Annotated in this window: 82 protein-coding genes, 2 rRNA genes and 2 pseudogenes (1 of these 86 only partly in view); 49 read left to right on the top strand and 37 right to left on the bottom strand. The window is 71.3% G+C overall.

Features of this window, described 5'->3' with window-relative positions; translation table 11 throughout:
• From CW359_RS27030 to CW359_RS45950, 4 genes and pseudogenes are all read left to right on the top strand, one after another.
• Nucleotides 1-2,777: ribosomal RNA gene (locus CW359_RS27030) — 23S ribosomal RNA — on the top strand; the annotation flags it as partial.
• Between the two features lie 106 nt (nucleotides 2,778-2,883).
• A 5S ribosomal RNA gene (gene rrf, locus CW359_RS27025) occupies nucleotides 2,884-3,000 on the top strand.
• A 98-nt stretch (nucleotides 3,001-3,098) separates the two neighbouring features.
• Nucleotides 3,099-4,517 (top strand): annotated as a pseudogene (locus CW359_RS45955) (hypothetical protein); the annotation flags it as partial.
• A gap of 81 nt (nucleotides 4,518-4,598) precedes the next feature.
• On the top strand, nucleotides 4,599-5,414 hold the full coding sequence (locus CW359_RS45950; protein WP_105972744.1) for a tetratricopeptide repeat protein: 816 nt from the start codon (nucleotides 4,599-4,601) through the stop codon (nucleotides 5,412-5,414).
• A gap of 79 nt (nucleotides 5,415-5,493) precedes the next feature.
• Here CW359_RS45950 and CW359_RS27010 read toward each other — a convergent pair whose 3' ends face one another.
• Nucleotides 5,494-6,798 (bottom strand): DUF1015 domain-containing protein, encoded by a 1,305-nt coding sequence (locus tag CW359_RS27010; protein ID WP_105972743.1) that lies wholly within the window; start codon nucleotides 6,796-6,798, stop codon nucleotides 5,494-5,496.
• Nucleotides 6,799-6,871: 73 nt separating this feature from the next.
• On the opposite strand from CW359_RS27010, the gene CW359_RS27005 reads away from it, so the two are divergent.
• The 4 genes from CW359_RS27005 (at nucleotide 6,872) to CW359_RS26990 (ending at nucleotide 11,098) form a co-directional block, all read left to right on the top strand.
• A complete protein-coding gene (locus tag CW359_RS27005) occupies nucleotides 6,872-7,900 on the top strand; it encodes an HAD hydrolase-like protein (protein WP_105972742.1) in 1,029 nt (342 codons plus the stop codon).
• 186 nt (nucleotides 7,901-8,086) lie between these two features.
• Nucleotides 8,087-9,130 (top strand): FecCD family ABC transporter permease, encoded by a 1,044-nt coding sequence (locus tag CW359_RS27000; RefSeq protein ID WP_105972741.1) that lies wholly within the window; start codon nucleotides 8,087-8,089, stop codon nucleotides 9,128-9,130.
• Entirely contained in the window at nucleotides 9,127-10,203 is a 1,077-nt protein-coding gene (locus tag CW359_RS26995; protein ID WP_105972740.1) for a FecCD family ABC transporter permease, read from the top strand. The genes CW359_RS27000 and CW359_RS26995 overlap by 4 nt, the downstream gene beginning before the upstream one ends.
• 13 nt (nucleotides 10,204-10,216) lie before the next feature.
• Nucleotides 10,217-11,098, top strand: coding sequence for an ABC transporter ATP-binding protein (locus CW359_RS26990; protein ID WP_232838608.1), 882 nt, complete (start codon nucleotides 10,217-10,219; stop codon nucleotides 11,096-11,098).
• Here the strand turns inward: CW359_RS26990 and CW359_RS26985 are convergent.
• The gene (locus tag CW359_RS26985; protein ID WP_105972739.1) at nucleotides 11,082-11,429 is read right to left on the bottom strand and encodes an SCP2 sterol-binding domain-containing protein; all 348 of its coding nucleotides are present in this window, start codon (nucleotides 11,427-11,429) and stop codon (nucleotides 11,082-11,084) included. The two genes, CW359_RS26990 and CW359_RS26985, sit on opposite strands and share 17 nt — an antisense overlap.
• Nucleotides 11,430-11,471: 42 nt before the next feature.
• Between CW359_RS26985 and CW359_RS26980 the strand changes: the two genes are divergently transcribed.
• The 5 genes from CW359_RS26980 to CW359_RS26960 all read left to right on the top strand — a co-directional run bounded on the left by CW359_RS26980 (nucleotide 11,472) and on the right by CW359_RS26960 (nucleotide 16,831).
• Nucleotides 11,472-11,783, top strand: a complete 312-nt coding sequence (locus tag CW359_RS26980; protein WP_105972738.1) for a hypothetical protein — start codon at nucleotides 11,472-11,474, stop codon at nucleotides 11,781-11,783.
• 7 nt (nucleotides 11,784-11,790) lie between these two features.
• A complete protein-coding gene (locus CW359_RS26975) occupies nucleotides 11,791-12,606 on the top strand; it encodes a TlyA family RNA methyltransferase (RefSeq protein ID WP_105972737.1) in 816 nt (271 codons plus the stop codon).
• Nucleotides 12,603-13,508 carry an NAD kinase gene (locus CW359_RS26970; RefSeq protein WP_105972736.1) on the top strand — a complete coding sequence of 302 codons (906 nt, stop codon included), beginning with the start codon at nucleotides 12,603-12,605 and terminating at the stop codon, nucleotides 13,506-13,508. Before CW359_RS26975 ends, CW359_RS26970 begins: the two co-directional genes overlap by 4 nt.
• A 187-nt stretch (nucleotides 13,509-13,695) precedes the next feature.
• Complete coding sequence (recN, locus tag CW359_RS26965) at nucleotides 13,696-15,438, top strand: DNA repair protein RecN (protein ID WP_105972735.1); 1,743 nt, start codon at nucleotides 13,696-13,698, stop codon at nucleotides 15,436-15,438.
• 262 nt (nucleotides 15,439-15,700) lie between these two features.
• The gene (locus tag CW359_RS26960) at nucleotides 15,701-16,831 is read left to right on the top strand and encodes a glycosyltransferase family 4 protein (RefSeq protein WP_105972734.1); all 1,131 of its coding nucleotides are present in this window, start codon (nucleotides 15,701-15,703) and stop codon (nucleotides 16,829-16,831) included.
• Nucleotides 16,832-16,844: 13 nt separating this feature from the next.
• Here the strand turns inward: CW359_RS26960 and CW359_RS26955 are convergent, their stop codons facing one another.
• The 4 genes from CW359_RS26955 to CW359_RS26940 form a co-directional block, all read right to left on the bottom strand.
• Nucleotides 16,845-18,488, bottom strand: a complete 1,644-nt coding sequence (locus CW359_RS26955; RefSeq protein ID WP_105972733.1) for a PucR family transcriptional regulator — start codon at nucleotides 18,486-18,488, stop codon at nucleotides 16,845-16,847.
• A 99-nt stretch (nucleotides 18,489-18,587) separates the two neighbouring features.
• A complete protein-coding gene (locus CW359_RS26950; protein ID WP_105972732.1) occupies nucleotides 18,588-19,970 on the bottom strand; it encodes an FAD-binding oxidoreductase in 1,383 nt (460 codons plus the stop codon).
• A gap of 139 nt (nucleotides 19,971-20,109) precedes the next feature.
• Entirely contained in the window at nucleotides 20,110-20,325 is a 216-nt protein-coding gene (locus CW359_RS26945) for a DUF6243 family protein (RefSeq protein WP_105972731.1), read from the bottom strand.
• A 36-nt stretch (nucleotides 20,326-20,361) separates the two neighbouring features.
• Entirely contained in the window at nucleotides 20,362-22,167 is a 1,806-nt protein-coding gene (locus CW359_RS26940) for a glycoside hydrolase family 15 protein (protein ID WP_198655402.1), read from the bottom strand.
• Nucleotides 22,168-22,702: 535 nt separating this feature from the next.
• Here CW359_RS26940 and CW359_RS26935 point away from each other — a divergent pair.
• The 11 genes from CW359_RS26935 (at nucleotide 22,703) to CW359_RS26885 (ending at nucleotide 35,910) form a co-directional block, all read left to right on the top strand.
• Nucleotides 22,703-24,385 carry a CTP synthase gene (locus CW359_RS26935; protein ID WP_105972729.1) on the top strand — a complete coding sequence of 561 codons (1,683 nt, stop codon included), beginning with the start codon at nucleotides 22,703-22,705 and terminating at the stop codon, nucleotides 24,383-24,385.
• A 119-nt stretch (nucleotides 24,386-24,504) separates the two neighbouring features.
• Nucleotides 24,505-25,134 (top strand): NUDIX domain-containing protein, encoded by a 630-nt coding sequence (locus CW359_RS26930; RefSeq protein WP_105972728.1) that lies wholly within the window; start codon nucleotides 24,505-24,507, stop codon nucleotides 25,132-25,134.
• Nucleotides 25,135-25,305: 171 nt separating this feature from the next.
• Complete coding sequence (locus CW359_RS26925) at nucleotides 25,306-27,381, top strand: tetratricopeptide repeat protein (RefSeq protein WP_105972753.1); 2,076 nt, start codon at nucleotides 25,306-25,308, stop codon at nucleotides 27,379-27,381.
• A 143-nt stretch (nucleotides 27,382-27,524) separates the two neighbouring features.
• Nucleotides 27,525-28,640 (top strand): alanine dehydrogenase, encoded by a 1,116-nt coding sequence (gene ald / locus CW359_RS26920; RefSeq protein WP_105972752.1) that lies wholly within the window; start codon nucleotides 27,525-27,527, stop codon nucleotides 28,638-28,640.
• Between the two features lie 533 nt (nucleotides 28,641-29,173).
• A complete protein-coding gene (locus tag CW359_RS26915) occupies nucleotides 29,174-30,223 on the top strand; it encodes a ParA family protein (protein ID WP_232838607.1) in 1,050 nt (349 codons plus the stop codon).
• Nucleotides 30,208-30,801, top strand: coding sequence for a hypothetical protein (locus CW359_RS26910; RefSeq protein ID WP_105972726.1), 594 nt, complete (start codon nucleotides 30,208-30,210; stop codon nucleotides 30,799-30,801). Before CW359_RS26915 ends, CW359_RS26910 begins: the two co-directional genes overlap by 16 nt.
• 17 nt (nucleotides 30,802-30,818) lie before the next feature.
• Nucleotides 30,819-31,928 carry a segregation and condensation protein A gene (locus CW359_RS26905; protein WP_105972725.1) on the top strand — a complete coding sequence of 370 codons (1,110 nt, stop codon included), beginning with the start codon at nucleotides 30,819-30,821 and terminating at the stop codon, nucleotides 31,926-31,928.
• Nucleotides 31,925-32,575, top strand: coding sequence for an SMC-Scp complex subunit ScpB (scpB, locus tag CW359_RS26900; protein WP_105972724.1), 651 nt, complete (start codon nucleotides 31,925-31,927; stop codon nucleotides 32,573-32,575). Before CW359_RS26905 ends, scpB begins: the two co-directional genes overlap by 4 nt.
• A gap of 11 nt (nucleotides 32,576-32,586) precedes the next feature.
• Nucleotides 32,587-33,774 carry a pseudouridine synthase gene (locus tag CW359_RS26895; RefSeq protein WP_105972723.1) on the top strand — a complete coding sequence of 396 codons (1,188 nt, stop codon included), beginning with the start codon at nucleotides 32,587-32,589 and terminating at the stop codon, nucleotides 33,772-33,774.
• Nucleotides 33,775-34,063: 289 nt separating this feature from the next.
• Nucleotides 34,064-34,891, top strand: a complete 828-nt coding sequence (locus tag CW359_RS26890; protein ID WP_105972722.1) for an NUDIX hydrolase — start codon at nucleotides 34,064-34,066, stop codon at nucleotides 34,889-34,891.
• Nucleotides 34,888-35,910, top strand: a complete 1,023-nt coding sequence (locus tag CW359_RS26885; RefSeq protein WP_105972721.1) for an ADP-ribosylglycohydrolase family protein — start codon at nucleotides 34,888-34,890, stop codon at nucleotides 35,908-35,910. The genes CW359_RS26890 and CW359_RS26885 overlap by 4 nt, the downstream gene beginning before the upstream one ends.
• A gap of 281 nt (nucleotides 35,911-36,191) precedes the next feature.
• Here the strand turns inward: CW359_RS26885 and CW359_RS26875 are convergent, their stop codons facing one another.
• The 4 genes from CW359_RS26875 to CW359_RS26860 form a co-directional block, all read right to left on the bottom strand.
• Complete coding sequence (locus tag CW359_RS26875) at nucleotides 36,192-36,956, bottom strand: nucleotidyltransferase domain-containing protein (RefSeq protein WP_105972720.1); 765 nt, start codon at nucleotides 36,954-36,956, stop codon at nucleotides 36,192-36,194.
• Between the two features lie 22 nt (nucleotides 36,957-36,978).
• A complete protein-coding gene (locus CW359_RS26870) occupies nucleotides 36,979-37,395 on the bottom strand; it encodes a Rieske (2Fe-2S) protein (RefSeq protein ID WP_105972719.1) in 417 nt (138 codons plus the stop codon).
• The gene (locus CW359_RS26865) at nucleotides 37,392-37,976 is read right to left on the bottom strand and encodes a DUF6529 family protein (protein WP_105972718.1); all 585 of its coding nucleotides are present in this window, start codon (nucleotides 37,974-37,976) and stop codon (nucleotides 37,392-37,394) included. Before CW359_RS26865 ends, CW359_RS26870 begins: the two co-directional genes overlap by 4 nt.
• Before the next feature lie 61 nt (nucleotides 37,977-38,037).
• Nucleotides 38,038-38,709, bottom strand: a complete 672-nt coding sequence (locus tag CW359_RS26860) for a hypothetical protein (RefSeq protein WP_105972717.1) — start codon at nucleotides 38,707-38,709, stop codon at nucleotides 38,038-38,040.
• 271 nt (nucleotides 38,710-38,980) lie between these two features.
• On the opposite strand from CW359_RS26860, the gene aroH reads away from it, so the two are divergent.
• From aroH to der, 5 genes are all read left to right on the top strand, one after another.
• Nucleotides 38,981-39,343, top strand: coding sequence for a chorismate mutase (gene aroH, locus CW359_RS26855; protein ID WP_105972716.1), 363 nt, complete (start codon nucleotides 38,981-38,983; stop codon nucleotides 39,341-39,343).
• Nucleotides 39,340-40,425 (top strand): prephenate dehydrogenase, encoded by a 1,086-nt coding sequence (locus CW359_RS26850; protein WP_105972715.1) that lies wholly within the window; start codon nucleotides 39,340-39,342, stop codon nucleotides 40,423-40,425. Before aroH ends, CW359_RS26850 begins: the two co-directional genes overlap by 4 nt.
• A gap of 122 nt (nucleotides 40,426-40,547) precedes the next feature.
• Complete coding sequence (gene cmk / locus CW359_RS26845) at nucleotides 40,548-41,225, top strand: (d)CMP kinase (RefSeq protein ID WP_105972714.1); 678 nt, start codon at nucleotides 40,548-40,550, stop codon at nucleotides 41,223-41,225.
• A complete protein-coding gene (locus CW359_RS26840) occupies nucleotides 41,183-41,911 on the top strand; it encodes a lysophospholipid acyltransferase family protein (protein ID WP_198655400.1) in 729 nt (242 codons plus the stop codon). The genes cmk and CW359_RS26840 overlap by 43 nt, the downstream gene beginning before the upstream one ends.
• 126 nt (nucleotides 41,912-42,037) lie before the next feature.
• Complete coding sequence (der, locus tag CW359_RS26835; protein ID WP_105972712.1) at nucleotides 42,038-43,510, top strand: ribosome biogenesis GTPase Der; 1,473 nt, start codon at nucleotides 42,038-42,040, stop codon at nucleotides 43,508-43,510.
• Nucleotides 43,511-43,603: 93 nt separating this feature from the next.
• Here der and CW359_RS26830 read toward each other — a convergent pair whose 3' ends face one another.
• Both CW359_RS26830 and CW359_RS26825 read right to left on the bottom strand, forming a co-directional pair.
• A complete protein-coding gene (locus CW359_RS26830) occupies nucleotides 43,604-44,032 on the bottom strand; it encodes a hypothetical protein (RefSeq protein ID WP_105972711.1) in 429 nt (142 codons plus the stop codon).
• 153 nt (nucleotides 44,033-44,185) lie between these two features.
• Nucleotides 44,186-44,959 (bottom strand): hypothetical protein, encoded by a 774-nt coding sequence (locus tag CW359_RS26825; protein ID WP_105972710.1) that lies wholly within the window; start codon nucleotides 44,957-44,959, stop codon nucleotides 44,186-44,188.
• A 540-nt stretch (nucleotides 44,960-45,499) separates the two neighbouring features.
• Here CW359_RS26825 and CW359_RS26820 point away from each other — a divergent pair.
• Nucleotides 45,500-46,195, top strand: a complete 696-nt coding sequence (locus CW359_RS26820) for a LysM peptidoglycan-binding domain-containing protein (RefSeq protein WP_105972709.1) — start codon at nucleotides 45,500-45,502, stop codon at nucleotides 46,193-46,195.
• Nucleotides 46,196-46,257: 62 nt separating this feature from the next.
• Here the strand turns inward: CW359_RS26820 and CW359_RS26815 are convergent, their stop codons facing one another.
• The 3 genes from CW359_RS26815 to CW359_RS26805 are packed head-to-tail and all read right to left on the bottom strand — an operon-like array spanning nucleotide 46,258 to nucleotide 50,723.
• Nucleotides 46,258-46,908, bottom strand: a complete 651-nt coding sequence (locus CW359_RS26815) for an ATP-binding cassette domain-containing protein (protein ID WP_105972708.1) — start codon at nucleotides 46,906-46,908, stop codon at nucleotides 46,258-46,260.
• Entirely contained in the window at nucleotides 46,905-50,231 is a 3,327-nt protein-coding gene (locus CW359_RS26810) for a branched-chain amino acid ABC transporter permease/ATP-binding protein (protein WP_105972707.1), read from the bottom strand. Before CW359_RS26810 ends, CW359_RS26815 begins: the two co-directional genes overlap by 4 nt.
• Before the next feature lie 3 nt (nucleotides 50,232-50,234).
• Nucleotides 50,235-50,723 (bottom strand): hypothetical protein, encoded by a 489-nt coding sequence (locus tag CW359_RS26805; RefSeq protein WP_105972706.1) that lies wholly within the window; start codon nucleotides 50,721-50,723, stop codon nucleotides 50,235-50,237.
• Nucleotides 50,724-50,857: 134 nt separating this feature from the next.
• Between CW359_RS26805 and CW359_RS26800 the strand changes: the two genes are divergently transcribed.
• The 4 genes from CW359_RS26800 (at nucleotide 50,858) to CW359_RS26785 (ending at nucleotide 54,390) form a co-directional block, all read left to right on the top strand.
• Nucleotides 50,858-51,439 (top strand): MTB12 C-terminal domain-containing protein, encoded by a 582-nt coding sequence (locus tag CW359_RS26800; RefSeq protein WP_105972705.1) that lies wholly within the window; start codon nucleotides 50,858-50,860, stop codon nucleotides 51,437-51,439.
• Nucleotides 51,414-52,745 carry an ABC transporter substrate-binding protein gene (locus CW359_RS26795; RefSeq protein ID WP_105972704.1) on the top strand — a complete coding sequence of 444 codons (1,332 nt, stop codon included), beginning with the start codon at nucleotides 51,414-51,416 and terminating at the stop codon, nucleotides 52,743-52,745. Before CW359_RS26800 ends, CW359_RS26795 begins: the two co-directional genes overlap by 26 nt.
• A 114-nt stretch (nucleotides 52,746-52,859) precedes the next feature.
• Entirely contained in the window at nucleotides 52,860-53,822 is a 963-nt protein-coding gene (locus CW359_RS26790; protein ID WP_105972703.1) for a helix-turn-helix transcriptional regulator, read from the top strand.
• A 355-nt stretch (nucleotides 53,823-54,177) separates the two neighbouring features.
• Nucleotides 54,178-54,390: an I78 family peptidase inhibitor gene (locus tag CW359_RS26785; RefSeq protein ID WP_105972702.1), complete on the top strand. Its 213-nt coding sequence runs from the start codon at nucleotides 54,178-54,180 to the stop codon at nucleotides 54,388-54,390.
• A 60-nt stretch (nucleotides 54,391-54,450) separates the two neighbouring features.
• Here the strand turns inward: CW359_RS26785 and CW359_RS26780 are convergent, their stop codons facing one another.
• Both CW359_RS26780 and CW359_RS26775 read right to left on the bottom strand, forming a co-directional pair.
• Nucleotides 54,451-55,518, bottom strand: coding sequence for a phosphatase PAP2 family protein (locus CW359_RS26780; RefSeq protein ID WP_105972701.1), 1,068 nt, complete (start codon nucleotides 55,516-55,518; stop codon nucleotides 54,451-54,453).
• 217 nt (nucleotides 55,519-55,735) lie between these two features.
• The gene (locus tag CW359_RS26775; protein ID WP_232838606.1) at nucleotides 55,736-56,941 is read right to left on the bottom strand and encodes a mannosyltransferase family protein; all 1,206 of its coding nucleotides are present in this window, start codon (nucleotides 56,939-56,941) and stop codon (nucleotides 55,736-55,738) included.
• 256 nt (nucleotides 56,942-57,197) lie between these two features.
• Between CW359_RS26775 and CW359_RS26770 the strand changes: the two genes are divergently transcribed.
• Both CW359_RS26770 and CW359_RS26765 read left to right on the top strand, forming a co-directional pair.
• Nucleotides 57,198-58,811, top strand: a complete 1,614-nt coding sequence (locus CW359_RS26770; RefSeq protein ID WP_105972700.1) for an MFS transporter — start codon at nucleotides 57,198-57,200, stop codon at nucleotides 58,809-58,811.
• 581 nt (nucleotides 58,812-59,392) lie between these two features.
• Nucleotides 59,393-60,598, top strand: a complete 1,206-nt coding sequence (locus tag CW359_RS26765) for an acyl-CoA dehydrogenase family protein (RefSeq protein WP_105972699.1) — start codon at nucleotides 59,393-59,395, stop codon at nucleotides 60,596-60,598.
• Between the two features lie 38 nt (nucleotides 60,599-60,636).
• Here the strand turns inward: CW359_RS26765 and CW359_RS26760 are convergent, their stop codons facing one another.
• Nucleotides 60,637-61,077, bottom strand: a complete 441-nt coding sequence (locus CW359_RS26760; protein WP_105972698.1) for a cell division protein SepF — start codon at nucleotides 61,075-61,077, stop codon at nucleotides 60,637-60,639.
• A gap of 759 nt (nucleotides 61,078-61,836) precedes the next feature.
• On the opposite strand from CW359_RS26760, the pseudogene CW359_RS26755 reads away from it, so the two are divergent.
• The 8 genes and pseudogenes from CW359_RS26755 to CW359_RS26720 form a co-directional block, all read left to right on the top strand.
• Nucleotides 61,837-63,669: pseudogene (locus tag CW359_RS26755) on the top strand (FAD/NAD(P)-binding protein); the annotation flags it as partial.
• 451 nt (nucleotides 63,670-64,120) lie between these two features.
• Complete coding sequence (locus tag CW359_RS26750; RefSeq protein ID WP_105972696.1) at nucleotides 64,121-65,206, top strand: LLM class flavin-dependent oxidoreductase; 1,086 nt, start codon at nucleotides 64,121-64,123, stop codon at nucleotides 65,204-65,206.
• Nucleotides 65,207-65,232: 26 nt separating this feature from the next.
• Nucleotides 65,233-66,492, top strand: coding sequence for an NtaA/DmoA family FMN-dependent monooxygenase (locus tag CW359_RS26745; protein WP_105972695.1), 1,260 nt, complete (start codon nucleotides 65,233-65,235; stop codon nucleotides 66,490-66,492).
• 124 nt (nucleotides 66,493-66,616) lie between these two features.
• Nucleotides 66,617-67,492 (top strand): DUF1684 domain-containing protein, encoded by an 876-nt coding sequence (locus CW359_RS26740; protein WP_105972694.1) that lies wholly within the window; start codon nucleotides 66,617-66,619, stop codon nucleotides 67,490-67,492.
• Nucleotides 67,493-67,655: 163 nt separating this feature from the next.
• The gene (locus tag CW359_RS26735) at nucleotides 67,656-68,564 is read left to right on the top strand and encodes a S1 family peptidase (RefSeq protein ID WP_105972693.1); all 909 of its coding nucleotides are present in this window, start codon (nucleotides 67,656-67,658) and stop codon (nucleotides 68,562-68,564) included.
• Between the two features lie 147 nt (nucleotides 68,565-68,711).
• Nucleotides 68,712-69,629 (top strand): slipin family protein, encoded by a 918-nt coding sequence (locus CW359_RS26730; RefSeq protein ID WP_105972692.1) that lies wholly within the window; start codon nucleotides 68,712-68,714, stop codon nucleotides 69,627-69,629.
• A gap of 389 nt (nucleotides 69,630-70,018) precedes the next feature.
• Entirely contained in the window at nucleotides 70,019-73,474 is a 3,456-nt protein-coding gene (locus CW359_RS26725) for a DNA polymerase III subunit alpha (RefSeq protein ID WP_105972691.1), read from the top strand.
• Between the two features lie 5 nt (nucleotides 73,475-73,479).
• The gene (locus tag CW359_RS26720; protein ID WP_105972750.1) at nucleotides 73,480-74,541 is read left to right on the top strand and encodes a DNA polymerase Y family protein; all 1,062 of its coding nucleotides are present in this window, start codon (nucleotides 73,480-73,482) and stop codon (nucleotides 74,539-74,541) included.
• A gap of 127 nt (nucleotides 74,542-74,668) precedes the next feature.
• Here the strand turns inward: CW359_RS26720 and CW359_RS45945 are convergent, their stop codons facing one another.
• From CW359_RS45945 to CW359_RS26710, 3 genes are read right to left on the bottom strand one after another with little or no spacing between them, the layout of a single operon-like run.
• The gene (locus CW359_RS45945) at nucleotides 74,669-74,830 is read right to left on the bottom strand and encodes a hypothetical protein (RefSeq protein WP_198655399.1); all 162 of its coding nucleotides are present in this window, start codon (nucleotides 74,828-74,830) and stop codon (nucleotides 74,669-74,671) included.
• Nucleotides 74,830-75,849 (bottom strand): phosphotransferase family protein, encoded by a 1,020-nt coding sequence (locus tag CW359_RS26715; protein ID WP_105972690.1) that lies wholly within the window; start codon nucleotides 75,847-75,849, stop codon nucleotides 74,830-74,832. Before CW359_RS26715 ends, CW359_RS45945 begins: the two co-directional genes overlap by 1 nt.
• Nucleotides 75,846-77,048 carry an acyl-CoA dehydrogenase family protein gene (locus CW359_RS26710; protein WP_105972689.1) on the bottom strand — a complete coding sequence of 401 codons (1,203 nt, stop codon included), beginning with the start codon at nucleotides 77,046-77,048 and terminating at the stop codon, nucleotides 75,846-75,848. Before CW359_RS26710 ends, CW359_RS26715 begins: the two co-directional genes overlap by 4 nt.
• Before the next feature lie 160 nt (nucleotides 77,049-77,208).
• Between CW359_RS26710 and CW359_RS26705 the strand changes: the two genes are divergently transcribed.
• The 4 genes from CW359_RS26705 (at nucleotide 77,209) to CW359_RS26685 (ending at nucleotide 80,997) form a co-directional block, all read left to right on the top strand.
• Complete coding sequence (locus CW359_RS26705) at nucleotides 77,209-77,784, top strand: TetR/AcrR family transcriptional regulator (protein ID WP_232838605.1); 576 nt, start codon at nucleotides 77,209-77,211, stop codon at nucleotides 77,782-77,784.
• A 172-nt stretch (nucleotides 77,785-77,956) separates the two neighbouring features.
• The gene (locus CW359_RS26700) at nucleotides 77,957-78,475 is read left to right on the top strand and encodes a hypothetical protein (RefSeq protein ID WP_105972687.1); all 519 of its coding nucleotides are present in this window, start codon (nucleotides 77,957-77,959) and stop codon (nucleotides 78,473-78,475) included.
• A gap of 163 nt (nucleotides 78,476-78,638) precedes the next feature.
• Nucleotides 78,639-79,829 carry a sensor histidine kinase gene (locus CW359_RS26695; protein WP_105972686.1) on the top strand — a complete coding sequence of 397 codons (1,191 nt, stop codon included), beginning with the start codon at nucleotides 78,639-78,641 and terminating at the stop codon, nucleotides 79,827-79,829.
• A 511-nt stretch (nucleotides 79,830-80,340) separates the two neighbouring features.
• Nucleotides 80,341-80,997 carry a response regulator transcription factor gene (locus tag CW359_RS26685; protein ID WP_105972684.1) on the top strand — a complete coding sequence of 219 codons (657 nt, stop codon included), beginning with the start codon at nucleotides 80,341-80,343 and terminating at the stop codon, nucleotides 80,995-80,997.
• A 1-nt stretch (nucleotide 80,998) separates the two neighbouring features.
• Here the strand turns inward: CW359_RS26685 and CW359_RS26680 are convergent, their stop codons facing one another.
• On the bottom strand, nucleotides 80,999-81,340 hold the full coding sequence (locus CW359_RS26680) for a branched-chain amino acid transporter permease (protein ID WP_105972749.1): 342 nt from the start codon (nucleotides 81,338-81,340) through the stop codon (nucleotides 80,999-81,001).
• Entirely contained in the window at nucleotides 81,318-82,070 is a 753-nt protein-coding gene (locus CW359_RS26675; RefSeq protein ID WP_232838604.1) for an AzlC family ABC transporter permease, read from the bottom strand. Before CW359_RS26675 ends, CW359_RS26680 begins: the two co-directional genes overlap by 23 nt.
• Before the next feature lie 80 nt (nucleotides 82,071-82,150).
• Here CW359_RS26675 and CW359_RS26670 point away from each other — a divergent pair, with 80 nt between their 5' ends.
• Nucleotides 82,151-82,591: an Lrp/AsnC family transcriptional regulator gene (locus tag CW359_RS26670; protein ID WP_105972682.1), complete on the top strand. Its 441-nt coding sequence runs from the start codon at nucleotides 82,151-82,153 to the stop codon at nucleotides 82,589-82,591.
• A gap of 8 nt (nucleotides 82,592-82,599) precedes the next feature.
• Here the strand turns inward: CW359_RS26670 and CW359_RS26665 are convergent, their stop codons facing one another.
• From CW359_RS26665 to CW359_RS26600, 14 genes are all read right to left on the bottom strand, one after another.
• Entirely contained in the window at nucleotides 82,600-83,256 is a 657-nt protein-coding gene (locus CW359_RS26665) for a response regulator (protein ID WP_105972681.1), read from the bottom strand.
• The gene (locus CW359_RS26660) at nucleotides 83,253-84,575 is read right to left on the bottom strand and encodes a sensor histidine kinase (RefSeq protein WP_105972680.1); all 1,323 of its coding nucleotides are present in this window, start codon (nucleotides 84,573-84,575) and stop codon (nucleotides 83,253-83,255) included. The genes CW359_RS26665 and CW359_RS26660 overlap by 4 nt, the downstream gene beginning before the upstream one ends.
• 142 nt (nucleotides 84,576-84,717) lie before the next feature.
• On the bottom strand, nucleotides 84,718-86,961 hold the full coding sequence (locus CW359_RS26655) for an MMPL family transporter (protein ID WP_105972679.1): 2,244 nt from the start codon (nucleotides 86,959-86,961) through the stop codon (nucleotides 84,718-84,720).
• A gap of 145 nt (nucleotides 86,962-87,106) precedes the next feature.
• Nucleotides 87,107-87,286 (bottom strand): hypothetical protein, encoded by a 180-nt coding sequence (locus CW359_RS26650; RefSeq protein WP_105972678.1) that lies wholly within the window; start codon nucleotides 87,284-87,286, stop codon nucleotides 87,107-87,109.
• 31 nt (nucleotides 87,287-87,317) lie between these two features.
• Nucleotides 87,318-88,451 (bottom strand): hypothetical protein, encoded by a 1,134-nt coding sequence (locus CW359_RS26645; protein WP_105972677.1) that lies wholly within the window; start codon nucleotides 88,449-88,451, stop codon nucleotides 87,318-87,320.
• Nucleotides 88,451-89,452, bottom strand: a complete 1,002-nt coding sequence (locus CW359_RS26640; protein ID WP_105972676.1) for a hypothetical protein — start codon at nucleotides 89,450-89,452, stop codon at nucleotides 88,451-88,453. The genes CW359_RS26645 and CW359_RS26640 overlap by 1 nt, the downstream gene beginning before the upstream one ends.
• Before the next feature lie 46 nt (nucleotides 89,453-89,498).
• Nucleotides 89,499-90,581, bottom strand: coding sequence for a hypothetical protein (locus tag CW359_RS26635; RefSeq protein WP_105972675.1), 1,083 nt, complete (start codon nucleotides 90,579-90,581; stop codon nucleotides 89,499-89,501).
• Between the two features lie 84 nt (nucleotides 90,582-90,665).
• Nucleotides 90,666-91,526, bottom strand: a complete 861-nt coding sequence (locus CW359_RS26630; protein ID WP_105972674.1) for a phage distal tail protein — start codon at nucleotides 91,524-91,526, stop codon at nucleotides 90,666-90,668.
• Nucleotides 91,523-92,722, bottom strand: a complete 1,200-nt coding sequence (locus CW359_RS26625; RefSeq protein WP_105972673.1) for a phage tail protein — start codon at nucleotides 92,720-92,722, stop codon at nucleotides 91,523-91,525. Before CW359_RS26625 ends, CW359_RS26630 begins: the two co-directional genes overlap by 4 nt.
• A gap of 45 nt (nucleotides 92,723-92,767) precedes the next feature.
• Nucleotides 92,768-93,475 (bottom strand): hypothetical protein, encoded by a 708-nt coding sequence (locus CW359_RS26620; RefSeq protein WP_105972672.1) that lies wholly within the window; start codon nucleotides 93,473-93,475, stop codon nucleotides 92,768-92,770.
• A 25-nt stretch (nucleotides 93,476-93,500) separates the two neighbouring features.
• Nucleotides 93,501-93,755 carry a hypothetical protein gene (locus CW359_RS26615; RefSeq protein ID WP_408647521.1) on the bottom strand — a complete coding sequence of 85 codons (255 nt, stop codon included), beginning with the start codon at nucleotides 93,753-93,755 and terminating at the stop codon, nucleotides 93,501-93,503.
• Between the two features lie 161 nt (nucleotides 93,756-93,916).
• Nucleotides 93,917-94,207 carry a hypothetical protein gene (locus CW359_RS26610; protein ID WP_105972670.1) on the bottom strand — a complete coding sequence of 97 codons (291 nt, stop codon included), beginning with the start codon at nucleotides 94,205-94,207 and terminating at the stop codon, nucleotides 93,917-93,919.
• Between the two features lie 56 nt (nucleotides 94,208-94,263).
• Entirely contained in the window at nucleotides 94,264-94,839 is a 576-nt protein-coding gene (locus CW359_RS26605; RefSeq protein ID WP_105972669.1) for a phage tail tube protein, read from the bottom strand.
• Between the two features lie 100 nt (nucleotides 94,840-94,939).
• On the bottom strand, nucleotides 94,940-95,035 hold the 3' portion of the coding sequence (locus tag CW359_RS26600; RefSeq protein WP_105972668.1) for a hypothetical protein. The gene runs 312 nt beyond the window's last position; only the last 96 of its 408 coding nucleotides appear in the window; its start codon lies off the right edge, out of view; the stop codon is at nucleotides 94,940-94,942.

The raw sequence follows: 95,035 nt of genomic DNA, 5'->3' as shown, positions 1-95,035 counted from the left end.
CTGTGAGGCGAGTCAGAAACCGTTGATGTAGGCGAAGGACATGCGAAAGGTCCGGCGTAGAGGGTAAGACCCCCGTAGTCGAAACATCAACGGCTCGTTTGAGAGACACCCAAGTAGCACGGGGCCCGAGAAATCCCGTGTGAATCTGGCGGGACCACCCGTTAAGCCTAAATATTCCCTGGTGACCGATAGCGGATAGTACCGTGAGGGAATGGTGAAAAGTACCGCGGGAGCGGAGTGAAATAGTACCTGAAACCGTGTGCCTACAAGCCGTGGGAGCGTCGCGCATTGAGTTTACTCGATGCGTCGTGACTGCGTGCCTTTTGAAGAATGAGCCTGCGAGTTTGCGGTGTGTTGCGAGGTTAACCCGTGTGGGGAAGCCGTAGCGAAAGCGAGTCCGAATAGGGCGGTATAGTAGCGCGCTCAAGACCCGAAGCGGAGTGATCTAGCCATGGGCAGGTTGAAGCGGAGGTAAGACTTCGTGGAGGACCGAACCCACCAGGGTTGAAAACCTGGGGGATGACCTGTGGTTAGGGGTGAAAGGCCAATCAAACTCCGTGATAGCTGGTTCTCCCCGAAATGCATTTAGGTGCAGCGTCGTGTGTTTCTTGCCGGAGGTAGAGCACTGGATAGGCGATGGGCCCTACCGGGTTACTGACCTTAGCCAAACTCCGAATGCCGGTAAGTGAGAGCGCGGCAGTGAGACTGTGGGGGATAAGCTCCATGGTCGAGAGGGAAACAGCCCAGAGCATCGACTAAGGCCCCTAAGCGTACGCTAAGTGGGAAAGGATGTGGAGTCGCACAGACAACCAGGAGGTTGGCTTAGAAGCAGCCACCCTTGAAAGAGTGCGTAATAGCTCACTGGTCTAGTGATTCCGCGCCGACAATGTAGCGGGGCTCAAGCGTACCGCCGAAGTCGTGTCATTGCAGCTATAGGGCCAACGCCCGCTGTGATGGGTAGGGGAGCGTCGTATGCCGGGTGAAGCGGCGGCGGAAGCCAGTCGTGGACGGTTTACGAGTGAGAATGCAGGCATGAGTAGCGATACACACGTGGGAAACGTGTGCGCCGATTGACTAAGGGTTCCTGGGTCAAGCTGATCTGCCCAGGGTAAGTCGGGACCTAAGGCGAGGCCGACAGGCGTAGTCGATGGATAACCGGTTGATATTCCGGTACCCGCTGTGAAGCGTCAAACATCGAGCCCATTAATGCTAAAGCCGTGAAGCCGTTCCGGACCCTTCGGGGAATGGAAAGTGGTGGAGCCGCTGACCCAAGGTGGTAGTAGGTGAGTGATGGGGTGACGCAGGAAGGTAGTCCATCCCGGGCGGTGGTTGTCCCGGGGTAAGGGTGTAGGACGTGGTCTAGGCAAATCCGGATCACACATAGTCTGAGACCTGATGCCGAGCCGATTGTGGTGAAGTGGATGATCCTATGCTGTCGAGAAAAGCCTCTAGCGAGTTTCATGGCGGCCCGTACCCTAAACCGACTCAGGTGGTCAGGTAGAGAATACCGAGGCGTTCGGGTGAACTATGGTTAAGGAACTCGGCAAAATGCCCCCGTAACTTCGGGAGAAGGGGGGCCATCACCGGTGAGAGCATTTACTGCTTGAGCTGGGGGTGGCCGCAGAGACCAGCGAGAAGCGACTGTTTACTAAAAACACAGGTCCGTGCGAAGCCGTAAGGCGATGTATACGGACTGACGCCTGCCCGGTGCTGGAACGTTAAGGGGACCGGTTAGTCACATTTCGGTGTGGCGAAGCTGAGAACTTAAGCGCCAGTAAACGGCGGTGGTAACTATAACCATCCTAAGGTAGCGAAATTCCTTGTCGGGTAAGTTCCGACCTGCACGAATGGCGTAACGACTTCTCGACTGTCTCAACCATAGGCCCGGTGAAATTGCACTACGAGTAAAGATGCTCGTTTCGCGCAGCAGGACGGAAAGACCCCGGGACCTTTACTATAGTTTGATATTGGTGTTCGGTTCGGCTTGTGTAGGATAGCTGGGAGACTGTGAAGCGGGCACGCCAGTGTCTGTGGAGTCGTCGTTGAAATACCAGTCTGGTCGTGCTGGATGTCTAACCTGGGTCCGTGATCCGGATCAGGGACAGTGTCTGATGGGTAGTTTAACTGGGGCGGTTGCCTCCTAAAGAGTAACGGAGGCGCCCAAAGGTTCCCTCAGCCTGGTTGGCAATCAGGTGTTGAGTGTAAGTGCACAAGGGAGCTTGACTGTGAGACCGACGGGTCGAGCAGGGACGAAAGTCGGGACTAGTGATCCGGCGGTGGCTTGTGGAAGCGCCGTCGCTCAACGGATAAAAGGTACCCCGGGGATAACAGGCTGATCTTCCCCAAGAGTCCATATCGACGGGATGGTTTGGCACCTCGATGTCGGCTCGTCGCATCCTGGGGCTGGAGTCGGTCCCAAGGGTTGGGCTGTTCGCCCATTAAAGCGGTACGCGAGCTGGGTTTAGAACGTCGTGAGACAGTTCGGTCCCTATCCGCTGCGCGCGCAGGAACATTGAGAAGGGCTGTCCCTAGTACGAGAGGACCGGGACGGACGAACCTCTGGTGTGCCAGTTGTTCTGCCAAGGGCATGGCTGGTTGGCTACGTTCGGGAGGGATAACCGCTGAAAGCATCTAAGCGGGAAGCCTGCTTCGAGATGAGTGTTCCCACCCCCTGGAGGGGTTAAGGCTCCCAGTAGACGACTGGGTTGATAGGCCAGATCTGGAAGCCCGGTAACGGGTGGAGGTGACTGGTACTAATAGGCCGAGGGCTTGTCCTCAGTTGCTCGCGTCCACTGTGTTAGTTCTGAGACAACGAACAGTTGTCGGCTAGAGCTTGAACCACACAAAAGAAAAGTGTGCTTGTTCGCTCGAAACCATTAGGGTTTCGGTGGCCATAGCGTGAGGGAAACGCCCGGTTACATTCCGAACCCGGAAGCTAAGCCTTACAGCGCCGATGGTACTGCAGGGGGGACCCTGTGGGAGAGTAGGACGCCGCCGAACAATCTTTGGAGGACCCCTGGTCCCAGCGTTCACGCTGGGACCAGGGGTCCTTTTTGTTTTAAAATAGCTTGCGGTACCGAAGACAGGAGTCACCCATCATGTCCACCAACTCTCCCGACGAGCGCCCGGAGCGCGACCAGCGCCGCCGGGACAGTGGTGACCGCGGCGACCGTGGTGGGTTCCGAAGCGGTCCGCGCCGCGACGGTGATCGCCGTGAAAACGACCGTGGTGGCTCCGACCGTGGCGGTCGGCCGACTGGTGGTTCAGGTGGTTACGGTCGCCGTGACGATCGGCCGGCGGCTCCCCGTCGCGACGACAACCGTGGTGAGCGCGGTGGCTTCGTGCGCCGTGACGACCGACGCGACGACCGTCGTGATGGCGACCGTGGGGCTCGCCCTGCCTTCCGGCGTGACGAACGTTCGGACCGGCCGGCGGCACCTCGTCGTGACGACCGGGGCGATCGGCCCGGTGGCGGTTTCCGTCGGGACGACAACCGTGGTGGTGGCGGTGACCGTGGCGGCTTCGTTCGACGCGATGACCGTCGGGACGGTGAGCGTCCGAGCTTCCGGCGTGATGACGACCGTGGTGGGTTCCGTGGTCGCAGCGACGACCGTGGTGAGCGTGGTGGCTTTGTTCGTCGCGATGACCGACGCGATGAGCGGCGTGACGACCGTGGTGGTCGCCCTGCCACCGGTGATCGCGGTGGATTCCGTCGCGACGACAACCGTGACAACCGTGATAGCCGCGACAGCCGTGGTGGGCGTCCTGCGGGCGGTGGGTTCCGTCGTGACGACGACCGTGGAGGCCGTCCCGCCGGTGCCGGCGGCGGGGGCGGTTTCCGTGGTCGGGACGACCGACGTGACGATCGTCGGGATGACCGTCGGGACGGTGAGCGTCCGAGCTTCCGGCGTGATGACGATCGCGGTGGGTTCCGTGGTCGGAGTGACGACCGTGGTGACCGTGGTGGCTTTGTTCGTCGGGACGACCGACGCGATGAGCGGCGTGACGACCGTGGTGGTCGCCCTGCCACCGGTGATCGCGGTGGATTCCGTCGCGACGACAACCGAGACAACCGTGATAGCCGCGACAGCCGTGGTGGGCGTCCCGCGGGCGGTGGGTTCCGTCGTGACGACGACCGTGGAGGCCGTCCCGCCGGTGCCGGCGCCGGCGGCGGGTTCCGCGGGCGTGACGACCGGGGTGACCGTGGTGGCTTCCGTCGTGAGGACGACCGGCGTGACGGCGACCGTGGCGGTTTCCGGCGCGACGACAGCCGTGGACGGGACGACAACCGTGGTGAGCGTGGCGGGTTCGTCCGTCGGGACGACGACCGCGGTGGGTTCCGTGGCCGCAGCGACGACCGCGGTGGCCGTCCCTCCGGTGGTGGCGGTGGCTTCCGCGGGCGTGACGACCGGGGCGGGCGGCCCGCCGGCGGCGGTTTCCGGGGTCGGGACGACCGTCGGGGCGATGACCGGCGTGACGACCGGCGCGGTGGCGGGTTCCGTGACGAGCGTGACCGGGACCGGGAGCCGATCAAGCGGCTGCCGATCCCCGAGGACGTCACGGGCGACGAGATCGACAAGGACGTACGCCAGGAGCTGATGAGCCTGCCCAAGGGGCTGGCCGAGGAGGTCTCCAAGAACCTGGTGATGGTCGCCCGGCTCATCGACGAGGAGCCCGAGAGCGCCTACGCGTACTCGCGGGTGGCGCTGCGGCTGGCCTCGCGTGTGGCCGCCGTGCGCGAGGCGGCCGGGTTCGCCGCGTACGCGACGCAGAAGTACAGCGAGGCGCTGGCCGAGTTCCGTGCGGCTCGGCGGATGACCGGGAACGTCGAGCTGTGGCCCGTCATGGCCGACTGCGAGCGTGGGCTCGGGCGGCCCGAGAAGGCGCTCGACATGGCCGGGGCGCCCGAGGTGAACAAGCTGGACAAGGCCGGGCAGGTCGAGATGCGGCTCGTCGCGGCCGGCGCCCGGCGTGACATGGACCAGCTCGACGCGGCCATCGTGACCCTGCAGAGCCCCGAGCTTGCCTCCAACTCCGTACAGCCGTGGACCGCGCGACTGCGGTACGCGTACGCCGACGCGCTGCTCGCCGCCGGGCGTGAGGACGAGGCGCGGGAGTGGTTCGCCAAGGCGATCGAGTCCGACAAGGACGGCAGCACGAACGCCTCGGACCGCCTCGCCGAGCTGGACGGGGTGGAGTTCGTCGACGCCTTCGACGAGAGCGAGAACGAGGACGACGAGAACGACGGCGAGGACGAAGAGGTCGGCCTGGACGTGGAAGCGTCTGTCGGTGACGAGCCTGTCCTCAAGTCCGAGTCCGTCGAAGTCCCTGCTGCCGAGACCGTCGAGTCCGCCGATGACAGTGACCACGGCGACGACGGCGATGACGGTGGTCCGTCGGGCGACCCCCGGTAAGCGGTGAAGGTGTGATGTGAAGGGCGGGATCCCGGTCAGGGGTCCCGCCCTTCCGCGTTGCGGCGTGGTTTGGCGTGTTTCAGTGCGTCAGGGTGCGCAGCACCAGGCCCGAGGCCGGTTTGGGGCCGAAGGACGTCGACTTGCGGGGCATGGTGATGCCCTGGCGGGCCAGGTCGCGTACGACCTCCTCGTGGACCGGGTGCATCAGGACCGCCGTACCGCCGTCCTGTTCCGCCTTCTCCACGGTTGCCGCCGTGTCGTGGATGTACGCGATGTGGGCCGGTGAGTCCTCGGGGATGTGCCAGATGTGGTCGAGGAGCGTGGCGTGCAGGACCGTCGCGTCCAGGGTGCGCCAGGCCTGGGGGCGGTCCGCGGGGATCGTGCGGGCCAGGAGAGCCTGGTCAGGGCGGTCCACGAGGTGGAAGGCGCCGTCGCCGGCCAGGAGGAAGGCGTTGCCCGCGGTGGCCGCCTCCGCGAGGGCGGTGAGCGCCTCCGCCAGGGGCACCGCCAGGTGACGTACGCGGAAGTGGCCCTCCAGGGCCGTCAGGGCGTCGGCGACCGGGAGGCCGTGCAGGAGGCGGTGGATCGCGCGGACGCGCAGGGGGTAGCGGGCGGTGTCCACCAGGAGGACCAGGCCGTGGTCCCAGGGGCTGGGGGAGGGGTGCTCCGCGCGTAGACACAGATACGTCGCCCAGCGGTGGTGGCCGTCGGCGATGAGGGCCTGGTGGTGGGTGAGGTCCGCCTGGATGCCGGCCAGCTCGGCGGGGTCGGTGATCGCCCAGAGGCGGTGGCCGAAGCCGTCCTCCGTGGTCGTCGAGAGGAGCGGGGGGCGGGCGGCCGTGCGTTCCACCACCGCGCTGGTGGTATACGGCGACACGCCTGCTGAATCGTTGCTGCGGTAGGTCAAGAGGAGGGGTTCGAGGTTCGCGGAGGTCGCGCGCATCAGGGCCGCGCGGTCCGCCACCACGTGCGGCATGACGTCCTCGTGGGGCAGGACGACACCCTCCGACGGGTCCGACAGGCGCAGGGCGCCGATGACCCCGCGCTGGAGGTGGCCGGTCGTGTCGCGCTGCTCGTAGACGTACAGGGCGGGCTCGGGGTCGGCGGTGAGGATGCCCTCGGAGAGCCAGTCGTCGAGGGTGTCCGCGGCCTGTTCGTTGCGGATCGACGGGGTCGCCGCCTGGGGGAGGATCAGCCGGACGATGTTGTGCGGGTCGGCCGATTCGAGGTGGATCAGGCCGTCCGGGCGCACGATGACGTCGTACGGCGGAGAGGTCACGGCTGCGAGGCTGCCGACCCGGTCGGGGTCGTAGCGCAGGCCCCGGAAGGGGGTCAGTTGAAGGCCCATGCGAGCCGGTACGTCCGCGGGACCTGCAGTGTTCATTGGTGCATCGTAGGGCTGTCAGTGGCATGGGGGATGATCGGGGGAAAGCCGGGCGAACGAGGAGCGATGCACAATGAGCCAGACCGTCAGGACGCGGCCCGAGGGCAGTGCGCGGGCGCTGAGCGAGGCGTACGACACGGCGCTGCTCGACCTGGACGGGGTGGTGTACGCGGGCGGTCACGCGATCGTGCACGCCGTCGAGTCGCTCGGGGTGGCACGGGACGGCGGGATGCGGCTCGCCTATGTCACCAACAACGCGCTGCGTACGCCCGACGCCGTGGCCGAGCACCTCACCGAGCTGGGCATAGCGACCGAGGGGTCGGATGTCATCACGTCGGCGCAGGCGGTGGCCCGGTTGATCGCCGACCAGGTGCCTGCGGGCGCGCGTGTGCTGGTGATCGGCGGCGAGGGGCTGCGGGTCGCGCTGCGCGAGCGCGGGCTGGAGCCCGTCGACTCGGCCGAGGACGAGCCGGTGGCCGTCGTGCAGGGGTACGGCGGGCCCGAGCTGCCCTGGGGGCGGTTCGCGGAGGCGTGCTTCGCCATCGCGCGCGGGGTGCCCTGGTTCGCGTCGAACACCGACCTGACGATCCCCAGCGCGCGCGGGATCGCGCCCGGCAATGGGGCGGCGGTGGAGGTCGTACGCATCGCCACCGGCGCCGAGCCCCAGGTGGCTGGCAAGCCGCTGCCCCCGATGCACCGGGAGACGGTCCTGCGGACCGGGGCCGAGCGTCCCCTGGTCGTCGGGGACCGGCTGGACACGGACATCGAGGGCGCGTTCAACGGGGACGTCGACTCGCTGCTGGTCCTCACCGGCGTCACGGACGGCGCCCAGCTGCTGGCCGCACCGCCGCAGCACCGGCCCACCTATGTCGACGCCGACCTGAGGGGGCTGCTCACCGGGCAGCCCGAGGTCACGCCCGCGGGCGAGGGTTTCCGGTGCGGAGGTTGGACGGCTACCGCGGGGGAGGATCGGCTGGAGCTGACGGGAGAGGGGGAGCCCCTCGACGGGCTGCGCGCCCTGTGCGCGGCTGCCTGGACGGCGGCGGGCGACGGCGCGTGCGGGCTGGACGGGGGCAAGGCGCTGGCGCGGCTGGGGCTGTGAGGGGCGGCGGCACCACAGGGCCGGGGTCAGCTGGAGTCGCGAGCCCGAAGTCCGCTCCTGAGGGCCGGAGTTGAGGAACTCGCGCCGCCACGCCAACCCCCGGGCTCCACGCTCCGAAAGCCCCTCCCCAGCCCCTCCCCATGGACGGCCTCCGAGAGGAATGAGAGGGTAGGCTAACCTAACCTCGTGTTTGTCGACAGTCCTCCTGAGCAGCGCGCGGAGACCGCCCCCGCGCCCCCGAAGCGTCAGGCGATACGGGCCGTTGGACTCCTCGTCTCCCTGGGGATCCTGGTTCTTGTCGCCCTTGCCAGTATTGCGATCGGGGCGAAAGAGCTGTCCCTGGAGCAGGTCTGGCACGGGCTGTTCCAGGACTCGGGGACCTATGGGGACGTCGTCGTCGGGGAGCGGGTCTCGCGGACGCTCCTCGGGCTGCTCGCCGGTTCCGCGCTCGGGCTGTCCGGGGCCGTGCTGCAGGCGCTGACCCGCAATCCGCTGGCCGATCCCGGGCTGCTCGGCATCAATGCCGGTGCCTCGGCCGCTGTCGTCACCGCCATCACCTTCTTCGGCGTCACCTCGCTGAGCGGCTATGTGTGGTTCGCCTTTCTCGGGGCCGCCGCCGTCGGTGCGCTGGTCTGGTTCCTCGGCGGGAGCCGGGGGGCCACGCCCGTGCGGCTCGCGCTCGCCGGTACCGCCGTGAGCGCCGCGCTCTACGGCTATCTCCAGGCCGTGATGATCACGGACGACGCCGCGCTCAGCCGGATGCGCTTCTGGACGGTCGGCTCGCTCGCCTCGGCCACCGACGACACGATCACGCAGGTCCTGCCGTTCATCGTGGTCGGCTCGGTCGTCGCGCTGCTGCTCGCCCGGCCGCTCAACGCCGTGTCGATGGGCGACGACACCGCCCGTGCCCTCGGCGCCGATCTCAACCGCACCCGCGCGTTGTCCATGGCCGCCGCGACCGTGCTGTGCGGGGCCGCCACCGCCGCCTGCGGGCCGATCGTCTTCGTCGGGCTGATGGTCCCGCACGTCGTACGGTCCTTCACCGGGCCCGACCTGCGCTGGATCCTGCCGTACGCGACCGTCCTGTCGCCCGTGCTGCTGCTCGGCGCCGATGTCCTCGGGCGGATCGTCGCCCGGCCCGCCGAACTCCAGGTCGGCATCGTCACCGCGGTCCTCGGCGGCCCGGTCTTCATCTTTCTCGTACGACGGCGGAGGACGGCCCAGCTGTGAAGAGCAACCTTCCTGTCCGGTCCGCCCTCGGCGCCGGCCGTGCCAGCCGCGTCGTACGGGCTCCGGGCGGACTCTCCCTGCGCCTGGACGTGCGAGCGCTGGTCGTCGTCGTGGCGCTGCTGCTGGCCGCGCTCGCCGCGACCGTGGCGCTGATCGGCACCGGTGACTTCCCGATCCCGGCCGGAGACGTCCTCAGGACGCTGCTCGGCGACGGGAACGCAGGACAGGAGTACATCGTCAACGAGCTGCGGCTGCCGCGCGTCCTGGTCGGGCTGCTGGTCGGGGCCGCGCTCGGGCTCGGCGGCGCGCTCTTCCAGTCCATCTCCCGCAATCCGCTGGGCAGTCCGGACGTACTGGGCCTCAGCCAGGGCTCGACCGCCGGCGCGCTGGTCATGATCGTGCTGTTCTCCGGGAGCGCCGACGCGGTCACCCTCGGGTCGCTCGCCGGGGGGCTCGGCACCGGGCTCGCCATCTATCTGCTCGCCTGGAAGCGCGGCGTGCACGGGTACCGGCTGGTGCTCGTCGGCATCGGGGTCTCCGCGGTGCTGTCCGCGGTCAACGGTTATCTGATCACCAAGGCCGATCTGATCGACGCGGCACGCGCGGTCGTATGGATGACCGGCTCCCTCAACGGGCGCGGCTGGGACCAGGTCTGGCCGCTGCTGTGGCTGTGCCTCGCCCTCGTACCCCTGGTGCTCGCCAACGCGCGCGGGCTGCGCATGACGGAGATGGGCGACGACGTGTCGTACGCCCTCGGGGTGCGCGTCGAGCGCGTACGGCTGGTGCTGATGCTGGCCGCCGTGCTGCTCACCGCCGCCGCCACGGCCGCCGCCGGACCCGTGGGCTTCGTCGCGCTGACCGCGCCGCAGCTCGCCCGGCGGCTGACCCGCTCGCCGGGGCCGAACCTGGTGCCGTCCATGTGCATGGGCGCCACCCTGCTGATCGTGGCCGACTGGGCCTCGCAGCGGCTCTTCGGCGCCGACCAGCTGCCCGTGGGCGTGGTGACCGGCGTGCTCGGCGGGGTGTATCTGCTGTGGCTGCTGGTCACCGAGCGGAAGGCGGGCCGGATATGAGCGGGCACCGGATATGAGCGGGCAGAGGGAGCCGGGAAAGTCCGACTCCGCGAACGAGAACGTCAAGAAGGGCACCAACACCGTGAACCGCCTGTCCGTCGAGAGCGTGACCCTCGCCTACGACCAGCGTGTGATCGCCGAGCAGCTGTCGGTCGAGATACCCGACAACTCCTTCACGGTCATCGTCGGCCCGAACGCCTGCGGCAAGTCCACCCTGCTGCGCGCCCTGTCGCGGATGCTCAAGCCCAGCGAGGGCCGGGTCCTGCTCGACGGGCAGGTCATCCAGTCGATGCCCGCGAAGAAGGTCGCGCGGACCCTCGGGCTGCTCCCGCAGTCGTCGATCGCGCCCGACGGGATCACCGTCGCCGACCTGGTGGGCCGGGGCCGCTACCCGCACCAGGGCATCCTGCGCCAGTGGTCCCACGACGACGAGCGGGTCGTCCGGGAGTCCATGGAGTCGACCGGCGTCGCCGAACTCGCCGACCGCTACGTCGACGAACTCTCCGGCGGTCAGCGGCAGCGCGTGTGGATCGCCATGGCCCTCGCCCAGCAGACCCCGCTGCTGCTCCTCGACGAGCCCACGACCTATCTCGACATCCAGCACCAGATCGACGTCCTCGACCTCTGCGCCGAGCTGCACGAGGAGCAGGGCCGGACCCTGGTCGCCGTCCTGCACGACCTCAACCACGCCGCCCGGTACGCCACGCATCTCATCGCACTGCGCGAGGGCGCGGTCATCGCCGAAGGCGCGCCGGGCGACATCGTGACCGCCGGGCTGGTCGAAGAGGTGTTCGGGCTGCGCTGCCAGGTCATCGACGATCCGGAGACGGGCACTCCGTTGGTGGTGCCGGCTGCGCGCAAGGCCCGTACCAAACTGGTCAGAGAAGCTTCCTGAGGCGGAACAGGTCCCGCAGGCCCGCCTCCAGCTTCACCCGGCCCGAGCCCCAGGCCTTCGCGAAGTTCAGCTCGCCGGCGACCATCGCCACCAGGTCGTCGCCGGACATCGTGAGCCGGATCTCGGCCTTCTCCCTGGGCGGGCCCTGGAGGGTGTCCTGGACCTCGATACGGCCGCCCTGGAGGCGTCCCACGAAGGTGACGTCCAAGTCGGTGATACGGCAGCTCAGCGAGCGGTCCAGGGCCGCCGCCTCGCGTACGTCCCCGCTCGCGCCCGCCATGTTGTCCGAGAGCTTGTCGAGTGCGCTGCGGCACTCCTCGATCGTGGCCATCGTGGACGACGGTACCTCAGCCGTTCGCGGTAGCGTCGGGGCATGAACGACTCAGTGCCCCCGGCCGAGGGCCCGGCGGAGCCGTCGGTTCCGGAAACGGCCCTGGAGACGGTCGTCGAACCCGGGTACGACGACCCCGCCGCCCCGGCCCCGCTGAACGTCCCCCGCGTCCCCACGGGCGACGCCGAGGTCGACGCCCGGCTCGACCGGCTCGGCGACGCCGACCACCTCGCCACGGACGGCCATGTCCAGGTGTACGAGGATGTACACCGGGGGCTGCGCGACACGCTCACCGCGCTCGACGCCCGCCCGGGACCTCCGGCGCCCCCGACGACGTACGGCAATAGGAGCTGAACCGAACGTGGCAGGAGTGGCACGCCGCCGTCTTGACGCCGAGCTGGTGCGGCGGAAGCTCGCCCGCTCGCGCGAGCACGCGAGCCAGCTGATCGCCGCCGGGCGGGTCAGCGTCGGCAGGACCGTCGCGACGAAGCCCGCCACCCAGGTGGAGACGGCCGCCGCGATCGTCGTCACGGCCGACGACGGCGATCCCGAGTACGTCTCCAGGGGCGGCCACAAGCTCGCGGGCGCCCTGGAGGTCTTCGTACCGCAGGGGCTGAAGGTCGGCGGCAGGCGGGCGCTGGACGCCGGCGCGTCCACCGGTGGCTTCACGGACGTACTGCTGCGCGCGGGCGTCGCACACGTCGTCGCGGTCGACGTGGGGTACGGGCAACTCGCGTGGTCTCTTCAAAGTGATGAACGCGTCACCGTCAAGGACCGTACGAACGTACGCGAGTTGACGCTCGAAGCGATCGATGGGGAACCAGTGGATCTTGTCGTGGGGGATCTGTCCTTCATCCCGCTCGGCCTCGTGCTGCCCGCCCTTGCGCGGTGTGCGGCGCCCGATGCCGACCTGGTGATGATGGTCAAGCCACAGTTCGAGGTGGGGAAGGAACGGCTGGGGAGTGGAGGAGTCGTACGGAGTCCCGAGCTGCGTGCCGAGGCGGTACGCGGAGTCGCCGCCCGGGCAGGGCAGTTGGGGCTCGGGGTGCAGGGCGTGACCGCGAGCCCACTGCCCGGGCCGTCGGGGAATGTCGAGTACTTTCTGTGGCTGCGGGCCGGCGCACCTGAACTCAACCCGGCCGATGTTGACCGTGCAGTGGCGGAGGGGCCTCGTTGACTCAGACCCGAGATCGTACTGTTTTCCTGCTCGCCCACACCGGGCGGCCGGCCGCCATCAGAAGCGCCGAACTCGTCGTCCAGGGGCTGGTGCGCTCCGGGCTCGGGGTGCGGGTGCTCGCGGCCGAGGCGGCCAACCTGCCGCTGCCTCCTGAGGTGGAGCTGATCGAGGAGGCCACCGCGCAGTGCCTCGACGGCTGCGAGCTGCTGATCGTGCTGGGCGGTGACGGCACGCTGCTGCGTGGCGCCGAGTTCGCCCGGGCGTCCGGGGTGCCGATGCTCGGCGTCAACCTCGGCAGCGTCGGCTTCCTCGCGGAGGCCGAGCGCGACGACCTCGACAAGGTGGTCGACCGGGTGGTGACGAAGGCGTACGAGGTCGAGGAACGGATGACCGTCGACGTCGTCGTGCACCAGAACGGGAACATCGTGCACACGGACTGGGCGCTGAACGAGGCGGCCGTGCAGAAGGTGTCCGCGGAGAAGTTGCTCGAAGTCGTGCTGGAGATCGATGGGCGGCCGGTTACCGGGTTCGGGTGTGACGGCATTTGTCTGTCGACGCCTACCGGGTCCACCGCGTATGCCTTCTCCGCGGGTGGGCCTGTGGTGTGGCCCGAGGTGGAGGCGCTGTTGATGGTGCCGATCAGTGCGCACGCGTTGTTCGCGAAGCCGTTGGTGACCTCGCCTGATTCCGTGCTTGCCGTGGAGGTTCTGCCGCACATTCCTCCGGGTGTGCTGTGGTGTGACGGGCGGCGGACCGTGGAGTTGCCCCCCGGGGCGCGGGTCGAGGTTCGGCGGGGGGCTGTGCCGGTTCGGTTGGCTCGGCTGCATCATGCTTCGTTCACTGATCGGCTTGTGGCCAAGTTTGCGTTGCCGGTGTCCGGGTGGCGAGGGGCGCCTCACTAGCGCCTGCTGTGGGGGGTGGCTCGGTCTCGTTGGCGGGTGCGGGTGTGCTGTGGCTGATCGCGCAGTTCCCCGCGCCCCTGGGTCGGGCCACTCCCCTGGGTGACATGTGACCGTCGATTGTCATTCGTTACCTGCGGGTTCCCTCATTCGAGGTGGGGGGCGTCGCACTGGGGGTGGCTGACCTCGTATGGTCGTGTTCGTGTTGGAGGAGATGCGGATACGGTCGCTCGGCGTCATCGACGATGCGGTCGTCGAGTTGTCGCCAGGCTTTACCGCCGTCACCGGTGAGACCGGTGCGGGTAAGACCATGGTCGTGACCAGCCTCGGGCTGCTGCTCGGTGGGCGGGCCGATGCTGCCCTGGTGCGGATCGGGGCCAAGAACGCGGTCGTCGAGGGGCGGATCACCGTGCCTCCGGGCGGGGCCGCCGTCGTACGGGCCGAGGAGGCCGGTGCCGAGCTGGACGACGGGGCGCTGCTCATCAGCCGTACCGTTTCGGCTGAGGGGCGCTCCCGGGCGCATCTCGGCGGGCGTTCCGTGCCCGTGGGGGTGCTGGCCGAGCTGGCCGACGAACTGGTGGCCGTGCACGGGCAGACCGATCAGCAGGGGCTGCTCAAGCTGTCCCGGCAGCGGGCGGCGCTCGACCGGTACGCGGGGGACGCGGTCGCCGCGCCGCTCACCAAGTACGGGGAGGCGTACCGCAGGCTGCGGGCCGTCGTCGCCGAGCTGGGCGAGATCACCACCCGCGCGCGGGAGCGGGCCCAGGAAGCCGACATGCTTCGCTACGGGCTCGACGAGATCGCCGCCGTCGAGCCACGGGTCGGTGAGGACGTCGAGCTGGCCGAGGAGGCCGAGCGGCTCGGGCACGCGGAGGCGCTGGCCTCGGCCGCGACCGTCGCCCACGCCGCGCTGGCCGGCAACCCCGAGGACCCCGAGGGCATCGACGCCGCCACGCTCGTCGCGGGCGCCCACCGGGCCCTGGAGGCCGTACGGTCGCACGACTCGGCCCTGGCCGTGCTCGCCGACCGGATCGGCGAGGTCGGCATCCTGCTCGGGGACGTCGCCGGGGACCTCGCGGGGTACGCCGACGACCTGGACGCCGATCCGCTGCGGCTGGCGGCCGTCGAGGAACGGCGGGCCGCCCTCACCACCCTGACCCGGAAGTACGGCTCCGATGTCGCCGGAGTCCTCGCGTGGGCCGAGACGGGCTCCGAGCGGCTGCTCGAACTCGACGGCGACGACGAGCGGATCGGCGAGCTGACCGCCGAGCGGGACGCGCTGCGCGGTGAACTGGGCGGGATGGCGCAGGCGTTGACGGACGCGCGGACGGAGGCCGCCGAGCGGTTCGCCGCCGCCGTGACCGCGGAGCTGGCCTCGCTGGCCATGCCCCACGCGCGCGTGTCCTTCGAGATCCGGCAGACCGAGGACCCCGAGGGGGTCGAAGTGGGCGGGCGCACGGTCGCCTACGGGCCCTCCGGCGCCGACGAGGTCGAACTGCTGCTCGCCCCGCACCCCGGGGCGCCCGCGCGGCCCATCGCCAAGGGCGCGTCCGGGGGTGAGCTGTCCCGCGTGATGCTGGCAGTGGAGGTCGTCTTCGCGGGGACCGATCCGGTGCCCACCTATCTGTTCGACGAGGTCGACGCCGGTGTCGGCGGCAAGGCGGCCGTCGAGATCGGGCGGCGGCTGGCCAAGCTGGCGAAGAGCGCTCAGGTCGTCGTCGTGACGCACCTCCCGCAGGTCGCCGCCTTCGCCGACCGGCAGTTGCTCGTGGAGAAGACCAACGACGGGTCGGTCACCCGGTCCGGCGTGAAGGTCCTGGAGGGCGAGGATCGGGTGCGGGAGCTGTCGCGGATGCTGGCCGGGCAGGAGGACTCGGAGACGGCGCGGGCGCACGCGGAGGAACTGCTGGCGGCGGCCCGGGCGGACGGCTGACGGCGACTGAGGACCGCTGCCGTTCGAACGGTTGACGTTTAGTGGGTTCTCTCTCACTCGTGTGGGTGACACCCCGTACCCCTCCGTGGTTCGGAACACCCGTACGTACTGGCATCCTTGAAGGAGCACGGAAAACCCCCCGTACAGGGAGGAAGCCGCGCGGTACACCCCTTCCGCCCGATCCTTCTGTACGTTTCTCCGTGTCCTAGCTTCAGCCCTTTCTTCGTGACCGCCCGATGCCGAACCAGGAGCCCCCGGCCACGTGAGCCCCGCGACCAGCCACTCACCGCACGGTCAGTCGCCGCTGCGCACCGTCCAGGTGCTCGGCGGCGGCAACGCCGGCAGCAGCGCGCACGTGCGTTCGCTGGCCGCGGGGCTCGTCGCCAGGGGCGTGCGCGTCAGCGTGTGCGCCCCCTCGGACGCCGACAGCGCCTACGACTTCACGGGCGCCGGTGCCGAACACGTGCCCATCCCGCGCAGCAGCGACCCCGCCTCGGTGGCGGCGCTGCGCCTGGCCTGTTCGAACGCCGACCTCGTGCACGCGCACGGGCTGCACGCCTCCTTCCGGGCCGCCCTCGCGCTCAGCGGGCGCCGCACCCCGCTCGTCGTCACCTGGCACAACGGCGCCTACGCGGAGGGCCCCCGCGCCCATCTCCTGCGGGTCCTGGAGCGCCGGGTCGTGAAGGCCGCCGCCGTGGTCCTCGGGACCTCCTCCGACCTCGTCGACCGGGCCAGACGGCGCGGCGCGAGGGACGCCCGGCTGTCCGCGGTGGCGCTGCCCGCCCCGCGCGGGAGCATGGGGTGGGACGAGTCCGAGCGGTCCAAGACCCGGGCCGAACTCGGCGCCACCGACCGCCCGTTGCTCATGGCCGTCGGCTCCCTCGACAAACACCGGGGGTACGACGTCCTGCTGGACGCCGTCCACGCGTGGTGCGGGCTCGATCCGGCGCCGCTCCTCGTGATCGCCGGAGAGGGGCCGCTGCGGGCGGAGTTGCAGGGCCGCATCGAGAGCGAGGGGCTGCCGGTCCGGCTCATCGGGAGCCGCGACGACGTGAGCGAACTGCTTGTCGCCGCCGATCTCGCACTCCTGCCCAGCCGTTGGGAATCCCGCTCCGTCCTCGCCCAGGAAGCCCTCCACGCGCGCGTGCCGCTGATCGCGACCTCTGTGGGAGGCGTGCCCGAACTGGTCGGGGACGCGGCCGAACTCGTCCCGTACGGCGACGCGGCGGCCCTCGGCCGGGCTGTCGTACGGCTCCTCGGGGACCCGGAGCGCCAGGAACAGCTCCGCGAGCGGGGCGTGCGGCAGATCGCCACCTGGCCGACCGAGGACGAGACCGTCGCCCAAGTGCTGAGCGTCTACGACGAGTTCACCCAGCCCCGGCTGCTGTCCTGACGGGACGTCCGGCTCAGGTCACGTGCCTGCGGGCCCGTAGCGCCAGGCTCAACGCCAGTACCGTCTGCGGGTCGTCGAGGTCCGTGCCCAGCAACTCCCCGATCCGCGCGAGGCGGTTGTAGAGGGTCTGGCGGTTGAGGTGGAGTTCGCGGGCCGTCTCCGCCTTGCGGCCCGCGTGCGCAAGATAGGTCTCCAGGGTGGGCAGCAGAGGCGGCCTGGCGCGCTCGTCGTGGGTGCGCAGCGGGCCGATCGCGCGGTCCACGAAGGCCGCCAGGTCCGGCTGGTCGCGCAGCCGCCACAGCAGCAGGTCGATGTCCAGGCGCCGGGCGTCGTACCAAGGGCGGTCCGGCAGCCCCTGGGCCGCAGTCGCCGTCTCCGCCGCGTGCCGCAGCCCCGCCGAGGCCGCCGCCCAGCCGCCCGCCACCCCGACCACGACGACCGGCGGCGGCGAGCCCGCGCGCTGCATCCCGGCCCGCTCCACACCGGCCCGCAGCGCCGCCGCGACCCGGTCGGCGACCGCCGGGCGCTCCGCCTCCGTACGCAGGCCCACGAGCAGCGGTACGCGCCCCTCGACCGGCCGTACGCCCAGCAGCACCGGTACACCCACCGACGCCAGCTCCTCCGCGACCGCGCGGGCCAGCACCGCCCAGCCGCCGCCCGGGGCCAGCGTGTCGCCGAGCCGCATCACCAGGGGCAGCAGGGGTCCGGTGCCGGGCTTGAAGCCGAGGACGCGGGCCTGCGCGGGCGCCGCCTCCGCGTCGACACGGCCCTCGGCGAGGTCGGTGAGGAAGTCGCCGCGCCCGCGCGCCGCCAGCTCCTCCTCCTGGCGGGCCTGCATCAGCACGACGGCCAGGATGCCCGCGGCCCGCTCGGCGGCCATGCGGTGCACGGGGGCGAGCGGTTCCAGGACGGGCAGCAGGACCAGCCGGGCGCGCACCGAACCCGTCCCGGGACCGCCCCCGGGGACGTCGACGACGACGGAACCGGCGGACGGCGGCGCGTCCTTCTGCTGGGCGCGCAGCCCCTCCCACACCTGGAGCGGATCGGCGCCCTCGGGACCGGCCCCGGCGGCGTACAGGAGCCGGCCGTCCGGTGTCTCCAGGAACACCGGGTTGCCGCCGAAGTCGGCCAGGATGCCCAGCACCTGCGGAATGCCGCCGCCGCCCAGCAGGGCCTCCGTACAGCGCCGGTGGACCTCCTCGGCCCGCTGGAGCAGCGCGTAGTGGCCGTTGACGATCTCGGTGTGGATCTCCTCGGTGACGGCGACGAACGCCACCTCGCGGTGCAGCTGCACCAGCGGCAGCCCGGTCGAGCGGGCCGTCTCCACCAGGGCCGGCGGCAGTCGGTTGAAGCGGGGGCCCAGCTCCACCACGAGCGCCGCGATGCCCCGCTCGGCGAGGGTCCGGACGAACGCCCGCTGCTCGGCGGGCCGGGTGCCGAGCCCGTACCCGGTCGTCAGGAGCAGCTCGCCGCCCTTGAGCAGCGAGGCGATGTGCGGGACCTCGCCCGCGTGCACCCAGCGCACGGTCCGCCCCAGCCGGTCGGCGCCCGCCATGACCTCCGGCAGCCCGCTGCGCAGCCCGGGCAGCTCCAGGGCCCGCCGCACGGTGATCCCGGCGCCCTGGGTGTCCACCTGGCTCTCCGCACGGCTGTCCATGCAGCGGACGCTACCTGCACCTACGTACGGATGACGACCTGCCCGTCGGCGCCACCGGCGGCCTCCCTACGACTTCGCCGCGACTTCCCTACGGCTTCCCTACGCAGGAACGATGTTGTGGTTGAAGCGGAACACGTTGTCCGGGTCGTACTCGCGTTTCACCGACGCCAGCCGCCGCGTGTTCTCGGCGCCGAGGCCCGCGATCACGCGCTCCGCGCCCTCGTCGCCGATGAAGTTGAGGTACACCGCGCCGCTGCTCCACGGCTGGACGGCGTCCCGGACGTCGCGGACCCACTGGACGCAGCGCTCGTCGTCCGCCGGGTCCTCCCAGATGCCGAAGGGGTGCACCGCCCAGGGGGAGTCCCGGTAGGGGACCGGATAGTCGGCCGGGCCGTCCGCGATGGCGCCGCCCAGCGGGAACAGGGCGTTCATGGTCCCGGTGGGCACGGGAAGGGCGTCCCCGAGGGCACACAGGACGTCCACGAGGTCGTCGGGGGCGCCCGTGAGGTACTCCGCCGACCAGTAGTTCCGCATCCCCGGCGGGTCGTCGAGCATGCACTGCAGGTCGGCGTACGGCATCGCGGTGACGACCGCCGACTCGTGCGGCAGGGCCAGCAGCGGCTCGGCGAGCTTGCGCATGTCCGCCTCGGCGCCCGCGTACGTCAGCAGCGCGCCGCACAGCAGGTGTCCGACCAGATGCGGCGGGACGAACTCCTCGGGCGGGCCGGTGATGTGGAGGATCGCGCCGCTCGCCTCGTCCGGGCCGGACTCGATCACTTCGCGGTAGGTGCGGGTGACCTCGCGGGCGAACTCCGGGAGGTAGAGCACCAGCGCCATGGAGAACGCGGGCAGCTCGTGCAGCCTGAGGGTGAGCGAGGTGGCGACGCCGAAGTTTCCGCCGCCGCCGTGCAGGGCCCAGAACAGCTCCGGGTTCTGCTCCGCGCTGGCGTGCACCGCGGTGCCGTCGGCGGTGACCAGGTCGACGCCGATGAGATTGTCGACGGCGAGACCGTGGGCCCGGTCGAGCCAGCCGCTGCCGCCGCCGAGTACGAAGCCCGCGACACCGGTCGTGGAGACCCGGCCGCCGGTGGTCGCCAGCGCGTACGGCCCGGTCGCCCGGTCCAGGTGCGTCATCAAAGCGCCGCCCTGGACCCGTACGGAGTGCGCCGCACGATAGACGGTCACCTCGTTCATCCGGCGCAGGTCGATCACCAGACCGCCGTCGTTCACGGCCATGCCCGCGACGCTGTGGCCGCCACCGCGGATGGCTATGGGAAGGTCCAGATCGCGGGCGAAGCGGATGGAACGGGCTACGTCGGCTTCGTCAGCGACCTGTGCGATTGCCGCCGGACGGCGGTCGATCATGGCGTTGAAGACGCTGCGGGCTTCGTCGTACCCGGGATCCCCGGGCGCGAGCACGTCGCCGGTGAGATCTTCGCGGAGCGCGGAGAGGGCTGCGCCCGCCTTTGAGGGGGAAGCCATGGCGGCCCCCTTCCGATAAGGGGCATTTGGGTGGTTCCAGCGTAGGCGCTTCGGTGGGAGGGCGCCGTTTCGGAACTCCGGTACGGCAGCAGGGCCCGGACCGCGTGTCGCGGTCCGGGCCCTGCTGCCGTGCGGTGCGTCAGCTCTGTGCGGCGCTGTCGCCCGTCTGCGCGGCCTCCTCGGCCGCGCGGGTCTTCTCACGCAGCTTGCGCACCAGCTCCGCCTTCTGGTCGGCCGCGCCCTGGCGGTCGAGGTTGCGGTGCGGACCGTTGTTCTGCCGTTCGGCGCGCGACTGCTTCTTGCGCTTGCCACCGCCCTGGCCCACGGGGTTGTTGATGTTCTTGCTCACGGTCACGCGTTCTCCCGGCAAAGATGTGAAGTGCTGATGCGGTCAGCCGCCGTACGCCCCCGAAGCAGTCAGCCTAAGGGCCGTGTCGATGAGCGGGACATGGCTGAAGGCCTGCGGGAAGTTGCCCACCTGGCGCTTGAGGCGGGGGTCCCACTCCTCGGCCAGGAGGCCCAGGTCGTTGCGGAGGTCGAGGAGCTTCTCGAAGAGCTTGCGGGCCTCGTCCACGCGGCCGATCATCGCGAGGTCGTCCGCCATCCAGAAAGAGCAGGCGAGGAACGCGCCCTCGTCGCCCGGCAGACCGTCGAGGTTCTCGTCGCCGCCCGAGGTCGTCGGGTAGCGCAGGATGAAGCCGTCCTCGGTGGACAGTTCGCGCTGGATGGCCTCGATGGTGCCGATCACGCGCTTGTCGTCGGGCGGCAGGAAGCCCATCTGCGGGATCAGCAGCAGGCTCGCGTCCAGTTCCTTCGAGCCGTACGACTGCGTGAAGGTGTTGCGCTCCTTGTCGTAACCCTTCTCACACACGTCCCGGTGGATGTCGTCGCGCAGTTCGCGCCACTGCTCCAGCGGGCCGTCCGCGTCGCCGGACTCGATGAGCTTGATCGTGCGGTCCACCGCGACCCACGCCATGACCTTGGAGTGCACGAAGTGGCGGCGCGGACCGCGCACCTCCCAGATGCCCTCGTCGGGCTCGTCCCAGTGCTGCTCCAGATAGCGGATCAGCTTCAACTGGAGCAGGGAGGCGTAGTCGTTGCGGGCCAGACCCGTCATGTGCGCCAGGTGCAGGGCCTCGGTGACCTCGCCGTACACATCCAGCTGGAGCTGGTGCGCGGCGCCGTTGCCGACCCGGACCGGGCCCGAGTTCTCGTAGCCGGGCAGCCAGTCCAGCTCGGCCTCGCCCAACTCCCGTTCGCCCGCGATGCCGTACATGATCTGCAGGTTCTCCGGGTCGCCGGCGACCGCGCGCAGCAGCCACTCGCGCCAGGCGCGGGCCTCGTCGCGGTAGCCGGTGCGCAGGAGGGAGGAGAGGGTGATCGCCGCGTCACGCAGCCAGGTGTAGCGGTAGTCCCAGTTGCGTACGCCGCCGATGTCTTCCGGCAGGGAGGTGGTGGGCGCGGCGACGATGCCGCCGGTCGGGCCGTACGTCAGCGCCTTGAGGGTGATCAGTGAGCGGACGACGGCCTCCCGGTAGGGGCCGTGGTACGTGCACTGCTCGACCCACTCGCGCCAGAACTCCTCGGTGGCGTCGAGGGACTGCTCCGGCTCAGGCAGCGCGGGCGGCTGCTTGTGCGAGGGCTCCCAGGAGATGGTGAACGCGATGCGGTCACCCGGGGCCACCGTGAAGTCGGCGTACGTCGTCAGGGACTTGCCGTACGTCTCGGCGGTGGTGTCGAACCACACCGAGTCGGGGCCCGCCACGGCGACCGTCCGGCCCTCGTGCTTGTGCACCCAGGGCACGACCCTGCCGTACGAGAACCGCATGCGCAGGGCCGAGCGCATCGGCACCCGGCCGCTGACGCCCTCCACGATGCGGATCAGCTGCGGTGCGCCGTCGCGGGGCGGCATGAAATCCGTCACGCGGACCGTGCCGCGCGGGGTGTCCCACTCCGATTCGAGGATCAGCGAGTCGCCCCGGTAGCGGCGGCGTGCCGCGGTGGGGGGTGCTGCGTCCGTCGCGTGTGCGGGACCGAGGCGCCAGAATCCGTGTTCCTCGGTCCCGAGCAGTCCCGCGAAGACGGCATGGGAGTCGAAGCGGGGCAGGCACAGCCAGTCGACTGTGCCGTCCCGGCAGACCAGGGCAGCGGTCTGCATGTCTCCGATGAGTGCGTAGTCTTCGATGCGCCCGGCCACGTGCAACTCCAGTCGAACGGCCACGTCGCCCCCAGAGAAACGAAAAAAGGGGGTCTCGCTCTTGCGGTCAAGGGTTCGTTGTCAAGCGTCGTTGAGCGGTGAAGCAAACACCAAATCTCTGCTCAACAGACTGACGAGCTCTCGTTGTTCCGGGGTTACGGGCGGGGGTGGTGCCGTGTTGCCGGCCGGGCTCGGCAGCGAGTGTCCGAGGAGCATACGACGCACTCAGATGATCCGCGTGCCGCTCCGGACAACCCGGGTCCGCTGAACGAGTGAGTCTCGGGTGAGCGGGCACTGTTTCGGGTGAGCGCCTGACGGGGTGATGGTGACTCGTGTACGGGATCGGTGTCCGCGTGTGCGCGGAGCGTGGCCGGAAGCCTTCGTCCCGGGTCGCTGATACCCTGGTAGCCCGTGGACCGGTGGGCACGAAACCCCCGAACCGCAGCGACGGCTCCTCCAGTGAAAACCCGGAAATCTCCGGGCCGGGTGGCCGTACCGCACCCCAGACCGCGACCACGGGAGCCCCGCCTTGGCCATGACACCTGCTATGTCTCGAAATAGCACAGCCCGAAACGGCAACGCCACGACGACCAAGCACATCTTCGTCACCGGGGGTGTCGCCTCCTCGCTCGGCAAGGGGCTGACGGCCTCCAGCCTCGGCATGCTCCTCAAGGCGCGCGGCCTGCGGGTCGTCATGCAGAAGCTCGACCCTTACCTCAATGTCGACCCCGGCACGATGAACCCCTTCCAGCACGGTGAGGTGTTCGTCACGCACGACGGCGCCGAGACCGACCTGGACATCGGCCACTACGAGCGTTTCCTGGACCGCGACCTCGACGGCTCGGCCAACGTCACCACCGGCCAGATCTACTCGACGGTGATCGCGAAGGAGCGGCGCGGCGAATATCTGGGCGACACCGTCCAGGTCATCCCGCACATCACCAACGAGATCAAGCACCGCATCCGCCGCATGGCCACCGACGAGGTCGACGTCGTCATCACCGAGGTCGGCGGCACGGTCGGCGACATCGAGTCGCTGCCCTTCCTGGAGACCGTGCGTCAGGTCCGCCACGAGGTCGGCCGCGACAACGTCTTCGTCGTCCACATCTCGCTGCTGCCGTACATCGGCCCCTCCGGCGAGCTGAAGACCAAGCCGACCCAGCACAGCGTGGCGGCCCTGCGGAACATCGGTATCCAGCCGGACGCGATCGTGCTGCGCTGCGACCGCGAGGTCCCGACCGCGATCAAGCGCAAGATCTCCCTGATGTGCGACGTCGACGAGGCGGCCGTGGTGGCCTGCCCGGACGCCCGCTCGATCTACGACATCCCCAAGACCGTGCACCGCGAGGGCCTGGACGCCTATGTCGTCCGCAAGCTGGACCTGCCCTTCCGGGACGTGGACTGGACGACCTGGGACGACCTCCTGGACCGCGTCCACAACCCCGCCCACGAGATCAACCTCGCCCTGGTCGGCAAGTACATCGACCTGCCCGACGCCTACCTCTCGGTCACCGAGGCGCTGCGCGCGGGCGGTTTCGCCAACCACGCGCGCGTGAAGATCAAGTGGGTCACCTCGGACGACTGCAAGACCCCCGCGGGCGCCAAGAAGCAGCTGGCTGACGTGGACGCGATCTGCATCCCGGGCGGCTTCGGCGACCGCGGCGTGTCCGGCAAGGTCGGCGCGATCCAGTACGCCCGCGAACACAAGATCCCGCTGCTCGGCCTCTGCCTGGGCCTGCAGTGCATCGTCATCGAGGCGGCCCGCAACCTGGCCGGCATCGAGGACGCCAACTCCACCGAGTTCGACGCCGCCACCGGCCACCCGGTCATCTCGACCATGGCCGAGCAGCTCGACATCGTCGCGGGCGACGGCGACATGGGCGGCACGATGCGCCTGGGCATGTACCCGGCCAAGCTCGCCGAGGGCTCCATCGTGCGCGAGGTGTACGACGGCAAGGAGTACGTCGAGGAGCGCCACCGCCACCGCTACGAGGTGAACAACTCCTACCGCGCCGAACTGGAGAAGAAGGCCGGCATCCAGTTCTCCGGCACCTCCCCGGACGGCAAGCTCGTGGAGTACGTCGAGTACCCGCGCGAGGTGCACCCCTACCTGGTGGCCACGCAGGCCCACCCGGAGCTGCGCTCGCGCCCCACGCGCCCCCACCCGCTCTTCGCGGGCCTCGTCAAGGCCGCTGTGGAGCGCAAGACGGGCAAGTAATCCAGGAGCGGTACGGTGACCGGGGTGCGCGCCTTTTGGGGCGCGTGCCCCGGTTTCTTTTGCCGGGATTCTTCTGACGGTTTTCTTCGTACGTGCGGGACGCGGGAGGGCGAGTCGACATGACCACCATCAACGACACTCCGGAGGAGTGGGAGATCCGGGCGACCCAGACCCCCTTCGTGGGCAACAAGACCTCCGTGCGCACCGACGAGGTGGTCATGCCCGACGGCTCGGTGGTGGGCCGCGACTACCAGGTCCACCCCGGCTCCGTGGGCGTCCTCGCCCTCGACGACGAGGGCCGGGTCCTGCTGATCCGCCAGTACCGCCACCCCGTGCGGCAGCGGATGTGGGAGATCCCGGCGGGCCTGCTCGACGTACCTGGCGAGAATCCGCTGCACGCGGCCCAGCGCGAGCTGTACGAGGAGGCGCACGTCAAGGCCGAGGACTGGCGGGTGCTGACCGACGTCTACCCCACCGCGGGCGGCTGTGACGAGGCCGTACGGATCTTCCTGGCCCGGAACCTCTCCGAGGCCGAGGGACAGCGCTTCGAGGTCGAGGACGAGGAGGCCGACATGGAGCACGCGCGCGTGCCCGTCGCCGAACTCGTCCGGGGTGTCCTCGCCGGGGAGCTGCACAACAACTGCCTCGTCGTGGGCGTCCTTTCGCTGGTGGCGGCCGAGCAGGGCGACGGGCTCGACGCGCTGCGCCCGGCCGAGGCGCCCTGGCCCGCCAGGCCCTTCGAGGTCTGAGGCACCGGAGTGGGCCGACTGCCCGTTCCAGTGTGACCATCGCCTGATCCGATCGGGCGACCTGCCCGCCGCGCTCCGCGCAGATCGTTGCAGAGCGTGAACTAGGCTCTGGAAACGCCCGAACCGGAGTCCCGGCGGGCTTGCGCGTGCAGGTGGACGGGAGTGTGGCCCGTGGCGGATCAGGCGGTGGACACAGACGGCACGAAGCTGTCCGGAAATGATCGGCCGCCCGCTCCTACGGTCAGTCAGTTCCTCGGCCGGACACGCGAGTTGAAGGAGCTGCGCGCCGACATCGAGCGCACCGGACTCGACACCCTCGCGGGCCGGAAGGCGCCACGCGCACGCGTGCTGCTCATCGCGGGCAAGCCGGGATCGGGCCGCACCGCCCTCGCCGAGGAGCTGGCCCGGCAGGTCGCGGACAGTTACCCGGACGGCGTGCTGCGGGCCCGCCTCGCCGAACCCGACGGCACGCGCGTGCCGACCGAACGCACCGCGCGCGAACTGCTCACCGCCCTGGACCTGCCGACCCCGCCGGGCGCCGACGAGGACGAGTTGTCCGAGGCGCTGCGCGACGCGCTGGCCGACCGGCGGATGCTGCTCCTGCTCGACGACGCGGCCGACGCCGAGCAGGTCGACGCGCTGCTCCCGGACAACCCCGACTGCCTCGCCGTCGCGGTCTCCGGCGGCCCGCTGACCGGGATCTCCGACGTCCGCCCGTGCACCCTGGGCGGCCTCGACACCAAGTCCGCCGTGGAGCTGCTGGGCCGCTTCACGGGCTCCGTACGCGTCACCGTGGACCCGCGCTCCGCCGAAGGACTCGCCGAGGTCTGCCAGGGCCAGCCCGCCGCGCTGATGCTGGCCGGCGGCTGGCTCGCGGCCCGGCCCAAGTCGGCGGTCTCCGACCTCGCGAAACAACTGCACGCCGAGGGCGACGACGGCACCGCCCTGAGCCGCGTCTTCCGCCTCGTGTACGCCTCGCTGCCGACCCCGGCCGCCCGGATACTGCGACTGCTCTCCCTGGCCCCCGGCGGCCTCGTGGACCCCCAGACGGCCTCCGCGCTGGCCGGCTGCTCCGTCGGCGGCGCCCGCGCCACCCTGGACGACTTCGTCGCCCTGAGCCTCCTGACGGCCGTTGACTCGCCTCTGCCGCAGTACGAGGTCCCCGGCTGCCTGCTGCCCCTCCTGCGCCCTCTGGCGGACTCCCAGGACCGTCCGGCCGAACTGCAGCTGGCCCGCGCGCGGATGCTGGAGCGGACGGTACGGCTGCTGGTGTCCTGCCGGGCGATCACCGAGACCGACAGCCCGCTGGCCCGCGAGAAGCTCCTCGGCACGCCCAGCACGCTGCGCTTCCCCAACCCGAGGGCGGCGGCGGACTGGCTGACCATCCGCAGGCCCGCCCTGCTCGCCGCCGCGCGCACGGCCGTCGCCGACGGGGAACTGGACACGCTGGCCCGCCGCCTGATGTCGGCCCTGGTCAAGGCGATGGTCGCGCACATCGGCACCCAGGCCGCCGCACCCGACCTGTACGGCGTCCACCGGCTCGTCCTCGACGTCGCCGAACGCCGGAACCTGCCCCGCGAACGGGCCGCCGCCCTGCTGAACCTCGCCGACCTGGACGCCCAGACCGGCCGTACGACCGACGCGCTGGCCCGCTACCGGGCCGCGCTGGACGCCGGACGCGAGGCGAACGACCCGTATGCGACCGGGCGCGCGATGGAATCCGTAGGGGGCGCGCACCAGGAGCTGGGGGACCACGACCGGGCCGCCGACTGGTACGGCCGCGCGCTCGCCCAGCGCCTGGCGCGCGACGAGCGCGAGGACGCCGCCCGGCTGTACGGCCGTATCGCCGCCGCGCACACCTACGCGGGCCGTTACGGCGAGGCGCTGCGCAACTGGCGTGCCGCGGTGGCCGGGCACCGCAAGAACGGCGATGTGGGCGCCCACGCGCGCGCGTTGAGCGAGCTGGCCCGGGTCCAGGAGTACGCCGGGCGGCCCGAGGAGTCGCTGCGCACCTGCCAGGAGGCGGTGGAGTGGGCGCGGCGCGCGGACGACGTACGGCTGCAGGCGGCGCTCCAGCTGCGGCTGGCCGACACGCTGGAGCACCTCGGCGATCCGGCGGCGGCGCGGCTGCACCGGGGTGCGGCCGAGCGGCTGCTGGACGACGAGCCGGAGGGCCCTACGGATGATCCAGAGGCGGAACACGGTGCTAACGCCTACGAAATCCGTAGTACATCAGTCGAAGATTGATGCATTGAAAGGCTAGACACCGAGAACGCCTTCATTAAACTGGCTCTACCGCGCCTTCTCCTGCGGTCTCCTGGTGTGCCCTCGCACGTCCGGGTATGTATTGCTATGCCCCCACACCCTCTGAGCCAAGGACCGTGATCGACGTGAAGGTCGGCATCCCCCGCGAGGTCAAGAACAACGAGTTCCGCGTGGCCATCACCCCGGCCGGAGTGCACGAACTGGTGCGCCACGGCCACCAGGTCGTCATCGAGCGGAACGCCGGCGTCGGCTCCTCGATCACGGACGACGAGTTCGTGGCCGCGGGCGCGCGCATCCTGGAGACGGCCGACGAGGTGTGGGCCAGCGCCGACCTGCTGCTGAAGGTCAAGGAGCCCATCGCCGAGGAGTACCACCGCCTCCGCAAGGACCAGACGCTCTTCACGTACCTGCACCTGGCCGCCTCCAAGGAGTGCACCGACGCGCTCGTCGCGTCCGGCACCACCGCGATCGCGTACGAGACCGTCGAACTGCCCGGTCGCGCCCTGCCGCTGCTCGCCCCGATGTCGGAGGTCGCCGGCCGGCTGGCCCCGCAGGTCGGCGCCTACCACCTGATGCGCTCGGTCGGCGGACGCGGTGTGCTCCCCGGCGGTGTCCCCGGCACGCAGCCCGCGCGGGCCGTCGTCATCGGCGGCGGCGTCTCCGGCTGGAACGCCACGCAGATCGCCGTGGGCATGGGCTTCCACGTCACGCTGCTCGACCGCGACATCAACAAGCTGCGCGAGGCCGACAAGGTGTTCGGCACCAAGGTCCGGGCGATCATGTCCAACTCCTTCGAGTTGGAGAAGGCCGTCCTGGACGCCGACCTCGTGATCGGCGCCGTGCTCATCCCCGGCGCCAAGGCCCCGAAGCTCGTCACCAACGAACTCGTGTCGCGGATGAAGCCCGGAAGCGTGCTCGTCGACATCGCGATCGACCAGGGCGGCTGCTTCGAGGACTCGCGCCCCACGACCCACGCCGAACCGACCTTCCCCGTCCACGGATCGGTCTTCTACTGCGTCGCCAACATGCCCGGCGCGGTGCCCAACACCTCGACCTACGCCCTCACCAACGCCACGCTGCCGTACATCGTGGAACTCGCCGACCGCGGCTGGGTCGCCGCGCTGCGCCGGGATCCGGCGCTCGCCAAGGGCCTCAACACCCATGACGGCAAGGTCGTCTACCGCGAGGTCGCCGAGGCGCACGGGCTGGAGCACGTCGAACTGGAGTCGCTGCTCGGCTGAGTCGTGACCTGGCCCGCCGGGCCGCTCCGCAGGGCCTCCCGGTCGACAAAAAGACCAAGTCATCAGCGGGTAAAAGGCGATACGTCAACAGGCCTCGTCAACGCCCCGCACCCCGCCGGACCTTGCCCGACAAGGTCCGGCCGGATGTGTGTATGGTCACTTTGCGACACTCGTTCAACTCGCCTCGAACGTAACGCTTCAACCGATTCGCGCACCGGTGGAACCTGCCGTGCGACGGCCGTACGCCCTTGACAGAGGGATGTTTCATTGCCGACACATCGGGCCGGGTCCGGCGGATTGTGTTGCTGCGAACGGCCGACACGCCATAGAGTCGCCAACCGTCGGCATGGTGCCACGCTGACCTATCGAGAAGTTTCCTGGTCACCAAGGAGGTAAGACGACTTGTGAATGAGTCGACATTTACTCCCGGGGGTGGTCAACCAGGAACGCCGGCGCGGGGCTCGGGCCCCACGGAGCTCGCGGCTGTCGGCTCCGTAGCCGTCCGCACCTTCGCAGCCCACCAGGGTCACCGGATGCCGGTGGTGACTCAGCCAGCACACATGAGCATGGATGGCCATCACGTGAACGCCATGGCCGGCGACGGTAGTGGCGGGGTCCACAACCACTTCGCCGACTACGACGAACTGCCCGACGGGCACTTCTACGACCCCGACGCCGAGTACGAGCCCGATCCGGAGTACGCGGCCACGCTCGCGCCCGACGCGGCCCGACAGCGCCGCGAGCGCATCGGTCCGACCGGACGCCCGCTGCCGTACTTCCCGATCCCGGGTCCGCTGACCAGTCACGGACCCGCGACGATCATCGCGATGTGCAACCAGAAGGGCGGCGTGGGCAAGACCACGTCGACCATCAACCTGGGTGCCGCGCTCGCGGAGTACGGACGCCGGGTCCTGCTGGTCGACTTCGACCCGCAGGGCGCCCTCTCCGTGGGCCTCGGGGTGAACCCGATGGAACTCGACCTGACGGTCTACAACCTGCTCATGGAGCGGGGGATGTCCGCGGACGAGGTCCTCCTGAAGACCGCGGTCCCGAACATGGACCTGCTGCCGAGCAACATCGACCTGTCGGCGGCCGAGGTGCAGCTGGTGTCGGAGGTCGCGCGCGAGTCGACGCTCCAGCGCGCCCTCAAGCCGCTCATGGCCGACTACGACTACATCGTGATCGACTGTCAGCCCTCGCTCGGCCTGCTCACGGTGAACGCCCTGACGGCGGCTCACAAGGTGATAGTGCCTCTGGAGTGCGAGTTCTTCGCCCTGCGCGGTGTCGCGCTGCTGACGGAGACCATCGAGAAGGTCCAGGAGCGGCTCAACCCGGAGCTGGAGCTCGACGGCATCCTCGCCACGATGTACGACTCGCGCACGGTGCACAGCCGTGAGGTGCTCGCACGGGTCGTCGAGGCCTTCGACGAGCACGTCTACCACACGGTCATCGGGCGCACGGTCCGCTTCCCGGAGACCACGGTCGCCGGTGAGCCGATCACGACGTACGCCTCCAACTCCGTCGGTGCCGCCGCCTATCGCCAGCTCGCCAGGGAGGTGCTCGCCCGGTGTCACGCCGAGTGAGTCTGCCGGGGGCCGACGAGCTGTTCCGTACCACCGGGGGCATGGCGCTCCAGTCGTCCACTCCCAGGCGCCAGGCGGGCGGCGAGCCCCGGGTACCGGGTCCCGCCGGGGAGAGCGACGGGGCCGCCGCGGCGGACGCGCCGCACTCGGTGCCCGTCCAGGGCGGTGACGGCGACGGCGACGAGCATGTCGCCACCGGCGCGGACCCCGGCGACGCCGGGGAGTCGCGCAGCCGCGCGGCCACCGCGGAGCGTTCGGGACGGCGGCCGGGGGAGCAGGAAGGTTCTGCCTCCGGACAGCAGGGGCCCTCACCGCAGTCGGTGTCGGCGTCCCGCAAGCGCGGACGGGCGCCCTCGCGGCGGCCCAGCGGGCGCGAGCGGCACGACGAGAAGATCACGGTGTACGTCTCCGCCGAGGAGCTGATGGACCTGGAGCACGCGCGTCTGGTGCTCCGGGGCGAGCACGGCCTCGCGGTCGACCGCGGACGGATCGTGCGCGAGGCGGTCGCGGTGGTCCTCGCGGATCTGGAGTCCCGCGGAGACGCGAGCATCCTCGTACGACGGTTGCGCGGGCGCTAGCGGTAGCCTGCGGGGCCATGACCTCGAACGACGCCCCCGCATCCGGCCCCGGCCCCGCCGGCCGTCGGCGTGTGCTGGGGCGGGGTCCGGGGGGCTCGCCGCCGGTTCCGGTCGAGGAGCGCGTCGAGGCTCCCGAGGAGCCGGTCGCGGTCGTTCCGGTGGCCGAGGACGTACCGGAGACCCCGGTTCCGGCAGCGGAACCGGAAACCGGTCCGGAGCCCGAACCGGAGCCCGCGCCGCCTGCCGAGCCCGCCCCGCTCGCCGAGGCCGCTCCGCCCGCCGAACCCGATGACGGGGTCTTCAGGATCCGGCTCGCCAACTTCGAGGGGCCGTTCGACCTCCTCCTCCAGCTGATCTCCAAGCACAAGCTGGACGTCACCGAGGTCGCCCTCTCCAAGGTGACCGACGAGTTCATGTCGCACATCAGGGCGATGGGCCCGGACTGGGACCTCGACCAGACGACCGAGTTCCTGGTCGTCGCGGCCACCCTGCTGGACCTGAAGGCCGCGCGGCTGCTGCCCGCCGCCGAGGTCGAGGACGAGGCCGACCTGGCCCTCCTGGAAGCACGGGACCTGCTGTTCGCGCGGCTGCTCCAGTACCGGGCGTACAAACAGATCGCCGACATCCTCAGCCGCCGCCTCGACGACGAGGCCCGCCGTTATCCCCGTACGGTCGGACTTGAGGACCATCTCGCCGAGCTGCTGCCCGAGGTCGTCATCAGCATCGGGGCGGAGGGGTTCGCGAAGCTCGCCGTGAAGGCGATGCAGCCGAAGCCCAGGCCCCAGGTGTACGTCGACCACATCCACGCGCCCCTGGTGAGCGTCCAGGAGCAGGCCGGGATCGTGGTCGCGCGGCTGCGGGAGCTGGGCGAGGCCACCTTCCAGGACCTCGTCGCGGACGCCGACGACACCCTCACCGTCGTGGCGCGCTTCCTGGCCCTGCTGGAGCTGTACCGGGAGAAGGCCGTCGCCCTGGACCAGGAGACCGCCCTGGGGGAGCTGGTGGTGCGCTGGACGGGCGGGGAGGGCGACGAGGCGCCCACGGTCACCGACGAGTTCGACCGGCCGCCTGAGGTGCCGGAGGAGAAGCCGCAGAAGGAGCAGCAGGAGCAGGAGGAGAAGGCGTGAGCGACGAGACCACCGAGGTGTCGGCGGGGCCGCTCGGCGTCGCCGACCTCGATCTGAAGCCGGCCCTGGAAGCCGTCCTCATGGTCGTGGACGAGCCCGCGACCGAGGAACACCTGTCGAAGATCCTGGAGCGGCCGAAGCGGCAGATCACCAGGGCGCTGCGCGAGCTGGCGGGCGAGTACGCCGCACAGGGGCGCGGCTTCGAGCTGCGGCACGTCGCGAACGGCTGGCGGTTCTACAGCCGGGCCGCGTACGCCCTGGCCGTGGAGCGCTTCGTCCTGGACGGCCAGCAGGCCCGGCTGACCCAGGCCGCGCTGGAGACGCTCGCGGTCGTCGCGTACCGGCAGCCGGTCAGCCGCAGCCGGGTCTCCGCGGTGCGCGGAGTGAACTGTGACGGTGTGATGCGCACCCTCCTCCAGCGGGGTCTGGTGGCGGAGGCGGGCACGGAACCCGAAACAGGTGCGATCCTGTACGTGACGACGAACTACTTCCTGGAGCGAATGGGCCTGCGTGGCCTGGACGAGCTCCCGGAGCTCGCGCCCTTCCTTCCGGAGGCGGACGCGATCGAGGCCGAGACGCAGGAAGGTGTTCCGTCGTTCGATCCGGACGCTCCAGATGCTCCGGGTACAGACGACGCAGACGACTAGACGGAAATTTGATGCGAAGCAGCAGCGGCAGGAACAGCAGCGGAAACAACGGCGGGAGCCGTGGTGGCAACAGCGGCAGCCGCGGCGGGAGTGGCGGGGGTCGCGGGGCGAGCGGCGGAGGTCGCGGGGCGAGCGGCGGAGGTCGCGGGGCGAGCGGCGGAGGCCGCGGCAACCCCCGTGGCGCCGGCAACGACCGCGACGACAAGCAGGGCGGGCGGCCGAAGAAGCCCCGCCCCGAGGAGCGCCGGTACGACGTGGGACCGGCGGCGACCCCGGACGGTCCGAAGTCCGGGCGCGGTGCCTCCGCGCGCGGGGGTGCCAAGGGCGGTCCCAAGCAGGGCCAGGCCGGCACCGGGCGGGGGCGCTGGGTCCCGGCGACCTCTCGCGAGTACGACGCGCGGGCCGAGGAGCGCAACCGGGAGCGGTACGCCGACAAGAAGGACGTCAAGCTCCCCAAGACGTTCCCGGGCGCCGAGCAGGAGGGCGAACGGCTCCAGAAGATCCTCGCGCGCGCGGGCTACGGTTCCCGGCGGTCCTGCGAGGAGCTGATCGAGCAGTCCCGGGTCGAGGTCAACGGCGAGATCGTGGTGGAGCAGGGGCTGCGCGTCGACCCCGAGAACGACGAGATCAAGGTCGACGGGCTGACCGTGGCCACGCAGTCGTACCAGTTCTTCTCGCTGAACAAGCCCGCGGGCGTCGTCTCCACGATGGAGGACAACGAGGGCCGGCAGTGCCTCGGCGACTACGTGACGAACCGCGAGACGCGGCTCTTCCACGTCGGGCGGCTCGACACCGAGACCGAGGGCGTCATCCTGCTCACCAACCACGGTGAACTGGCGCACCGGCTGACCCACCCCAAGTACGGCGTGAAGAAGGTCTACCTCGCGCACATCGTGGGCCCGATCCCGCGCGACCTGGGCAAGCAGCTCAAGCAGGGCATCCAGCTGGAGGACGGGTACGCGCGCGCGGACCACTTCCGGGTCGTCGAGCAGACCGGCAAGAACTACCTCGTCGAGGTCACCCTCCACGAGGGCCGCAAGCACATCGTGCGCCGCATGCTCGCGGAGGCCGGCTTCCCGGTCGACAAGCTGGTGCGCGTCTCCTTCGGTCCGATCACCCTGGGCGACCAGAAGTCGGGCTGGCTGCGCAGGCTGTCCAACACCGAGGTCGGCATGCTGATGCAGGAAGTCGATCTGTAGCGGCGCCGAGCGGTTGTGCCAGGCGGCCGGTTCCGGAGTTCTCCGGGGCCGGCCGCTTCTGTCTGCCCGGAGGCCGCCAGCGGCCATCCGTTCGCCCTGGAGAGGCTCCGGCACTCCTCCCGGTGTCCGGGGGTCTCGCGAGCCCTCCTGGGCGCCTGAGGGGCCGCTGAGGGGATTTTGGCGTAAGGGAGTCGTCAAGACGCTTGTGCGGGGTGCCGGCGCTCTTTATAGTCGGTATGACTATTGATCATGGTGACCATAAAGAGCGAGTGTGAGGGGGTGGGCGGACATGACCGCGCCTTTGAACGGAACGGCGCGGGGACGGGCCCCCGAGGGCTACGACAAGTACGCCTTCGAGCCCTTCGCCGTCACCGTCGACCTGGCCGTCCTCACCCTGCGCGCGGGCGCGCTGCACGTGCTCCTCGTCGAGCGCGGCCACGAGCCGTACGCCGGCCGCTGGGCGCTGCCCGGGGGCTTCGTCCTGCCCGACGAGTCCGCGGAGACCGCCGCCCGGCGCGAACTCGCGGAGGAGACCGGCCTGTCGGACGTCTCCGGACTGCACCTGGAACAGCTGCGCACCTACAGCGAGCCCGACCGCGACCCGAGGATGCGGGTCGTCTCCGTCGCCTTCGCGGCCCTGCTGCCGCACGCGCCCGAACCGCACGGCGGCGGCGACGCGGCACAGGCCCAGTGGCTGCGCTACAACGCGCTCGGACCGCTCGCCTTCGACCACGACCGCATCCTGGCCGACGCCCACGACCGGGTCGGCGCCAAGCTGGAGTACTCCTGCATCGCGACGGCCTTCTGCCCGCCCGAGTTCACCCTCGGCGAGCTGCGGCAGGTCTACGAGACCGTGTGGGGCACCGCCCTCGACCCGCCCAACTTCCGCCGAAAAGTGCTCGCCACGCCGGGATTCGTCGAACCGGTACCGGGCGCCGCACGTCTCACCGGTGGCCGGGGCAAACCCGCCGCGCTCTACCGCGCGGGCACCGCGGCCACCCTGCACCCGCCGCTGCTGCGCCCGACCACGTCGGTGTCGCCCGCATCACCCCCGTCCACACCCTCTCCGTCTTCCTCCTCACCAGTACCGACGTCACCGGAAGGACGCCCCGAATGACCACCACGACCGTCAGGAAGCGTGCCGCGAGCGGGGCGTTGATCGGGCTCGCGCTCGGCGACGCCCTGGGCTTCCCGACCGAGTTCAACGACATCCCCTCCATCCTCGCCAAGTCCGGTCCATGGCGGCACATGGAGCTGCCCACGCCCGCGATCGTCACCGACGACACGCAGATGACCCTGGCGCTCGCGCACGGTCTGCGCGCGGCCATGGACCGGGGGCTGCTCACCCCCGCGGGGATGGAAGGGCCGGTGCGCGAGGAGTTCGTGAAGTGGTTCCGGTCGCCGGACAACAACCGGGCGCCCGGCCACACCTGCCTGGTCGCCTGCAACCTGCTGGAGAAGCAGCGGCTGCCCTGGCAGGAGGCCAGCCAGATCGGTTCGAAGGGCTGCGGCGCCAACATGCGCGTGGCGCCCGTGGGCCTGCTCCCGGGCCTGAGCGACGAACAGCGCGCGGGCGCCGCCCAGTTTCAGGCCGCGCTCACCCACGGCCACCCGACGGCCCTGGCCGCCTCCGACCTCACCGCGCACGCCGTACGGCTGCTCGCCCAGGGCGCCGACCCGGCCGTACTGGTGACCCTGCTCCGCACGTACGCGCACGAGAGCCGCAGCCACTACTACCACCGCTGGCTCGGCGACCTGTGGACGCACAGCCACGACGCGAGCCCCGAGGCGTTCATCGCCCGCGGCTGGGACGAGTGCCTGGAGATCCTGGACCGGCTGCAGCGCGCAGTCCGCACCGCCTCGCCCGAGGACGACCCCTGCCTCGCCACCGGCGCCGGCTGGACCGCCGAGGAGGCCCTCGCCACCGGCCTGCTGTGCTTCCTGCTCTTCCCCGGCGAGCCCCTCACCGCCCTGCGCCGCGCCGCCTGCACCTCCGGCGACTCGGACTCGATCGCCTGCCTCACCGGAGCCTTCGCGGGCGCCTGGCACGGCACCGACGCCTGGCCGACCCGCTGGGCGGACCGGATCGAGTACGGGGGTGACCTGCAGACCCTGGGAGCGCTCTGGGACTCCTGACGGAGGCAGTAGTGCGTGTGCCGGTGTGTGTCCTCACCGGGGGCGGCGCCCCCGGAGCCCCGCTTCGGCCCTGAACGGCCTCGTCCTCGAACGCCGGACGGGCTTGGGGGTGCCTGGGTCGGCCTCGAAGGGGCACTGGACACGTCGGCTGGATCCGGCTCGGCCCGAGCTGGTCGCGGCCAAGGCCGAGCGGGAGCGCGGGGCGGCCGATCTCGACCACGCGCGCGTGGCGGGCGATGTGGAGCCGGCTGCACGTGGTCCTGGACGAGGCGCAGGACCGCTCAGGGCTGCCGGAGGCCACCACCGCGCGCGACCTCCTGCACGACTTCGTCGTACGGGTCCGGCTCGCGGGCTGAGGCACGCCGGGCGCGGATCAGGAAGTCCTCCACGCGCCGGGTGTCCGGCTCCTCGGGGAGGGGGCTGCGGTGGGCCGCCGTCTCCGCCTCCGCCGCCAGGCGGGTCATCCAGGACTCGATCTCCGGCCACGGCACCTCGCCCCGCTTCACCTCCAGCAGGCGTTCGCGCTCGTCGCCCACGTCGATCGTCAGGGTGCCCGTGCGCAGCAGGTCGCGGCAGCTCGTCAGGAGGCGCAGCAGGTGCATCGCGTGCTTCCAGCGCGGGGCGCCGTGCACGCGGACGTCGGCCTCCAGCTTCTTGTGCTGGCCGAGGGCGTAGCGCGCGAACGTCTCGTGCGCCTGGCGGGAGAGGAACGCGTCGCGCAGGGACAGGAGTTCACGGCCGGTGTCGTCGGCGTACTCCACGAGCGGGGAGTGCAGGCACTCCAGGATGTTCGGGTTGGCGCGCAGAGCCAGGGTGCAGAAGCGTTCCAGCTCCCAGCTGAACTGCTCCTCCGCGGGGCCCTCCACATGCGTGGGCGGCTTCTCGAACCGCCAGAACAGGGGAGTGGGCGCCAGGAACACCCCGCGTCGGTCGGTGTCGCTGCCGTCCGTCGCCAGGCCGAAGGCGCGCGAACCCATCACACAGGCGTAGATCGTGTGGTCCCGGACCAGGGCCTCGGGGGACTCGGGGGTGGGATGCGGGCGCATTCCGGGAGCGTACGCGCGACCCTCACGCCAGGGTGATCGAATTTCCCGTCACCGTGATCTTCTTCGCCGCCAGCGGCTGTGTCGCCGGCGCCTTGGTCACCGAACCGTCCGTGATGCTGAACTTGCTGCCGTGGCAGGTGCAGTTGATCGTGCCGTCCGAGACGTTCGCCACCGGGCACTGCTGGTGCGTGCAGATCGAGGTGAACGCCTTGAACTCGCCCTCCTTGGGCTGTGTCACCACGACCTGCTCGTCCTTGAAGATCTTGCCGCCGCCGACCGGGATCTCGGCCGTCTTGGCCAGCTCCTGCCCCGGGGAGCTGTTCGCCCCGGACTCCTCGGAGGAGGACGACGACTCGTTGCCGTACTCGCTGCAGCCCGCCGTGAGCGCCGCCGCGCCCGTCACGAGGAGGACCGTGCGTCGTGTCGGGCCTTGCGTCATGTCGTCACTCCGAAAGTGCGGAAGAACCAGAGGGCGGAAGTCAGCCAGACGATCGTCAGGACGCTGAAGACCAGTCCGCCGACGACCGGCAGCAGCCAGCCGGGCAGTCGCTCCCAGCGAAGCAGCAGCATCTTTGCACTGAAAGCGCCGAAGAAGAAGCAACCCAGGAGGGAGTGCCACATAACTCGTGAATCGTATGTTTGATATCCGAAAGCGTACAGACAGTGCACCGCTACCGGGACCGCCGTCAGGAACGCGATCCGGCCCGACCAGCGGTGCAGCGTTCCCGACCAGCTCGGGCCCGGCAGCTTCCCGTACACCATCGCCGCCGACACGACCTGGACGAGCGCGAAGCCGAACGCCGCCGTCGCGAGCCAGGACTTCACCGCGCCCGTGCTGCTGAACCCGGCCAGGTTGAAGGCGGTGCCCTCCGGGTCGTGGACCTTGCCGTACACCCCGAGGGCCAGCGCCACGGCGGCGGCGACGAGCGCGGGGACGAGATAGCGGGCCGCGCTCGGGCCGCCGGGGGCCGGCGGGCGGGGCGGGAAGCTCTGGGTGGCGGCGTTCGGGTCCACGGTCATGTTCGGCTCCCTGTCGCTGTCCCTGCGTCTGGACCTGTCCCTGGCGGCTGGAGGCGGTGCTTCACGGGGTGACCGGGCGGGCCGTCAGCAACTCGCCGTCGATCGTGACCGCGCCGGTCTCCGGGTCGATCCGGGGCGCGGGAGAGGGCTTGCCGTTGCGGTTGAGGATGCCGACCTGGTCCCCGGTGGACAGCACGATCCAGCCGCCGTCGATCTCGGCGTTCCGGACGGTCGCGGTCGCCCGGTACAGCCCCGACGGCTTGACCGCCTTGTCCGCGGTGAAGGCGTAGTGCCCGCCCTCGATGTCGACCGTGCCGCGGATGCCCTTGCCCTTGAGGGTGCCGTTCAGCACGGAGCCGCCCTTGCCGGTGAGCTTCATGGAGCCGTCGTCCTCGACGTCGCCCTTGAGCCACGACTCCTTGTCGCGCCCGTCGCAGAAGTACGCGATCGCCCTGCCGTTACGCAGCGAGACCGACACCGCGGCGGAGTCGTCGTCCGTGCGGCCAGCGTAGTCGGCGTTCGGTACGGGGACCTTGGTGGGCGACGGTGACGGAGAAGGGGTCGGGGTCGCGGGCGCCTTCGTCGGGGCCGGGGACGGTGACACCTTGTCCGCGGGTGTGTCCGCCTGGGACGTGGACGCGGGCTCGGTCCCCGTGGTCGCGTTGAGCGACAGCATGAACAGGGCCAACAACAGCCCCGCGAGCAGTGTGAAAAGCGGTCCGGTGCGCTTCATCGGGCCTCCCCCGAGGCGAGTTTCCTGCCATGAGAGCGGACTCCCGCCCTGGCGTCCAGAGCGCACGGGCGTGTTCGCGCCCCGAGTCGCGGATTGGGGCGAATCGGGTGACATTGGCAAGGTCCCGCGCGCGTGACGCGGCGCGTCTCAGGGGGCGGGCGCCGGACGTCCGCCGCGCGCGGGCTGACTAGGCTGGACGCGCCAAGAGCCGATACGTAGATCCGAATACGTACATCAGCTTCGAATATGTACATCAGCAAGGAGCATCACCGTGGCGGTACGAGCGGTCCGGGGCGCCGTCCAACTGGATCGGGACGAGGCCGGGCACATGGACGAGCGGGTCAGCGAGCTGCTCACCGCGGTCCTGGAGCGCAACGGCCTCACCGCGGACGACCTGATCAGCGTCTGGTTCACCGCCACCCCCGACCTGCACAGCGACTTCCCGGCCGCCGCGGCCCGCAAGCTCGGCATCGTCGACGTACCGCTGATCTGCGCGCAGGAACTGGACATCGAGGGCGCCATGCCGCGCGTGGTCCGCATCCTCGCCCACATCGAGTCCGATCTGCCCCGCGCCGACATCGCGCACGTCTACCTCGGTGCCGCGGGCGCCCTGCGCAAGGACATCGCCCAGTGAGAACCGCACTCGTCATCGGCACGGGCCTCATCGGTACGTCCGCCGCGCTCGCCCTCGCCTCCCGGGGCGTCGTCGTCCACCTCGCCGACCACGACCCCGAGCAGGCCCGTACGGCAGCCGCCCTGGGAGCGGGTACCGACGAGCCGCCGGAGGGGCCGGTCGACCTCGCGATCGTCGCCGCACCGCCCGCGTACGTCGCCGGCGTGCTCGCCGACGCGATGCGCCGGGGGGTCGCGCGCGGCTACCTCGACGTGGCCAGCGTCAAGGGCGGACCGCGCCGCGAGCTGGAGGCGCTGGGGCTCGACCTGGCGTCGTACATCGGTTCGCACCCCATGTCGGGCCGGGAGAAGTCCGGCCCGCTGGCCGCGACCGGCGACCTCTTCGAGGGCCGTCCCTGGGTGCTGACGCCGACCCGGGACACCGACACCGAGGTGCTGAACCTCGCCCTCGAACTGGTCTCGCACTGCCGTGCCGTCCCCGTCGTCATGGACGCCGACGCCCACGACCGCGCTGTCGCCCTCGTCTCCCACATGCCCCACCTGGTGTCCAGCATGGTCGCCGCGCGGCTGGAGAACGCCGAGGAGGCCGCCGTACGGCTGTGCGGGCAGGGCATCCGGGACGTGACCCGGATCGCCGCCTCCGACCCCGGCATGTGGATCGACATCCTGTCCGCCAACCCGGGGCCGGTCGCCGACCTTCTCACCGATGTCGCGGGCGACCTGGAGGAGACGGTGCGGGCGCTGCGGTCCCTGCAGTCCTCCGACGAGGAGAAGCGGCGCGAGGGCGTCTCCGGGGTCGAGGACGTGCTGCGGCGCGGCAACGCGGGGCAGGTACGGGTGCCGGGCAAGCACGGGTCCGCGCCGCGGGCGTACGAGGTGGTCGCCGTGCTGATCGACGACCAGCCCGGACAGCTGGCCCGCATCTTCGCCGACGCGGGACGGGCGGGCGTCAACATCGAGGACGTACGGATCGAGCACGCGACCGGGCAGCAGGCGGGCCTCGTGCAGCTGATGGTGGAGCCGAAGGCGGCGCCGGTGCTGTCGGCGTCGCTGCGGGAGCGCGGGTGGGCGATCCGGCAGTAGGGGGTGCGCCGTCGTCGCGCCGAGACACGTGCGGCCGGACGAGTGACCCGCACCCAGTAACCTTGTCCGGGGCATCAAGCGCCCCCACCCCACCACCCCGGACCAGGAAAGGTGCCTCCACAGTGGATCGCGCCGCAGTGATTGTCGCCATCGACGGGCCCTCCGGCACGGGCAAGTCGAGCACGTCGAAGGCCGTTGCCGCGCAGCTCGGGCTCAGCTATCTGGACACCGGGGCCCAGTACCGGGCGATCACCTGGTGGATGGTGAGCAACGGCATCGACATCACGGACCCCTCCGCGATCGCCGCCGTGGCCGGCAAGCCGGAGATCGTCTCCGGTACGGACCCGGAGAACCCGACGATCACCGTGGACGGCACCGACGTCGGCGGCCCGATCCGCACCCAGGAGGTCACCTCCAAGGTCAGCGCGGTGAGCGCGGTGCCCGAGGTGCGTGCGCTCATCACCGAGCTGCAGCGGTCCATCGCCGCGTCCGCCGCGACGGGGATCGTCGTCGAGGGGCGGGACATCGGCACGACCGTGCTGCCCGGCGCCGACCTGAAGATCTTCCTCACCGCGTCCCCGGAGGCGCGTGCCGCCCGGCGCAGCGGTGAGCTGAAGGGCGCCGACGTCGACAGCACCCGTGAGGCGCTGCTGAAGCGGGACGCGGCCGACTCCAGCCGTAAGACCTCGCCGCTCGCCAAGGCGGACGACGCGGTGGAGGTCGACACCTCCGAGCTGACCCTCCAGCAGGTCATCGAGTGCGTCGTCACCCTCGTCAAGGAGAAGCGGGACGCGAAGTGAGCGACGACGCGTCGGACACTCCGACGGAGCGGGGAGCCGAGGTAGGACGGCGCATCGGCGTCGGCCTGATGTACGGGCTGTGGAAGCCGCGTGTCCTCGGCGCCTGGAAGGTGCCCGCGACCGGACCCGTGATCCTCGCCGTCAACCACTCGCACAACATCGACGGCCCCATGGTCATCGGCGTGGCGCCCCGCGCGTCGCACTTCCTGGTCAAGAAGGAGGCGTTCGTCGGTCCGCTCGCCACCTTCATGCGCTCCCTCGGCCAGGTGGAGGTGGACCGCTCGACCGTCGACCGTACGGCGATCACCCAGGCCCTGGGTGTGCTGGCCAGGGGCGGCGTCCTGGGGATCTTCCCCGAGGGCAGCAGGGGGGACGGCGACTTCGCCTCGCTGCGGTCCGGGCTCGCCTACTTCGCCGTCCGCAGCGGCGCTCCCGTCGTTCCGGTGGCCGTCCTGGGAAGCACCGACCGGCGCGGACGGTTGATAAAGGGGCTGCCCCCGCTGCGCAGCCGCGTCGACGTGGTCTTCGGAGACCCGTTCGAGGCGGGTGACGGCAGCGGGCGGCGTACGCGCGCGGCGCTCGACGAGGCGACCGTGCGCATCCAGAAGCACCTCACCGCCCACCTGGACAACGCCAGACGGCTCACCGGCCGGCAGGAGAACGCCGGGCGCCCTGCCGGGCACTGAGCGACACTTGAGTACTCGCGCCGAGTACTTGAGCCGAGTACTTGAGCGGTTCGAGCATTTCGAGTAGTGGATCACCCGACAACCGGGGGTTCCACCGATCACCACGATGAACGAGGTACGGACTTCATGAACGACCACATTCCCTCCGAGGGCTCGGGAGAGTACGAGCACGGAGAGCTTGGCGAAGCCGAGTACGCGGAGTTCATGGAGCTCGCCGCGGTCGAGGGCTTCGACATCGAGGACGTCGAGGGCGCGATCGACGAGGCGGGACATGGGCCGCTGCCCGTCCTCGCCGTCGTCGGACGGCCGAACGTCGGCAAGTCGACCCTCGTCAACCGCATCATCGGCCGCCGCGAGGCCGTCGTCGAGGACAAGCCCGGCGTCACCCGCGACCGCGTCACCTACGAGGCCGAATGGGCCGGGCGGCGCTTCAAGATCGTCGACACCGGCGGCTGGGAGCAGGACGTCCTCGGCATCGACGCCTCCGTGGCCGCGCAGGCCGAGTACGCCATCGAGGCGTCCGACGCGGTCGTCTTCGTCGTCGACGCCAAGGTCGGCGCCACCGACACCGACGAGGCCGTCGTACGGCTGCTGCGCAAGGCCGGCAAGCCCGTCGTGCTGTGCGCCAACAAGGTCGACGGACCGAGCGGCGAGGCCGACGCCACGGCCCTGTGGGCCCTCGGGCTCGGCGAGCCGCACCCCGTCTCCTCGCTGCACGGCCGCGGTACCGGCGACATGCTGGACGCCGTCCTGGAGGCGCTGCCCGAGGCGCCCGCGCAGACCTTCGGCGTCGGGGTCGGCGGCCCGCGCCGGATCGCCCTCATCGGGCGCCCGAACGTCGGCAAGTCCTCGCTGCTGAACAAGGTGGCGGGCCAGGAGCGGGTCGTCGTCAACGAGATCGCGGGCACCACCCGTGACCCGGTCGACGAGCTGATCGAACTCGGCGGCGTCACCTGGAAGTTCATCGACACGGCGGGCATCCGCAAGCGTGTCCACCTCCAGCAGGGCGCCGACTACTACGCCTCGCTGCGCACGGCCGCCGCCGTGGAGAAGGCCGAGGTCGCGGTCATCCTGATCGACGGCTCCGAGAACATCTCCATTCAGGACCAGCGGATCGTGACGATGGCCGTCGAGGCGGGCCGGGCGATCGTCCTCGCCTACAACAAGTGGGACACGCTCGACGAGGAGCGCCGCTACTACCTGGAACGGGAGATCGAGACCGAGCTGGCCCAGGTGGCGTGGGCGCCCCGCGTCAACGTCTCGGCGCGCACCGGCCGCCACATGGAGAAGCTGGTCCCCGCGATCGAGGCCGCCCTCGCGGGCTGGGAGACCCGGGTCCCGACAGGCCGGCTGAACGCCTTCCTCGGCGAACTGGTCGCCGCCCACCCGCACCCCGTCCGGGGCGGCAAGCAGCCGCGCATCCTCTTCGGCACCCAGGCGGGCACCAAGCCGCCGCGGTTCGTGCTCTTCGCCTCCGGCTTCATCGAGGCCGGCTACCGCCGCTTCATCGAGCGCCGCCTGCGCGAGGAGTTCGGCTTCGACGGCACCCCGATCCACATCTCGGTGCGGGTGCGCGAGAAGCGCGGCAGGAAGAAGTAACCGGTGAGGTATCCGGTGAACTGACCGATGCGGTCCACATGACTGAGGGCGGCCCCCGATCGGGAGCCGCCCTCAGTCACGTGCAGATGGTGTTCACTGGCCCCGGCGCGGTCCCGGTGGCAGTGCCGCCGGGATGTGGGTCATGCCGGTGTAGTGCTGCTGCCGTACGCCGGTCTGCCACACGGCGGTCGCGGTCGCCGTCTGCCCCTGCTGCGCGTCGAGTTGACCGACCCGCTGCCAGACGGACGGCTGCCCGCCACCGGTGCGCGCGCTGAACGCCCCCGCGCTGTAGGCGCTGTACGAGCCGGAGTTGTGCGAACCGAAGCCCCGCGAGCCGTAGCCGTTCGAGCCGCCGTACGGGCTGGTCCCGAAAGCCGTGAAGTTCAACTCCTCCTCACCGCTCCGGTCACCCGGCCGCGACCGGAAGGACTTGCCGTACTCGGCGTAGAGCGCGTCGTAGATCGGCGTGGCCGACGGACCGCTGAGGTAGGACTGACGGCGGGGGACATCGTAGGTGTGCACACACGTCCAAACGACCCCACCGCAGAACGGATGCGGCCAATGTCCGAATTTTGCAGGGCGCGCAGCGCCCGCGAAGGGGCGTGGGGAACTGCGCGACCAGCCACACTCAGCCGCAAGCCGCCAAGTCACCGAAGCTCCCGACCCCTACGGCGCTCAGGTGCCCGCAAGCGGGAGCGCACTCGCGACCAACTTGCCGACCCCCGCGGCCTTGTCGAGCGCGTCCCGCAGCAGGTCCTCCCGGGGCTGGCGCCCGATGGACCCCACCGGCGCCGCGAACACCAGCACCTGCTGGTGCTTGTTGGCGGCGGCACGCCAGCTCTCCGTCACCTGGAGCGGCTGGTGCGCCTGCCACCAGGCCACCGCGGACGCGCCGCCCGGCCCCGGCTGCAGCACCGCGTGCAGCTGCCCCGCCGCGAGCAGCACCGACCAGCCGTGCAGCACGGGCGGTACCTCCGTCAGCTCGGTCAGCGGCATGAAGCCCTGCTCGATGAGGAGGGGCAGGAAGTCGTCGCCCGCGCCGGTCGAGCCGGGGCGGACGATGGGGGCCGTCGGTTCGACGACCAGGGCGGGGTGCAACTCGCCCTCGATCAGGACCAGTCCGCTGGTGACTCCCAGGACGGCCTGCTCGGGTGCGGCCATGGGGGCCTCCTCGTCGGCGTTGATGGAGCGGACCGCGCCCTGGAGCTGCTCCTCGGTGACCTGGACGACCTGCGAGGGCAGGCAGCCCGCGTGGGCGAAGGCGAGGACGGCGGTCTCGTCCCCGATGAACAGGACGGTGCTGGTGCGCTCCTGGGCGGAGTCGCCCGGCGTGCGGCAGGACGTGCAGTCGTAACTGCCCGGGGCGTTGTCACCGGCGAGCAGCCGGTCGGCTTCTTCGTCGCCGATCTCGGCGCGGACCTCGTCGCTGACATCGAGCATGCGCGGCACGGGTGGCTCCCTCGGGATGCGGTACGTGGCGGGGCCGGGTCGCCCCCGGCCGGTGGGCCCGGACAGTCCGGGCTCATGAAGATGACAACGGGCGATCTGTGGCGGGAGTCACGCTGCACGACGCACGGAATCGAACCATCCCGTGCACACGGTCACGTTGGGTGCGGAATCGGGCACTCCATGTCAAGTAACGGACAGGTTACGGAAGTTGGTTTGGTGAACTGACTCACAGTTTGTCCGAGTAGCTGGTCGACAAATCAGGAAATGCGGGAATTAAGTGGGTGGCCGGAATTCACCGATACCTGCGGTAACCCTGAACTGGCCTGGGAGAACGGGGAGTTGGTTGATAACGCCTCGTCAGGGTCCATAGATTCCTCCGCCGTGTGCACCTAGCACCGCTCGGGTACGTCCGCCGGCCGCGCAGAACCAGACACCGCGCAGCACCACGCCGACGGACGGGACGGAGTGTGCCGACCGCGTCTTCACGCGGCCGACGCGTTCCGTCCAGGGGGAAGCCCGGGTCTGTGGAGAGGGATCTACATGTCCGAATGTGCCGATAGTTACACCCGCAAGACGCGCAAGACGGCGGTCCTCGCCGGGGCGGCCCTGCTCGCCCCGCTCGGACTGCTGGCCGCGACCGGCAACGCCGCGGCGGCGGACAGCGGGGTGTGGGACCGCATCGCCCAGTGCGAGAGCGGCGGCAACTGGCACATCAACACCGGCAACGGGTACTACGGAGGACTCCAGTTCTCCGCGAGCACCTGGCGTGCCTACGGCGGGACGGCCTACGCGGCCACCGCCGACGGGGCCAGCAGGTCCCAGCAGATCGCCGTGGCCACCAAGGTGCAGGGCGCCCAGGGCTGGGGCGCGTGGCCCACCTGTTCGGCGCGCGCCGGTGCCTCCGGGAGCGCTCCCGCCGCATCGGGCTCCGACTCGGGCTCCGGTTCGGCCACCGGCGAGTCGACCAAGTCGACGAAGAAGTCGACCAAGAAGGCGACAGGTTCAGGCGGGTCCACCGCTTCCAAGGCCCCGTCGAAGGCGCCGGAGCGCGCACCCGTCCACACCAACCGCAGCTCGTCCCGGGGCGACGGTGACTACACCGTCCGCGCGGGCGACACCCTGAGCGGCATCGCCGCCCGGTACACGACCACCTGGCAGCACCTCTACGCCGCCAACAAGGCCGTCATCGGCGACAGCCCCGACCTGATCATGCCCGGCCAGAAACTCGACATCTGAGCCGCGCCCCTTGAGTCGCGCATGGTGCCCCACCCGGTCCGGACCGGGTGGGGCACCGGCGTTCACCCCGACGGGCGGTCCAGCTCTGCCGCCTCCCCGCTGAACACGACCGCGCCCCGGCGCAGTTCGTACACGAGGGCCCGCTTCCCCCGCAGACCGGGCGGCAGCCGCTGCTCGGCGACGACCACACAGGCGTCCAAGGCGCTCAGCAGTTCGTACGTGTGTGCCGCGACCGCCGGTGACATGCCCTGGGCGGGCTCGTCGACGAGCACCACGCACGCGCGTGCCGACAGGGCACGGGAGAGCGCGAGCATGCGCTGCTCACCGCCGGAGAGGGTGCCCGCGCGGCGCGACAGCAGGGGCGCCAACTGGGGATACGCGGCGAGCGCGGCGGCGGGGTCGGCGTCAGCCAGTTCCAGATTCTCCCGGACCGTCAGCGACCCGAACACGGCTCGCCGTTCCGGCACCGGACACAGCCCGCGCCGGGCCCGCTCGTACGCGGACACCCGGGTCACGTCGACCCCGTCCCACACCACCGCGCCCCCGGACAGCGGCACCGTTCCGGCGAGGGCACGCAGGACGGTCGTACGGCCGGAGCCGTTGCGGCCCAGCAGGACGGTGAGGCCCGGACCGGGCGCCGTGAGGGAGACGCCGTGCAGGGCCTCCAGTGGGCCGTACCGCACGCGCGCGTGCCGCAGGGCGAGGGTGCTCATCGGCCCACCGTCGCTTCCAGGGCGCCGAGGACCTGCCCGGGCGGCCCGGACGCGACGATCCGGCCCGCCGCCAGCACATGGACCTCGTCGGCCAGGTCGGCGACCAGGTCGAGGTCGTGCTCGACGACCAGCAGGGCGGTGCCGTCGGCGGCGAGAGCGCGCAGCACGCGGGTCAGCGCGGCGACCTCGGCGGTGTCGAGACCGGCGGCGGGTTCGTCGAGGAGCAGGACGCGCGGGGAGCCGGCGAGCGCGCGGGCCAGCTCGACCCGGCGCAGGGTGCCTGTCGGCAGGTCGGCGGCGGGCAGCGAACGTACGGGCCCCTGGAGCCCGAACAGCCGCAAGGCCCGCTCCACCGCCGCCGGATCGGCGACACGGCCCTGCTCGGCGCCCACCCGGACGTTCTCGGAGACCGTCAACGACGGGAAGACGGCCAGCTGCTGGAAGGTCCGGGCGACACCGAGCCGGGTACGGGCGTGGGCGGCGAGCCGCGTGATGTCCCGCGCCCCGAAGAACACCTTCCCGCGCGTGGGACGCACGGTTCCGGCAAGACAGTGGAACAGGGTGCTCTTCCCGGCCCCATTGGGCCCGACCACCGCGACGACCCGCCCGGGCCGAACGTCGAGATCCACCCCACCGAGCACGGCGAAGCCGCCGTAGCGGACGTGGAGGCCACGCGCGCGCAGGAGCGGTGCGGGGGAGGAGCCGCCGGGGGCGGCCCGAGAAAGTCGCGGGGCAACTGGGGGAGCGGGCGGGGCGGCCCGTGATGCGCCCTTGCCCAGCAGCCGTCCGCGCGGGGCGGCTTCCGACGGCTTGGCCGGGGCGCCGACCGGCCGTCTGCGCGAGGCCGCCTCCGGCGACCCGGGCAGGGTGACCTCTGGCGGTCCGGACGGCGCAGCCTCCGGCTGTCCGTGCGGGGTTGCCTCCAGCTGTTCGTGTGGTGCGGCTTTCGGTGGTTCGGGCCGTGCTGCTTCCGGTCGTTCGTGCGGGGCGGCCCCCGGCTGCCGGTGGCGCGCCGCCTCCGGCTGTCCGTGTGGGGAGGGTTCCGGTGGATCTGGCCGCGCTGCCTCCGGTCGTCCGCGTGGGGCGTCCTCCGGCTGTCCGCGTGGGGTGCCCTCCAGCCGTCCGTGGGGTGCGGCTTCCCGTGGCCCGGGCCGCGCCGCTTCCGGTCGTCCGTGTGGTGTCGCCTCCGACTGTTCGTGCGGCGTGGGTTCCGGTGGCCCGGGCCGCGCTGCCTCCAGCGGTCCTGGCGGGGCCGCCTTCGGCTGTCCGGGCGGGGCGGATTCCGGCTGTCCGGGTCGTGCCGCATCCGGCCGTCCGTGTGCGGTGCCCTCCGGCGGTCCGGACCTCGCTGCCCCAGGCCGCCCGTGCGAGGTGCCCTCCGGCCCTCCCCGCGCTGCCGTCTCCAGCCGCCCATGTCGCGTCACCCCCACCCGCCCGCGCCCTGTGCCCCCCTGTCGCCCAAGCCCCGTAGCCCGCACCCGGTCCCGCACGGCAACCCCCAGAGGCGTCAGTCGCGCCGCCCCCTGTCCCGGTCGCAGTCGTGCTGTCGCTGCGCGCAGGGCCTCGTACGGGCCGGTCGGGAAGCGGCCCGTCAGGGTCGCCAGTACGCCGATCAGGGCCGCTGCCATCCCGCCCCGTGCCCCCGCGTCCAGGCCCACCAGCAGGGCCGCCGCCGTCAGTGCGCCCAGGGTGCTGTCGGCGCCCAGGACCACCACCGCGGCGAACCACAGCAGGCCGCGTACGGGGTCGAACGTGCTCGGGTCGAAGGCGCGCAGGCCCATCGTCAGGAGGGCGCCGCCGAGGGCGGCCAGGGAGGCGCCCGCGACGAAGGCCAGGAGCTTCAGGGACGGGACCCGTACGCCCGCCGCCGACGCGCCCCGCTCGTCGTCCCGCATCGCCGCCAGGGCCCGGCCCGTGCGGCCCGCGCGCAGGAAGCGTGTCGCCAGCAACGCGAGCGCCAGCAGGGCCAGTTCCAGGACGTAGAACGCGCGGTCGCCCTCGAAGCCCGCCGGGCGGTGCACCGTCAGGCCCGCCGTGGCGTACGGCTGGGCGAAGACGAAACGGCTCACCCCGACGCCCACCGCGAAGGTGGCCAGCGCCAGTGCCAGGCCGTGGCGGCCGATCGCCGGCCAGCCCGTCAGCAGGCCCAGGGGAGCCACCAGGAGCACCGCCAGCGCCAGCGCGGCCAGTTCGGGGAGCCGGGGCAGGCCGGGGAAGCGGCCGGCCGCCAGCAGGGCCGTGAAGAGGGCGCCCAGGCCCGCGTAGGCCGCCTGGCCCAGCGAGAGCCGGCCGCCCCGGCCGGTCACCACCACCAGGGACAGCAGCACCACGCCCAGCGCCGGCACCTGGACCGACGTATGCAGGTCCGAGCCCGCGAAGCCCAGCGGCAGCAGGAACAGCACCCCCGCCACGATCCACACGCCCGGCGGAGTCGGCGTACGGACCGGTACCGCGCGCGGGAGCGCGTCCCGCGTGCCGATGCCCGGCAGGACCAGCGCCGCGACCAGCAGCGCGACCACGAAGAGGTTGCTGCCGACCGCCTGCAGCAGCGGCTGCGCCCAGCCCGAGGGGTGAAGGCGCGTCAGCTGGCTCTGGGCCACCCCGATGCCCAGCGCGACCAGCACCGCCACAGGCAGGCTGCGCATCCGGGCGGCCACCGCTACGGCCACCACCTCCATCACCAGCAGCGGCATGCCGTACGGGTCCAGGCGGACGTACGGAGCCAGCAGCACGCCCGTCAGGCCCGCCGTGAACGAGCCGAACGCCCAGCCCGCCGCGGCGACCCGGTCCGCGTCGATGCCGTGCAGCACCGCCAGTTGTCGGTCGTCGACCACCGCGCGCAGCTCCCGCCCGAACCGCGTCCACCGGGTGACCGCGCCCACTGCGGCGGCCAGCACCAGGGCCACCGTCAGCTGTCCCCAGGGGTCCGCGGACACCAGTTCGGGCGCGTCCGCCCGCGCCCCGGGGCCCCACACCAGCACGGCCCCGCCCACCAGCAGCACGAACACACCGATCGACGCGACCAGGGTCCGTGCCGGATCGCCGCCCAGGACCGCGAGCGGCCGGAACACGAACCGTTCCAGGGCCAGGCCGATCGCCGGGGCCAGCACGAACAGCGTCACCAGGGCGCCGAGCCACAGGGGCCAGCCCCACTCGACCGTGCACTGCCGCAGCGCGTACGCGCACACCATCGCGACGGCGCCGTGCGCGAAGTTCAGTACGCCGGTCGCGCGGTAGGTGACGATCAGACCGATCCCGGTGAGGGCCGCCGCGCCGCCGATCGACAGACCCGCGAGGGTGAGGTCGTACGTCAGGGACGCCATCGGTCAGTCGTCCGCCGAGTCCGGCTCGCAGATCGGGCAGGGGGCCAGCTCGCCGGTGGCCAGGAGTTTGCCGTCCACCGGTACCGCCTCCGGCTTCCCGGTGACCAGGGGACAGTCCGCGCGGTGCCACAGGGTGCCGCCCGGCACCATCAGCAGCCGGCCGCTGACGGCCACGGGAGCGATGACCGGCTCTCCGGTGGCCTCGGCGGGCTCCGCGGCCACCAGGAGGCCGTACAGCTCCTCCACGCGGGCCGCCGCGAGGGAGTCCCGGGCGTGCGCGAGGAGGACGGCCCCCGCGACGATCAGGGCGGCCCCGGGGACCGTGCAGGACGCGAGGTACGGCAGCTGCCGTTCCGCGAAACGCTCGCCCGAGACGCCGTACCAGCCGACCACGCACAGCACCGCGCCCGCCGCCAGCGCGGCCCAGCCCGCCCAGAGGACGGGACCAGCGGTCCGCGGTCGGGCCGATCGAGCAGGTCGGGCTGTCCGCATCCTTGGCTCCCACACGTCGTGTGTCCTGGCTGTGTCTTCCAAGCGAGGCCAATGGCTTGCACTATGCCCGCTGTCAGCCGACCCTGAAAGCACCGGGCCCGCCTGGCCCGGACCGACACCCGGTGGTGAGCCAGATGGTTCTCGGGACCGACCTCGGGCGGGGGAACGCTCGGCGGGGTACGGCGTTCCTGGCCGCCCTGCTGCTCTTCCTCGGCCCGGCCCTCGCGGCGTGCAGTGACGACGGCGGCGGGGGCGGGGACGCGACGACGTCCACCCCGTCCGTGTCCACGGAACCGACCGGCGACGCGACCGAGACGTCCGCCGAGCCCACGGGTGAGCCGACCGGCGCCGGTCCGGCCGACCCCGTCGCCGCCGAGAAGGAGGTCCGGCAGAACTGGGTCAAGTTCTTCGACCCGGCCGTCTCCCTCAAGGAGAAGCAGGCCGTCCTGGAGAACGGCGACGAACTGGGCCTGCTCCTCCAGGCGTTCAGCGGCGACCAGCGGGGCGGACAGGTCGAGGCCAAGGTCGACGACGTCGAGTTCACCTCGCCGACCACGGCCAGCGTCAACTACGCGCTGCTCCTGGAGGGCGCCACGGCCCTGCCCAACGCCTCCGGCACCGCCGTCGAACAGGACGGCACCTGGAAGGTCACCGTCAACACGCTCTGCGCCCTGGTCGGGCTGAGCGGCAATGCGACGGCGGCCCCGGGCTGCTGAGCCGGCCGTCGCGGCCGTCGCGGGACTGCTGCTCCTGCTGAGCACGGCCTGCGGCAGCCGCCTCCCGGAGAGCGACTTCGAGCACCGCGGTACCCGGTCGACACCCTCGGCCGGTACGACACCCCTCCGCGTCGGCATCATCACCAGCGCCACCAGCCCGGTCGGCGCCACCGCCTTCACCGGCCCGCGCGACGGCGCCCGGGCCTGGTTCGAGCGGCTCAACGCGCGCGGGGGCATCGACGGCCGCCAGGTCGAGGTCAGGCTCTGCGACGACGGCGGCAGCGGAGTCGGCAACAACGAGTGCGTGCACAAGCTGATCGACGGGACCGACGAGACCGACGGCACCGACGGGAACGCAGTCGTCGCCCTGGTCGCCACCACCGCCCTCGACTACGCGGGCGCCGCACTCGTCGCACGCGCACGCGTGCCCGACATCGGCGGCCAGCCCATCGGCGCCGCCTACGACACCTACCCGCACCTGTACGGCATCTACGGCAGCCTCGCGCCCCGGAACGGCACCCCAGGCTGGGACGGACGGCTCTACGGCGGCACCGAGGTCTACCGCTACTTCGCGCGCGAGCACGGCGCCCGTACGGCAGCCGTCGTCTCCTACAACCAGGCCGCCTCGGCCGCCTACGCCCGCCTGGTCGCCCGGGGGCTGAAGGCCGAGGGCTACGACGTGGTCACCGAGGAGGTCGACTTCGCGCTGCCCAACTTCCGCGCGGTGGCGGCCGACCTGAAGGAACAGGGCGCCGACCTGGTCTTCGACGCCCTCGACACGCACGGCAACGCCCAACTGTGCGAGGCGATGGACGAGGTCGGCGCCGAGGTCACCGCCAAGGTGACGAACGTACAGAACTGGACCTCCACCGTCCCCGAGGACTACAAGGACTCCCCGCGGTGCCGCAACGCCCTGTGGGCGACCGGGTCGAGCCGCAACTACGAGGACACGGGACAGGCGGCCGTACGGGAGTTCCGGGACGCGACCGAGGGGCTGAAGACGCACTCCCAGTGGCAGTTGGAGGGCTGGGCGGCGGCGAAGTGGTTCACGGACGCGGCGGAGTCCTGCGCGGGAACGAGAACGGGCATCACGCGCGCGTGCGTCGACGGATACATGAACCGGAGCGAGGACCACACCGCCGGCGGCCTGCTGCTCCCGGTCTCCTTCGAGCGGCTGGCGGAGCCACCGGCCACGCGCCGGACGTGTCTGTCGGTGGCCCGGTGGCAGGACGGCAAGGGATGGGTCTCGCAAGGGGACATGGACAGCACCTGTTTCGAGGTGCCGCAACTGTCGTACCGCCCTTGACGGAGACTGCCCGCCCTTGACGGAGACTTCTCGCCCTTGATGGAGACTTCTCGGCCGTGACGAAGGCACCCCGGCCCTGACGAAGACTTCCCGGCCGTGATGGAGACTTCGACCATGTTGGAGACCTCGGCACGACTGCTGCGCCTGCTCTCGCTGCTCCAGGCCCACCGCGAGTGGTCCGGCGCCGATCTCGCCGACCGGCTCGGGGTCACCGCGCGGACCGTGCGCCGCGATGTCGACCGGCTGCGCGAGCTGGGGTATCCGGTTAACGCGAGCCCCGGTACGGGCGGCGGCTACCAGCTGGGCGCGGGCGCCGAGTTGCCGCCGCTGCTGCTGGACGACGACGAGGCCGTCGCCGTGGCCGTCGGGCTGCGCACGGCCGCCGGGCAGGGCATCGAGGGCATCGGCGAGACCTCCGTACGGGCACTGGCCAAACTTGAACAGGTGCTGCCCGACCGGCTCAGGCGGCGTGTCGGAGCCCTGAACGCCTTCACCGTGCCGATGCTCCGGGGACCGCAGCCCTCCGCCGTCGATCCGGCCGTCCTCACCGAACTCGCCCACCTCTGCCGGGACACGGAACGCCTGCGCTTCGAGTACCGCGGACACGACGGAGCGGTGTCCCGCCGTACCGTCGAACCGCACCGCCTGGTCTGCACCGAGCGGCGCTGGTACCTGGTCGCCTGGGACGTCGACCGCGCCGACTGGCGTACGTTCCGCGTGGACCGTCTCACGCCGAAGCCGCCGCACGGGCCGCGCTTCACCCCTCGTACGCCCCCTGCCGACGATCTCGCCGCCTATGTCTCCAAAGGCGTCTCCACGCGCGCGTACGCCTCGCACGCCGTCGTCCGGCTGCTGGTGCCCCTCGCGGAGGCGGCCGAGCGGATCTCGCCCTCCGCCGGGACGCTGGAGCCGGACGGCGAGGACGCGTGTCTGCTGCGCACAGGGGCCGCGAGCCTCGATGTGATGGTCGTCCACGTCATGCTGATGGGCTTCGAGTTCGAGGTGCTGGAGCCCGTGGAACTCGTCGACGTGATCAGGACCGCCCGCGACCGGCTGTCCCGCGCGGTGGAGCGATGAACTCACGATGAGGGGGTTATGTGGGGAAGTCATGGCTGTTCCATGCGTTCCTTCGGAGGGGCGTGGACCGAGACGCGTGGCATCACCATGTATGACGGGTGTAAGAAGCGCGTAAGCCGCAGGTATGGAGATGAGCGGCGCAATTCGCCGCCGTCCCACTGTCACCCGGGTGCCCTTCCGGCGTTCTTGGGCGGGGTTTATCGGGGCTCTCGGGGGAGTGGCGAATTACCTGTGCGTGATGATTATCGCTCGAAACTACTGTCGTGACTACTGTCGTGATCTTGTGACAGAAGCGTGACCGGTTGTCCGGGGCCGGGCTTCCCCCGGCCGTCGGTGGGCGCCTACGGTGACGGACATGGCACCGATTCCCAGGCCCGAAGAACCTCAGGACAGTCCGGACGCGTACGTCGGCCTCGACTCGGCGCGGGCCGAGCGGCTCGCCAGGGAGCGCGGCTGGGTCGCGGTGCGGTCGCTGCCGCCCGGGGCGATCATCACCATGGAGTACCGGTCGGGACGGCTGAACTTCGAGGTCGCCGACGGCAGGGTGGCCCGCTGCTGGAAGGGCTGAGCAGGGCCCACAGGCCCGCAGGCGTGCACAAGGCGCCCCCGCGGGCCTCTCGCTCGCCGCTCAGCCGTTGCCGGGCAGCGGGTGACGGACCGGCGGGGTGCCGCCCGTGGTGCGCGGGGCGCGGTCCGCGTGCGGCGGACGACGGCTTCCGGCCGGGGTGGCCGGAGTGCGCTCCGAGCGGATCACGTACGGACTCGGAGCCGGATGGACCGGATGCACCGGGTGAGTCGGGTGGTTGGGTGTCCGGGCCGAGCGGGCCGCCGGGGTGGTGTTCTCCCGGGCCGTGGCCTCCTCCTCGGCGGTCGCGTGCGGCCCCAGCAGCGCGGGCGTACCCACCCGGGCCGGTACGGGCGCGGTGCCGACGCTGGTGCCACGGGCCCGCCGGCGGTCGCGCAGCGACAGGATGAAGGTCTCCGCGCGCGGGATCAGCGGCTCGAACCACGGCAGCGCCAGCAGGACCAGCAGACCCGCGACCCAGCCCAGGACGACATCGCTCAGCCAGTGCGTGCCCAGATAGACCGTCGTGAGACCGACGCCCAGCGACATCAGCGCCGAACCGGCGGACAGCCAGCGCCTGGCCAGCGGGCCCGTCGCCAGATACGCCAGGATGCCCCAGGTCACCACGGCGTTCGCGGTGTGACCGCTGGGGAATATATCCCCGCCCATGCCCATCTCGTTCGACCCGATGGTGGTCGCGTAGTGCGGGCCCAGCCGGCCCATGCCGATCTTGGCGGCACCGACCGTGACATTGAGCAGCAGCAGCGCCACGCCGAACACGAGCAGCGGACGCAGTGTCCGCTGCCGCCAGGCACGCCAGCCCAGCCAGGCCGAGATCATCACGGCGGTGGGGCCGCGCTGGCCGAGCACCACGTAGTAGTCGAGGAACGCGTGGATCTCCGGCCACTGCTGGTAGGGCCGGAAGAACATGACCTGCCAGTCGAGCCGGACCAGCCACGAGGTGATCACGACGGCCCACACGGTGGCGAGGTAGAAGGCCAGGGTCGCGACAAGGAGCGCGATCCTGTGCCGGCTCATCTTCGGCACACCGATGTGGGTCGGCCGTCCCGGTTCCCGGTCCAGCCTCGCGAACACCCGGTCCAGACGGGCGAGGTTTCCTTCGGTACTCACTCAATCGACGTTACAGCGAGTGAGCGCAGTTCTCCGCCCAATCCGCGGCTTTGTAATGACGATGTGATGTGGGATTCCTCTCAGGATGATGTTTAATTCCGCGGAATCCCTATTGGCGGGCGCCTCTTCCCTTCATTTGTATTGATCATGCGGATGGCTTGTTTTGTAGCCCTTTCGAATTAGTTCACCGCACGGTCGCCGGGAATTCGCCGGACGGTCAGGGCGGACCGGAGCCGTTCAGCCAGAACGCCCCGTAGGCCGCCGAGGCCACCGCGACCCCGCCCGTCACCAGCGCCGCCCTCGACGTACGCAGCCGGGCCAACGCCCGCGCGAGCGGCAGCAACAGGGGGAAGGCGGGCAGCAACAGGCGTGGTTTCGAGCCGAAGTAGCTCGACGCGCACAGGGCGAGCAGGGTGACGACACCCGCGTACACCAGCAGCGGCAACGGCTGACACTGCCTCACACAGACGACGTACAGCCGGATCAGCAGGCCCACGCCGACGATCAGTGCGACGCCGGCCAGTGCGGACGGGAATGACGTGAACTTGTCGGCGACGAAGCGGGCGAAGGCGGCGCCGCCGTCGAAGCCGTTGCGCCAGCCGGCCTGGACGTCCAGATAGCCGAGGGGGCCCTTGCCGGTGCGGTGGCCGACCCACAGGACGTAGCCGGCGGCGCCGAGGGGCGCGAGCAGCATCGCGAGGGCGCGCGGCCAGAGGGGCGCGCCGGGCGGGGGGCTGTGCGGGGTGGCGGGAGGGATGTCGGGAGGGGTGGCGGGCGTGCGCCGTTCCCGTACGTACTGGACGACGGCCGTCGTCCAGACCGCCGCGACCACCGCGAGGCCCACCGGGCGGGTCAGGCCCGCCAGCAGGGCCAGGGTGCCCGCCGTGAGCCATCGGCCGGTGAGGACCGCGTACAGGGACCAGGCGGCCAGCGCCGTGAACAGTGACTCGCTGTACGCCATCGACTGGACGATCCCGACCGGCAGCACCGCCCACAGCAGCACCGCGCAGACCCCGGCCCGGCGGCCGTACACATGGTCCGCGACCGCGAACACGCCCCACGCGGCGGCGAGCGACGCGAGGGCGCTGACCGCGAAGCCCGCGTCGGCGTACGACATCGGGGTGAGCGAGGCCAGCAGCCGCTCCAGCCAGGGGAGCAGCGGGAAGAAGGCGAGGTTCGAGTGCACATCGCCGTTGGGGAGACGCACCTCGTAGCCGTAGCCGAGTTCGGCGACCCGGGAGTACCACAGCGAGTCCCAGCGGGCGGTCAGCAGCGTGTACGCGCTCTTGTCCCGCGCCGCGCTCCACACGGCCAGCACGACCAGGCCCAGGACGCGGACGGCCGCGTACCCGAGCAGGGCGGGCGCCGCCCGGGCGAGGGCGGGCAGCGGGCGGGGCCCGAGGGCGGTTCCAGGGTCGGTCACCGGTCGATTATGGGCGGCGCGCGGAACGCGGACGGGCGGGGCGGCGGGCTCCCGGGTGGACGGGTGGTGTACACCACACGGGTTCCGCGGGTCGGTGAGAGGTCCGCCACGTTTCGCCGCTACGAACTCGCGTACGCTGTCGGACCACTCGCTTTTCGCCGTGCGGACTGAGGACAACCGCTCCTCCTCAGCCGGAGCCCCGGGGAGTCCCCACCCCGCGGACCGCCGAACGCGAGGGAACCTTGGAGGTACGTACATGTCCGGGACGACCAGGGCTGCCGCCGCGCTGCGCCGCCGGGCGGCCGGGGCCGGTGCCGGAGCCAACCGCTGGGTCGTCCTGCTCGTCCTCTGCACCAGCCTGCTGCTCGTCGCGGTCGACGCGACGGTGCTGCACGTGGCGGTGCCCGCCGTCAGCGAGGGCCTCAGGCCCGGCGCGATAGAGCTGCTCTGGATCGTCGACATCTACCCGCTGGTCTGCGCCTCGCTGCTGATCCTCTTCGGCACACTGGGCGACCGGGTCGGCCGCCGCCGGATCCTGCTCCTCGGCTACGCGCTCTTCGGCGTCGCCTCCGCCCTGGCCGCCCTCGCCGACAGCGCCCAGACGCTGATCCTGGCGCGGGCGCTGCTGGGCGTCGGCGGTGCGATGATCATGCCCGCGACGCTGTCGATCCTGCGGCAGGTCTTTCCCGACCGGCGCGAGCGCGCGCTCGCGATCGGCGTCTGGAGCGCGGTGGCGGCGGTCGGCGCGGCGGTCGGGCCGCTGCTCGGCGGCTTCCTGCTTGAGCACTTCTGGTGGGGCTCGGTCTTCCTCGTCAACATCCCCCTGATGCTGGTCAGCCTGCCGGTGGGCCGGCTGCTGCTGCCCGAGTCGCGCGGCGAACGGGACACCGGTCCGTGGGACGTGGTCGGCGCGCTGACGGCCGCGGGCGGGCTGTTCGGCGTCGTGCTCGGCGTGAAGCGGCTGGGCGGCGGGGAGGGCGCGGGGAGTTTCCTGACGGTCGCGCCGCTGGTGGCGGGCGCGCTGCTGCTGGTCGTCTTCGTACGGCGGCAGCGGCGGCGTACGTATCCGCTGGTGGACCTGCGGATGTTCGCGCGGCCCGCTTTCAGTACGTCCGTCGGCTGCATCGTGCTGGCGATGCTCGCGCTGGTCGGGCTCGAACTGATCGCGGCGCAGTATCTGCAACTGGTGCTGAAGCTGTCGCCTCTGGAGACGGGGCTACGACTGCTGCCGCTGACGGTGGCCGCGATGGCGGCGGGGCTGGCCGGGGCGCGGCTGCTGCGGCGGTTCGGGCCGCGGACGATGGTGTGCGCGGGGTTCTGCCTCACGGCGGCGGCGGTCGTACTGCTGATGGCGATGGGCGGGCGGGACAACCCGGGGCTGCTGCTGTCCGGGTTCGTACTGCTGGGCTTCGGCCTGGAGACGACCTTGTTCGGGGCGTACGAGTCGATGCTGAGCGAGGCTCCCGCGGAGCAGGCGGGCGGGGCGGCGGCGATCGGGGAGACGTCGTACCAGCTGGGCGCCGGGATCGGTATCGCGCTCCTGGGCAGTGTGATGAACGCGGCGTACGCGCCCGGGGTGGGGTCGGTGCCGGGTGTTCCGGCGTCGGCGTCGGCGTCGGCGGGGCATTCGCTGGGCGAGGCGTACGAGGTGGCGGGTCGGCTCGGGGGGTCACCTGGCGCGGCCCTCCGCTCGGCGGCACGGGACGCGTTCGTGCACGGGCTGCATGTGACGTTGCTGGTGAGTGCGGGGTTGTTGGTGCTGGGGGCGGTGATGGCGTTGCGGTTGCCGCGGGTGATGCAGTGTGAGGGGGCGGGGTTGGGGGCGGTGCCTGGGCCCCGCGAGGTGACGGGGCGGAGGGTGTCGGTGTGAACGGGGGGTCCGCCCACCCGCCCACCCGTGCGGGATGTTTTAGACGTGGGCGTCGCCGGTGGGGGGTGGAGGTTCGCCGGCGCCTGCGGGTTCAAACTTTTCCCGCCCGCCCGCCCGTGCGGGTATGCCGAGAGGCGGGCGTCTCCGGTGGGGCGGAGGTCCGTCGGCGCCTGCGGGTCAGGACTTTTCCCACCCGCCCGCCCGTGCGGGGTGTCGAGAGGTGGGGGTCTGTTGTGGGGGTGGGGGTGCGTTGGCGGGTGCGGGCGGGAGGGGCCTGACCTGCGGTCGCCGACGGACCTTCGCCGCCACGGCAGAGCCCCGCATGTCAGTCTGACCCGCAGGGGCGGGCGGGTGGGAAAGGTCTGAACCTGTAGTCGCCGACGGGCCTTAGCCCCTACGGCAGAGCCCCACATGTCAGCTGGCCCGCACGGGCGGGCGGGTGGGAAAGGTTTGGACCCGCAGTCGCCGACAGGCCTTCGGCCAACCCGTCTCGCCCCCCGTCGTGGACGTGCGGCATGCTTCGTCGTACCGTCGGGTTCGTTCTGGTTAGCGGTGCTAGTTAAGTTGCCGGAGGCTGTCCTGTGGCCGCGTTCGCGAAGCTGCCCCCTTTTGATCCCGCCGACCCCCTCGGCCTCGACGACACGCTCGACGCGGAGGACCTGGCGATAAGGGACACCGTGCGGGCCTGGGCTGCGGACCGGGTGCTGCCGTATGTCGCCGGGTGGTTCGAGGAGGGGGCGCTGCCGGACATCAGGGGGCTCGCCCGTGAGCTGGGTGGCCTCGGCGCCCTCGGGATGTCCCTCGACGGGTACGGCTGTGCCGGTGCCTCCGCCGTGCAGTACGGGCTCGCCTGTCTGGAGCTGGAGGCGGCCGACTCCGGTATTCGCTCCCTTGTCTCCGTGCAGGGGTCTCTCGCCATGTACGCCGTCCACGCCTTCGGAAGCGAGGAGCAGAAGCAGCAGTGGCTGCCCCGTATGGCCTCCGGCGACGTCATCGGGTGCTTCGGGCTCACCGAGCCCGACCATGGCTCCGACCCCGCCGCCATGCGTACGTACGCCAAGCGGGACGGCGGCAGTGGCGGCAGTGGTGACTGGGTGCTCAGCGGGCGCAAGATGTGGATCACCAACGGGTCCGTCGCCGGGGTCGCCGTCGTGTGGGCGCAGACCGACGACGGGATCCGCGGGTTCGTCGTGCCCACCGACAGCCCCGGGTTCTCCGCGCCCGAGATCAAGCACAAGTGGTCCCTGCGCGCCTCCGTCACCAGTGAGCTGGTGCTCGACGACGTGAGGTTGCCTGCCGACGCCGTACTGCCCGGTGTCACCGGACTGCGCGGGCCCCTCAGCTGTCTCTCCCACGCCCGGTACGGGATCGTCTGGGGCGCCATGGGCGCGGCCCGGTCCTGTTTCGAGGCCGCCGTCGACTACGCGAAGACGCGCGAGCAGTTCGGGCGGCCCATCGGGGGGTTCCAGCTCACCCAGGCCAAGCTCGCCGACATGGCGGTCGAGCTGCACAAGGGGATTCTGCTCGCCCACCATCTGGGGCGGCGCATGGACGCCGGCCGCCTGCGCCCCGAGCAGGTCAGCTTCGGCAAGCTGAACAACGTACGAGAGGCCATCGACATCTGTCGTACGGCCCGGACGATCCTCGGCGCCAACGGGATCTCGCTCGAATACCCCGTGATGCGGCACGCGGCGAACCTCGAGTCGGTGCTCACGTACGAAGGCACCGTCGAGATGCACCAGCTGGTGCTGGGCAAGGCGCTCACCGGATTTGACGCCTTCCGCTGACCTGAACAACGGACGGCGGGGCCGGTGAGCGGCCTTGCTCAGCTCTGGTTGAAGAAGCCGTCCGCGCGGTGCGGCTGGGCCTCTCCGCTGACGATCTCCGTGTCGGCGGGGGTCAGCAGGAACACGCGGTTGGACACCCGCTCGATCGAGCCGCGCAGGCCGAAGATGAGGCCTGCCGCGAAGTCGACGACGCGCTTGGCGTCGGCGGGCTCCATGGCCGTGAGGTTCATGATGACCGGGACGCCGTCCCGGAAGAGCTCGCCGATGGCGCGGGCGTCCCGGAAGCTGTCCGGGGTGACCGTGCCGATGCGACGGCCCTTCTCCTCGGCCACCTCGCCGGCGACCTTGACCCGCGGGTCCGTCACCCAGGCATCCCCGGGCTGCTCGGTCCCCTCGGAGTAGTCGTCGTCGTAGTAACGCTCGTCATCGTTGTCGTCGACGAGGCCAAGCCAGGCGCTTGCCTTGCGTACCGATCCCATGGACGCCTCCTCTCACAGCGGTCCTTCTTGCTTTCCGCATCCCTATCGTCATCCATGATGCGGATGGTGCGCCAAGTGAATAGACGCCGCGCGGGGGTTTCGTGACGGTACTGGTGCACAACCATTTCGTCGAGAGGCCCCGCGCCGCAAGGGTCTTACTGTGTGCGGCTGCTGACTGAGAGTGAAATATGATTCTTCGTGGCGTATGGGTGAGCGTTGGGACGTATGGGTGAATGGGCGTCCTGCCCCGCTTTCCTGACGCCGCCTCAGGTGCGGTCGGTGAAGGGCGAGTCGGCAGGGGAGGCGGAGACAGCGGGGCGAGGAGGGGGCGTGCGAGGGGAGGGGTGTACGCCGGTGTGAAGGCGCGTGCGAGGCGTGAGAGATGCGGGACGTGCGGGAGAACGCGAAAAGGCGCCCGTGCGAAGGGGCGTGCAGTGGGTCAGCTCAACAGGAACAGGACCACACTCGACCGAGGTCGATGTGGGAGCGTTTGACCAGCCACTGCTGTGGATGCATGCGTTAAGTGGAACAGGCATCCGGTTCGGCGTCAACGAGATGAGATGAACCGCTCACAGTTCGGACAACCTTGACAGCGAGGGGAAACGGCACCGTACAGTCGGTGGACGGCCTTGCTGAGGGGCTCGGCCGTATCGCCGTACCGAGCGGACCGGGAGTGGCACGCCGTACCCCGCGTCCCGCTGCGCGACGCCCGTGTGAAGGCATCACCGTGTTCGACCTATCGCGTCACGGAGCCTTTGCATGTCCTCAGACACCTCATACATCTCAGACACTTTGGCCGCCTCGGCCCCTTCCGACCACGCGGGCCGCTCTCCCCGGCCGACTCTCGTCATCGTGGGGGCCGGTCCGCGAGGGACCGGTCTGCTGGAGCGGATCGCCGCCAACGCGCCCGAGCTGTACGAGGACACCGGCCTCGACATCCATCTCGTCGACCCGCATCCGCCGGGCGCCGGCCGGATCTGGCGCGAGGAGCAGTCACCGCTGCTGTGGATGAACTCGCAGGCCCAGGACGTCACCATGTTCACCGACGAGACGGTGGCCATGACGGGCCCGGTGCGCCCGGGGCCCACACTGCACGAGTGGGCGCAGATCGACGGGCGCGAGTTCTCGGCCCGACCGCGCCTCGGCGCGTATCTGAACTGGGTGTACGAGGACACGGTGGCCGCCCTCCCGGACGGTATCCGCGTGCGGCACCACGTCGGGCGCGCGCTGCGGGTGAGCGGGTCGCGGGAGGGGCGCCAGCAGGTGTGGGTGGAGGGCCGCTCCCGGCCGTTGCTCGCGGACCTCGTCGTGCTGACCCTCGGCCATCTCGACGCCGAACTCGACGACGAACAGCGCGAGTTGGCGTCGTACGCGCGGACCCACGGACTGGTCCATCTGCCCCCCGACTTCACCGCCGACAGCGACCTGTCCGCGCTCGCGCCCGGCGAACCGGTCCTGGTGCGCGGCTTCGGGCTCGCCTTCGTCGACCTGATGGTGCTGCTCACGGAGGGGCGCGGCGGCCGGTACGAGGGTGATCCCGAGGACCCGGAAGGGGAGTTGACGTACGTGCCGTCCGGGCGGGAGCCCGTGCTGTACGTCGGCTCGCGGCGCGGGGTGCCGTACCACTCGAAGATCGGTTACGACTGGACCGGTGAACGCCCGCCGCTGCCGCGGTTCTTCGGGCCCGGTGAGGTGGACGCGCTGCTCGCGCGACCGGACGGCTTCGACTTCCGGCGGGACGTATGGCCGCTGGTGGAGAAGGAGTTGGGGTTCGCGCACTACCACCGGCTGTTCACCGTCCATCCGGAGCGGACCAGCGGTGCCTGGGCGGACTTCGAGGAGAAGTACGCCGCCGCGGACCGGGTGGAGCGGGAGGTGCTGGTCGCCTCGACCGTGCCCGACCCGGCCGACCGGCTCGACCTCGACGCCCTCGACCGGCCGCTGGAGGGGGTGCGGTATCCGTCGCCCGAGGCGCTCCAGGAGGGGCTGCGGAAATACATCCGGGACGATCTGACCCGGCATCACAATCCCTCGTACAGCCAGGACTTGGCTGTTTTCCTCGGGCTGCTCTCCGTCTACGGGCAGCTGGTGCGGCTCGGTGACATCGGTTCCTGGTGGCACGGCTTCTTCAGCTACCTCGCCTCCGGTCCGCCCGGCCCCCGGCTGCGCCAGATGCTCGCGCTGTCCCGGGCCGGTCTTCTCAACTTCCTCGGCGCGGACACCGTCGTCGCCGCCGAGGACGGGGTGTTCCGGGCGTCCGGCGCGAGCGTGCCCGGCGCCTCGGTGGAGGCCCGGGCCCTGGTCGAGGCACGCCTGCCGGAGCCCACGGTGGAGCGCGCCCGCGACACCCTGCTGCGCGAACTGCACGCCGACGGGGTCGCCGTCACCGGCGAGGGCCTGCTCGCCGTGGACCCCGGCGACGGCCGGCTCCTGGACCGCGACGGCACCCCCCACCCACGTCGCTTCGCCCTCGGCCCCCACACCGAGGCCCGAGGCTCCGGCGCGTTCACCCGCCCCCGCACGGGCGGCCCGGCCTTCCGCCAGAACGACGCGACGGCCCGCGCCGCGCTGTCCTTCCTGCGCACGCTGAGCGGCGACGGGGGTGGCGACGCGCGTGACGCCGGGTCGTCCGGTGATGGGCATGGTGCCGGGTCCCGCGCGGGGCTCGGCATCGAGTCCGGGAGTGAGGCCCGCACCGGGCCGGGCATCGGATCGGGCGTCGGATCAGGCGTCGGATCGGGCATCAGACCGAGCGCCGGACCGGGCACGAGACCGGGGGCTGGATCGGGTGCCGAGCCCGCCGCCGAACCGGGCGCTGGACCGGATGCCCAGCCGGGCCCCGGACCGAGTGCCGGACCCAGTGCCGAGCCGGTCACCGCACCCGGCGCCGAGCCCATCACCGCACCCGGCGCCGAGTCGGCCACCGCTTCCACCGCGTCCACCGCCGGATCAGGTGCTGATCCCGTCGCCGAGCGCGACGCCGCCGCATGAAGGTCTGTCTGTCACGTGGGTGCTGTGACGTACCGATGAAAGGTTCGCTCTCATGAGCTCAACGCACGGTCGGGGGCTGCTGCACCTGGCCGCCGCCGTCGATCAGCATGTTGCGGGCGGGCCCGCTCTGTTCGATGTCGACTCGTATGTCGAGGCGGTGCGGCTCGCCGAGCGTGGGGGGCTCGACTTCGTGACCCTCGGGGACTCCTTCGCGCGGCCCGGGCCGGACGCGCTCGGGGTGCTCGCCCGGGTCGCGCCCGTGACCGCGCGGATCGGGCTGGTGCCCACCGTGACCACCACGCACACCGAGCCCTTCCACGTGCAGGCGGCGGTCGCGACCCTCGACTGGGTCAGCGGCGGCCGGGCCGGCTGGCAGCTCGACGTGTCGGCGACCGAGGCCGAGGCCCGGCTCTTCGGCCGCCGGCCCGCCGAACCCGGCGACGAGCTGTGGCGGGAGGCCGGTGAAGTCGCCGACGTGGCCGCCCGGTTGTGGGACAGCCGGGATGCCGTGGCCGGGCGCTTCGGCGGCCGGGACAAGCCGCAGCACGTCGACTTCCAGGGCGCCGCCTTCTCCGTCAAGGGACCCTCCGGCTTGCCGCGACCACCTCAGGGTCACCCCGTCCGGGTCGTCGACGCCACCGAGGGCCAGGCCCGGCAGACCGCGGCCCGGTACGCCGACGTCGCGCTCGTCCGTGCGGTGAGCGCCGCTCAGGCCGGTGCCGTACGCGACGAACTGCGGGTCGCCGCGAAGGACTTGGGGCGCGATCCGGACGGGCTGCGGGTCCTCGCGAGCCTCGTCGTCGACCTCGGGGGCGGTGAGTACGCCGCCGCGCCGGGGCACGGGGGTGGCGGTCCCCGGCCGAGCGCGCACGGCCCGCTGTACCGGGGCGGGCCCGTCGACCTCGCCGAGCTGATCACCGCCTGGCACACCTCCGGCCTCGTCGACGGCTTCCACCTCGTCCCCGCCGAGCCCCGCCGCGACCTGGAGCGGCTCGTCAACGGAACCGTCGCGCTGCTCCAGCACCGGAGCCTGTTCCGCACCTTCTATCCGGGCCGCACCCTCCGGGAGCACTTGGGGCTGACCCGGCCCGCCAACCAGTACGCCGGTCCGGTCGCGACCGGAGGGGACGCGGCATGACCGTACGGGCGCGGGAACGGTGACGGATGCACCTCGCCGCGTACGTTCCGGGGGACGGCGACTCCGCCGGGTGGGGCGGTGGTCAGGGGGCGGGGTCGGTCGTCGGGTTCGCGTCCTTCGCGCGGCTCGCTCGGACCGCCGAGCGCGGGCTCTTCGACTTTCTCCTTCTCGGGGAGGGCCCGCGGCTGCCCGAGCCGGTCACCGTGCTGAACGCGCTCGCCGCCGTCACCGAGCGGATCGGGCTCGCCGCCACGGTCGACGCGACCTCCGGTGAACCGTACGAACTGGCCCGTGGATCAGCCACGTTGGACCATCTCAGCGGTGGCCGGGCCGGCTTGCACGTGATGGCCTCCGACGCCGCCCTCACCGGCGACAACCTCCGGCGCGGTCGCTTTCTCGACCGGGCCGAGCGCTACCCCCGTGCGGCCGAACTCGTACAAGTGGCGCGGGAGTTGTGGGACTCCTGGACTCCGGACGGGGTGTCCCGGCCCTTCGCCCACCGGGGCCGACACTTCGACATCGCGGGCGAGTTCGGTGTGCCTCGCGCACCTCAGGGGCATCCCGTCGTCATCCAGTCGGGGGGCTTGGGGGACTTAGAGGGCCTGGGGGAGACGTGGGACTTCGCCTCCGTCTCCGTCTCTGCCTCCGCCTCCGGCGCCGATGTCGTCCTCTCGCGGCACCTGAGCCTTGACTCCGGGCGGGTCTTCTACGCCGACGTCAAAGGGCGGCTTGCGCAGTACGGGCGGGCTCCGGGGGCGCTGAAGATCATGCCCGAGGTGACCTTCGTGCTCGGCGGTACCCACGCCGAGGCGCGGGAGCGGGCCGTCGAGGTCCGTCGGCGGCGGGTCTCGCCGGAGTACGCGATCCTCGCCCTGGAGCGGATCTGGGGCACCGACCTGTCCTCCTACGACCCCGACGGCCCGCTGCCCGACTTCGACCCGGTACCTGAGGGCGGATCCGACCTGGCGCGGAGGCAGGTGGCCGAGCGGTGGCGGGCCCTGTCCCGGGCCAAGGGGCTGTCGATCCGGCAGACCGTCGTCGAGGCGAGCGGCCGGCCCTCCCTCGTCGGGACTCCGGGCTCGGTCGCCGGCACGCTCGACACTCTCGTGCGGGAGAAGGCTGCCGACGGGTTCGTCCTCGTCCCGTATCCCGCGGCTGACGGCCTCGACGAGTTCGTCGACCGGGTCGTGCCGCTGCTCCAGGAGCGTGGCGCGTTCCGTACGGAATACGAGGGTGCCACCTTGCGCTCGCATCTCGGGCTGGGCGAACCCGTATGGACGGGCTGACTGGGCGTCGGGCCGACAAAGATGACATACAGGTTGTGTACGGGCCACGCACAGAACGCGTGGTCCGGGTGTGTGCCGAGGGCGGCGCACGGAGTGTTTCCAGGGAGTGAGCTGGAGTGAGTTCATGACGGTGGACGTGTCCGGGGCGTGGCGGGAACGGCACGAACGGCACGTCGAGACGGTGCCGGCGCCCCACGGGCCCCGCTCACTCGTCGGTGCGCACCGGATCGAGGACTATCCGGACGGTCGACTTCCGGCCATCCCCGGCCAGTGGACGGTCGACGGTGGCGGAAACCGTGAGGGAGGTGAAGAGGGAAGCGGAGGAGGAAGCGGCGAGGGAGGCGGTGACGGCGGTGGTGGGGGAGTGGTGCCGGCCGTCGGGCCCGGCGGAGGGCTGACGCTCGGCGGTGAGCCCTTCGCCGGGGAGGTCCGGTCGGCCGCTGACCAGGGCTCGGTGGCCGCCGCCCGGGCCGGTCCCGGGGAGCGGCGACTGGTCGTGCCGGTGCGCGAGGGCAGCCGGGGTGCGTGCGACCTCGACCCCGCCGCCAGGATCCGTACCGTCTTCAAGGGCGTCGAGGTCACCCCGTACGATCCGCGCCGGTCGGTGCCCGGCCGGTTCGCTCCGTACGGCGGACCGCGCGCCGTGTGCGTCGTCGGCGCGGACGGACGGGAGCGCGGGCTCGGCCTCGGTGGTGAGCCGGTGTTCCCGCTCGGCGGGGAGGCGCGGACGCCGCGAGTGGCGGTCGGGGAGGGCGGCGGTCCGTGGACCGTTCTCGCCGACTCGACCAGCGGCGACGGCGGTTATCGTTCCCGGTTTCCGCGCCCGGCCGCCCCGGCCGTCGAGGGGCGCACGACGGTGGACTTCGGCCGGGCCGTGCTCCCGGCGTGTCCGTTCGTCGACCGCTTCGCCTGCCCCTTTCCCCTGCCCGGCAATACGCTGGTCGTCGCGATATCCGCAGGGGAGCGCGACCTTCGCCAGAACTTCGCTCGAACAACGTGAGGCCGAAAGGCGCTCTTGCGTCGGTCGGTGATACGGCCGAATACTCCCACCCAGCGCTTGTCAGGGTCACAGCATGTTCGGAATCCGGACAGCGGTCCCTGACTGCGCCTCACGGGCCCCGACCCCACGCGGGCCCCCGACTTCCCATGTGGAGGAACGACAAGTGAGGATCAAGCGCACCACCCCCCGCAGTGGCATCACGAGACGGACCCGGCTGATCGCCGTCAGCACCGGACTCGTAGCCGCGGCTGCCATCGCCATCCCCAACGCGAACGCCGCCGACGTCAACACCTTCAGCACCGCCCAGCTCTCCAAGGCGAGCGGCTCGGTGCTCAAGGCTGACATCCCGGGCACCGCCTGGGCCGTCGACGCCAAGACGAACCGCGTCGTCGTCACCGTCGACAGCACGGTCTCCAAGGCGGAGATCGCGAAGATCAAGCGACAGGCGGGCACCACCGCCGGCGCCATCACCATCAAGAAGACCCCGGGCAAGTTCAGCAAACTGATCTCCGGCGGCGACGCAATCTATGCGAGTAGCTGGCGCTGCTCCCTGGGCTTCAACGTCCGCAGCGGCTCCACCTACTACTTCCTGACCGCCGGTCACTGCACCGACGGCGCGGGCAACTGGTGGTCCAACTCCGGTCGTACGACGCTGCTCGGCGCGACCTCGGGCTCCAGCTTCCCGACGAACGACTACGGCATCGTCAGGTACGCGAGCACCTACCCGGTCAGCTCCATCTCGGGCACCGTCGGCAGCGTCGACATCACCAGCGCCGCCACGCCGTCCGTCAACACCACGGTGTACCGCCGCGGTTCCACCACCGGTACGCACAGCGGCCGGGTGACCGCGCTGAACGCGACCGTCAACTACGGTGGCGGCGACATCGTCTACGGCATGATCCAGACCACGGTCTGCGCCGAGCCCGGCGACTCCGGCGGCCCGCTCTACTCCAACAGCGGTATCGCCTACGGTCTGACCTCGGGCGGCAGCGGCAACTGCACCTCCGGTGGCACGACCTTCTTCCAGCCCGTCACGGAGGCCCTGAGCGCCTACGGCGTCAGCGTCTTCTAGCGGTTCCGTTAGCGGTTCCGTTCTCGGTACGGCCTTGCCTGCAGCCGGCAGCAGCAGGAGAGCCCTCGCACGCAACTCGCGTGCGGGGGCTCGCTCTTGTCCGTCCTGCGGAGTTACCTTCGGAGTAATCGGACCCTGGGGGCCGGCATGGTCGAGGAGCTGGTGACGGCGGGAGTCGCTGTCGCGTCCGCCGGAGTGATGTACGTGGCAGCCGCGGCGCGGGTCGTCAAACAGTACGAACGAGGGGTCGTCTTCCGGCTCGGCCGGCTCACGTCGAGCGTGCGCGGGCCCGGGTTCACCGTGATCGTGCCCTTCGTGGACAAGCTCCGCAAAGTGAACATGCAGATCGTGACGATGCCCGTGCCCGCACAGGAGGGCATCACCCGGGACAACGTCACGGTACGGGTCGACGCGGTCGTCTACTTCAAGGTCGTCGACGCTGCCGAGGCGGTCGTGCAGGTCGAGGACTACCGGTTCGCTGTCTCGCAGATGGCACAGACCTCGCTGCGCTCGATCATCGGCAAGAGCGACCTGGACGATCTCCTCTCCAACCGGGAAAAGCTCAACCAGGGGCTGGAGTTGATGATCGACAGTCCGGCGATGGGCTGGGGTGTGCAGATCGACCGGGTCGAGATCAAGGACGTCTCCCTGCCGGAGACCATGAAGCGCTCGATGGCCAGGCAGGCCGAGGCCGACCGTGAGCGCCGGGCCCGGGTCATCAACGCGGACGCCGAGTTGCAGGCCTCGAAGAAACTGGCGGAGGCGGCCGGGGTGATGTCCGAGCAGCCCGCCGCGCTCCAACTCCGGCTGCTCCAGACGGTGGTGGCGGTCGCCGCCGAGAAGAACTCGACACTCGTCCTGCCCTTCCCGGTGGAGCTGCTCCGCTTCCTGGAACGGGCCCAGCAGCCGGCGGCGGCACCGGCTGCGGCGCCTGTCGCGGCGTCTGCCGCACCGCCGGTCATGCCCCCGGCTGCCGAGCCCGAGCAATCTCCGCAGGAGCAACTTCCGTCTGCCGCTTCCCTGTTGGAACGGGGTCCCGAAGAGGCGAGTTCAAGACAGGAATAGGCGTTGTCGTCTGCCCGCTCACTCTTCACCCGCGGTGTTTGCGGTGCGAATTCACGTGAGGGTCCGTCCAACGTGGTCCGACAGGCCGGGGAGGACCCCGCGATCTCCGGCCGAACACCACCGCACTCGTCGCCGCGGGGGACCTTCGAGAGTGCGAACGCGAGCGCCCCTCCGTTCGTCCATGAGCCGCCCGGCGTTCGCGCCGGGCGGCTCCTCCGTGTGCGGGCTGGTGCGAGCGCCGGACTGCTCCTTGATCAGGTCGCTGACCGGGGCCGATGGGGCTAGAGTGAACGAATCAATCGAACGGAAGTGCGAATCACGTATCGGTCGGTCATCGAACTGGTGATCGATTGAGTGGCCGAAAAGGGGTGGAGTGATGGAGGTGCGGCATGACGGGCTTCGCCCATCTGCACGTCGCGTCCGGTTACTCCGCCCGCTACGGCGCCGCCCACCCCGAGCAGCTCGCCCGGCGGGCCGCCGAGCGCGGCATGGGGGCACTGGCCCTCACCGACCGGGACACGGTCACCGGCGCCGTACGGTTCGCCCGGGCCTGCGAGCAGGAAGGGGTGCGGCCGGTCTTCGGCATCGATCTGGCGGTGGCCGCCCTCGCGCCGCCGTCCCCGGCCCCGTACCGCCGTGCCCCGGTGCGTGGCGGCGCCCATGTGGTCGAGCCGCCGCTGCGGTTCACGCTGCTCGCGCGGGACCGGGCGGGCTGGGCGCGGCTGTGCCGGATCACCTCGGCCGCGTATGTCGGTACGGCGTCCGGCGCGGCGCCGGTGGTGGTGCCGTGGGAGGCGCTGCGCGAGTACGGCGGCCCGGGGCTGACCGTGCTGCTCGGGCCGCTCTCGGAGCCGGTGCGGGCCTTGTCGGTGGGCCGGGAGGACGTGGCGACGAAGCTGCTGGCGCCGTGGACGGAGATCTTCGGGAGGGAGGTCAGGCTGGAAGCCGTTGCGCAGAAACGTTTCGGCACAGGTCCGGGCTCGCTGCGCCTGGCCGCCCGCACCCTCGCCCTCGCCGACCGCACCGGCACGACCGCCGTCCTCACCAACGCCGTCCGCTACGCCGACCCCGACCAGCACCGCCTCGCCGACGTCCTGGACGCCGCCCGGCTGCTGCGGCCCATCGACCGGCGGCGCCTGGACAGCGGACAGCGCTGGCTCAAGGGCGAGGACGGTATGGAGGTCGTCGCGCGGATGGTCGCCGAGTGCGCGGGAGCCGACGTACGCAGAGCCCGCCGCCTGATCGCGGACACCGCGGACACGGCGGCCGGGTGCGCCGTCGATCCGGCCGCCGACCTCGGCCTCGGCACCCCGCACCTCCCCGAACCGGCGCTCTTCGGTGCCGAGCCCGGGGCCGGCGGCGCGGCCCGGCTGCTCCGGCTGCGCTGCGAGGCCGGGCTGGCCCGGCGCGGTCTCGACCGTGACCGGGCGGCGCTCGACCGGCTGGACGAGGAACTCGCCGTCATCTCCCACTGGAACTACGACGCGTACTTCCTCGCCGTCGGACAGGTCGTCGCCGACATCCGGGCCAAGGGTGTCCGGGTCGCGGCCCGTGGCTCCGGCGCCGGTTCCCTGGTCTGTCACGCGCTGGACATCGCCACCGCCAACCCGCTCGACCACAGCCTGCTGTTCGAGCGTTTCCTGAGCAGGCGCCGGGAGTCGCTGCCCGACATCGACATCGACGTGGAGTCCGCCCGGCGACTGGAGTGCTACGACACGATCTTCGAACGCTTCGGCAGGGAACGGGTCGCGGTCACCGCGATGCCCGAGACCTACCGGGCGCGCAGGGCGCTGCGGGACACCGGCCTCGCCCTGGCCATCGACCCGGCGGACGTCGACCGGATCGCCAAGAGCTTCCCGCACCTGCGCGCCTCAGACATCACGAGCGCCCTCGCCGAACTGCCCGAACTGCGCCAACTGGCCGCCGAGGCACACCGGTTCGGACCTCTGTGGGAGCTGGCCGAAGGGCTGGACTCCCTGGTCCACGGCATGGCCATGCACCCCTGCGGTGTGGTCATCAGCGACGCGACCCTCCTGGACCGGCTGCCGGTGCAGCCCACCCCGCAGGGCGACTACCCCATGGCCATGGCCGCGAAGGAGGAGATCGAAGCGCTCGGCAACATCAAACTCGACGTCCTGGGCGTCCGGATGCAGTCCGCGATGGCCCACGCCGTCGCGGAGATCGAACGCACCACCGGCGACCGCATCGACCTCGACGACCCCGGGCAGGTCCCGCTCGACGACGTCTTCGCCTTCCAGCTCATCCAGGCCAGCCAGACCCTCGGCCTCTTCCAGCTGGAATCCCCCGGCCAGCAGGACCTGTTGTCCCGGCTCCAGCCACGCGACGTCCAGGACGTCATCGCCGACATCAGCCTCTTCCGCCCCGGCCCGGTCGCCGGCGGCATGCCCGAGCGGTACATCGCGGCCCGGCACGGCGGTAGACCGTCGTACGCCCATCCGCACCTCGAACCGGTCCTCGCCGACACCTACGGCGTGACCATCTGGCACGAGCAGATCATCGACACGCTGCATGTGCTGACCGGCTGCGACCGTTCCTTCGCGGAGATCACCCGACGCGCGCTCGGCGACAAGGAGCAACTGCCCCGGATCAAGGACTGGTTCCACGACCGGGCACGCGCGCGTGGCTACAGCGCGGCCGTCCGGGACGAGGTCTGGCGGACGGTCGAGGCCTTCGGCGCGTACGGCTTCTGCCGCGCCCACGCGGTCGCCTTCGCCGTACCCGCGCTGCAGAGCGCCTGGCTCAAGGCCCACCACCCGGCGTTCCTGCTGGCGGGCCTGCTCGAACACGACCCCGGGATGTGGCCCAAGCGCGTCCTGGTCGCCGACGCCCGCCGGGGCGGCGTACGGGTGCTGCCCGTCGATGTCGACAACTCCCGTACGAAACACACCGTGGAGAGGACCGACGGGGGGCGGTGGGGAGTGCGCCTGGCGCTCTCCGCCGTGCACGGTATCAGCGAGGAGGAGTGCGCCCGGATCGAGAAGGGTCAGCCGTACGGATCGCTGTCGGACTTCTGGCAACGGGCCCGCCCCAGCAGACCGACCGCCGAACGCCTCGCCGAGATAGGCGCGTTGGGCTCCCTGCACGACGGCCGGCTCACCCGACGCGACCTGCTGCTCCAGATCACCGAACTCCACCGCCAGTCCCGCACCCGGTCCGCGGGCAAGGGCCAACTGCCCATCGACACAGGCGCAGTTGGCGGGGCCGAGCCGAGCGGACTGCCCGAGATGACCGGACGCGAGGCCCTGAGCGCCGAGTTGAACACCCTCGGCATCGACGTCTCCCGGCACCTCATGGAGCACCACCACCGTCTGCTGCGCGAGATCGGCGCGACCGACGCGGTCCATCTGGCCCAACTGCGCGCAGGGCAGCAGGTGTTGGTCGCCGGGGTACGGGCCTCGACCCAGACCCCGCCGATCGCCAGCGGCAAGCGGATCATCTTCGTGACGCTGGAGGACGGGGCGGGCCTGGTCGACCTGGCGTTCTTCGAGGACTCGCATCCGGCGTGCGCGTACACCGTCTTCCACAGCGGGCTGCTCCTCGTACGCGGCACGGTCCAGGTGCGCGGCACCCGTCGTACCGTCGTCGGCACCATGGCCTGGGACCTGGACGAGATCGCCGCCGCCCGCCGCGACCACGGCCCCGCCGCCGCCCTCGCCCTCCTCGGCGAGACCCGCCCGCACCCGACTCCCGCCCAGCCGCAGCGGACCCTGCCCGACGGCACCGCGGGCGCCCGGCTGCATCCGTACGCCGACCTCCAGCCCGCCGGCACCCGCTCGGCCGACCTGAAGAAGTTCGGCCACCGAAGCCCCGGGAGCGCGGGGTGAGTGAGATGAGCGGGGTGAATGGGGTGAATTGGGGTGAGGGGGATAAGGGGGAGGGCGTGCGGCAGCGGCACATCGCCCACCTTCACCTGCATACGGCGCTGACCGAGGTCCAGTACGGCGACATAATCGAACTGATGTCCGGTATCACGCCTCACGTGCAGGCCGTGCCGCCCTCGTCCGATGCCGTCCAGCTCGATCTGACCTCGGCGCTCCGGTACTTCGACCTGTCTCCCTACGACATGGTCCAGACGGCGATGATGAGGCTGAAGGCGCTGTACGGCATCGACAGCAGCGCTGGGCTCGCGGGCAACCGCATGCTGGCCGGGATGGCGGCCGACGCGTCCGCGCCGGGGGACACCACCTGGGTGCCCGCCGGGGAGGCGGTCGACTGGCTGTGGCCGCGACCGGTCACCGCGCTGCCGGGCGTCGGCCGCGGTACGGCGGAACTCCTCGGCAGATACGGCCTGCACACCATCGGTCAGATAGTCGACCTGCCCGCGGGGACCCTGCAGCGGCTGCTCGGCGCGGTCCCCGCCCGGCTGCTGGCCGAGCGGGCGCGCGGGCACGATCCCCGCCCGGTCGTGCCCGCGGAACCGGCGGCGCAGCTGGTCGCCGACCAGGTGTTGGTACGCGACTGTCTGGACCCGGCGGAGCAGCACCGGGTGGTTCTGGGGCTCGCCGACCAGATCGGCCGGCGGCTGCGCGGCGAGGGCCGGGTCGCCGGACGCCTCACCCTCACCGTGCGGTACGCCGACCGCAGCTCCACCACCCGTACCCGCGCGCTGCCGGAACCCAGCGGCCACTCGCCCGCCCTCGCGGCGGCAGGCCTGGGCCTGCTGGCCGGCCTCGGGCTGCAGCGGGCGAGGGTCCGCGCCTTCACGATCCGCGCCGACGGGCTGCTCCCGGCCGGCGACGCCTACCGGCAGCTCTCCCTGGACCCCGGCGACACCCGGGCCCGCGCCGCCGAGGCCGCCGCCGACCGGGCCCGGCGGCGCTTCGGGCCGGGGGCCGTGCGTCCGGCCGCTCTGGCGGGCCCGAACCCGCCTGTCGCCATACGTTACGTGTAGTCACTGCTGGCTTCTTCGCGGAAGGTGAAGCGGCAAGTCGCCGAAGGGGATGCCGAATTGACCCGGCGGAACTGCCCCGGGCTCTCCTTGCGGGCCGGTACGGCCGTACCGGCACCGGCGTTCTCGATCAGGGCGTCGACGCGGCCGAACTCGTCCACAACCGCCCGCTTGCGAGCGCCCGGGCGAACCCGGTGCCGAACCCGGAACCCGCCCCGGTGACCACGGCCACCTCGTCGTCGAGCCGGAAGAGGTCGAAGAAGAGGTCGAAGAGGTCGACGACGTTGCTCATCACGGCTCCCGGTGTGCCGCCCGCAGTCCGGCGGCGGCGAGCGGCGCGACGGCCTGTCCCACCGTGTCGAATCCGGTGCCCCGGGTCAGCCCCTGTCGGAAGCGGGCGTGGATGCCCTCGGCGATGACGGCGATCTTGAAGTAGCCCAGGGAGAGGTAGAAGCCGAGTCCGCCGAGGTCCCGGCCGCTCGCCTCGGCGTAGCGCTGGGCGAGGTCGGCCGTGGCGGGGAGCCGTTCGCTGGTCGACGCGGCCGATCCGCTCAGCACCGGTGCGAAGGACGGGTCGGCGTAGACGAGGTGCAGGCCGAGGTCGGCGAGGGGGTCGCCGAGGGTGGCCATCTCCCAGTCGACGACCGCGCGTACGGTGCCCGGGTCGGCGGGGTCGAGGATGGTGTTGTCGATGCGGAAGTCGCCGTGCACGACCGAAGCGCCGCTCTCCGCCGGGCAGTTTGCGGCGAGATGGGCGTGCAGCCTTTCCATGTCGCCGAGTTCACGGGTCCGTACGCGCTGCCACTGGTCGTACCAGCGCTGGACCTGGCGGGTCAGATAGCCCTCGGGGCGGCCGAAGCCGGTCAGCCCGACCGCGTCCGGGTCGACTGCGTGCAGCCGGGCGAGTACGTCGACCAGGGCGTGCGCGCAGCGGGTGATGGCCGGCTGCGGAAGCGCGTGCAACTGCTCGACCGTCCGGATCACCGTCCCGTCGACGTACTCGACCACCGCGAACGGCACGCCCAGCACCTCGGCGTCCGCGAGGGCCACCGCCCGTGCCACCGGGACCCCGCTGCCGGCGAGGGCGGCGATCATGCGGTACTCGCGGCCCATGTCGTGCGCGGAGGGGGTGAGTTCGCCCAGCGGGGGGCGGCGCAGGACCCAGCGGGTTTGGCCGTCGGTCAGTGCGTAGGTCAGGTTCGAACGGCCGCCCTGCATCAGCTCGGCCGTGAGTCCGCCCCGGAACTCCGGGACGTGCTCGGCGAAGTACCGTTCCAGGGCGGCCGGTTCGAGGCCGTCCACCGTGCTCATCGGGTCGCCGCCGCTGTCGCCTCGGTGTGCCGGCGCAGGACCCGGCGGGCGATGGCCCAGCGGTGGGTCTCGGACGGGCCGTCGTAGATCCGGAAGGGGCGGACCTCGCGCAGGAAGCGGCCGAGCAGGATGTCGCCGGAGACGCCGAGGGAGCCGCAGATCTGCAGCGAGCGGTCCACGACCCGCCAGACCGCCTCGGCGCAGAAGGTCTTGGCGATCGAGGTGGACTGCGCGGCCGAACGCCCCTGGTCCAGCTCCCAGCAGGCCTGGAGGATCAGCCCCCGGGCGGCGGCGATGTCGATCTCGTTGTCCGCGATCATCTGCTGCACCATGCCGAGATCGCCGAGCCGCGAGCCGAACAGCCTGCGGTCGGCGGCCCGTTCGACGGCGATGTCCTGGGAGCGCCGGGCGATGCCCAGCCACCGCATGCAGTGGGTGGTCCGCGCGGGGCCCAGCCGTACCTGTGTGTAGCGGAAGCCCTCGTCGACCTCGCCGAGGACCGCCTCGTCCGGTACGACGCAGTTCTCGAAGCGCAGTTCGACATGGCCGCCGTAGAGGCTCTCGTCGAGGGTCTCGATGTGCCGGACCGTCTTCAGGCCCGGGTTGCCCGCGTCGACCAGGAACATGGTCGCGCCGCCCGGGTCGCCGGGTTCGCCCGAGGTCCTGGCCATGCAGATGGTGAACCCGGCGCCGTCCGCGCCGGTGATGAACCACTTGTGCCCGTCGATACGCCAGCCGCCCGGGACCCGTACGGCACGGGTGGTCAGGGCGCTGGGGTCGGAGCCCGCGCCCGGTGCCGGTTCCGTCATCGCGAAGCAGGACCGTACGGCGCCGGTCGCGAGCGGGCGCAGATAGCGCTCGCGCTGCGCGTCGGTGGCGATGGCTTCGAGCATGTGCATGTTGCCCTCGTCGGGCGCGGCGATGTTCAGCGCCAGCGGGCCCAGCAGGGAGTACCCCGCCTCCTCGAACACGGCGGCCCTGCCCCGCATGTCCAGCCCGTGCCCGCCGAACTCCGTACCGACGTGCGGCGCGAACACCCCGGCGGCCTTCGCGGCCCGCTGCAGACCGAGTCGTACGTCCTCGGTGCGCGCGATGCCGCGGTGCTGCTCCTCGGCCGGGATCACCGTCTCGCGGACGAACTCGGCGGTGCGGCGGGCGAGGTCCGCGACGGCGGGGTCCTGGGTGAGGTCGACTGCCATGGCGCCTCCCGGTCAGGCTAATGAGTATTAGCCAGACTGTAAGCGCGCGCTTGGCTCTGTGGAAAGCCCCCTGGCACAGCTCGCAGTTACAGGTCACAGTTGTCGATAGAATTGGCTGATGGATCGGCTATCGCCGGTTAGTCCCGCAGCTGGAGGTGGAGTGAGCCGGTCCGACGACATCCGTGCCGCGGCGCTGGAGCTGTTCACGCGCCTGGGCTACGAGGCGACCACGATGGCCGACATCGGGGGCGCGGTCGGTATGCGCGGGCCGAGCCTGTACAAGCACGTGGCGTCCAAGCAGGACCTCCTCGCCCGGATCATGACCACCACGATGGAGGACCTCCTCGCCGCGCACCGCGCCGCCGTCGCCAGCACCGAGGGCCCGGTGGCACGTCTGCGCCGGGCCACCGAGGCGCACGTCCGCTACCACGCCCGGCACCGGCTGGAGGCCTTCGTCGGCAACCGGGAGATCCGCAGCCTCGTCGAGCCGCACCGCGCCCGGGTGCTGGCGCTGCGCGCGGAGTACGAGGCCGGGTTCCGCGAGATCGTGGAGGCGGGGGTCGCGGAGGGGTGCTTCAAGGTGGGCTCGGCGCGACTGGTGTCGTACGCCGTTCTCGACCTCGGTATGGGCGTGGCGGTCTGGTACCGCGAGGACGGCGAGCTGACCGAGGACGCCGTGGTGTGGCAGTACAGCGACTTCGCGCTGCGTCTGGCCGGGGTGACTTCCGAGGGCTAGGTCTTTCGGCGGCTCGGCACGGGGGCACGTGAGCTTGGCGGGCTTGCGGAGCTGTCTGTCCGTCGTAGGGCGTGGGTGGAGAGGGAGGTCTGTCCGGGGTCCACCCGAGCTCCACCCGGGGCCAACCCGTGGGTTGACGCGGTGGGGGGTCACTCCGCGTGACGATCGAGGCATGACTTTCACGGACTGGGCGATCGATCTCGCCCTCATCGGGCTTGTGGTGCTGCAACTGCGGGGCAGGCGGCTGACGACACGGATGCTGTTGCTGCCGTTGGTACTGGTCGGCTGGGCGGGCTCGCACTATCTGCACGCCGTGCCGACGGCGGGCAACGACCTGCTGCTGATCGTGCCCGCGACGCTGGCCGGGCTGGCGCTGGGCGCGGGTGCCGGGGTGCTGACGCACGTGGACCGGAACTCCGAGGGCGAGGTCATCGTCCGGGCGACTGTCGCCGCCGCCGTCCTGTGGGTGCTGGGCGTGGGCTTCCGGCTCGCCTTCCAGCTGTACGCGACGCACGGCGGCGCCGAGTCCATCGGCCGCTTCTCGATGCGCCACGACATCGACGTGACCGCCTGGGTACCGGCGATCCTGCTGATGGCGTTCGCCGAGGTGCTCGCCCGTACCGCCATCGTGGGGTGGCGCGGACAGGCCGTACGCCGTGGCTCCCGGCTGCACCAGGTGTCGTCCGCGTGAGCGGGGTTCGTCCGGTGCGGGCCGGTTGTCCGCGGGCCGTGGGTGTCCCGGTGGGGTCGGTGGCGCGGGGTGGCTCGATGTTGTGGCGGGTGTCGTCCGCGTGAGTCCCGCGCGGCTGCCGCGGGCCCGGCCGGGACGGGGTCCGGTGAGGCATGCTTGCCCGGTGAGCGCTGATCACCTCAGGGCGGTACCCGACGATCACGCGGGGTCCGGCCTCGACGGGCCCACCCGTGGCCGGGGGGCGCTGAGCCCGGTCGCCGGGGTCATCGGCCTGGCCGGTCTGGTCTACGGGGCGGTGTCGGCGACCGATGCCGGCCTCGGCGGCCGGGATCCGGTCGGGCTGGTGCTGACCGTGGGCGTGGGCCTGGGATTCGCGGGGTGGCTCTTCTCGCGGCACACCGGGCGCGCGGCCCTCGCTCTCGGGGCCGTGCTGCTGCTGGCCGTCAGCGGCGGGGCGATCATGGCCTTCTCGGGGTTCGGAGCGGTGGCCGTCGGCGTGGCCGGGCTGTGCGCCGCCACCAGGGGCGAGCTGCGGGGCGCGGTGCTCCTGGCGGGGGCCGGGGTGGTCGCCGCCTGGGTCGCCCTGGCGGTGACCGGGCACGGGTTCGTGGGGGTCGCGGCAGCGGCGGCGGGGGCGTTGGTGGGCCTGCTCCTGGGCATCTCGCGGCGTCAGCAGCAGGCCAGGGAGCGGGCGGACGCCGAGCTGGTGCTGGAGCGGGAGCGCGGTGTCGTGGAGCACGAGCGGGCCGAACTGCTCGCCGAGCGCAACCGGATCGCCCGCGAGGTGCACGACGTACTGGCGCACACGCTGTCCGCGCTGTCGGTGCAGATGACGGCCCTGGACAGCCTGGTCGAGGCCGGTGCCGAGGCCGCCGACATCCGGGCCGCGATCGGCCGGAACCGCCGGCTGGTCGTCGAGGGCCTGGAGGAGACGCGCCGTGCGGTGCAGGCCCTGCGCGACCAGCCGGTCGCCCTGGACGACCAGCTCTCGGCCCTGACCGCGGCCCAGGGCGCCACCCTGCGGACGAGCGGCCCCACCCGCTCCCTGCCACCGGCGGCGGGAGTGGCCCTGCTGAGGGTGGCCCAGGAGTCCCTGACCAACGCCCGCAAACACGCACCGGGCGCCCGAGTCACCGTCGACCTCACCTACGGCGAGGGACACACGACCCTGACGGTCACCAACACGACGTCCCCCGGACCCGGACCAGGTCAGGACCGGCCGACCGAACTGGCGTCGACCGGGAGCGGCTACGGTCTGCACAGCATGCGGGAACGGGTCGAACTGGCCGGCGGCACGTTCGGCGCGGGGCCCGAGGGAGAGGGATGGCGGGTCGGCGCGGAGGTTCCGGGGTGAGGGCGGTGGCCGTTGACGGCGGGTGGCCGGGCTCGGGGCAGGCTTGTCGCGCTTCGGGAGGGGCCGGCCGGCGTGGAGGCCGTGGCCGTGGCCGAGTGGCGTGCCCCCGACGGCGTGAGTTGGCCGGTCGGGGTCGGGGTTCCGGGGTGAGGGCGGTGGCCGTCTGCGGTGGACCCGTCGCGGGTTGTGGGCGGCAGGCCGAGGCGGAGGCCGGGAGGGGGGTCCCGGGACCGAGAGTGGTGATCGTCGGTGGCCGGACGCTGATCTGCGGTGGGCCAGTCGCCGTCCGCGTGCCCCCGACGAGGTGGAGGTTCGGGATGGGGGCAGTGACCGTCGTCGGCGGTCGGGGGCCGGTCCGCGATGGGTTCGTCGCGATCTGCGGTCAGTCGGCCGAGGCGGGAGCCGGGATGAGGGCAGTGGCGGCCATCGGCGGACGGAGACCTGCCCGCGACGGGCTCGTCGCCCGCTGCCGTCAGGCGCCCGGCGCTTGCGCTGAGACGGAGGTCCCGCAGTGAAAGTAGTGATCGTCGACGACCAGACCCTCATCCGTGACGGGCTCGTCACCATCTGCGCGCTGCTCCCCGATGTCGAGGTCGTGGCCGCCGTCGGGGACGGGCAGCAGGCTCTTGTCGCCGTCGAGGAGTACGCGCCCGACGTCGTGCTGATGGATCTGCGGATGCCGCGCATGGACGGTATCGAGGCCACCCGGGCCGTCACGGCCAGGCATCCGCACACCCACGTCGTCGTGCTGACGACCTACAGCGACGACGAGTCGGTCAGTGCCGCCCTCGCCGCCGGGGCCCTCGGGTACCTCACCAAGGACGCCGGCCGGGACGACATCGAGCGGGCGCTGCGGGCCGCGTCACGGGGGCAGGCGCTGCTCGATCCCGCCGTCCACGCCCGGCTGGTCGCCCTGGTGACCGGGCAGCGGAGCGTCTCGGCGCCGGAACCGCCGGAACGGCTGCCCGACGGGCTGACCGCCCGTGAGGCCGAGGTGCTGGGCTGGATGGCCCAGGGACTGTCCAACCGGGAGATCGCCCGTTCCCTCGTCGTCAGCGAGGCCACCGTCAAGACGCACGTCAACCGGGTCTTCGCCAAGACCGGCAGCCGCGACCGGGGCCAGGCCATCGCCTACGCCCACCGGCACGGCCTGGACCGGCCCCGCTGACTCACAGGGCGTTCAGCAGGACGACGTACACAGCGGTGCCGATGCCCACGCTGAGGATCGTGCGGCGGCCCAGGCCCAGATGGACGCCGATGGTGACGGCGACCGCCGGCAGGGCGTACCGGGCGCCGTGCGGGTCCGTGGTGACCGTGCCGTGCAGGGCGGTCGTGGCCAGGATCGCCAGGACGCCGACCGGCATCCACACCGCCAGCCGCCGCACCACCGCCGAGCCGCGCAGCCTGCCGAGCACCGCGAAGGGCAGGGCACGCAGGGCGAGCGTGATCGTGAAGACGATCGCCAGGACCGAGAGCAGGTACGGGGTGCTAGGGCCTGTCGTCAAATGCATCGGCGGTCCTCCTCGGGGTCTCCCGTACCGCCGTCGCGGTGGTCTCCGGGCGGCGGGCGGTGAGTGTGTGGCGGGCCAGGAGCAGGGTGACGTAGAGGAGCATCGCGGTCAGCACGGCCAGGTCCGGAGTCAGTACGAGCGCTGCCGTCACGCTCGCTCCGGCCAGCAGCAGGGACGGGATCTCCCGGCGGGAGCGGAACGCGTCCAGGGTCAGCACGGTGAACAGGGCGCACAGGGCGAATTCGAGGCCCTCGACGGGGGCGGGCAGGGCCGCGCCGAGGGCGACGCCCAGCAGGCCGCCGCCGACCCAGTACGCCTCGCAGGCGAGCTGCATCGCCAGCAGCCGGGGAGCCGAGCGCTCCTGTTCGGGCAGCGACGCGCTGACGGCGTACGCCTCGTCGATCATCGCGTAGACCGCGTACGCCCTCGCCGCCGGGTGCCTGACCAGGTGGAGGGGGAACGAGAAGGCGTAGAAGACGTGCCGGAAGTTCACCACCAGGACCGTCAGCGCGACCGCCGCCAGCGGTGTGACGGTCGCGATCATGCCGACCAGCAGCAGCTCCAGGGAGCCCGCGAACGCGGCGACCGACAACGCGGGCGCCAGCCACCACGGCAGGCCCGCCTGGATGATCAGCAGGCCGAGCGCGATGCCCAGGGGGAAGATCCCGAGCCCGGCGGAGAAGGAGTCGTGGACGCCCGCTGAGATCCGGGCTCGTATGTCTTCTGGCACCTCTCCAGGGTCCCTTGAAAGTCCTGGCATGTGGTTGCGAATATTGCTGAGACGGTCGGTCTCCGTGCAATATTCCATCTATGGATGTCACTGATCGAGCAATTATTGCCGAGCTGGAGCGCGACGGGCGGCTGACCAACGTCGAGCTGGCCCAGCGGGTCGGGCTCACCACCGGGCCGTGTCTGCGGCGCGTTCAGCGGCTGGAGGCCGACGGGGTTCTGCTGGGGTACCGGGCCGTCGTCGACCCCGTCGCCATGGGGCGCTCCTTCGAGGTGCTCCTCGACCTCACCCTCGAAGCGCAGGACGCGGAGACCGTCGAGTTCTTCGAGGACATGCTGACGGCGGCGCCTGAGGTCGTGGAGCTGCGTCGGCTGTTCGGCAACCCCGACTATTTCGTGCGCGTCGCGGTCGCCGACCTCCCCGCCTACGAGGCCTTCCTCAGCCGCCGGGTCATGACGATCCCCCGGATCAAGAACGTGACCTCGCACTTCACCATGAAGACCGTCAAACCGGGTCGATAGCCGCTGCCTCAGGCCGGGCGGACCAAGCCCGCGTCGTACGCGAAGATCACCGCCTGTACACGGTCCCGGGCGCCGATCTTCGCCAGGATGCGGCCCACATGGGACTTCACCGTGGACTCGGCGAGATGCAGGCTCTCGGCGATCTCCGTGTTGTTCGCGCCGCCCGCCATCGCGATCAGCACCTCCCGCTCGCGTTCGGTCAGGTCGGCGAGCCTGCGTTCGTGGCCGGGGGCGGGGCCGGTGCGCCGGCTGGTGAAGGTGTCGATGAGCTTGCGGGTGACACCCGGGGAGATCACCGAGTCCCCGGCGGCCACCGCGCGGATGCCGACGACGAGTTCCTCGGGCCGCGCGTCCTTCAGGAAGAACCCGCTGGCCCCGGCGCGCAGCGCGTCGTACGCGTACTCGTCGAGGTCGAACGTGGTCAGCACCAGGACCCGGGAACGACCGCCCGACTCGACGATCCGCCGGGTCGCCTCGATGCCGTCCATACCGGGCATGCGTACGTCCATCAGGACGACGTCGGGGCGCAGTTCGGCCGTCTTGCGGACCGCCTCGCTGCCGTTGACGGCCTCGTCGACGACGGTCATGTCGGGCTCCGCCTCCAGCAGCATGCGGAAGCCGAGGCGTTGCAGGGTCTGGTCGTCGACGATCAGGACGGTGGTCATGCCGGGGGCTTCTCCGTGGTCGTGGTGTGGGCGGTGCCGGACGGGGGGTCGGTGCGCAGGACGGCGTGGACGCTCCAGCCGCCGTGGTCGTTGGGGCCCGCGGTGACGCCGCCGTCGTAGAGGGCCGCGCGCTGCCGCATGCCGATCAGGCCCTGGCCGCCGCCCGCCTTGCTGAGGTTCGCCCGCCGGGGGCGCGAGGGGCCGGAGTCCTCGACCGTGACCTGGACGGTGCCGGGGGCGGCGGTGAGGGAGACGGTGACCGCGGTGTCGGCGGCGGCGTGCTTGAGCGTGTTGGTCAGGGCTTCCTGGACGATCCGGTAGACGGCCAGCTGGACTCCCTGGGTGAGGCCGGTCAGCTCGCCCTCCGAGCGGAGGGTGGCCGTCGGGCCGGCCGCCCGGACCCGCTCCAGCAGGGGCTCCAGGTCGGCCAGCCCCGGCTGCGGGGCCAGCGGCGCCTCACCCGGGGTGTCCCGCTCGTCCCCGACGACCGCGAGCAGCCTGCGCAGTTCGCCCAGCGCGTCCCGGCCGCTGTCGCCGATGATGCGGAGCGTCTCCGCGCCGCGCTCCGGCTTCGTCCGGGCGAGGGAGGCGGCGCCGTCGGCGAGACCGACGATCACGGCGAGGGTGTGGCCGAGGATGTCGTGCATCTCCCGGGAGACCCGGGCCCGCTCCCGGGCGGTCGACAGCCTGGCCTGCTGGTCGCGGTCCTTCTCCAGGGCGACGATCACGGTGTTCACCAGCCGCCCGGCCAGCCCCAGGAAGGCGAACGCCGTCACGACCAGCAGCGCCAGCGTCAGCACCACCCAGGACCGGGTGGCGTGCGCGATCTGGCCGGCGTCCCAGAAGAGGGTGCCCGCCACGGTGATCTGCGCCAGGGTGAGGGCGGTGGCCAGCGCCGCCCGGCCGGGCGAGGCGAAACGGCCCATGTTGTTCAGCGCCACCACCCACGCGGCGTTCGCCCCCGTCAGGATGCCCAGGAAGGCGACGGGCATCGACACGACCGTGATGACGGCCCACACCAGCGTCGGCCGTCGCTCCCGCCACAGCAGCGGCACGGTGAGCGCCAGGGTCAGCGCCACCTTCACCGGGACGTTCGGGCCGAAGTCGTCGTCGAACACCTCGGAGACACCCAGCAGCATGCAGATGACGGGCACGGCCCAGAGCCGGATGCGCGGATGCGTCCGGTCGGCCAGCCGCCACCCGGCCAGCCGGGTGATGATCGAGACGATCGCGCGCTGGTCGGTCTCCTCCGTCAGCGGCCGGGGAAGCCGGATGACGTCGGACGGCGCCGCCGGGGCGGCTGCCTTCGATGCGATCACTCTGTACGCCCTCCAGGGATCGGGCGGGCCCGCCCGCCGGCCTCGGGGGAGTGGACCGGCGGACGGGGGCTCGGAGGACACGGCCGGCCGGGCCCCGACGCCCAGATGGGGATCGTACGGCCGTGCTGTCGGTGGACTCCTGTCAGTGCTTGCGGGCCAGATCCCTCGTGTCGTCCGCGCTGTCGGCGTCCTCGTGGCCCGCCGGGGCGGTGGCCGTCCGGGCCTCCAGGGCGTGGCGGAGTTTCTCGCCCTCGACGTCCACGTCGGGCATGATCCGGTCGAGCCAGCCGGGCAGGGCCCAGGCGCGGCGGCCCAGCAGGGTCATCACCGCCGGGACGATGGTCATCCGGACCACGAACGCGTCGAAGAGGACGGCCGAGGCGAGGCCCAGGCCGATCGACTTGACCAGCGCGGTGTCGTCCAGGAGGAACCCGGCGAAGACGGAGATCATGATGATCGCCGCTGCCGTGACCACCCGGCCGCCGTGCTTGAAGCCCGCGACGATCGCGTCCGTCGGCTCGGCCCCGTGGACGTACTCCTCGCGCATACGGGTGACGAGGAAGACCTCGTAGTCCATGGCCAGGCCGAACACGACGCCGATCAGCAGGATGGGCAGCACGCTGACGATCGGCTGGGTCTGGTCGACGCCGAAGACGTCCTTCAGCCAGCCCCACTGGAAGACCGCCACCAGCACACCGAGGGTCGCCACCACGCTCAGCAGGAAGCCGAGGGCCGCCTTCAGCGGGACCAGGATCGAGCGGAACACCAGGAGAAGCAGGATCAGTGCCAGGCCGACCACGATCGCCAGGTACGGGATCATCGCCTCGGCCAGCTTGGTGGAGACGTCGATGTTGACGGCGGTCGTGCCGGTGACCATCAGATCGGCGCCGGTGTCCTTGTGCAGGGCCTCGCTGTGGTCGCGGATGTCGGCGACCAGGTCCTTCGTGGCCTCACTGGTCGGCGAGCTCTTCGGGATCGCGGCGATCAGCGCCACGTCGCCGGCCTCGTTGAAGGCGGCCGGACGGACGGCGGCCACGTCGGACAGCTCGCTGATCGTGGCGTAGGCGTTCTCGGCCGCCGCCTTCGGGTCGTCGCTGCCGCGGGCGTCGACGACCACCGTCAGCGGGCCGTTGAAGCCCGGGCCGAAGCCCTTGCTCAGGGTGTCGTAGGCGACGCGCTGGGTGGAGCCGGGGGAGGCCATGCTGTCGTCGGGCAGGGTCAGGCGCAGCGACATCGCCGGGATGGCCAGCAGGCCCAGGCCCAGCACCGACACGACGAGCATCTTGACCGGGTTGCGGGTCACGAACCGGCCCCAGCGCACGCCCATCGCCTCGCGCTCGCCGCGCTCCTCGGCCCGGTGGCGCTCGCTGGTGAGCTTGCCCTTCATGATCCGCATCCCGGCGAAGCCCAGGACGGCGGGCAGCAGGGTCAGCGCGATGACGACGGCCACGGCGACCGCGAAGGCGGCGGCCAGGCCCATCGTGGTGAGCATCTTGATGCCGATGACGCTCAGCCCGGCCAGCGCGATGACCACGGTCAGCCCGGCGAACACGACCGCCGACCCGGCGGTGCCCAGGGCCCGCCCGGCGGCCTCCTCCGGCTCGTGCCCGTCCCTGATCTCGCTGCGGTAGCGGGAGACGATGAACAGGGCGTAGTCGATCGCCACCGCCAGACCCAGCATCAGCGCCAGGGTCGAGGAGGCCGAGGCCATGTCGAAGAACGCGGTCGACACGGTGATGCACAGGATCGCCACGCCCACCCCGAACAGCGCGGTCAGCAGCGGCAGCCCGGCGGCGATCATCGAACCGAAGGTGATGACCAGCGCCACGGCGGCGACCGCGAGCCCGATCAGCTCGGCGGCCTTGCTGGCGGCCTTCTCCTGTACGGCGCTGCCGCCCAGGCTCACCGTCAGCCCGGCCTGCTCGCCCTTCGCGGCGACCGCGTCCAGCGCGCCGGACGCGGCCTCGGTGATGTCGGCCTTGGGCACCTTGTAGGTGACCTGGGTGTACGCGATCGTGCCGTCCTTGCTGACCAGGCCGTTGGCGAAGGGCTCGGTGACGCTCGCGACCTGCGGCGCCTTCTGGAGGGCGGCGACGAGGGCGGCGATCTCGGCCTTGTTGGCGGCGGAGGTCAGCTTCTGCCCGCCGGGCGCCTCGAAGACGACCCGCGCGGTGGCACCGGCGGCGGAGGCCTGCGGGAACTCCTTGCCGAGCAGGTCGATCGCCTGCTGGGACTGGGTGCCGGGCAGGGTGAAGTCGTCCGTCGTCTTGCCGGACACGCTGGCGGCACCTATACCAACGGCGGCGAGGACGACGATCCAGAACATCAGGAAGAGCCGTCGGCGCCGGAAGGCGAGCCGGCCCAGCCGGTAGAGGAACGTGGCCACGGAAGTACTCCCAGCAGGAGGTGGACCCAGGAGCTGGATCACTGGAGGGCGGGGCCTGATCGACCCTGCGCTCACGCTAGGAGTGCTTTTCCGTCGTTCTCCGGCACCGGGGGATCGAATCCCGCGGGCGGGTAGTACCTGGGTACTACTGCGGCTCGTCCTGGGGTTCGGCGGCCTCCGCGTCGGTGGCCGCCGTGCCGGCCGCCATGGTGGTCTGTACGGAGGCTGCCGCCGTGGCCCGCTGCGCCGTCTCCAGGGCGTGCAGCCGCCGCTTGATGTCCCGCAGCTCGGTGAGGAGGGTGTCGGGACGGTTGATCCTGGTCATGGCGTGCTCCTGGTCATGAGGTGCTTTCCGGTCATGGGGTGCTTCCGGTTCCTGGTGTGACGGTCAGCTGGACCTGTTCCTCGCCCGCGTCGTTGCCCGGCGTGACCTCGATGCCCGTGATCCGTACGTCGAACTGGACGCCCTCGGGGAAGAAGACGTCCTTGATGACGACGGTGGCGTCGTCGCCGACCTGGTAGGACCCGAGTACGGGTTCGAGGTCGGCCCGTACCGTCAGCTCGGGCAGCACGACCGGCGCCGAGACGCTGGCCAGCGCCGAGCGGGCCTGGGAGGCCAGCAGGACGGGGTCGGTGAGGTGGACGTAGGAGACCTCGGTCTCGGTCAGGGGGCGCCCGGTGCTCCGGTCCTCGGCGACCCTGACCAGCTGACTCGTCTCGCCCTGCTCACCCAGCGCGAAGACCCGGCTCGCGGTGGAGGCGCCGTCGGCCGGCCAGGTGTAGCCGGTCAGATTGGCGCCGTACTCCCACACGTGCGGGGTGCCCTGCTGGCCGAGCCGGGGCGTGCCGACGCGCAGTCTGCGCACGGGGCGGCCGTCGGGGCCGTACGTCATGTCGAGCAGGAAGTCGGGGCCGCCCTCCAGGCTGGCCAGCTCGCGCAGCGCCTCGCCGGTGCTCTTCAGGCTGCTGCCCGGGTAGGCGAGGGTGAGGGGAGTGCCGGAGAGGGTGGTGGTCTCCGGGCGGACCCGGATGTCGCCGCCGGGGTGGGCCTGGGCGACGGCGACGAGGGCACGGACGATGTCCGACTGGTCGCGGTCGGTGAAAGCGACGGAGACGGCGCCCAGATCGGTGGTGGTGGCCGGGTCGAAGTCGGCGGGCAGGACCCGGCGGTGGTCGAAGTACGAGAGGAAACCGGCCGCCGAGATCTCCAGGTGCTGGTCCGCGGACGTGTACTTGACCGTCCACACGACCCCGCCCCAGACCAGCACGCCGTCCCGCTCGACGTAGAGGGCGGCGCGTCCGGGCTCGGTGAGTTCGCGCGGGTGATGGACCGTCACCCTCCGGTCGCCCAGCGGGAGTCGGCCCCGGAACTCGCCGGCCTCGTTCAACTCGGTGCTGAACGTGACGTCGTACAAAGGGAGTTCGTCGGTGATCGCGCCGGTGGAGAGGTCGGCGGTGTAGTAGGTGTAGCGGGTCGGTCGCAGGGCCATCAGCCCACCAGCCAGGAGGTGCTGAGGTAGATCAGCTGCTTGGCCGGGAGCGGCGAGTCCTGGGGGTACAGCGCCACACCGCCGTCGGGGTCGAGGAGCAGTTCGAGGCCGCGGGTCGTGCCGCCGATCACCGTGTACCAGTGGTGCCGCATCGCCGGGCGGAAGCCGGCCGGGACGGTGATGAGCGGGGTGCCCTGGGCCGTCAGCGCGAGCGCGCTCGTGAGGGCGCCGCGCAGATGGACGGTGGCGCCGACCCGGCGGATCGCCGGTGTCTCGCCGTTGTACACCGACCAGTTGGCGAGAAGGGCGAGATTGATCCAGCCGGTGTCCTCGTTGACGGCCCGCCAGCCCGCAGTGCTGTCGTACCGCTCCAGGTGGTTGGTGTCCCAGCGGTGGATGTACATGCCGGTGTACGGGTACGTGGGCCGGCCGCCCTCGCCCCACACCCGGAGGATGCCACCGGCGGCCGTCGTCCAGGGGCGCAGGTCGTCGATGTTGGCGTTGGCGATGGTCGTCGCGCTCTTGGGGACCTTGATCCGGGCGAGCAGAAGGTGGTCGCCGGTCACCGTGGGGTCGACGGGGGTGGCGGCCTCCGTGCCCTTGACGAGTTCGACCGTCATCCCGGCGGTGGCGTCGCCGTACTGGGTGTCGCGCTGCCTGGCGACTATCAGGTCCTGACGCGGGTTGAGCGTGCTGGCGGGGTAAGTGCCGAGCACGTCGATGGTCTTCGACTGGTCGAGCGTGACGAGATAGGCGCCGGTCGCGGTGGACCTCGTCCCCTGGATCACGCCCTGGAAGGGGGCGACCGTCACCTTCCCGGAGACGGTGGCCGTGGCCTGCACCCGGCCGGGGTCGCCGGTGGCCGGCTTGATGCCGCTGCGGGCCTGCACCGGGCCGGCGCCGGGGGCGGCGAACACCCCGGTGGCGAGCCGGGCGTCCTCCGCGTCGATGACACCGCCGGAGATCCAGGCGGAGTCACGTTCCGGTGTGGGCGTGCTCATGGTGATGCCTCTTCTCGAAGGGATGTCACGTGTTCTCGAAGGGATGTCACGTGACGGGGAACGCCACCACGCGCAGGCCGGTATAGGTGGCGGAGACGGTGGGCACGGTCGCGGTGCCGGTCGTGATGCCGCCGCCCCGGCCGATGTACTGCGTCAGCTGCAGGGACGCCGACGACGCGGGAACCGGCAGGTGGCAGGTCGTGACGGTGGTGATGAGCCTGGTGGGACCGCCGTGGAAGGTGCCGACGGAGATCACACCATCCGGTACACGGACCACGTGGTCCCACCGCTCGTCGCTGCCCGAGCAGGACACCATCACCTGCCCGGTGATGAAGAGCAGCCGGGGGTAGGGCGCAGCCGGGACGGTCACCTGGTTGAAGGTGAAGTTGGCGGCGCCCGCCGTGCCGCTCTGCGGCCAGCCCGTGTCCGCGGGGCCGAAGAACTGCACCGAGCCCGTGACCGCGGGCCGCCAGGCGCTGCCGGTGCGCACGAGGTCGAGCCCGGTTTCGAGGTCGTACAGGCGCTGCCCCGAGTAGCCGTCGGCCGGGAGGTTCTCGTGGGTCTGCAGGGGGAGCACTCCGCCGGCGGCGACGGTGGACACCCGCAGGTCCTTGATGTCGGCCTGGGTGATCGCCCCCGCGTTCGCCCGGACGGTGATCGAGGCGAGCGGGATGAGGTCGCCGGTCACCGTGGGCGGGACCGGGGTCACCGCGGGCGCCCCGGCGACCACCCGGACGAGCATGCCGTCGCTCTCGTCGCCGTACTGCCGGTCGGTCTGCTGGGCCACGATCAGGGCGATGCGCGGGTTGGACGAGTTCGCCGGGGCCTGGCTCAGGACGTCGAGGCTCTTCTTCTGGGCCAGCGTGATGAGATATGCGCCCGCCGCGGTGTTCCGGGTGCCCTGGACGACGCCCTGGAACGGCTGTACGGACACATAGCGGGACGGGGTCTCGGTCGCTTCGACGTTGCCGGGGTTGCCGGGGCCGGGCTTGATGCCGGTACGGGCGGCGATCGGGTTGCCGGGGTTCGCGGAGGCGGCGGCGAGCACGCCGGTGGCGAGGCGGGCGTCCTCGGCGTCCACGACGCTGCCGGAGAGCCATCCGGAGTCGCGTTCGAATTCAGCAGCCATGCGGAGAGGTCCTTCTGTCGCTGGTCGTCGTAACTCCCGCTGACGGGAGCGCGGTTGGTCGAGTACGCGGGTACGGCCTCGGCCTCAGAGCCAGGCGTCGCGCCACTCGGCGGTCAGCCGGGCGGCCGGGGCGTAGTCGCGGGCGCGGAACAGCACGGGCGTCGCCCCCGGCTTGAGCGGGAACCAGTCCGAGCCCGGCAGCAGTGTCGAGCGGCGGGACGCGGTGCCCTGGAGCAGGACCGAGCGGGCGTCGGTGTCGATGACCAGGAACTCCCCTTCCTGGAGGGTGAGTTCGAAGGCGAGTTCCTCACCGGTGGCGGTGTTGGTGATCACCGGCTGGACGCACGGTCCCGCTATCCGCCAGACCGGCCAGGTCGGGGCGGTGCCCTTGTTGTCCAGGAGCAGCCGCCCGCCGGAGGAACCGCTGCCGAAGTCCAGCGGGAAGGAGAGCGGGAAGACGACCCCGCCGCTGGAGGAGGGCAGTGGGCAGGTGCTCGCGTTCAGGCCGTTCGAGTAGCGCAGCGGGTCCGGCGCGGTCATCGTCAGGGAGAACTCGAAGACGCCCGCCTTCCGGTCGGCGACCTTCGACTCGGCGCTGAGCCGGACCAGGGCCCGGCGGGTGCGGTGCGGTTCGGTGACGACCAGGGGGGACAGGGCGCCGCCGTCGGCCAGTACGGCGGCCAGCCGGTCCTTGGCGGACTCCTTCGCCGCCCGGTCGGGGGCGATGGCGGTGCCTTCGAGGGTGATGACACGCGGGCCCCGGTAGGAGGGGGCGTCGAAGGCGCCGTGCCGTTCGGGGCGGTCGGTGAGGGTGAGCCGGACCGGCGGGGAGGAGGCCCAGCCCTGCTCGCTGGTGACCCACCACTCGACGCCCGCGTCGTCGACGGTGTTCCCGGCCCAGCCGTCGACCTCGAACACCGGCTGCTGGAGCTGCCGCCCGCTCATCGCTTGGCCGCCCAGGCGAGTTCGCGGGCGGTGATCCGGCCGATCTCGTACTCCGACTGCCCGGGCCTGGGGTGCACGTTGACGGTCACGGCACCGGCCCCGGCGCCCGCACCGGTACGGGCCGCCGCCTTGGCGACGGCTCCGGCGAGGCCGTAACCGGGGCCGATGACCCCGCGCGCGGTGGCGGTGGCGAGCCGTCCGGCGGCGCCCGCGACCCGGTTGCCCGCGCCTTCCATACCGAGGGCGAGACCCTCACCGACGTTGTCGCCGAAGCCCATCATCACCTTGGAGGGGGAGGAGATGCCGAGGATGCTGCGGATGGGGCCCGGGATGTTGTTGATGATGAAGTTCTTCACGGTGTCGAGAAGGGCCGAGGCCTTGTTCCTGATGCCGTTGATGAGCCCCATGATGAGATCGCCGCCCATGCTTCTGAGCTTGTCGGGCAGTTCGGCGAAGAAGCCCGCGATCTTCCCGGGAACGCCCTTCAGGAAGTCGACGGCCGAGTTCCACTTGTCGACGATCCAGTCCCGGACCGCGGCGACCGCCTCCTTGATCCGGTCCCAGTTCCGGACGATCGCGAGGACGGCGATCCCGACGGGCCCGGTGAGGATGGCGACCAGCAACGGCCAGTTCGCCTTCAGCCAGTTGATCACGTTCTTGCCCGCGTCGATCAGCCAGTTGATGGCCGCCGACGCGCCTTTCATGACCGTACCCACCACCTGCCCGATGACCTTGAACGCGGCCTGCATGACCGCCTGCACGGTCTTGGACTGCATGGCCATGTCGATGAGCTTGGTGATGAGCGGCATGATGAGGGCGAGGATCGCGCCCAGGATGTTGGCCTTCATGGCGGTGTTCAGGCCGCGTTGGGCGGTGGTCGCGCCCCGCAGTCCCTGACTGAACCGGTTGAAGAACCCACCACCGGTGGCGGCACTGCGCCCGGCGCGCTGGACGTCGGCGGAGGCGCGGGTGGCGGCGGTCCGCATCTGGTTGAGGCCGCCGCTCGCCTGGGCGGCCGACGTACGCAGCCGACTGGTGGCGGTGCTCGCCTGCGTCGCGGCGGCCCTGAGCTGGTTGACCGAACCGGTGGTACCGGTCACCGCGGTACGCATCCGGCTGACGGCACCGCCGGTACTGCTCGCCGCGGTTCTCATCTGGTTCAGCGCCCGGCTGACCGATACGAGTGACGTCTGCATGGTGGGTTGGCTCCGTCTGTGTCGCCGGCTGTGGCTTGCGGGGTACTACCGAAGGGACCGGTTGAGATCGTTGACGTCGTTGCGCAGCCCCTGGATCGCCCGGCCGGCGCCCCTGGCACGGCCCTCCAGCTCACGGACCCGCTGCAGGCCCGCCCGGACCTGCCGGTCCAGCACACCGACCTGACGGAGGGCGGTATTGGCCTTGCGGTCGGCAGCGTTCGCCTTGATCCGTACGGATCTGCTGCGCTGGTCGGCGGCCCGGGCGACGCCGGCGGTTCTGCCCAGTTGGGTTCGCAGGGAGGTGATCTGGCCGTGCAGGCGCACCTCGCTCTGCTGCGCCGCACTGCGGATACTCGCCATGCCGGTGCGCGTGTTCCGCTGGGCGCTGTCGATCCGTCGGTTGAGGGAGGCGAACCGGCTGTTGGAGCTCCTGTCGTACTGCTCCAGGTTCCTGAACCGGTTGTCGGTCCGCTGGTCCCGTTGCGCCTGCTCCCGGTCCTCCCTCCGCTGCTTGAGGGCCTCGGACAGGGTCCACTCGTGCTTGAAGAGGCCGTACTCGAACTGGGCGCCGAAGACGCTCGCGTGGGCGCCGGTGGCCTCGGCCTTGAGACCGGTCGCCTCGGCCTTGGCGACCACCGCCTCGGCCTTCGCGATGGCCCACTCGGCCTTGAGGCGCTCCTCCTTGACCCACTGGTTGATCTGCGACATCACCGCCTCCTTGAACGCGGTGATGTCGCCTCGCACGTCGGCCACGTGCCCCCTCCTCGTCTTCCTTCGCTCAGGGCGTGCTGAGGAACGCCACGATGTCGGCCGGACTGGCGCCGGGCGCTTCCCCGCCCCCGACCCGTACCGCCTCGGCCCCGGCGGGCTGGTCCTCCCGGCCCGGCCGCGGCAGCGGCTCCGGATAGGGCGCCGGGTCGGTGTCCTCGTCGCGGTTGACCGTGGCGAACATCCAGTTGGCGACCGCCAGTTGGTCGACCACGGCCGCCAACAGGTGGTCCGTCACCGACCAGTCCGCCTGTTCGCCGTGCACCGCCCGGGCGAACGACGAGTCCGCCGGGAGGTGTTCGGTCAGGACGCGCAGACGGCGGGAGGACAGGGTGCCCCGGTGCCAGTCGAGGAGGTCGATCCCGTAATGGCGGAGCAGGTCCGCCTCCAGGGCCTCGGCGTGCTCGTCGACCAGCGCGCCGAGGCTCAGCCTTCCCCCAGCGTCATGCCCGTCTCGTTGCCGTACGCCTCCAGGATCGCGGAGACGTCCTGGACGCTGATGTCGTACTTGGCGAACCGCTCGAACTGCTCGGCGCCAAGCAGCAGCGCGAGCAGCCCGTCGATGTCGTTGTCCTCCAGCGTCGCGATCTGCTTGGCGATGCTGCGCGGGAACTCGGTGGGCAGCCGGAACACATCCGTGTCCACCTCGAACTCCCAGTCCTTACCGAGCGTTTCGAGGCGCTGGGCACGGGCGGCGTTGACATTGAAACGGGGCATGGTGGTGTTCGTGCTCCTTGTACGGGTGCTGCCGGTGACCGGCGGGAATCGGTGGCTCAGACCGGGCTGAAGCTCGGGTCCTTCATCAGGAACACGGCCAGCGGGGCCTCGTCCGCCGCCGCGAGCGCCGTGAACGTCACGCCCAGCTTGACCGGGGCCGTGCGGACGAGGGAGATCTCCTCTGTCTCGGTCACCTGCCCCCGGGCGACGATCAGCCGGTACTTGACCTCGTTGCCGTCGACGAACTCCAGGCCCAGCATGCGCTCGTCGAACCGGGGCTCGGACGCCAGCTCGTACTTGTAGAGGCCCGACCCGGTCGCCGTCTCCTTCACCTGGCCGCCCCCGAAGAAGAACGGCAGCGTGGCCTCGTTGAGCTGCAGGAGCTGGAACTTGAAGCTGAGGTCGCGGTCGGAGTAGACGAACCGGGCCGCGCTGACGCTCTGCCAGGTGTCGACGGGGTCGAGCTTGTCCTTCTTGGAGATCTTGACCCCGTCGGTGGTGGTGTAGCCGAGGTCGCTCCAGCCGGCGCCCCACGCCGCGCTGGTGTCGGCGGGCGGTGCGGTGGCGAGCGGGGCGATGAGGACGCGGCCACTGCCCGCGACCCGGATCTCCTTGGCGTTCGTTCCGGCCATCACTGCTCCTTGGTGGGAGATGAACACGACGTACGTGGGACATGCGAGAGACGTGCTTGAGGTGGGGGTGACGCGGTGGTGCCGTGACGCGGTCCGCCGGTCAGGCCGGGCGGACCACCAGCCGGGTGGTCGACACGTAGCGGCTGGCGGTGGCGTGCCGGTAGTCGGGCAGCCAGCGCGGGCCGTCCTCCTCGAC

This window comes from Streptomyces geranii (assembly GCF_002954775.1).
In the GTDB taxonomy this organism is placed as follows: domain Bacteria; phylum Actinomycetota; class Actinomycetes; order Streptomycetales; family Streptomycetaceae; genus Streptomyces; species Streptomyces geranii.
This window is presented reverse-complemented; position numbering and strand designations above follow the sequence as displayed.

Coding starts and splice junctions, on each gene's coding strand:
- CW359_RS45945 (WP_198655399.1), bottom strand. CDS start 74,830: ATGAGCAACGTCGTCGACCTCTTCGACCTCTTCTTCGACCTCTTCCGG.
- CW359_RS26635 (WP_105972675.1), bottom strand. CDS start 90,581: ATGGCTGCTGAATTCGAACGCGACTCCGGATGGCTCTCCGGCAGCGTC.
- CW359_RS26870 (WP_105972719.1), bottom strand. CDS start 37,395: ATGACGCAAGGCCCGACACGACGCACGGTCCTCCTCGTGACGGGCGCG.
- CW359_RS26885 (WP_105972721.1), top strand. CDS start 34,888: ATGACCACCACGACCGTCAGGAAGCGTGCCGCGAGCGGGGCGTTGATC.
- CW359_RS26725 (WP_105972691.1), top strand. CDS start 70,019: ATGACGGGCTTCGCCCATCTGCACGTCGCGTCCGGTTACTCCGCCCGC.
- recN (WP_105972735.1), top strand. CDS start 13,696: ATGGTCGTGTTCGTGTTGGAGGAGATGCGGATACGGTCGCTCGGCGTC.
- CW359_RS26985 (WP_105972739.1), bottom strand. CDS start 11,429: ATGGCCACGATCGAGGAGTGCCGCAGCGCACTCGACAAGCTCTCGGAC.
- CW359_RS26605 (WP_105972669.1), bottom strand. CDS start 94,839: ATGGCCGGAACGAACGCCAAGGAGATCCGGGTCGCGGGCAGTGGCCGC.
- CW359_RS26770 (WP_105972700.1), top strand. CDS start 57,198: ATGTCCGGGACGACCAGGGCTGCCGCCGCGCTGCGCCGCCGGGCGGCC.
- CW359_RS26815 (WP_105972708.1), bottom strand. CDS start 46,908: ATGAGCACCCTCGCCCTGCGGCACGCGCGCGTGCGGTACGGCCCACTG.
- CW359_RS26935 (WP_105972729.1), top strand. CDS start 22,703: ATGACACCTGCTATGTCTCGAAATAGCACAGCCCGAAACGGCAACGCC.
- der (WP_105972712.1), top strand. CDS start 42,038: ATGAACGACCACATTCCCTCCGAGGGCTCGGGAGAGTACGAGCACGGA.
- CW359_RS27005 (WP_105972742.1), top strand. CDS start 6,872: ATGAGCCAGACCGTCAGGACGCGGCCCGAGGGCAGTGCGCGGGCGCTG.
- CW359_RS26680 (WP_105972749.1), bottom strand. CDS start 81,340: ATGCATTTGACGACAGGCCCTAGCACCCCGTACCTGCTCTCGGTCCTG.
- CW359_RS26670 (WP_105972682.1), top strand. CDS start 82,151: ATGGATGTCACTGATCGAGCAATTATTGCCGAGCTGGAGCGCGACGGG.
- CW359_RS26745 (WP_105972695.1), top strand. CDS start 65,233: ATGCACCTCGCCGCGTACGTTCCGGGGGACGGCGACTCCGCCGGGTGG.
- CW359_RS26820 (WP_105972709.1), top strand. CDS start 45,500: ATGTCCGAATGTGCCGATAGTTACACCCGCAAGACGCGCAAGACGGCG.
- CW359_RS26750 (WP_105972696.1), top strand. CDS start 64,121: ATGAGCTCAACGCACGGTCGGGGGCTGCTGCACCTGGCCGCCGCCGTC.
- CW359_RS26760 (WP_105972698.1), bottom strand. CDS start 61,077: ATGGGATCGGTACGCAAGGCAAGCGCCTGGCTTGGCCTCGTCGACGAC.
- CW359_RS26790 (WP_105972703.1), top strand. CDS start 52,860: ATGTTGGAGACCTCGGCACGACTGCTGCGCCTGCTCTCGCTGCTCCAG.
- CW359_RS26665 (WP_105972681.1), bottom strand. CDS start 83,256: ATGACCACCGTCCTGATCGTCGACGACCAGACCCTGCAACGCCTCGGC.
- CW359_RS26950 (WP_105972732.1), bottom strand. CDS start 19,970: ATGGCTTCCCCCTCAAAGGCGGGCGCAGCCCTCTCCGCGCTCCGCGAA.
- CW359_RS26795 (WP_105972704.1), top strand. CDS start 51,414: ATGCGACGGCGGCCCCGGGCTGCTGAGCCGGCCGTCGCGGCCGTCGCG.
- CW359_RS26930 (WP_105972728.1), top strand. CDS start 24,505: ATGACCACCATCAACGACACTCCGGAGGAGTGGGAGATCCGGGCGACC.
- CW359_RS26630 (WP_105972674.1), bottom strand. CDS start 91,526: ATGAGCGGGCGGCAGCTCCAGCAGCCGGTGTTCGAGGTCGACGGCTGG.
- CW359_RS26610 (WP_105972670.1), bottom strand. CDS start 94,207: ATGCCCCGTTTCAATGTCAACGCCGCCCGTGCCCAGCGCCTCGAAACG.
- CW359_RS26640 (WP_105972676.1), bottom strand. CDS start 89,452: ATGAGCACGCCCACACCGGAACGTGACTCCGCCTGGATCTCCGGCGGT.
- CW359_RS45950 (WP_105972744.1), top strand. CDS start 4,599: ATGAGCCTGCCCAAGGGGCTGGCCGAGGAGGTCTCCAAGAACCTGGTG.
- CW359_RS26785 (WP_105972702.1), top strand. CDS start 54,178: ATGGCACCGATTCCCAGGCCCGAAGAACCTCAGGACAGTCCGGACGCG.
- CW359_RS26810 (WP_105972707.1), bottom strand. CDS start 50,231: ATGGCGTCCCTGACGTACGACCTCACCCTCGCGGGTCTGTCGATCGGC.
- CW359_RS27010 (WP_105972743.1), bottom strand. CDS start 6,798: ATGAACACTGCAGGTCCCGCGGACGTACCGGCTCGCATGGGCCTTCAA.
- CW359_RS26625 (WP_105972673.1), bottom strand. CDS start 92,722: ATGCAGACGTCACTCGTATCGGTCAGCCGGGCGCTGAACCAGATGAGA.
- CW359_RS26860 (WP_105972717.1), bottom strand. CDS start 38,709: ATGAAGCGCACCGGACCGCTTTTCACACTGCTCGCGGGGCTGTTGTTG.
- CW359_RS26915 (WP_232838607.1), top strand. CDS start 29,174: ATGCCGGTGGTGACTCAGCCAGCACACATGAGCATGGATGGCCATCAC.
- CW359_RS26805 (WP_105972706.1), bottom strand. CDS start 50,723: ATGCGGACAGCCCGACCTGCTCGATCGGCCCGACCGCGGACCGCTGGT.
- CW359_RS26650 (WP_105972678.1), bottom strand. CDS start 87,286: ATGACCAGGATCAACCGTCCCGACACCCTCCTCACCGAGCTGCGGGAC.
- CW359_RS26955 (WP_105972733.1), bottom strand. CDS start 18,488: ATGGACAGCCGTGCGGAGAGCCAGGTGGACACCCAGGGCGCCGGGATC.
- CW359_RS26890 (WP_105972722.1), top strand. CDS start 34,064: ATGACCGCGCCTTTGAACGGAACGGCGCGGGGACGGGCCCCCGAGGGC.
- CW359_RS26865 (WP_105972718.1), bottom strand. CDS start 37,976: ATGACCGTGGACCCGAACGCCGCCACCCAGAGCTTCCCGCCCCGCCCG.
- CW359_RS26895 (WP_105972723.1), top strand. CDS start 32,587: ATGCGAAGCAGCAGCGGCAGGAACAGCAGCGGAAACAACGGCGGGAGC.
- CW359_RS26980 (WP_105972738.1), top strand. CDS start 11,472: ATGAACGACTCAGTGCCCCCGGCCGAGGGCCCGGCGGAGCCGTCGGTT.
- CW359_RS26700 (WP_105972687.1), top strand. CDS start 77,957: ATGACTTTCACGGACTGGGCGATCGATCTCGCCCTCATCGGGCTTGTG.
- CW359_RS26800 (WP_105972705.1), top strand. CDS start 50,858: ATGGTTCTCGGGACCGACCTCGGGCGGGGGAACGCTCGGCGGGGTACG.
- CW359_RS26645 (WP_105972677.1), bottom strand. CDS start 88,451: ATGGCCCTGCGACCGACCCGCTACACCTACTACACCGCCGACCTCTCC.
- CW359_RS26720 (WP_105972750.1), top strand. CDS start 73,480: ATGAGCGGGGTGAATGGGGTGAATTGGGGTGAGGGGGATAAGGGGGAG.
- CW359_RS26715 (WP_105972690.1), bottom strand. CDS start 75,849: ATGAGCACGGTGGACGGCCTCGAACCGGCCGCCCTGGAACGGTACTTC.
- CW359_RS26990 (WP_232838608.1), top strand. CDS start 10,217: ATGAGCGGGCAGAGGGAGCCGGGAAAGTCCGACTCCGCGAACGAGAAC.
- CW359_RS26905 (WP_105972725.1), top strand. CDS start 30,819: ATGACCTCGAACGACGCCCCCGCATCCGGCCCCGGCCCCGCCGGCCGT.
- CW359_RS26875 (WP_105972720.1), bottom strand. CDS start 36,956: ATGCGCCCGCATCCCACCCCCGAGTCCCCCGAGGCCCTGGTCCGGGAC.
- CW359_RS26740 (WP_105972694.1), top strand. CDS start 66,617: ATGACGGTGGACGTGTCCGGGGCGTGGCGGGAACGGCACGAACGGCAC.
- CW359_RS26710 (WP_105972689.1), bottom strand. CDS start 77,048: ATGGCAGTCGACCTCACCCAGGACCCCGCCGTCGCGGACCTCGCCCGC.
- CW359_RS26730 (WP_105972692.1), top strand. CDS start 68,712: ATGGTCGAGGAGCTGGTGACGGCGGGAGTCGCTGTCGCGTCCGCCGGA.